This is a genomic window from Nocardia sp. CC227C (genome assembly GCF_030767025.1).
Taxonomy (GTDB): Bacteria; Actinomycetota; Actinomycetes; order Mycobacteriales; family Mycobacteriaceae; genus Nocardia.
On sequence record NZ_JASITE010000003.1, the window covers coordinates 459,225 to 571,603 of the forward strand.

At 69.4% G+C, this 112,379-nt stretch carries 110 protein-coding genes, 1 tRNA gene and 2 pseudogenes (2 of these 113 cut by a window edge); 72 read left to right on the plus strand and 41 right to left on the minus strand.

Features of this window, described 5'->3' with window-relative positions:
* From QMO76_RS07940 to QMO76_RS07950, 3 genes are all read right to left on the minus strand, one after another.
* Positions 1–217, minus strand: partial view of a hypothetical protein gene (locus tag QMO76_RS07940; protein WP_306360528.1) — the 5' end (the start) only. 1,067 nt of this gene lie to the left of the window's left edge; 217 of the gene's 1,284 nt are visible here — the first part of the coding sequence; the start codon lies at positions 215–217; its stop codon lies off the left edge, out of view.
* 46 nt (positions 218–263) lie between these two features.
* Positions 264–1,319, minus strand: coding sequence for a hypothetical protein (locus tag QMO76_RS07945; protein WP_306360529.1), 1,056 nt, complete (start codon positions 1,317–1,319; stop codon positions 264–266).
* Between the two features lie 418 nt (positions 1,320–1,737).
* A complete protein-coding gene (locus QMO76_RS07950) occupies positions 1,738–2,193 on the minus strand; it encodes an SgcJ/EcaC family oxidoreductase (RefSeq protein WP_306360530.1) in 456 nt (151 codons plus the stop codon).
* Positions 2,194–2,626: 433 nt separating this feature from the next.
* Between QMO76_RS07950 and QMO76_RS07955 the strand changes: the two genes are divergently transcribed.
* Complete coding sequence (locus QMO76_RS07955; RefSeq protein ID WP_306360531.1) at positions 2,627–3,814, plus strand: lipase family protein; 1,188 nt, start codon at positions 2,627–2,629, stop codon at positions 3,812–3,814.
* 241 nt (positions 3,815–4,055) lie between these two features.
* On the opposite strand, the gene QMO76_RS07960 is transcribed toward QMO76_RS07955, so the two are convergent.
* Positions 4,056–4,346: a hypothetical protein gene (locus tag QMO76_RS07960; protein ID WP_306360532.1), complete on the minus strand. Its 291-nt coding sequence runs from the start codon at positions 4,344–4,346 to the stop codon at positions 4,056–4,058.
* On the opposite strand from QMO76_RS07960, the gene QMO76_RS07965 reads away from it, so the two are divergent.
* The 3 genes from QMO76_RS07965 to QMO76_RS07970 all read left to right on the plus strand — a co-directional run bounded on the left by QMO76_RS07965 (position 4,340) and on the right by QMO76_RS07970 (position 6,260).
* Positions 4,340–4,636 carry a hypothetical protein gene (locus QMO76_RS07965; protein WP_306360533.1) on the plus strand — a complete coding sequence of 99 codons (297 nt, stop codon included), beginning with the start codon at positions 4,340–4,342 and terminating at the stop codon, positions 4,634–4,636. The two genes, QMO76_RS07960 and QMO76_RS07965, sit on opposite strands and share 7 nt — an antisense overlap.
* A 353-nt stretch (positions 4,637–4,989) precedes the next feature.
* Entirely contained in the window at positions 4,990–5,637 is a 648-nt protein-coding gene (locus QMO76_RS35300) for a LysE family translocator (protein WP_372341917.1), read from the plus strand.
* A 56-nt stretch (positions 5,638–5,693) separates the two neighbouring features.
* Positions 5,694–6,260 carry a hypothetical protein gene (locus QMO76_RS07970; protein ID WP_306360534.1) on the plus strand — a complete coding sequence of 189 codons (567 nt, stop codon included), beginning with the start codon at positions 5,694–5,696 and terminating at the stop codon, positions 6,258–6,260.
* A gap of 130 nt (positions 6,261–6,390) precedes the next feature.
* Here the strand turns inward: QMO76_RS07970 and QMO76_RS07975 are convergent, their stop codons facing one another.
* Genes QMO76_RS07975 through QMO76_RS07985 form a run of 3 tightly spaced genes read right to left on the minus strand, consistent with a single transcriptional unit; the run spans position 6,391 to position 12,468 of the window.
* Positions 6,391–6,696 carry a Uma2 family endonuclease gene (locus QMO76_RS07975; protein ID WP_306360535.1) on the minus strand — a complete coding sequence of 102 codons (306 nt, stop codon included), beginning with the start codon at positions 6,694–6,696 and terminating at the stop codon, positions 6,391–6,393.
* A 3-nt stretch (positions 6,697–6,699) separates the two neighbouring features.
* Positions 6,700–7,470 (minus strand): DNA-formamidopyrimidine glycosylase family protein, encoded by a 771-nt coding sequence (locus tag QMO76_RS07980; protein ID WP_306360536.1) that lies wholly within the window; start codon positions 7,468–7,470, stop codon positions 6,700–6,702.
* Between the two features lie 18 nt (positions 7,471–7,488).
* Positions 7,489–12,468, minus strand: coding sequence for an ATP-dependent helicase (locus tag QMO76_RS07985; protein ID WP_372341918.1), 4,980 nt, complete (start codon positions 12,466–12,468; stop codon positions 7,489–7,491).
* Between the two features lie 113 nt (positions 12,469–12,581).
* Here QMO76_RS07985 and QMO76_RS07990 point away from each other — a divergent pair, with 113 nt between their 5' ends.
* On the plus strand, positions 12,582–13,127 hold the full coding sequence (locus QMO76_RS07990; RefSeq protein WP_306360537.1) for a histidine phosphatase family protein: 546 nt from the start codon (positions 12,582–12,584) through the stop codon (positions 13,125–13,127).
* On the opposite strand, the gene QMO76_RS07995 is transcribed toward QMO76_RS07990, so the two are convergent.
* A complete protein-coding gene (locus tag QMO76_RS07995) occupies positions 13,078–13,737 on the minus strand; it encodes a TetR/AcrR family transcriptional regulator (protein ID WP_306360538.1) in 660 nt (219 codons plus the stop codon). The two genes, QMO76_RS07990 and QMO76_RS07995, sit on opposite strands and share 50 nt — an antisense overlap.
* 68 nt (positions 13,738–13,805) lie before the next feature.
* On the opposite strand from QMO76_RS07995, the gene QMO76_RS08000 reads away from it, so the two are divergent.
* Positions 13,806–14,768 (plus strand): patatin-like phospholipase family protein, encoded by a 963-nt coding sequence (locus QMO76_RS08000; protein ID WP_306360539.1) that lies wholly within the window; start codon positions 13,806–13,808, stop codon positions 14,766–14,768.
* Positions 14,769–14,875: 107 nt separating this feature from the next.
* Entirely contained in the window at positions 14,876–15,727 is an 852-nt protein-coding gene (locus tag QMO76_RS08005) for an SDR family oxidoreductase (RefSeq protein ID WP_306360540.1), read from the plus strand.
* 37 nt (positions 15,728–15,764) lie between these two features.
* On the opposite strand, the gene QMO76_RS08010 is transcribed toward QMO76_RS08005, so the two are convergent.
* A complete protein-coding gene (locus tag QMO76_RS08010) occupies positions 15,765–17,294 on the minus strand; it encodes an aldehyde dehydrogenase family protein (RefSeq protein ID WP_306360541.1) in 1,530 nt (509 codons plus the stop codon).
* Between the two features lie 55 nt (positions 17,295–17,349).
* Here QMO76_RS08010 and QMO76_RS08015 point away from each other — a divergent pair, with 55 nt between their 5' ends.
* The 5 genes from QMO76_RS08015 (at position 17,350) to QMO76_RS08035 (ending at position 22,373) form a co-directional block, all read left to right on the plus strand.
* Positions 17,350–17,802, plus strand: a complete 453-nt coding sequence (locus QMO76_RS08015; protein WP_029925658.1) for an Lrp/AsnC family transcriptional regulator — start codon at positions 17,350–17,352, stop codon at positions 17,800–17,802.
* 64 nt (positions 17,803–17,866) lie between these two features.
* On the plus strand, positions 17,867–19,207 hold the full coding sequence (gene lat, locus QMO76_RS08020; RefSeq protein WP_306360542.1) for an L-lysine 6-transaminase: 1,341 nt from the start codon (positions 17,867–17,869) through the stop codon (positions 19,205–19,207).
* Between the two features lie 263 nt (positions 19,208–19,470).
* The gene (locus QMO76_RS08025) at positions 19,471–21,111 is read left to right on the plus strand and encodes an acyl-CoA carboxylase subunit beta (RefSeq protein ID WP_306360543.1); all 1,641 of its coding nucleotides are present in this window, start codon (positions 19,471–19,473) and stop codon (positions 21,109–21,111) included.
* Positions 21,112–21,326: 215 nt separating this feature from the next.
* A complete protein-coding gene (locus QMO76_RS08030; RefSeq protein ID WP_306360647.1) occupies positions 21,327–21,641 on the plus strand; it encodes an acyl-CoA carboxylase subunit epsilon in 315 nt (104 codons plus the stop codon).
* A 75-nt stretch (positions 21,642–21,716) separates the two neighbouring features.
* Positions 21,717–22,373, plus strand: a complete 657-nt coding sequence (locus QMO76_RS08035; protein ID WP_306360544.1) for a nucleoside triphosphate pyrophosphatase — start codon at positions 21,717–21,719, stop codon at positions 22,371–22,373.
* Here the strand turns inward: QMO76_RS08035 and QMO76_RS08040 are convergent.
* Positions 22,281–23,015, minus strand: a complete 735-nt coding sequence (locus QMO76_RS08040; protein WP_306360545.1) for a metalloregulator ArsR/SmtB family transcription factor — start codon at positions 23,013–23,015, stop codon at positions 22,281–22,283. The two genes, QMO76_RS08035 and QMO76_RS08040, sit on opposite strands and share 93 nt — an antisense overlap.
* A 265-nt stretch (positions 23,016–23,280) precedes the next feature.
* Between QMO76_RS08040 and QMO76_RS08045 the strand changes: the two genes are divergently transcribed.
* The 6 genes from QMO76_RS08045 to QMO76_RS08070 all read left to right on the plus strand — a co-directional run bounded on the left by QMO76_RS08045 (position 23,281) and on the right by QMO76_RS08070 (position 28,413).
* The gene (locus QMO76_RS08045; protein ID WP_306360546.1) at positions 23,281–24,177 is read left to right on the plus strand and encodes a sulfurtransferase; all 897 of its coding nucleotides are present in this window, start codon (positions 23,281–23,283) and stop codon (positions 24,175–24,177) included.
* Positions 24,178–24,312: 135 nt separating this feature from the next.
* Complete coding sequence (locus QMO76_RS08050) at positions 24,313–26,115, plus strand: acetyl/propionyl/methylcrotonyl-CoA carboxylase subunit alpha (RefSeq protein ID WP_306360547.1); 1,803 nt, start codon at positions 24,313–24,315, stop codon at positions 26,113–26,115.
* A gap of 180 nt (positions 26,116–26,295) precedes the next feature.
* Positions 26,296–26,694 (plus strand): DUF1707 domain-containing protein, encoded by a 399-nt coding sequence (locus tag QMO76_RS08055; protein WP_306360549.1) that lies wholly within the window; start codon positions 26,296–26,298, stop codon positions 26,692–26,694.
* 14 nt (positions 26,695–26,708) lie between these two features.
* Positions 26,709–27,065 carry a hypothetical protein gene (locus tag QMO76_RS08060; protein WP_195145233.1) on the plus strand — a complete coding sequence of 119 codons (357 nt, stop codon included), beginning with the start codon at positions 26,709–26,711 and terminating at the stop codon, positions 27,063–27,065.
* A gap of 125 nt (positions 27,066–27,190) precedes the next feature.
* Positions 27,191–27,571, plus strand: coding sequence for a hypothetical protein (locus QMO76_RS08065; protein WP_306360550.1), 381 nt, complete (start codon positions 27,191–27,193; stop codon positions 27,569–27,571).
* 44 nt (positions 27,572–27,615) lie between these two features.
* A complete protein-coding gene (locus QMO76_RS08070) occupies positions 27,616–28,413 on the plus strand; it encodes a biotin--[acetyl-CoA-carboxylase] ligase (protein ID WP_306360551.1) in 798 nt (265 codons plus the stop codon).
* 167 nt (positions 28,414–28,580) lie between these two features.
* Here the strand turns inward: QMO76_RS08070 and QMO76_RS08075 are convergent, their stop codons facing one another.
* Positions 28,581–29,534 (minus strand): acyl-ACP desaturase, encoded by a 954-nt coding sequence (locus tag QMO76_RS08075; protein WP_306360552.1) that lies wholly within the window; start codon positions 29,532–29,534, stop codon positions 28,581–28,583.
* A gap of 147 nt (positions 29,535–29,681) precedes the next feature.
* Here QMO76_RS08075 and QMO76_RS08080 point away from each other — a divergent pair, with 147 nt between their 5' ends.
* The 3 genes from QMO76_RS08080 (at position 29,682) to QMO76_RS08090 (ending at position 32,296) form a co-directional block, all read left to right on the plus strand.
* The gene (locus QMO76_RS08080) at positions 29,682–30,206 is read left to right on the plus strand and encodes a PH domain-containing protein (protein ID WP_306360553.1); all 525 of its coding nucleotides are present in this window, start codon (positions 29,682–29,684) and stop codon (positions 30,204–30,206) included.
* Between the two features lie 35 nt (positions 30,207–30,241).
* Positions 30,242–30,919 (plus strand): response regulator transcription factor, encoded by a 678-nt coding sequence (locus QMO76_RS08085; RefSeq protein ID WP_029925688.1) that lies wholly within the window; start codon positions 30,242–30,244, stop codon positions 30,917–30,919.
* A 69-nt stretch (positions 30,920–30,988) separates the two neighbouring features.
* Positions 30,989–32,296, plus strand: a complete 1,308-nt coding sequence (locus QMO76_RS08090; RefSeq protein WP_306360648.1) for a HAMP domain-containing sensor histidine kinase — start codon at positions 30,989–30,991, stop codon at positions 32,294–32,296.
* Here QMO76_RS08090 and QMO76_RS08095 read toward each other — a convergent pair.
* Positions 32,293–32,835, minus strand: a complete 543-nt coding sequence (locus QMO76_RS08095) for a GtrA family protein (RefSeq protein ID WP_306360554.1) — start codon at positions 32,833–32,835, stop codon at positions 32,293–32,295. The two genes, QMO76_RS08090 and QMO76_RS08095, sit on opposite strands and share 4 nt — an antisense overlap.
* A 65-nt stretch (positions 32,836–32,900) precedes the next feature.
* On the opposite strand from QMO76_RS08095, the gene QMO76_RS08100 reads away from it, so the two are divergent.
* The 5 genes from QMO76_RS08100 (at position 32,901) to QMO76_RS08120 (ending at position 37,295) form a co-directional block, all read left to right on the plus strand.
* The gene (locus QMO76_RS08100) at positions 32,901–34,124 is read left to right on the plus strand and encodes a 5-(carboxyamino)imidazole ribonucleotide synthase (RefSeq protein WP_306360555.1); all 1,224 of its coding nucleotides are present in this window, start codon (positions 32,901–32,903) and stop codon (positions 34,122–34,124) included.
* A complete protein-coding gene (gene purE / locus QMO76_RS08105; RefSeq protein ID WP_306360556.1) occupies positions 34,117–34,632 on the plus strand; it encodes a 5-(carboxyamino)imidazole ribonucleotide mutase in 516 nt (171 codons plus the stop codon). Before QMO76_RS08100 ends, purE begins: the two co-directional genes overlap by 8 nt.
* Before the next feature lie 53 nt (positions 34,633–34,685).
* On the plus strand, positions 34,686–35,432 hold the full coding sequence (locus QMO76_RS08110) for a TetR family transcriptional regulator (RefSeq protein WP_306360557.1): 747 nt from the start codon (positions 34,686–34,688) through the stop codon (positions 35,430–35,432).
* A 171-nt stretch (positions 35,433–35,603) separates the two neighbouring features.
* Positions 35,604–36,761, plus strand: a complete 1,158-nt coding sequence (locus tag QMO76_RS08115; protein WP_306360558.1) for an acyl-CoA dehydrogenase — start codon at positions 35,604–35,606, stop codon at positions 36,759–36,761.
* Positions 36,762–36,968: 207 nt separating this feature from the next.
* Positions 36,969–37,295, plus strand: coding sequence for a hypothetical protein (locus QMO76_RS08120; protein WP_306360559.1), 327 nt, complete (start codon positions 36,969–36,971; stop codon positions 37,293–37,295).
* A 24-nt stretch (positions 37,296–37,319) separates the two neighbouring features.
* Here the strand turns inward: QMO76_RS08120 and QMO76_RS08125 are convergent, their stop codons facing one another.
* Both QMO76_RS08125 and QMO76_RS08130 read right to left on the minus strand, forming a co-directional pair.
* Positions 37,320–37,610: a GNAT family N-acetyltransferase gene (locus QMO76_RS08125; RefSeq protein ID WP_306360560.1), complete on the minus strand. Its 291-nt coding sequence runs from the start codon at positions 37,608–37,610 to the stop codon at positions 37,320–37,322.
* A 52-nt stretch (positions 37,611–37,662) separates the two neighbouring features.
* Positions 37,663–38,982 (minus strand): FAD-binding oxidoreductase, encoded by a 1,320-nt coding sequence (locus QMO76_RS08130; RefSeq protein WP_306360649.1) that lies wholly within the window; start codon positions 38,980–38,982, stop codon positions 37,663–37,665.
* Between the two features lie 158 nt (positions 38,983–39,140).
* Between QMO76_RS08130 and QMO76_RS08135 the strand changes: the two genes are divergently transcribed.
* The gene (locus QMO76_RS08135; protein WP_306360561.1) at positions 39,141–39,461 is read left to right on the plus strand and encodes a co-chaperone GroES; all 321 of its coding nucleotides are present in this window, start codon (positions 39,141–39,143) and stop codon (positions 39,459–39,461) included.
* 266 nt (positions 39,462–39,727) lie between these two features.
* On the opposite strand, the gene QMO76_RS08140 is transcribed toward QMO76_RS08135, so the two are convergent.
* The 3 genes from QMO76_RS08140 to QMO76_RS08150 are packed head-to-tail and all read right to left on the minus strand — an operon-like array spanning position 39,728 to position 42,567.
* Positions 39,728–41,146: an NAD(P)(+) transhydrogenase (Re/Si-specific) subunit beta gene (locus tag QMO76_RS08140; RefSeq protein WP_306360562.1), complete on the minus strand. Its 1,419-nt coding sequence runs from the start codon at positions 41,144–41,146 to the stop codon at positions 39,728–39,730.
* Positions 41,147–41,149: 3 nt separating this feature from the next.
* Positions 41,150–41,449 carry an NAD(P) transhydrogenase subunit alpha gene (locus tag QMO76_RS08145; RefSeq protein WP_306360563.1) on the minus strand — a complete coding sequence of 100 codons (300 nt, stop codon included), beginning with the start codon at positions 41,447–41,449 and terminating at the stop codon, positions 41,150–41,152.
* Positions 41,449–42,567 carry a Re/Si-specific NAD(P)(+) transhydrogenase subunit alpha gene (locus tag QMO76_RS08150; protein WP_306360564.1) on the minus strand — a complete coding sequence of 373 codons (1,119 nt, stop codon included), beginning with the start codon at positions 42,565–42,567 and terminating at the stop codon, positions 41,449–41,451. Before QMO76_RS08150 ends, QMO76_RS08145 begins: the two co-directional genes overlap by 1 nt.
* A 259-nt stretch (positions 42,568–42,826) precedes the next feature.
* On the opposite strand from QMO76_RS08150, the gene QMO76_RS08155 reads away from it, so the two are divergent.
* The 3 genes from QMO76_RS08155 to QMO76_RS08165 are packed head-to-tail and all read left to right on the plus strand — an operon-like array spanning position 42,827 to position 44,743.
* On the plus strand, positions 42,827–43,276 hold the full coding sequence (locus tag QMO76_RS08155) for an HIT family protein (RefSeq protein WP_029925716.1): 450 nt from the start codon (positions 42,827–42,829) through the stop codon (positions 43,274–43,276).
* On the plus strand, positions 43,273–44,094 hold the full coding sequence (locus QMO76_RS08160) for a maleylpyruvate isomerase family mycothiol-dependent enzyme (protein ID WP_306360565.1): 822 nt from the start codon (positions 43,273–43,275) through the stop codon (positions 44,092–44,094). Before QMO76_RS08155 ends, QMO76_RS08160 begins: the two co-directional genes overlap by 4 nt.
* Before the next feature lie 4 nt (positions 44,095–44,098).
* On the plus strand, positions 44,099–44,743 hold the full coding sequence (locus tag QMO76_RS08165; protein WP_306360566.1) for a Type 1 glutamine amidotransferase-like domain-containing protein: 645 nt from the start codon (positions 44,099–44,101) through the stop codon (positions 44,741–44,743).
* Here QMO76_RS08165 and QMO76_RS08170 read toward each other — a convergent pair.
* Positions 44,740–46,167, minus strand: a complete 1,428-nt coding sequence (locus QMO76_RS08170) for an MFS transporter (protein WP_306360567.1) — start codon at positions 46,165–46,167, stop codon at positions 44,740–44,742. The two genes, QMO76_RS08165 and QMO76_RS08170, sit on opposite strands and share 4 nt — an antisense overlap.
* A 57-nt stretch (positions 46,168–46,224) precedes the next feature.
* Between QMO76_RS08170 and QMO76_RS08175 the strand changes: the two genes are divergently transcribed.
* Positions 46,225–46,758: a MarR family winged helix-turn-helix transcriptional regulator gene (locus QMO76_RS08175; protein WP_306360568.1), complete on the plus strand. Its 534-nt coding sequence runs from the start codon at positions 46,225–46,227 to the stop codon at positions 46,756–46,758.
* Between the two features lie 32 nt (positions 46,759–46,790).
* On the opposite strand, the gene QMO76_RS08180 is transcribed toward QMO76_RS08175, so the two are convergent.
* Positions 46,791–47,501, minus strand: a complete 711-nt coding sequence (locus QMO76_RS08180; protein ID WP_372341919.1) for an MFS transporter — start codon at positions 47,499–47,501, stop codon at positions 46,791–46,793.
* A 100-nt stretch (positions 47,502–47,601) separates the two neighbouring features.
* On the opposite strand from QMO76_RS08180, the gene QMO76_RS08185 reads away from it, so the two are divergent.
* Positions 47,602–47,817 carry a hypothetical protein gene (locus QMO76_RS08185; RefSeq protein WP_306360569.1) on the plus strand — a complete coding sequence of 72 codons (216 nt, stop codon included), beginning with the start codon at positions 47,602–47,604 and terminating at the stop codon, positions 47,815–47,817.
* Here QMO76_RS08185 and QMO76_RS35305 read toward each other — a convergent pair.
* Positions 47,719–48,258, minus strand: a pseudogene (locus QMO76_RS35305) (MFS transporter); the annotation flags it as partial. The gene QMO76_RS08185 and the pseudogene QMO76_RS35305 overlap by 99 nt on opposite strands.
* A 285-nt stretch (positions 48,259–48,543) precedes the next feature.
* Between QMO76_RS35305 and QMO76_RS08195 the strand changes: the two are divergent.
* Positions 48,544–49,503 (plus strand): AraC family transcriptional regulator, encoded by a 960-nt coding sequence (locus QMO76_RS08195; RefSeq protein ID WP_306360571.1) that lies wholly within the window; start codon positions 48,544–48,546, stop codon positions 49,501–49,503.
* An 85-nt stretch (positions 49,504–49,588) separates the two neighbouring features.
* Complete coding sequence (locus QMO76_RS08200) at positions 49,589–50,047, plus strand: thioesterase family protein (RefSeq protein WP_306360572.1); 459 nt, start codon at positions 49,589–49,591, stop codon at positions 50,045–50,047.
* A gap of 62 nt (positions 50,048–50,109) precedes the next feature.
* On the opposite strand, the gene QMO76_RS08205 is transcribed toward QMO76_RS08200, so the two are convergent.
* From QMO76_RS08205 to pdhA, 3 genes are read right to left on the minus strand one after another with little or no spacing between them, the layout of a single operon-like run.
* The gene (locus QMO76_RS08205; RefSeq protein WP_306360573.1) at positions 50,110–51,864 is read right to left on the minus strand and encodes a dihydrolipoamide acetyltransferase family protein; all 1,755 of its coding nucleotides are present in this window, start codon (positions 51,862–51,864) and stop codon (positions 50,110–50,112) included.
* A 24-nt stretch (positions 51,865–51,888) separates the two neighbouring features.
* Positions 51,889–52,872, minus strand: a complete 984-nt coding sequence (locus QMO76_RS08210) for an alpha-ketoacid dehydrogenase subunit beta (RefSeq protein ID WP_306360574.1) — start codon at positions 52,870–52,872, stop codon at positions 51,889–51,891.
* The gene (gene pdhA / locus QMO76_RS08215; RefSeq protein ID WP_306360575.1) at positions 52,869–53,948 is read right to left on the minus strand and encodes a pyruvate dehydrogenase (acetyl-transferring) E1 component subunit alpha; all 1,080 of its coding nucleotides are present in this window, start codon (positions 53,946–53,948) and stop codon (positions 52,869–52,871) included. Before pdhA ends, QMO76_RS08210 begins: the two co-directional genes overlap by 4 nt.
* A 181-nt stretch (positions 53,949–54,129) precedes the next feature.
* On the opposite strand from pdhA, the gene QMO76_RS08220 reads away from it, so the two are divergent.
* From QMO76_RS08220 to QMO76_RS08240, 5 genes are all read left to right on the plus strand, one after another.
* Positions 54,130–54,648 carry an Lrp/AsnC family transcriptional regulator gene (locus tag QMO76_RS08220; protein ID WP_306360576.1) on the plus strand — a complete coding sequence of 173 codons (519 nt, stop codon included), beginning with the start codon at positions 54,130–54,132 and terminating at the stop codon, positions 54,646–54,648.
* Between the two features lie 19 nt (positions 54,649–54,667).
* The gene (locus QMO76_RS08225; protein ID WP_306360577.1) at positions 54,668–55,474 is read left to right on the plus strand and encodes an SDR family oxidoreductase; all 807 of its coding nucleotides are present in this window, start codon (positions 54,668–54,670) and stop codon (positions 55,472–55,474) included.
* Positions 55,475–55,555: 81 nt separating this feature from the next.
* Positions 55,556–56,770: a benzoate/H(+) symporter BenE family transporter gene (locus QMO76_RS08230; protein ID WP_306360578.1), complete on the plus strand. Its 1,215-nt coding sequence runs from the start codon at positions 55,556–55,558 to the stop codon at positions 56,768–56,770.
* A gap of 180 nt (positions 56,771–56,950) precedes the next feature.
* Complete coding sequence (locus QMO76_RS08235) at positions 56,951–57,760, plus strand: sulfurtransferase (protein ID WP_306360650.1); 810 nt, start codon at positions 56,951–56,953, stop codon at positions 57,758–57,760.
* Between the two features lie 62 nt (positions 57,761–57,822).
* A complete protein-coding gene (locus tag QMO76_RS08240) occupies positions 57,823–58,179 on the plus strand; it encodes a hypothetical protein (RefSeq protein WP_306360579.1) in 357 nt (118 codons plus the stop codon).
* On the opposite strand, the pseudogene QMO76_RS08245 reads toward QMO76_RS08240, so the two are convergent.
* The 5 genes and pseudogenes from QMO76_RS08245 to QMO76_RS08260 all read right to left on the minus strand — a co-directional run bounded on the left by QMO76_RS08245 (position 58,120) and on the right by QMO76_RS08260 (position 61,066).
* Positions 58,120–58,776 (minus strand): annotated as a pseudogene (locus QMO76_RS08245) (HNH endonuclease family protein). The gene QMO76_RS08240 and the pseudogene QMO76_RS08245 overlap by 60 nt on opposite strands.
* A 198-nt stretch (positions 58,777–58,974) precedes the next feature.
* Positions 58,975–59,337 (minus strand): hypothetical protein, encoded by a 363-nt coding sequence (locus QMO76_RS08250; RefSeq protein ID WP_306360580.1) that lies wholly within the window; start codon positions 59,335–59,337, stop codon positions 58,975–58,977.
* 183 nt (positions 59,338–59,520) lie between these two features.
* On the minus strand, positions 59,521–59,679 hold the full coding sequence (locus QMO76_RS35310) for an SDR family oxidoreductase (protein WP_372341923.1): 159 nt from the start codon (positions 59,677–59,679) through the stop codon (positions 59,521–59,523).
* Complete coding sequence (locus tag QMO76_RS08255) at positions 59,676–60,335, minus strand: HAD-IA family hydrolase (RefSeq protein ID WP_306360581.1); 660 nt, start codon at positions 60,333–60,335, stop codon at positions 59,676–59,678. Before QMO76_RS08255 ends, QMO76_RS35310 begins: the two co-directional genes overlap by 4 nt.
* Positions 60,336–60,430: 95 nt before the next feature.
* Positions 60,431–61,066 carry a TetR/AcrR family transcriptional regulator gene (locus QMO76_RS08260; RefSeq protein WP_306360582.1) on the minus strand — a complete coding sequence of 212 codons (636 nt, stop codon included), beginning with the start codon at positions 61,064–61,066 and terminating at the stop codon, positions 60,431–60,433.
* Positions 61,067–61,123: 57 nt separating this feature from the next.
* Here QMO76_RS08260 and QMO76_RS08265 point away from each other — a divergent pair, with 57 nt between their 5' ends.
* The 3 genes from QMO76_RS08265 (at position 61,124) to QMO76_RS08275 (ending at position 65,780) form a co-directional block, all read left to right on the plus strand.
* Entirely contained in the window at positions 61,124–61,615 is a 492-nt protein-coding gene (locus QMO76_RS08265) for an FBP domain-containing protein (protein WP_306360583.1), read from the plus strand.
* Positions 61,616–61,693: 78 nt separating this feature from the next.
* Complete coding sequence (locus QMO76_RS08270) at positions 61,694–64,945, plus strand: DEAD/DEAH box helicase (RefSeq protein ID WP_306360584.1); 3,252 nt, start codon at positions 61,694–61,696, stop codon at positions 64,943–64,945.
* 70 nt (positions 64,946–65,015) lie between these two features.
* A complete protein-coding gene (locus QMO76_RS08275) occupies positions 65,016–65,780 on the plus strand; it encodes an SWIM zinc finger family protein (protein WP_306360585.1) in 765 nt (254 codons plus the stop codon).
* Positions 65,781–65,915: 135 nt separating this feature from the next.
* Here the strand turns inward: QMO76_RS08275 and QMO76_RS08280 are convergent, their stop codons facing one another.
* Genes QMO76_RS08280 through QMO76_RS08295 form a run of 4 tightly spaced genes read right to left on the minus strand, consistent with a single transcriptional unit; the run spans position 65,916 to position 69,789 of the window.
* Positions 65,916–67,454, minus strand: coding sequence for an NAD(P)/FAD-dependent oxidoreductase (locus QMO76_RS08280; RefSeq protein ID WP_306360586.1), 1,539 nt, complete (start codon positions 67,452–67,454; stop codon positions 65,916–65,918).
* Positions 67,451–68,017, minus strand: coding sequence for an NAD(P)/FAD-dependent oxidoreductase (locus QMO76_RS08285; protein WP_306360587.1), 567 nt, complete (start codon positions 68,015–68,017; stop codon positions 67,451–67,453). The genes QMO76_RS08280 and QMO76_RS08285 overlap by 4 nt, the downstream gene beginning before the upstream one ends.
* Positions 68,014–68,937, minus strand: a complete 924-nt coding sequence (locus QMO76_RS08290; RefSeq protein ID WP_306360588.1) for a ferritin-like domain-containing protein — start codon at positions 68,935–68,937, stop codon at positions 68,014–68,016. Before QMO76_RS08290 ends, QMO76_RS08285 begins: the two co-directional genes overlap by 4 nt.
* 12 nt (positions 68,938–68,949) lie before the next feature.
* On the minus strand, positions 68,950–69,789 hold the full coding sequence (locus QMO76_RS08295; protein WP_306360589.1) for an SDR family NAD(P)-dependent oxidoreductase: 840 nt from the start codon (positions 69,787–69,789) through the stop codon (positions 68,950–68,952).
* Positions 69,790–69,893: 104 nt separating this feature from the next.
* Between QMO76_RS08295 and QMO76_RS08300 the strand changes: the two genes are divergently transcribed.
* Together QMO76_RS08300 and QMO76_RS08305 are read left to right on the plus strand one after the other, a co-directional pair.
* A complete protein-coding gene (locus QMO76_RS08300; RefSeq protein WP_306360590.1) occupies positions 69,894–70,547 on the plus strand; it encodes a TetR/AcrR family transcriptional regulator in 654 nt (217 codons plus the stop codon).
* A 44-nt stretch (positions 70,548–70,591) separates the two neighbouring features.
* On the plus strand, positions 70,592–71,545 hold the full coding sequence (locus QMO76_RS08305) for a DUF2157 domain-containing protein (protein ID WP_306360591.1): 954 nt from the start codon (positions 70,592–70,594) through the stop codon (positions 71,543–71,545).
* Between the two features lie 3 nt (positions 71,546–71,548).
* Here QMO76_RS08305 and QMO76_RS08310 read toward each other — a convergent pair whose 3' ends face one another.
* Entirely contained in the window at positions 71,549–72,610 is a 1,062-nt protein-coding gene (locus QMO76_RS08310; RefSeq protein ID WP_306360592.1) for an amidohydrolase, read from the minus strand.
* Between the two features lie 82 nt (positions 72,611–72,692).
* Positions 72,693–75,983, minus strand: a complete 3,291-nt coding sequence (gene icmF / locus QMO76_RS08315) for a fused isobutyryl-CoA mutase/GTPase IcmF (protein WP_372341920.1) — start codon at positions 75,981–75,983, stop codon at positions 72,693–72,695.
* A 159-nt stretch (positions 75,984–76,142) separates the two neighbouring features.
* Between icmF and QMO76_RS08320 the strand changes: the two genes are divergently transcribed.
* The 5 genes from QMO76_RS08320 to QMO76_RS08340 are packed head-to-tail and all read left to right on the plus strand — an operon-like array spanning position 76,143 to position 81,577.
* On the plus strand, positions 76,143–77,675 hold the full coding sequence (locus QMO76_RS08320) for a CoA-acylating methylmalonate-semialdehyde dehydrogenase (protein ID WP_306360593.1): 1,533 nt from the start codon (positions 76,143–76,145) through the stop codon (positions 77,673–77,675).
* A gap of 3 nt (positions 77,676–77,678) precedes the next feature.
* Complete coding sequence (locus tag QMO76_RS08325) at positions 77,679–78,818, plus strand: acyl-CoA dehydrogenase family protein (protein ID WP_306360594.1); 1,140 nt, start codon at positions 77,679–77,681, stop codon at positions 78,816–78,818.
* Between the two features lie 11 nt (positions 78,819–78,829).
* Entirely contained in the window at positions 78,830–79,909 is a 1,080-nt protein-coding gene (locus tag QMO76_RS08330; RefSeq protein ID WP_306360595.1) for an enoyl-CoA hydratase/isomerase family protein, read from the plus strand.
* Positions 79,906–80,808, plus strand: a complete 903-nt coding sequence (gene mmsB, locus QMO76_RS08335) for a 3-hydroxyisobutyrate dehydrogenase (RefSeq protein ID WP_306360596.1) — start codon at positions 79,906–79,908, stop codon at positions 80,806–80,808. Before QMO76_RS08330 ends, mmsB begins: the two co-directional genes overlap by 4 nt.
* Positions 80,801–81,577, plus strand: a complete 777-nt coding sequence (locus QMO76_RS08340) for an enoyl-CoA hydratase (protein ID WP_306360597.1) — start codon at positions 80,801–80,803, stop codon at positions 81,575–81,577. Before mmsB ends, QMO76_RS08340 begins: the two co-directional genes overlap by 8 nt.
* Positions 81,578–81,681: 104 nt before the next feature.
* Here the strand turns inward: QMO76_RS08340 and QMO76_RS08345 are convergent, their stop codons facing one another.
* Together QMO76_RS08345 and QMO76_RS08350 are read right to left on the minus strand one after the other, a co-directional pair.
* Positions 81,682–82,731, minus strand: coding sequence for a hypothetical protein (locus tag QMO76_RS08345; protein WP_306360598.1), 1,050 nt, complete (start codon positions 82,729–82,731; stop codon positions 81,682–81,684).
* A 75-nt stretch (positions 82,732–82,806) separates the two neighbouring features.
* Positions 82,807–83,349 (minus strand): MarR family winged helix-turn-helix transcriptional regulator, encoded by a 543-nt coding sequence (locus tag QMO76_RS08350; protein ID WP_306360599.1) that lies wholly within the window; start codon positions 83,347–83,349, stop codon positions 82,807–82,809.
* Between the two features lie 174 nt (positions 83,350–83,523).
* Here QMO76_RS08350 and QMO76_RS08355 point away from each other — a divergent pair, with 174 nt between their 5' ends.
* From QMO76_RS08355 to QMO76_RS08375, 5 genes are all read left to right on the plus strand, one after another.
* Positions 83,524–84,543 carry an iron ABC transporter substrate-binding protein gene (locus QMO76_RS08355; RefSeq protein WP_306360600.1) on the plus strand — a complete coding sequence of 340 codons (1,020 nt, stop codon included), beginning with the start codon at positions 83,524–83,526 and terminating at the stop codon, positions 84,541–84,543.
* A 2-nt stretch (positions 84,544–84,545) separates the two neighbouring features.
* Positions 84,546–86,105 (plus strand): iron ABC transporter permease, encoded by a 1,560-nt coding sequence (locus QMO76_RS08360; RefSeq protein ID WP_306360601.1) that lies wholly within the window; start codon positions 84,546–84,548, stop codon positions 86,103–86,105.
* Positions 86,102–87,190: an ABC transporter ATP-binding protein gene (locus tag QMO76_RS08365; protein ID WP_306360602.1), complete on the plus strand. Its 1,089-nt coding sequence runs from the start codon at positions 86,102–86,104 to the stop codon at positions 87,188–87,190. The genes QMO76_RS08360 and QMO76_RS08365 overlap by 4 nt, the downstream gene beginning before the upstream one ends.
* Positions 87,191–87,299: 109 nt before the next feature.
* A complete protein-coding gene (locus QMO76_RS08370; RefSeq protein ID WP_306360603.1) occupies positions 87,300–87,653 on the plus strand; it encodes a prealbumin-like fold domain-containing protein in 354 nt (117 codons plus the stop codon).
* Positions 87,654–88,153: 500 nt separating this feature from the next.
* On the plus strand, positions 88,154–89,518 hold the full coding sequence (locus QMO76_RS08375) for a hypothetical protein (RefSeq protein ID WP_306360604.1): 1,365 nt from the start codon (positions 88,154–88,156) through the stop codon (positions 89,516–89,518).
* Here the strand turns inward: QMO76_RS08375 and QMO76_RS08380 are convergent.
* Entirely contained in the window at positions 89,473–90,735 is a 1,263-nt protein-coding gene (locus QMO76_RS08380; RefSeq protein WP_306360605.1) for a S9 family peptidase, read from the minus strand. The two genes, QMO76_RS08375 and QMO76_RS08380, sit on opposite strands and share 46 nt — an antisense overlap.
* Positions 90,736–90,874: 139 nt before the next feature.
* Between QMO76_RS08380 and QMO76_RS08385 the strand changes: the two genes are divergently transcribed.
* Entirely contained in the window at positions 90,875–91,846 is a 972-nt protein-coding gene (locus QMO76_RS08385) for an alpha/beta fold hydrolase (RefSeq protein WP_306360606.1), read from the plus strand.
* 56 nt (positions 91,847–91,902) lie between these two features.
* Here QMO76_RS08385 and QMO76_RS08390 read toward each other — a convergent pair.
* From QMO76_RS08390 to QMO76_RS08400, 3 genes are all read right to left on the minus strand, one after another.
* Positions 91,903–91,975 (minus strand) — tRNA-Arg (locus QMO76_RS08390).
* A 118-nt stretch (positions 91,976–92,093) separates the two neighbouring features.
* Entirely contained in the window at positions 92,094–92,819 is a 726-nt protein-coding gene (locus QMO76_RS08395) for a DUF305 domain-containing protein (protein WP_306360652.1), read from the minus strand.
* An 11-nt stretch (positions 92,820–92,830) separates the two neighbouring features.
* Positions 92,831–93,784 (minus strand): DUF3105 domain-containing protein, encoded by a 954-nt coding sequence (locus QMO76_RS08400; protein WP_306360607.1) that lies wholly within the window; start codon positions 93,782–93,784, stop codon positions 92,831–92,833.
* Positions 93,785–93,917: 133 nt separating this feature from the next.
* On the opposite strand from QMO76_RS08400, the gene argS reads away from it, so the two are divergent.
* The 6 genes from argS (at position 93,918) to rho (ending at position 102,917) form a co-directional block, all read left to right on the plus strand.
* Positions 93,918–95,576 (plus strand): arginine--tRNA ligase, encoded by a 1,659-nt coding sequence (argS, locus tag QMO76_RS08405; RefSeq protein WP_306360608.1) that lies wholly within the window; start codon positions 93,918–93,920, stop codon positions 95,574–95,576.
* Positions 95,577–96,995, plus strand: coding sequence for a diaminopimelate decarboxylase (lysA, locus tag QMO76_RS08410; protein ID WP_306360609.1), 1,419 nt, complete (start codon positions 95,577–95,579; stop codon positions 96,993–96,995).
* Positions 96,992–98,347 carry a homoserine dehydrogenase gene (locus QMO76_RS08415; protein ID WP_306360610.1) on the plus strand — a complete coding sequence of 452 codons (1,356 nt, stop codon included), beginning with the start codon at positions 96,992–96,994 and terminating at the stop codon, positions 98,345–98,347. The genes lysA and QMO76_RS08415 overlap by 4 nt, the downstream gene beginning before the upstream one ends.
* Positions 98,344–99,501 carry a threonine synthase gene (gene thrC, locus QMO76_RS08420; RefSeq protein WP_306360611.1) on the plus strand — a complete coding sequence of 386 codons (1,158 nt, stop codon included), beginning with the start codon at positions 98,344–98,346 and terminating at the stop codon, positions 99,499–99,501. Before QMO76_RS08415 ends, thrC begins: the two co-directional genes overlap by 4 nt.
* A gap of 25 nt (positions 99,502–99,526) precedes the next feature.
* Positions 99,527–100,486 carry a homoserine kinase gene (thrB, locus tag QMO76_RS08425; RefSeq protein WP_306360612.1) on the plus strand — a complete coding sequence of 320 codons (960 nt, stop codon included), beginning with the start codon at positions 99,527–99,529 and terminating at the stop codon, positions 100,484–100,486.
* Between the two features lie 385 nt (positions 100,487–100,871).
* On the plus strand, positions 100,872–102,917 hold the full coding sequence (gene rho, locus QMO76_RS08430) for a transcription termination factor Rho (RefSeq protein WP_306360613.1): 2,046 nt from the start codon (positions 100,872–100,874) through the stop codon (positions 102,915–102,917).
* Here rho and QMO76_RS08435 read toward each other — a convergent pair.
* The gene (locus tag QMO76_RS08435; protein ID WP_306360614.1) at positions 102,815–103,285 is read right to left on the minus strand and encodes a hypothetical protein; all 471 of its coding nucleotides are present in this window, start codon (positions 103,283–103,285) and stop codon (positions 102,815–102,817) included. The two genes, rho and QMO76_RS08435, sit on opposite strands and share 103 nt — an antisense overlap.
* A 400-nt stretch (positions 103,286–103,685) precedes the next feature.
* Between QMO76_RS08435 and rpmE the strand changes: the two genes are divergently transcribed.
* The 11 genes from rpmE to atpA form a co-directional block, all read left to right on the plus strand.
* Positions 103,686–103,907, plus strand: a complete 222-nt coding sequence (gene rpmE, locus QMO76_RS08440; protein ID WP_029925807.1) for a 50S ribosomal protein L31 — start codon at positions 103,686–103,688, stop codon at positions 103,905–103,907.
* Between the two features lie 92 nt (positions 103,908–103,999).
* Positions 104,000–105,082, plus strand: coding sequence for a peptide chain release factor 1 (prfA, locus tag QMO76_RS08445; protein WP_306360615.1), 1,083 nt, complete (start codon positions 104,000–104,002; stop codon positions 105,080–105,082).
* A 362-nt stretch (positions 105,083–105,444) separates the two neighbouring features.
* A complete protein-coding gene (prmC, locus tag QMO76_RS08450) occupies positions 105,445–106,326 on the plus strand; it encodes a peptide chain release factor N(5)-glutamine methyltransferase (RefSeq protein ID WP_306360616.1) in 882 nt (293 codons plus the stop codon).
* Between the two features lie 52 nt (positions 106,327–106,378).
* Entirely contained in the window at positions 106,379–107,044 is a 666-nt protein-coding gene (locus QMO76_RS08455) for an L-threonylcarbamoyladenylate synthase (protein WP_306360617.1), read from the plus strand.
* An 11-nt stretch (positions 107,045–107,055) separates the two neighbouring features.
* Entirely contained in the window at positions 107,056–108,264 is a 1,209-nt protein-coding gene (locus tag QMO76_RS08460) for an MraY family glycosyltransferase (protein ID WP_306360618.1), read from the plus strand.
* An 11-nt stretch (positions 108,265–108,275) separates the two neighbouring features.
* A complete protein-coding gene (locus tag QMO76_RS08465; protein WP_306360619.1) occupies positions 108,276–108,701 on the plus strand; it encodes a hypothetical protein in 426 nt (141 codons plus the stop codon).
* Positions 108,702–109,101: 400 nt separating this feature from the next.
* Entirely contained in the window at positions 109,102–109,827 is a 726-nt protein-coding gene (gene atpB, locus QMO76_RS08470) for a F0F1 ATP synthase subunit A (RefSeq protein ID WP_306360653.1), read from the plus strand.
* A 72-nt stretch (positions 109,828–109,899) separates the two neighbouring features.
* Complete coding sequence (locus QMO76_RS08475; RefSeq protein WP_306360620.1) at positions 109,900–110,142, plus strand: ATP synthase F0 subunit C; 243 nt, start codon at positions 109,900–109,902, stop codon at positions 110,140–110,142.
* 16 nt (positions 110,143–110,158) lie between these two features.
* Positions 110,159–110,713, plus strand: coding sequence for a F0F1 ATP synthase subunit B (locus QMO76_RS08480; RefSeq protein WP_306360621.1), 555 nt, complete (start codon positions 110,159–110,161; stop codon positions 110,711–110,713).
* A 19-nt stretch (positions 110,714–110,732) separates the two neighbouring features.
* On the plus strand, positions 110,733–111,545 hold the full coding sequence (locus QMO76_RS08485) for a F0F1 ATP synthase subunit delta (RefSeq protein WP_306360622.1): 813 nt from the start codon (positions 110,733–110,735) through the stop codon (positions 111,543–111,545).
* A gap of 58 nt (positions 111,546–111,603) precedes the next feature.
* Positions 111,604–112,379, plus strand: the 5' portion of a protein-coding gene (gene atpA, locus QMO76_RS08490) for a F0F1 ATP synthase subunit alpha (protein WP_306360623.1). It continues 865 nt past the right edge of the window; only the first 776 of its 1,641 coding nucleotides appear in the window; it begins with the start codon at positions 111,604–111,606; its stop codon lies off the right edge, out of view.

Genomic DNA, 112,379 nt, shown 5'->3' on the forward strand with positions numbered 1-112,379 from the left:
GGGAGACGGCGGTGACGCTGCCATCCGGAGCTTTGGTCGACGTCGTCGTGGTCGTCGTACCGTCCGGATTGGGTGTGTATATGGTATGGCTGCCATCGGGATTGACGACTTCCACCGGAATGCCCCTGCGGAGCTGATTGGCCATGGCAATGGGATCGACGGTGGTCTGCCCGGGGCTCTGATCGCCAATCAGCAGTTCGGTCAGCGACGTGGGCAAACCTCCACCAACTGGCACGGTGACGACACTGCGAGCGGGAGCGAGTTCAGGGACTGCGCTGGCGGTCAGTTTCGCTCCCTCGACATACCAGTTGTCCCAGGCTGTTTGGATCTGGCGAAGCTCCGCATCGAGGGTTCGGGCAGACCGAGAACCGAGATAGTACTCGTACTTCTCCAACGGGAGGAAGGTTTGCAGACGCAGCATCCACCCCCTGCGTGAAGGCGAGGTTGCTGCTCATCACCTCCATCCCCGCGATCAACCTGTTCATTCCGGTCAAATAGTCGTCCAGTGCGGCCTTGGCCTGCATCGCAGCCGGGGAGGCCCACACCCCTCCAGTATTCGAACCACCGGGTGACGATTGCAGTAGCGGATCGTAGGCGCTCTTGAAAGCCGAGGATTGAGCCCGCAAGATGTCGGCCGCCTTCTTCCACGAGTCGGCGAAATACTGCAGCTGTGCCGGGATTTGCTGGCCATCGACGTAGTCGTAGTGGTCTGCAAACTCGTCCCAGGTGTAGTTTGCGCCCATATCGGCGTCGAGGTCTACTGCCGTGGGCTTGACTGTGACGCCATTGTGCTCGGCCAGCGTGTCGAGGCTCACCGCCTGGTCGGTGGCCGTCAACGTGTTGGAGTAGTCTCGCTGGGCCGAATGCGAATAGAACTCGTGCCCATACCTCGATGACGGGCGCCAGCCCGGCAGTTCGGCACCCTCGGACTGTACTGGAGCTCGGTTCGCATCGACGGTGAGCTTCAGAAAGGTCGACTGCGAATCCTCTTCCGCTTGGTTGTACAAGCGTCCGGCGATGACGAAGGTCTCGCCCATGTCGGTCAAAATCTTTCTGTGCCCACTTACCAGTCGATCGTCCAGATCGGCGGCGGCGGCATTGATCATTGAGGATAGCTGAGGGCCGGATGTCTTCAGATTCAACGGCTTCAGTTCGCGTGCGTTTGCCATGACGCCGACGGCCTCCTCGACCGCGCTGAGCATCGACGCGCATTCCGTTGCCAGCGTGGTAGCTACCGAGGGATCGAACGCGACGCCGAATGCGCCTTCTTGCGCCTGCTGCTTGAGACTCCCGCCCCAGACATTATTCGGATCGGCCACTCACTTCATCTCCCCCCGTTTGCTCGAGCCGAGGTACGTGACCCGGTTGTTCGGGTCTCGACATCCACCGCACTCCCGACCTTCCCGCGAGTAGAAGATGCCGCAGATGGTCAACCGGCGCAAGTTCGGCCCTGTGGTGTTCGCCTGCCATGTCTTAATGGCCTGACCGAACGATGCCGCACCCGTTCAGTCGGAGACGGAGCCACCCGGGCGTGCGCTGGTCAGGGCGGCCAGATTTTCGACCCGCTGACGGCCGCGCAACGCCGCCACCTCGGCTCCGCGCTGTCCCGCGTCGCCGAGACCGTACGACAGGAGATCACCGGGAGCCCCACCCACTGAGCTGATCTGGCACCGCCCGAACGCACCATACTGCCGATGATCGGGTGTTCCCCGACACCCCCCGCGCCGCGGCCAGCCATCAGGCTTCGCTTACCGGCGCGGCACTTCGCGACGCGATCGATGTGAAGTCATCGAGACCGTTGAGGCGTGTGTTCTGTGCCGCCCGGATCAACCAGCGCCCCGAGCGTCGCACGAGAACAGCAGTGAAGAGTCCGCGACGGTCCTCACCCGTGTATGCGCCGGGCAATACGTGACCGGGCCACAGCCATTCGGTGTGCACCAGCATCACGTCATCAGCGAGGGGCTGTAGACCGACGACCGTCTGGTGGTAGTTCTTCTTCTGCGCCAGAATGGATTCGGGTACGTCCAGGTGCCCACGCACATTCTCTTCCCGGGATCGCCACCAGACTCCCCGGTGCGTGATGAAGTCGCAGTCCTCGGTGAACAGCTCTCCCCATTCCCGCATCTCGTGCTGAATCCAGAGCTCGGTGTAGCGGTCGAACAGCTCTCGGATCTCCTCGGCGTCATTGTTCATGCATCGAATTGTTGAACCTCAACTTTAGTTAAGGTCAAGCTGGGCGAACTCATCGACAGTCGGGATGCATACATCCACTCTTGCCGCTGCCGATGGACGCGCTACCCAGCGTGGTCGAAGGCGACCTGAGCCCGGTACACAGGGTGTCCCCATCGATCCGATCAGTCCGGCAGGCAGGCTGTCTCTTGGGCAGGGAGGACGCCGTCTCGCAGGGTGACGCCCATATCGTCGGTTCAGGTATTCATCCTGGGTGGGGGATGTACCCTGGCTGCCGGTGGAGGGATTCGCGGGAACCGGTCCCTCCGGGGAGGGAAGTCCGACAGTGCGCAATGTCGTATCAGCCTGTGGTGCAACGAGTTCGGCGGTCCAGCGTGGCTGGTTGCACTCGTTTCTCATCGCGGTTTCGGCCGTGTTGTGCCTTACCGGCATTCCCATGGCGGTCGGTAGCGCGGAGCCGCTGCCAACTCCGCAGAACGACCCGTTCTACACCCCGCCGTCGGGCTGGGACTCGGAGGCGCCGGGTACCATCCTGAATTCGCGCCCCGTCGAGGTGGCCTCCTTGGGGCCACAGCCGCAGGACGCCGATTCTTGGCAGTTGCTGTATCGAACCACCGATACCGCCGGGCAACCCATGGCGGCCGTGACGACGGTGCTGCGTCCGCGAACCGGGCGCGTCAAAGGATTGATCACCTATCAGCCTGCCACCGATGCGTCGGCCCCGCAGTGCGCTCCCTCGTTCGTCCTCCGGCAGGGAGCGCCGGACAAGTACGACGCCAGTCTGGATTTCATCCAGATCGATCAGATGTTGTCGTCCGGTCACGCGATTTCCGTGCCCGACTGGGAGGGGCCGAAAGGGTCGGTGTTCGCGCCGAGGCAGCCGGGTTACGCCGTACTCGACGGTGTGCGCGCTGCCGAGCGTTTCGCGCCGCTCGGCCTGTCCGGCACCGATACTCCGGTCGCCGCGATGGGCTACTCCGGTGGGGCGATCGCGACCCGTTGGGCCGCGCAGGTTCATCCGACCTACGCCCCCGAACTACGACTGGTCGGTGTCGCCTTGGGCGGTTGGACAGCACCCATCGGCCCCTACCTGGTGTCGCTGAATGCCGGTCCGTTCTCCGGTTTCCTGCCGTCGCTGCTGCCGGGCATGATGCGCGCCGATCCACGGCTGGCGGCGGCCTTCGACACGCATCTGACGCCCGCCGGGAAAGCTCTGATGGCCGCCGGTGACAGCAAATGCGTGACGCCGAATGTGGCGCAGCACGCGTTCCTGAACATGGACGACTACCTGACGATCCCTTTCTCGCAACTGTTCGAGCAGGTCCAGGCATCGTTCGCCGACCTGGACTTCGGCCCCGTGGCACCGACCGCGCCGCTGTTCCTCTATCACGCCGTACACGACGAGATCGTCGACATCGCGCCGACCGACCGGGCGGTGGCACAGTGGTGCGCATCGGGAGCGCGGATCACTTATACGCGGGACCGATTGAGCGAGCACGTCAGTCTCGCAGTCAGCGCGATCCCCGCGGCCCTGCGCTGGATCGACGACCGGCTGGCGGGGCGGCCCGCGCCAGTCGGTTGCTCGACGCGGACGGTGCTGTCGATGTCGCTGGGTGGTGCATAGCGCGCGGTCGGGCGACCACCGTGTTCGGAAGTCCGTCGGCCACATGGCTCGGACCGGGGCCCGAAGAACGGCCTCGGACTGGGCCGGGTGTGGTCTGCGGGGTGCCCGGCCGACGTCCGTCTTCCGTGACCTGCTGTGCGTCAGTCCGGCAGCCAGTGCAGCTCGTGTGCCAGGGTTTTGGCGACGGTGCGGACGCGGCCGTGCAGTGGTGACTGCACACGCGGGGGGACCAGGTGGATCGTCAAGGGGGTCCGCCCCGCAGCGGTCGCCAGGTGAGACCGGCCGGTTGTGTCGTGATCGCGGTTTCACTGGCCGGGGCGAGGTTCAGCCCGTCGAATAGGTCGCGCTGAGCCATGTCGAAAGAGGCTGCGGGCGTGTGGAATCGCGGGTGTGGACGGGCGTCGCGGAACAGAGCGGACAGCTGATCGTGAATCACGGGATTGGCCGTGCGGTCGGGGAGTCGCAGCGGATACGCGGCCGCATCGGCGATCTCGATCTCCGGGTGTTCGGCCAGCGGATGATGCTGTGCCAACTGGACCCCACCCGCAAACGCCGCAGCAGGAACCGGCGCCCGCCACGACCCGGCTGTTCACCACGGGTGATCCCCACATCGATGCCGCCGTAGGCGGCAACGCGTTCTACGACCTGACCGTCGATTGCTGGGGCCTGAATCGGCCGTTCGGTGGGGCTCCGGCGATCGGCCCGTACAGCTACACGGTTTCCACCCTGGCCAGTGGTCCGAACGTGACCGCTCACTGCGCCATGGGGGCCGGGATTGCCGGTGTGGTTACCAACGCCTACATCACCCCTCGCGACATCTAGAGTTGGTCGGGAGGGGGCTCGGGTCCGCGCCGCAGCGAGACGTACTCTTCTAGCCGATCACCGCGTCCTCTACGGCTGCTGCGTACCGCCGCCAGACCGCAGCTTCGAACAGTTATGCCCGGCTCGCACCGCGACAGCGGTAGCCACCGTTACGCCGATCAGCCCTGACGGCCCATACCAGTGCAGCGCAGAGGCCGCCGAACATTATGCCTCCAGCCAGCAAGATTCCCACGCCGACAATGACGGTAGCGAGCACAGGAGTACCGAAGCCGAAGTACACGGCGAACGGACTCGACAGCATTGCACCGATGAAGCCCCCGATGAGGGCCACGACGAGGACAGGCCGGTCTTTCATGGATCCGACTCTAGTCTTCGAGAAGTCATTCACTCCGTCCAGGAAACCAGCATCACAGACATCCGCACATGCCGCATATCGCGCTGCCCGAACCGGCCAGCGCGGACCGGGCGAAGGTCAACGGGCCGAGTTGATCTGGCACCGGCCGAACGCGCCACCCGGTCCAGCGGTAGTTCTACCGTTGAAGAGTGCGCTCCTGCGGGGACGACAGGCAGCGATCGGCGTGGCATTCGGCGTGCTGGTGGCAGATCTTGTGTGGGCGATGGCCACTGCTGCCGGGCTAACAGCCTTGCTGGTCTCCTCGCAGATCGCTATCGACATTGTGCGGGTAGTCGGAGCGCTGTATCTCCTGTACCTCGGTGTGCGGCTGGCGCTGTCGCGGAACCTCGCGGTGTTGGGTTCGGCTACGCAGGCGTCGACGGAGACCGATCGTCGGGGCGGACTGCTACGCAGTTTCGCGAGGAAGGTTGCGTCACCGAAGAATCGCGGGCGGCGACTGGCCTATAGCGCCGAGCTCGTCGAGTGCGAAGATCGGCCGACGGAACACTTGGCGATGAGTCGAGGTCCGAAGGGCGGAAGAGCTCTGTTTCACCGGCTTCCACCGCTCCAAGCGAATGCCAACGGATCGTTAATGCCCGGCCGTTAGCGTGCTTCGCGAGGGCCGATCATCGCAGGCCCGACCGTCCGGTGAAGGAGCGTGACGTGGCGGAGCAGGATCGGCAGGTGAGCGACAGCGTCTACGAGGTTCGGTTCGGCTTCGCCGTGCGGGACGTATCGACGATCGCCGTGTGCGCAGGATTCGCTCTTATCGGTTTCCTTCCCGACTGTCCGCTCCTGCTGCGGATCGCCTGCCTGGGGTTCTTCGGCGGGGGTGGATTGGTCTACCTGTACAAGATCCTGAACTTGACGTTGTCACGTCGTATCGCATTGCGTGTCGACCACACCGGCATCACCCTGGGCGAGTCTCCGATCCTCGGCGACCGCCAAGGGGCCGTGAGCGTTCCGTGGACGCAGGTCACCTCGGTTGCGGTGGTGACAGAACCTGGGCGCTATCCGTTGACCTACATCTGCCTGACGACGCGAGATCGATCATCGACATTGCCGAATCCGCCCGGCTCGTGGAGAGACGGCGTCCACGATTTCCGCACTCCGCTGCCCGGTCTGCTTTCGGCGAGTCGGCGGATCATCGGCTGGGAAGTGAATCGCACGCGATTGGAGCAAGCTGTGCAGCACAACGCTCCCGAGGTCGACGTGCTCTACTTCGGCTGATGACGTACGGTGAACCGCGCCTCAACAGTGCCAGCGTGCGCGACCTGTGGCGCAGCTGGTCGTGCGGGTATCCCCTCGCCCGCGCCACCACGACGGAACCTGAGGCCCGACGGCCGCGTCGGCGCCTCGCTCAGCTGCCTGGAACACCCGGGCGGCCACTGGTCAGGGCGGCCAGCTCAATGGTGACACGGGTGTCACCGACGGCCGGTGTCGCCTGTCCGGCATACTCGCCCGCATTCTCGTAGTGCTCGCCGATCAGCTGGAAGGCGGTGAGGCTCACCGGTTCGTCCAGGTCGATCAGCCAGTAGTGCGGTATCCCGACTTCGGCGTACTCGGCGAATGTGGTGACCCGGTCGGTGCGTCGACTGCCGTCGGAGAGAATCTCGACGACGAGAAATACGTCCGGCGGTGTCCAGCGTCGTAAACATCTGGCCAAACGCTACAGGGGCGACGCGGGCTGGCATGCCGGGCAGAAGTAGATGCCGCGGTCGGTGCGGGTGGGTTCGGTGGGGTCGGGGAGCAGGTGGACGACGAGGTTGGTGGCGCAGCGGGGGCAGGGGCGGTGTTGGCGGCCGTAGGCGAGGGCGCGCCATGGGGGGTGGTGGGCGGCTCGAGTGAGGACGCGGTGGGCCTCGTGCACCAGGGCGGGGAGGGCGTCGATGTGGGCGATCGGGGTGGCGGGGTGGACCTTGCGGAGGAAGCAGATTTCGCTGCGATAGATATTGCCGATACCGGCCAGGTTGCGTTGGTCCAGCAGGGCGAGGCCGATGGGCTGGTCGGGGTGGGCGCGCAGGCGGCGGAGGGCCTCGTCGGCATCCCAGTTCGGGCCGAGCAGGTCGGGGCCGAGGTGGTCGGTGGCGGTGTGTTCGTCGGTGCGGGGCAGCACTTCCACCAGTCCGAGGGAGAAGCCGACCGCCTCCGTGTCGGCGGTGGCGAGGATGAGGCGGGCGGTGAAACCCGGCTTGGTCCAGCGTTGTCCGGGGGTGTAGACGCGCCAGGCGCCTTCCATTTTCAGGTGGGTGTGGATGCTGAGGTCCGGGGTGCGGAAGAACAGGTGCTTGCCGTAGCTGCCGACGCTCTCCACCGGCTCGCCGCGCAGGTCCAGGGTGGCGTAGCGGGGTACGCGGAAATCGGTGTGGGTCAGCGTCTTTCCGGCCAGCGCCGTGCGCAGCCGCTTCGCCGCGAGGAAGACGGTGTCACCCTCGGGCATGACGGCACCGCGGGACGGTCACGGACGGCTCCGTAGTCGGAAACCGCGCGGGGTGGGGGCGAAGCCCGCCGAGGTGAGGAAGTCGGCGAAGGTGTTGCCGTGCACCGATTCCCCGTTCACTCGGTCGATGACCAGCGAATCGACGCGCCCGGCGTGCACGAGTCCGGCCAAGGCCCCGGCGGCGGCCGTGCGCGCCGCCGGATCCTCGGTGAAGGTCAGCAGCGTCTTGCCCCCGCGCTCCAGATACAGTGCCAGCTCCCCGCCCACCAGCACCACCAGCGCCCCGGCCTTCCGCCCCGGCCGATGCCCCGCCACCTCGGCCGCCGCCTTGGGCCACGGCAGCGCCGCCCCATAGGGATTCGCCGGATCACAGGCGGCCAGTGCGAGGGCGGCACCCAGCTCGGCGTGAGTTCCGGATCCGGTCGACCAAGTGGTGGGGGAGTCCGGCGCGTGCCCGAACGGGTGGGTGGCGGACGCACCTGACCGAGGCGAGGTCGACCGGGCGGTGACCTCGTTTGCGTGGGTGACCGCCATCGGGTCGAACGTCCCCGCTCGCGGCCCTGGTTCCGCTACGTCGGCGGCTGTTTCAGACCTGGCGGCGGTCGTGCGCCCCGGAGCGTCGGTCGTCGGGGCCGCGGCCCCCGCCGAAGCAACTGCCGTGGCGGGAGCCGGGTTCTCGGCACCTTCACCCGGATAGCGGATGCGGTCGGTTTCGTAGGAGCGCAGCCGGTCCACCACATCCGTGGTCGAGAACTGCGCGCCGCCCAGGGAATCCACGAAGTAGCCACGGCGGCAGCGGCCACGGTCCTCGAACTCGGTGAGCACCCGGTACATGAGGGCGAAGCCACCGGGTACGCCCTCGCTCTGGACCGAGCCGCGGGTGAGTACGCCGTAGCGTTCCAATAGGACGTCGGCGGTAGCGTGGGCGCGAATCGTATTGTCCGCCACCCGCTCCGGAAGCAGGGACCAGCGTCCGGCGACCCGGGGCGGACTGGTGCGGACCGGTGCGCCCGCGCGCGGGAGGTACATGCGTCCGCGCGGGGCGCGGCGCGGAGTGCGGTGCGCCGTGGTGGTGCGGGTGGTGCCGGAGAGCAACGCGCGCACCGGGGCGAAGGTGTCGCCGCCCACGTGGCCCGCCCACACCAGTTCCCACAGGGCCGTCACCACCGGCGACTCGTCCTCGATGCCGGTGGCCTCCGCCAACTGCCGGAAGAAGTACGCCCCACCGGAACTCGGCACCACCTGGCTGACGGCGGATTCGTCCGTACCCGGTGTCGTGGCCGCGCCGATGACGGTCGCGCCCATGGCGGTCAGCAGGCTGATGTGCACCTCGCCGAGTTCCAGTGCGTCGGGCGGCGGCAGGGTGAGGGGCGCTTGCTCGGCCGGATGCAGGGCGATCCAGCCGTCCTTGGCGGTGATCGCGCCGTGGCCGGACCAGAGGACCTCACCGGTGGCCAGGAGTTCGTCCAGCATGGCCGGGGTGTAGTCGCGCACCCGCGACGGCAGGATGAGCGATTCCCAGGCCGAGGCCGGAATGGGCACGCCCGCAAGCTGTTCCACCACCGCGGCGACACCGTCGACGCCGCGCAGCTCCCCGGTGCCGACATGCTGCCAGGCGGGCAGGAAACGTCCGAGAGCGGCGGTGGCGACCGGCTCCACCTCCTTGCGGGCGGCGGCCAGCGAGCGGCGGCGCAGGCGGCGCAGCACCTGGCTGTCGCACCATTCGGACCCCGCCGCGCCGGGCGTGAATTCGCCTTCCACCACCCGCTTTTCGATGGCGAGGCGGTGCAGGGCGGTCGCCGCCACGGCCGGGCCGAGTCCGAAGCGGTGCGCCACCGCGTCCAGGGTGAACGGCCCGTGGGTGCGGGCGTAGCGGCCGACGAGATCGCCGAGCGGATCGGCCACCGGTTCCACGAACGCCGCCGGAACGCCGATGGGCAGCGGCACACCGAGCGCGTCCCGCAGTCGCGCGGCGTCCTCGACCGCCGCCCACCACGACGATCCCGCGAAGGAGACCTCCAGCGCCCGATGGGTTTTCACCAACTCCGCGAACCACTCGCGCGGATCCTCGACACAGCGCAGCGCCGCCTCCTCGGCGGTGAGCGGCCCCAGCAGCCGCAGCAGGTCCGCCAGCCCCTCCAGATCCCGGGCGTGCCGCTCCGGGGTGAGCCGCTGCAATTCCCGCTCGGTCAGCTCCAGCACCGCCGCGTCGAGCAGTTCGCGCAGCTCCACCCGGCCCAGCAGCTCCGCGAGCAGGCTGGAGTCCAGCGACAGCGCGGCCGCCCGCCGCTCGGCGAGCGGGCTGTCGCCCTCGTACATGAACTGTCCGATGTAGTCGAACAGCAGCGAATTCGCGAAGGGTGACGGCGTCGCGGTCTCCACCTCGACCAGCCGCAGCTGCCGCCGCGCCACCCGGCTCAGCAGATCGCGCAGCGAGGGCAGGTCGTACACGTCCTGGAGACATTCGCGCACCGTCTCCAGCAGCATGGGGAAGTCCGGGAACTTGCGCGCCACATCGAGCAGCTGCGCCGCCCGCTGCCGCTGCTGCCACAGCGGGGCCCGCTTGCCCGGATCTCGGCGCGGCAGCAGCAGCGCCCGCGCCGAACACTCCCGGAACCGCGAGGCGAACAGCGCCGAGCCGCCCACCTGCTCGGTCACCACATCGTCGATCTCATCCGGTTCGAAGACGAACAGCTCCGCGCCGGGCGGCTCATCGGTGGTGTCCGGCAGCCGCACCACGATCCCGTCGTCCGACGGTGTCGGCGCGGCGTCGACCCCGAACCGCTCCCGCAGCCGCGCCCCCACCGCCAGCGCCCACGGCGCGTGCACCGGCAGCCCGTACGGTGAATGCAGTACCAGCCGCCAGTCGCCCAACTCGTCCCGGAACCGCTCCACCAGCAGCGTCTTGTCGGTCGGCAGCTGACCGGTCGCCGTGCGCTGCTCCTCCAGCAGCGCAACCAGATTCGCGGTGGCGTTCTCGTCCAGCCCCGCCGCCGCCGACACCTCCGGCACACTCAGCTCCGAGCCACCCGCGTTACCCGATGCCGACCCCTTGCGTGCGCGGCTCCGCCGCACGGTGGCGTTTCCCTCATCACCCCCGGTCACGTGCGCCGCGGTGGCGGCGCGGCCCGGCCCTCCGCGTCGTCCCGCCGACCGTTCGACCGCCTGCCCGGCCTGCCGCACGAATTCCCCCAGGGCCGCACCCAATTCGGCCGGGCGGCCCAGCGAATCACCGTGCCAGAAGGGCAGCCGCCCCGGCAGGCCGAAGGCGGGCGTGACCAGTACCCGGTCGAAGGTGATCTCCTCGATGCGCCAGCTGGTGGCTCCGAGCGCGAACACATCCCCGACGCGGGATTCGTACACCATCTCCTCGTCGAGTTCGCCGACGCGCGACGCCTTCTCGCCCACCATGAACACCGGGAACAGGCCGCGGTCCGGAATGGCCCCGCCGGAGGTGACCGCCAGGCGTTGCGCCCCGGGCCGTCCGGTGAGCGTCCCGGCGTCGCGATCCCACACGATGCGCGGGCGCAGTTCGGCGAACTCGTCGGACGGATAACGCCCGGACAGCAGGTCCAGCACCGATTCGTAGGCCGAACGCGGCAGTGCCGCATAGCTTCCCGTGCCCCGCACCACCTCGAACCAGGCATCGGCGTCCAGCGGCTCCAGCGCGCACGCCGCCACGGTCTGCTGGGCGAGGATGTCCAGCGGATGAGCCGGGATCTTCAGCTCCTCGATCTGCCCGGCCGTCATGCGCATGGACGCCACCGCGCAGTGGATGACATCGGTGCGGTGCTTGGGGAAGATCACGCCGCGCGAGATCTCGCCCACCTGGTGCCCGGCCCGCCCGACCCGTTGCAGCCCGCTCGCCACCGAGGGCGGCGCTTCGACCTGCACCACCAATTCCACGGCGCCCATATCGATGCCGAGTTCCAGACTGCTGGTGGCCACCACGCAGCGCAGCCGCCCGCTCTTGAGATCGTCCTCGATGAGCGCCCGCTGCTCCTTACTGACCGAGCCGTGGTGCGCCCGCGCCAGCAGCGGCGCGGCACCGTGCACCACCTCGGTCGACGGACCCAGTTGGGCGGGCGGCGCGTGCTCGGTATCCACCGCCTCCCCGAGCCGCGCCGCGTACGCCTCGTTCAGCCGGGCGGTGAGCCGTTCCGAGAGCCGCCGCGAATTGGCGAACACGATGGAGGACCGGTGCTCGAGCACCAGGTCCACGATGGCCTCGTCCACATGCGGCCAGATGGAGGCGGCCTCCCCGGACTCGTCCGGTTCGGTCATATCCGCCACCGGCACCCGCACGGTGAGGTCGAAGGTCTTGGGCGCGGGCGGGGACACGATGGTGATCGGGGCGTTGCCCACCAGGAACCGCCCCACCTCGGCGGGCGGTCGCACGGTGGCCGACAGCCCGATCCGCTGCGCCGGGCGTTCGGTCAGCAAATCCAGTCGGGCCAGTGAAAGCGCAAGGTGCGCACCGCGTTTGGACCCGGCGATGGCGTGCACCTCGTCCACGATCACGGTGTGCACCCCGCGCAGCGTCTCGCGCGCCGCCGAGGTGAGCATGAGGAACAGCGATTCGGGCGTGGTGATGAGGATGTCGGGCGGCGTGCGCTGCATGGACCGCCGATCCGCGGCACTGGTGTCCCCCGAGCGCACCCCCACCCGGATCTCCGGCGGCTCCGATCCCAACCGCTTGGCCGTCTGCGTCACCCCGACCAGCGGCGCGCGCAGATTCCGCTCCACATCCACGGCCAGCGCCTTCAGCGGCGAGATGTACAGCACGGAGGTGGTGCGCGGCCCCTCCACGGGCTCGCGTGCGGCCAGCCGGTCGATGGCCCACAGGAACGCCGACAGCGTCTTGCCCGACCCGGTCGGCGCGATGACGAGCGTGTGCTCCCCGGCGGAGATGGCCTCCCATGCCCCCAGCTGCGCGGCCGTGGGCGCGGGGAACGCGCCGTCGAACCACTGCCGGGTGGCGGGGGAGAACCGATCCATGCCCCCAGTCTGCACCCGGGCACCGACATCGTTCGGATACCGGCCGGTCACAGTAGAGCCAACGCCGGGCAATCGAAGTACGCCCGCCGATGCCGCGCGTACGCTTTCCAACCGTGCAGAAGGTGCTAAGACTCGACCTGGTCAGTCACGGCATGACCGAGGCGATGCGCAAGGCACGATTCCCGGTCGACGAACCGCTCACCGAAGCCGGACGCCGGGCCGCCTCCACCTGCGGACGCCTCAATACCGCCCGGGTGCTGACCGCACCGGAGCGCCGCACCGTCGAAACGGCCGCCCTGATGGGTCTGCTGGGGGCCGAGGACGACCGACTACGCGACCTGGACGCGGGTGCGTGGCGCGGTGGCGAACTCATGACGGTGCCCAAGGAGGACCTCTACGCCTGGCTGACCGACCCCACCTTCAAGGGACACGGGGGCGAGTCCGTGGTGGACGTGATCGAGCGCACGGCCCAGTGGCTGGCCGATGTCGCCGCCGACGGGGAGCCGACCATCGCCATCACCCATCCCGCCGTCATCCGGTGCGCGCTGCTGGTGGCGCTGGACGCGCCCGCGAAATCGTTCTGGCGCATCGACATTCCGCCGGTGAGCATTACCCGGCTGCACTATCGAGGCGAGTGGACCCTGCACTTCCGGGCGTGACCGCACTCCCGGGCGTGACCGCGCCGGGTGTGATCATGGACCGCACCGCGTCGGTGATCAGCCGCGCCGACAGGCTCGGGTCGATGGCCCGCTGGATCCCCAGCCCGAGGCCCAGGCTCAGCACCGCGGTGGCGGCGTCCTCCGGCGGCATGGGCAGCGCGATGCCCAGCGAACCCGCCAGGCTCTGCAATTGCGCGGCGACGGTGCCGCGAATCAGCGACAGATTGGACACCAGCGCGGCCTGCAGTGCCGGATCGTCGCGCGCCACGATGGCGAACTCGAATTCCAGCATGGTCCAGCCGACATCGCCGAGGGTGCGCTCGGCCCAGTCCTGGAAGGCCGCCATGCGCTCGTCGAATGCCTCGTGGGCGGCCAGCAGCGCGCTCACCTCGCCGAATTTGGTCTCGTGAATGAGTTCGAGCACCTCCAGGCACAGCTGGGATTTGGTGCGGAAGTTCGAGTACACCGCGCCCTTGGAGTACCCGGCCTCCTCGGCGACCCGCTCCAGGCTGGTCCTGGCGTAGCCGTCGGTGAGGAAGAGGTCACGCGCGGTGGCCAGCACGTCCGCGCGGGTGCGGGCCTGGCTTTCGGACCGGGTGAGACGGGGCATGCGTCGATTCTATGTACCGTCGGATTTGGGATACCGCCGGTATCCGAGAACTGCTAGTGTTCGAAACCATGAGTAACAGCAACGGGTCACAGCGACGTGGCCTGGCCATCGGCTGTGGCGGCACGCTCGGCGCGGCCTGGATCGTCGCCGCCCTGGCCGCGGCGCGCGACGTACTGGACTGGGATCCGCGCACGGCGGACGTCATGATCGGCACCTCCGCGGGGGCCGAGACGGTCACCCTGCTCGGCAGTGGCGTCTCGGTGGACGAACTGGTCGCCATGCAGCGGGGGACCTCGAGCGATCCGGTGCTGAGCGCGCATATGCGTGCGGGACCGGGCCGGTTCCCGCCGCTGCCGCGTCCGCGTCTCGGTGCGCCCGCGGGCACGCTGCGGGCCGTGCGCGGCGGTCGGCTCTCCGGCGGCCAGCGCCTGCTGACCGCCGCCAGCGGACTGCTGCCCGTCGGCGGCGGCGATCCGGGCTGGTTGCAGCGTCTCGCCGACCGGCTGCGGCCCGACGGCGGCTGGCTGCCGCATCCGGCGGCCAGGCTGGTGGCCATGGACTATGCCACCGGCGAGCGGGTGGCCTTCGGCGCGCCCGGCGCACCGGAGGCGAATCTCGGTGCGGCCCTGCGTGCCTCGTGGGCGGTGCCGGGCTGGTTCCCGCCGGTGCCCATCGCCGGACGCCGCTTCGTCGACGGCGGCGCGGCCTCCACCGCCTCGGTGGACCTGCTCATACCCGATCGACTCGACGAGATCGTGGTGCTCACCCCCATGGCCTCCGACACACCGGTGCCCGCCACCGGCCCCGGCCACTTCCTCGAACGTCAACTGCGCCAGCGGATGAGCGCGCGGCTCGACGACGAGATCGCGCGGGTGCGCGCCACCGGCGCCAAGGTGCTGCGGATCGGAGCCGTCGCCGAGGATCTGGCGGTCATGGGGCCGAACTTCATGGACGGCCGCCGCCGCCCGGAGACCTTCGAACACAGTCTGGTCAGCACCCGCAAGGCGATGGAGCGGGCGGAATTCGCGTGAGAGGTCGAGCGCGGGGCGGCGGACCGGAGGCGATCCGGTCGACGGATCGCCGGTCGAGGGCAGTAGGGCGGCCGATGAAGCACTCGATCGCGAGGAAAGGGAACAGCATGAGCATCTTCGGAAACGGCTATCCGGCAATCGATCCGGCAGGGGCTCGGGTCCTGGTCACCGGGGCCGGGCGGGGGATCGGCCGGTGCACGGCCGAACTGTTCGCGGGCAAAGGGGCGCGGGTCGCCATTGCCGATGTCGACACCGCCGCCGCCGAGGCCACCGCGGCGGCCCTGGGGGTCAAGGCATTCGAGCTCGATGTGCGCGACCGCGCGCAGTGGGACCGGGTGGTCGCCGAATTCGGCCGCGTCGACATCCTGGTGAACAATGCCGGCGTCATGCCCGCCGGGGCCTTCCTGGACGAGCCGGACGCGGTGGGCCGCACCACCATGGACGTGAACGTCTGGGGGCTGATCCACGGCATGCGCGCCGTCGCGCCTGGCATGATCGACCGCGGCGTCGGCCACATCGTGAACGTCGCCTCGCTGGCGGGCAAGATCCCGCTGCCCGGCCTGGCCGTCTACAACGCCAGCAAGTTCGCCGCCGTCGGCCTCTCCGCCGCCACCCGGCTGGAGTTCGCCGAGCACGGCGTGAGCGTCAGCTGCGTCATGCCCTCCGCCGTCCGCACCCGCCTGTCCTCGGGATTGACGCTGGGACACGGCCTTCCGACCGTGGATCCGGAGGACGTGGCCGCCGCCGTCGTCCAGACCGTTCGCACCCGCAAGGCGGAGGTGGCGGTCCCCAACTACCTCGGGCCGGTGGATGTGGCCCTGGCCGCCGCCCCCGAATCGGCGGTCCGGCTGGTCCGCCGCCTGTTCGGCGGCGACCGCGCCCTGCACCCCGCCGACACCGCCACCCGCGAGCGCTACGAGGCGCAGATCCGCGCCATCACCACCGAGGACGCGGACTGACCCGTGCCGCGTCGCGTCCACCGCCGTCGGTCGGCGACTACTCGAACCGGATGCCCTGCGCCAGTGGCAGTTCCGTCGAGTAGTTGACGGTGTTGGTGGCCCGGCGCATATACGCCTTCCAGGAGTCCGACCCGGATTCGCGGCCGCCGCCGGTCTCCTTCTCCCCGCCGAAGGCTCCGCCGATCTCCGCGCCCGAGGTGCCGATATTGACATTGGCGATACCGCAGTCGGACCCGTCGGCGGCCAGGAAGCGTTCCGCCTCGCGCTGGTCGCGGGTGAAGATCGCGGACGAAAGGCCCTGCGGCACACCGTTGTGCAGGTCGATGGCGGTGTCCAGGTCGTGGTAGGTGAGCGCGTAGAGGATGGGGGCGAAGGTCTCCTCGCGCACCACCGCGGTCTGGGCGGGCATGCGCACCAGCGCGGGGCGCACGTAGAAGGCGTCCTCGCCGAAACCCTCCACGCGCTCACCGCCGCAGACCAGTTCACCGCCGTCCTCGAGCGCGCGTTGCAGCGCCGCCTGCATGCCGAGGTAGCCCGCACTGTTGACGAGCGGACCCACCAGCACCCCATCGTCGAGCGGATTGCCCACGCGCAGTTGCCGATACGCGGCCGATACCCGGTCCAGCAGCGGACCGATCACGTCCGCGTGCACGATGAGCCGCCGCAGCGTGGTGCAGCGCTGTCCGGCGGTTCCGGCGGCGGCGAAGACGATGGCCCGCGCGGCCAGATCCAGATCCGCCGACGGCGTCAGCACCGCGGCGTTGTTGCCGCCGAGTTCCAGCAGGCAGCGGCCGAATCGGGCCGCCACCCGCGGGGCCACCGTGCGGCCCATGCGCACCGACCCGGTGGCGCTCACCAGCGCGACCCGCGAGTCGTCGACCAGCTGCTCGCCCACCTCGGCCGAGCCCTGAATCAGTTGGTGCACTTCGGGATCCGCACCCGCCTCGACCGCCGCGCGGCGCAGCAGGGTATGGCAGGCCAGCGCGGTCAGCGGCGTGGTCTCCGACGGCTTCCACACCACGGTGTCACCGCAGACCAGCGCCAGCGCCGTATTCCAGGCCCACACCGCCACGGGGAAGTTGAAGGCCGAGATCACCCCGACCACCCCGAGCGGATGCCAGGTCTCCATCAGCCGGTGCCCCGGCCGCTCGGACGGCATGGTGCGCCCGTACAGCTGCCGCGACTGGCCGATGGCGAATTCGCAGATGTCGATCATCTCCTGCACCTCGCCGCGTGCCTCGGCCGGGATCTTGCCCGCCTCCAGCGTCACGAGTTCGCCGAGTTCCTCCTGGTGCTCGCCCAGCAGGGCCGCGAGCCGCCGCACCACCGCGGCGCGCACCGGCGCGGGCACGGTGCGCCAGTCGCGGAAGGCCGCTGCCGCCCGCTCCAGCGCCGCGTCCACCTCCGCCCGGGAACTCGGTCGCAGGCTGGCCAATTCACCGCCGGTGATGGGGGTGCGGGCCGGTAGCGGACCCGGTTCCGGCAGGGTAACGCCGAGCCGCTGCAACAGCGCCTCGGCACGGTTCCTCAGCTCGCGAGTATTCCGCTCGGTCAATGCCTGGGTCATCTGCACCTCCTGGGTTCCCACCACCGAGTTCGGTTCGCCGCGTTAGTCTTCGCTGATGGCGGATACACCGGCGAAACCCGTACTCGACGATATCGATCGGCTGCTGATACGCGAACTGATTGCCGACGGTCGCGCCACCCTGTCCAACCTTGCCGAGAAGGCGAACCTCTCGGTTTCCGCCGTGCAGTCTCGGGTGCGGCGGTTGGAGGCGCGTGGTGTGATTCGCGGCTACACGGCGAACGTGGATCCCGAGGCGTTGGGTCAGATGCTGTCGGCATTCGTCGCGATCACTCCTCTCGACCCCTCGCAGCCCGATGACGCGCCCGCTCTCCTGCAACATGTACCCGGAATCGAGGCATGTCATTCGGTGGCGGGCGAGGAGAGCTACATGCTGTTGGTCCGGGTGGCATCCCCCCGGCACCTGGAGCAGCTGTTGCAAGAGATCCGTGCGACCGCCAACGTCAGGACACGAAGCACCATCATTCTGCAGACATTCTATGACAAGTAGCCTTGGATCGTAATTATTTCGTTGTTTACGGGTCTCGCCGTTAATTTTCCTTTACAGTGGTGGCGTGACCCTCGAATTCGATCGGCTCGGGGCGGTTGCCGAAACGACACTGGTCACCCCCGCCCGGGTGCACGAAATCCTCTCCGCTTCCATCCTCGCGGACGGTTTCGACATGGTCCTGGACCTGCGGAAATCCCGCGGTCCCCGTTTGGTCGACGCCCGTACCGGTGACGTCTACCTCGACATGTTCGGGTTCTTCGCCTCCAACGCGCTGGGGATGAATCACCCCGCGCTGGCCGACGATCGCGCCTTCCGCGCGAGCCTGTCGGACGCGGCGATCAACAAGCCCAGCAACTCCGATATCTACACCGTCGAGATGGCCCGCTTCGTGGAGACTTTCACGCGGGTGCTCGGCGACCCCCGGCTACCGCACCTGTTCTTCATCGACGGTGGCGGCCTCGCGGTGGAGAACGCCCTCAAGACGGCCTTCGACTGGAAGAGCCGTCACAATGAAATGCACGGTCGCCCAGCGGAACTCGGCACCAAGGTGCTGCATCTGACCGGAGCCTTCCACGGCCGCACCGGCTACACCATGTCGCTCACCAACACCGATCCGGTGAAGACGGCACGGTTCCCCAAGTTCGACTGGCCGCGCATCGAGACCCCGTACCTGGCCTCCGGTCGCGATCTGGAGGCCGCCGAGCGTCGCGCGCTGGACCAGGCCATCCGCGCCTTCACCGCGCATCCGCACGATATCGCCTGCTTCATCGCCGAACCCATCCAGGGCGAGGGCGGCGACCGGCATATGCGGCCGGAATTCCTGCGCACCATGCAGGATCTGTGCCACGACAACGACGCGTTGTTCATCCTCGACGAGGTGCAGACCGGCGTCGGCATGACCGGCAGCCTGTGGGCCTATCAGCAGCTCGGACTGGAACCGGATGTGGTGGCCTTCGGCAAGAAGACCCAGGTGTGCGGGATCATGGCGGGCGGCCGGGTGGACGACGTGCCCGACAACGTCTTCCGGGTGAGCTCGCGGCTCAACTCCACCTGGGGCGGCAACCTCACCGACATGGTGCGGTCGCGGCGGATTCTCGAGGTCATCGCGCGCGACGGGTTGGTCACGGCCGCAAAGGAACTGGGTGAGCATCTGCTGGAGCGGCTGACCACCCTGGCGGTCGACCACGCCGCGGTGAGCGATCCGCGCGGGCGCGGTCTCATGTGCGCCGTCACCCTGGAGTCGGCGGGTCTGCGTGACGAGGTGCTGACGCGCTTGCGGGAGGAGGAGCGGGTGCTGATCCTCGGCACCGGCGAGCGCGGCATCCGGTTCCGGCCGCCGCTCACCGTCACCGTCGCCGAACTCGACGAGGCGGTGGACGCCCTGGATCGCGTATTGACCCGCTAGCGCTCGCGCCCCGACAGGCCGGTGTCGACCGACATTCGAACCGGCCTGTCGCGCTGCGCGCGGAAACCCCTGTTCGACACCGATGTCGGCCGCTGTTCCGGATGCGGAACAACGGGAGTTGGCGGCTGTCGGGAATCGCCGACCGACAGCGAATTCACCCGTTCCGACCAGCCATTTTCTACTGGCGGGTAGCCAATAGCGATACCGGTGAGTAGCACCCGGCGGATTACGAAGGGGGCCTGGTACTGGTTACACTCGCGGCCATGACGAGTGTCCAGCAGCAGCCTTCGCCGGGGTCGGCGGGCGCCCCAGATATCCACACCACCGCCGGCAAGTTGGCTGACCTGCGCAGTCGCCTCGACGAAGCCAAGCACCCGGTGGGTGAGGCCGTGGTCGACAAGGTGCACGCCAAGGGCAAGATGACCGCGCGCGAGCGCATTCTCGCCCTGCTGGACGAGGGCTCGTTCGTCGAACTCGACGCGCTGGCCCGGCACCGCAGCGTGAACTTCGGCCTGGAGAACAACCGCCCCCTCGGCGACGGCGTGGTCACCGGCTACGGCACCGTCGACGGCCGCGACGTCTGCATCTTCTCCCAGGACGTCACCGTGTTCGGCGGCTCCCTCGGCGAGGTGTACGGCGAGAAGATCGTCAAGGTCATGGATCTGGCGCTCAAGACCGGCCGCCCGCTGGTCGGCATCAACGAGGGCGCGGGCGCGCGCATCCAGGAGGGCGTCGTCTCCCTGGGCCTCTACGGCGAGATCTTCCACCGCAATATCCAGGCGTCCGGCGTGATCCCGCAGATCTCGCTCATCATGGGCCCGGCCGCCGGTGGGCACGTGTACTCGCCCGCGCTGACCGACTTCGTCGTCATGGTCGACCAGACCTCGCAGATGTTCGTGACCGGTCCGGACGTCATCAAGACCGTCACCGGCGAAGAGGTCACCATGGAGGAACTGGGCGGCGCCCACACCCACATGGTCAAGTCCGGTGTCGCCCACTACGTCGCCTCCGGCGAGCAGGACGCGCTCGACTACGTCAAGGACCTGCTGTCCTACCTGCCGAGCAACAATCGGGCCGAGGCCCCGCGCTTCCCGGCGTCGGACCCCATCGAGGGCGCGATCGAGGATTCCCTCACCGAGGAGGATCTCGAGCTCGACACCATCATCCCGGACTCGCCGAACCAGCCCTACGACATGCACGAGGTCATTCGCTGCCTGGTCGACGACGACGAGTTCCTGGAGGTGCAGGCCGAGCGCGCGATGAACATCATCGTCGGCTTCGCCCGCATCGACGGCCGCAGCATCGGCATCGTGGCCAACCAGCCCACCCAGTTCGCGGGCTGCCTGGATATCGACGCCTCGGAGAAGGCCGCTCGCTTCGTGCGCACCTGCGACGCCTTCAATATCCCGATCATCACACTGGTCGACGTGCCGGGCTTCCTGCCGGGCACCGGCCAGGAGTTCAACGGCATCATCCGCCGCGGCGCCAAGCTGCTCTACGCCTACGGTGAGGCCACTGTGGGCAAGATCACAATTATCACCCGCAAGGCATACGGTGGCGCCTACGACGTCATGGGTTCCAAGCACATGGGAGCCGATGTGAATCTGGCGTGGCCGACGGCGCAGATCGCTGTCATGGGCGCGTCGGGTGCGGTGGGCTTCGTCTACCGCAAGCAGTTGCAGCAGGCCGCCGCGGAGGGCGCCGACGTCGACGCGCTGCGCCTGGAGCTGCAGAACGAGTACGAAGACACCCTGGTCAACCCGTATGTGGCGGCCGAGCGCGGCTACGTGGACGCGGTCATCCCGCCGTCGCACACCCGCGGTCAGATCGTCTCCGCCCTGCGCCTGCTCGAACGCAAGATGGTGACCCTGCCGCCGAAGAAGCACGGCAACATTCCGCTGTGATGCGGCGATAAGCGCGGTATGGGGCGCACACTTGGATGTGTACGCACGTGCAATTCCATACCGCGCACCATCGCCCCATCCGAGTGAAAATGGTTATGGCCAAACCCTCGCCGCCGAGGGTTGGAACGAATACCGTTTGCGGACCGGATTCGATCCGGACGCGAACCAGCCGCGACGAGCGGCGAACGGACAGGAGGACTGGCGCTGTGACGACCATGGCAGATGAAGAGGTTTTACGCGCCGCCGAACTGGATCTGGCGGTCGACGAGTTCGTCGAGGTGGTCGACGCGCCCGTCATCGACGCCGAACCGGCCCACGCGGGTCCGGTGGTTCAGGTGCTGAAGGGCAATCCGACCGACGACGAACTGGCCGCCCTGGTGGCCGTTCTCACCGCGGCCGCGGCGAACGCCGCCGCCGCTCCGGTCGCCACCGGTCCGACCGATATGTGGGGCCGTCCGACCCTGCTGCACCGCGGCACGTCACCATTCTCGCCCTACGCGTTCCCGGCGCTGTCCCACCTGCGGGGCTGATCGGATCGGCCGGATGCGACGGCTTCCGCGCGACCACGCGCGGCGCCGAACGCGCCTGCTGCGATACTGAGCGCCGTGACCGTTTTCGTACTGGCCTCCGCGTCCCCGGCCCGGCTCGGCGTACTGCGTAACGCGGGCATCGAGCCCGTGGTCCGGGTGTCGAACGTCGACGAGGACGCGGTCGCCGCCGCACTGCCCGACAGCGCCACCCCGGAACGGGTGGTGGTCGAACTGGCGCGGGCCAAGGCGCGCGCCGTAGCCGCCACGCTCGACCCCGTCGCCTTCGCCGATTCCGTTGTGGTGGGTTGCGATTCGATGCTGCTGATCGACGGCGAGCTACAGGGCAAGCCGATGACCGTCGAGGTGGCGCGGGCGCGCTGGGCCGAGATGGCCGGGCGCGCCGCGGATCTGCTCACCGGGCACTGCGTGCTGCGCCTGCGTGCCGGTGAGATCGTCGCCGAGTCCGCCGATTGCAGCGGCACCACAGTGCATTTCGCCAAACCCGAACCCGAGGCGCTGGAGGCGTATCTGGCGTCGGGGGAGCCGTTGCAGGTGGCCGGAGCGTTCACCCTGGACGGTCGGGGCGGCTGGTTCGTGGAACGGATCGAGGGTGATCCGTCCAGCGTCATCGGTATCGGGCTACCGCTGGTTCGTCGACTGCTTGCCGAGGTGGGGGTCGGTATTGCGGAGCTGTGGGTCGGTCCCGCGGAGCTGGGGATCGACACTGCGTAACTGCGGCGCCACCCGGCCGGTGGCCGGGGCCAGGCGCGGCTCCACCCCGTCGACGTCCTTCGTCGGCTCCTCCGCGGCGGCGGCCGGAACGGGTTCGGCCGCAGGGGGTTTCAGCAGCTCCAGGCGTGCCACGCAGAGCTCGGGCTCCACGAACGGGTGCAGCCGCACCTGCACGTGGTCGCGAGCGCCGTTGCGGTCCAGTACTTCACGCATGAGACCCAGGTGCACGCCGCACACCACTTCCGAATGCGTGCGCGCGAGCTCGCGCAGCGGGCAGGCGGTGAGCCGGACCATGGCCTGTTCGTCGGTCTCGCTGCTCGGATCGCGTTCGGGTGCGAAACCGAGTTCGGAGGCGAGGGTGATGGTGAGGTCCTTGGCGTCGTCGAGGGTTTCGACGGGCTGATCGACCGACTCCATTTTCGCGCCCCACACCCGGCCCGCCGCCACGGCGGCGTCGGAGCGCCGCCGGGGATCGGTGCCCAGCTGATCGGCCAGTACCTGCGCGAGTTCCTGGTAACCCACCGATCGCTGTACGGCGGCGTAACCGATGCGCGGGCGTCCGCGGCCGCGCGGCGGCTGCTGGAATTGGCGTACGAGCGACTCGCGGGTGAGCACGTCCAAGTGGAAACGAACCGTAGTCACATGCTGGCCGGTGACTCGGGCGAGTTCCTGTGCGTCGAGAGGCTCGCTGGCGCCACGTAGGATCGCGAGCAGACGCCGTCGTGGCCAAGAATCGGACATAGCTCACCCCTCCTCCCAGGAGACTTTATCGGATGAAGCTGCGCTTTATTCGCTCAATCATCTGATTCGTGATCTGAAACGAGTTTCGTTACCGCTACCCGCTTACGATCGGTGCAGAGATCTTCAACCGCCACAACTTACCCACCGAGCGTGAAGGACCGACACCTTGCCCGTCGCCGCGGACCCGAATCCCTCGTTCGGCACATACGCATATCCTCACCGACTAGTAACCACAGAATGGCTGTCGGCAAACATCGGCGCGCCGGGACTCAAGATCATCGAGACCAATGAGGACATCCTCCTGTACGACATCGGTCACGTCCCGGGCGCCATCAAGATCGATTGGCGAACCGAGCTCGTCGACCCGCTCACCCGGGATGTCGTGAACGCGGAACGGTTCGCCGAACTCATGCGCATCAAGGGCATCGAACGCGACGACACCGTGGTCGTGTACGGGGACAAGGGCAACGGCACGGCGGCGGCCACGGTCTGGACCATGCACCTGTACGGGCATCGGGATGTGCGACTGCTCGACGGCGGCCGCGACGCCTGGATCTCCGAGGCGCGCGAGACCACCTTCGAGGTGCCCTTCGCCGGGGCGGGCGATTACCCGAAGGTGGACCGCGACGACCGCACGGCGCGGGCGTTCCGCGAGGACGTGGTGGACCAACTGGGTCGATCGCTGGTGGATGTGCGGCCGCTGGCCGAGTACACGGGCGAGCACACCCTGCTCACCGACCACGAACTGGAACGCGCGCTGCGCGGCGGACACATCCCCACGGCGGTCAATATCCCGTGGACGACCGCAGTCGGCCCCGATTCGCGCTTCCGGCCCCGGGCCGAACTCGAGGTCGTCTACGGTGCGGTCGGCACGGCGCCGATCGTCTACGGCCGGGTGGGCGAGCGGTCCGCGCACACCTGGTTCGTGCTCACCTTCCTGCTCGGTATCGAGGGGGTGCGTAACTATGACGGCTCCTGGACCGAATGGGGTAATGCGGTCGGAATGCCGATCGTCATGGGAGCCGAGCCCGGTGCCGCACCCGAGATCGCCGCGCGCAGGTAGCGCGCACGGCGTTGTAGAGTGTCGCATCGGCCACTCTTCGGGCCTACTCCTCGGTAGCCCTATCCCGACTCGGTGGTTGTTGGCAGACTGCCTACACTGCCCAAGACGAAAGATTTCTCCAGCACAGGAGGCTCAGTGCCCAACCATGCCAACGCGCAGATCACGAAGGTCCTCGTAGCCAATCGAGGCGAGATCGCCGTGCGCGTGATCCGGGCTGCCAAGGACGCGGGGATCGCCAGCGTCGCCGTGTACGCCGAGCCGGACGCCGACGCGCCGTTCGTGAAGCTCGCCGACGAGGCATTCGCACTGGGTGGTCAGACCTCGGCCGAGTCGTACCTGGTGTTCGACAAGATCCTCGATGCCGCCGCCAAGTCCGGCGCCGACGCGATCCACCCCGGCTACGGCTTCCTGTCGGAGAACGCCGATTTCGCCCAGGCCGTGCTCGACGCCGGCCTCATCTGGATCGGACCCTCCCCGCAGTCCATTCGCGATCTGGGCGACAAGGTCACCGCGCGGCACATCGCCGAGCGCGCGCAGGCCCCCATGGCCGCGGGCACCAAGGACCCCGTCAAGGACGCGCAGGAAGTCGTCGCGTTCGCCGAGCAGTACGGCGTTCCGGTGGCCATCAAGGCCGCCTTCGGCGGTGGCGGCCGCGGCATGAAGGTCGCGCACACCATCGAGGAGATCCCGGAGCTGTTCGACTCCGCCGTGCGCGAGGCCACCGCCGCCTTCGGCCGCGGTGAGTGCTTCGTGGAGCAGTACCTGGACAAGGCCCGCCACGTCGAGGCCCAGGTCATCGCCGACAAGCACGGCAACGTGGTGGTCGCGGGCACCCGCGACTGCTCGCTGCAGCGCCGCTTCCAGAAGCTGGTCGAGGAGGCCCCCGCGCCGTTCCTCTCCGACGAGGTGCGCGCCCAGATCCACGAGTCCGCCAAGCGGATCTGCAAGGAGGCCGGGTACTACGGCGCCGGCACCGTGGAGTACCTGGTGCAGGGCGAGACCGTGTCCTTCCTCGAGGTGAACACCCGCCTCCAGGTCGAGCACCCGGTCACCGAGGAGACCGCGGGCATCGACCTGGTGCGCCAGCAGTTCCGCATCGCCGAGGGCCACGAGCTGTCCATCAAGGAGGATCCGACCCCGCGCGGACACTCCTTCGAATTCCGCATCAACGGCGAGGACGCGGGCCGCAACTTCCTGCCCGCCCCCGGCCCGGTCACCGTGTACAAGGAGCCGACCGGCCCCGGCGTGCGGATGGATTCCGGCGTGGTCGAGGGCAGCGTCATCGGCGGCCAGTTCGACTCCATGCTCGCCAAGCTCATCGTCACCGGCGAGAACCGCGAGCAGGCATTGCAGCGCGCCCGCCGCGCCCTGGCCGAATACCAGGTCGAGGGCCTGGCCACCGTCATCCCGTTCCACCGCCACATCGTGGAGAACCCGGCCTTCGTCGGCGACGGCACCAAGTTCGACGTCTACACCAAGTGGATCGAGAACGAGTGGGACAACCCCATCGAGCCCTACACCGGCGGCCAGCCCATCGAGGCGGACGACGAGGAGCCCCGGCAGAAGGTGGTCGTCGAGGTCGGCGGCCGTCGTCTGGAGGTGTCGCTGCCCGGTCAGTTCACCGTCGGCGCGGCCGCGACCGGTGGCGGCGGCAACGGCGCGGGCGTCATCCGCAAGAAGCCGAAGCCGCGCAAGCGTGGCGGGGCCGGTGGCGGGGCCGCCTCCGGTGACGCCGTGACCGCGCCCATGCAGGGCACCGTGGTCAAGGTCGCCGTCGAGGAGGGCCAGTCGGTCGAGGCCGGTGACCTGGTGGTGGTGCTCGAGGCCATGAAGATGGAGAACCCGGTGACCGCGCACAAGGCCGGTGTCATCACCGGTCTGGCGGTGGAGGCCGGTGCGGCCATCACCCAGGGCACCGTGCTCGCCGAGATCAAGTGAACTCGCGCCGGATACCGTGGTCCGGCAAGTGATTCGGCCGATGGGCCGCTCACCGTGGTGAGCGGCCCATCGGCTGTTCGGCCGGGTGTCCCGGACCGGCCGGGGGTACGCGTCGGCACGGGCGGCGGTCTACGCGTCGCGGCGGACGTACCGGCCGAACGAGCGCGCTATCGTCGAGATATGGCTGAACCTCCCGACATTCGAATCGGCACCGCGGAGCGCGAGGAAGCCATGAAACGGTTGTCGGACCACTTCGCCGCCGGGCGGTTGAGCGTGGCCGAATTCGACGAGCGCAGTGCGATCGTGGCGGCGGCGGTGACGCGGGGCGATGTCGAGCAGGTGTTCACGGATCTGCCCGCGCCGGTGTCGCTGGAGAAGCCGGTACCGGCCGAACGCGGATTCCGGTTGCCCGCGGGGGTTGCGCAGCGGGCGATGCCGGTGGTCACGATTCTCGCGCTGATCCTGTTTCTCGTGACCCAGCAGTGGTGGTTCTTCCTCGCCATTCCGCTGGCGGGTGCGCTGCTGTTCGGGGATCGTCGCGGACATCGGAACGGGCACGGGCACGGTCGCTGGCACTGACGACGGAAGGCTGTATGGAACCCATCGAGATCAACGCGGGCGGCTGGTATCTGCGCGCCCTGCGCGCCGATGAGCGCATCGACGACCGGCCCGCGCTGGCCGATGGCGGCATCACCGACCCGGACTACGTGGTGCGGCGGGCGCTGGAATGGGACGACGAGACGCACTTCTCCTGGGCGGTGTGCGTGCCCACCACCGCCGAGATGGTCGCCGAGATCGGCGCGACGCCCGAGGGCGACGGCACCGCCGTCATCTCCGGCTGGGCCCGCGACGGCTACGACACCGCCCTCGCCGACGGCCGCACCGCGGTCCGGCGATTCGTGCAGGGCGCTCTCGGCCTCGAACCCCGCGACGTCCCCGTCGACCGCTGACGAGTCGGGCCCGGACGCTTTCCGATAGTCGAAAATCCCTACTCCACCTGCGTATTCACCCATCCGGACGAGAATATTCGCTCGTGCGCGGCCCCACCGCGGTGAGACTCTCGAATCACCACCCGATGTCGAGCCGAGCGGAGACGCACATGTGGGGCTGGAGCGAACACCACGCCGAACGCGCGGCCGCGGCGAGCTGGACGAGCCGGCGGACCCGCACACCGAAACCGACCGTCACCGATCCCGAACTCTGGATCGAACCGCGGCGCACCGAGTCCGCGCCCGCCGAAGGCCACCGTGCCCGGCCGGACCTCACCGGCGAGCCCAGCGGCCGGGGTGCGGTCGGCCGTGAGTCGAACGGTCACCGTTCCCCGGCGCGCGCGACCCCTGCTGCGGGTGGTGCGGCCGTCGATGCGTCGGCGGCATTCGGCCCGCGCTCCGCGTCGGCGACCAGATGTGGTCGACGGGTGGTTCTCGAGCGCGCGCCGGTGATCCGGCGCGGCTGACCGAGGCGGTGGCGCGGTGGCGGTGGGGGAGTAGCGTGCCGGGCATGGACAGGGCGCCTTTGGATGTGGAGCGGCTGCGGCGGGAGATCGCCGGGGCGGCGGAGTTGCAGTTCTTCACCGGGGTCGAGGTGGTGGAGTCGACCGGCTCGACCAATGCGGATCTGGTCGCGCGGGCGGCGGACCCGGGGGTGGACCGGGTGGTATTGCTCGCGGAGGCACAGGAGCGGGGGCGCGGGCGGCACGAGCGGGCGTGGGTGAGTCCGGCGCGGGCGCAGATCGCCATGTCGATCCTGGTGCGGTTGCCGGGGATCGATCCGGAGGTGCTGGGCTGGCTGCCGTTGCTGACCGGGATGGCGGTGGTGGATGCCGTGCGCGAGGTCGCGGGTGTCGACGCCGCGCTGAAGTGGCCGAACGACGTGCTGGTCGACGGGCGCAAGCTGTCCGGCATTCTGGCCGAGGTGGCGGCGAGCGCGCCCGATCCCGCCGTGGTGATGGGCATCGGCCTGAACGTGAGTCTCGCCGAGGCCGAACTCCCGGTGCCGCACGCCACCTCGCTGGGGCTGCTGGGCGCGGCCGACACCGACCGCACCGACCTGGCCCTGGCCATCCTCGGCGAATTCGCCCGCCGCTTCACCGCCTGGCGCGCCGCGAACTGGTCGGTCACCGACCTCGCCGCCGCCTACCGTCGGCACTGCGCCACCCTGGGCGCGCAGGTTCGCGCCGAACTCCCCAACGGACAGGTGCTCACCGGCACCGCCACCGATATCGACGACCACGGCCGCCTGCTCATCGATGATCGGGCCGTCACCGCGGGCGACGTCACCCACTTGCGCCCCGCCTGATTCACCGCCCCCCCGTCGATGCGGCCGGTCTCGATGGACAGCCGCCCCTCCGGCTCCCCGAAGGTGTGCGGCCGCGCCACGTGCGGCCCGGGCGGGCGGGCCGCGGCGCGGGCCTCGCGTTCGAAGCGCCGCCGACGGGAGGGTCGGCGGCGAGGCACCGGAAACGCTCAGGCGGGTTGCAGTTGGCCGCGTGCCGCCTCGCGCGCGAGCAGCCGGTCGCGCTGCTCCTCGAACTTGAGCACATCGGCCTCCATCTTCTCCAGCCAGCTGCCGAGCTGTTCGCGCGCCTGTTCGCCGCGCGTCCCGAAGTCGTTGCGCTCGAAGATGTTCCACTGCTTCAGCACCGGCTTGACCACTTCGTCGAGGTGTTGGCGCAGATCGTAGATGCCGTGCTTGGCCATGAGCACGCCGTTGCGCCGGAAGTTGGGCATGCCGTAGCCGGGCATCACGAAGTTGGTGAGCACCTTGGTGATCGCCGTGATGGCCTGATCCGGCACCAGATCCAGTCCGGCCCCGCACAGGATGCGATAGAAGATCATGTGCAGGTTCTCGTCGGCCGCGATGCGCTGCAGCATGCGGTCGGCGACGGGGTCCTCGCACACCCGGCCGGTATTGCGGTGCGAGACGCGGGTGGCCAGCTCCTGGAAGGTCACATAGGCGACATTGTCGAGGAAGCCGCCCCATTCGGCGGGTGACTTGGCCCCGTTGGTCATGTGCACCATGCGCGCCTGCTCCAGCGCGACCGGATCGACGCCGCGGGTGACCACCAGGTAGTCGCGGATCACGATGCCGTGGCGGTTCTCCTCGGCGGTCCACCGCCCGACCCAGGTGCCCCAGGCGCCGTCCATGGAGAAGTTCTCGGAGATCTCCCGGTGGTAGGAGGGCAGATTGTCCTCGGTGAGCAGGTTGGTGACCATGGCGACCTTGGCGACCTCGCTGAGCTTGGACTGCTCCGGATCCCAGTCCACACCGCCCATGGCGGCGAAGTTGCGCCCCTCGTCCCAAGGCACGTAGTCGTGGGGGTGCCAGTCCTTCGCCATCGACAGATGCCGGTTCAGGTTCTGTTCGGCGACCGGTTCGAGCGCTATGAGTATTTCGAGCTGGGTCAGATCCTTGGTCACACACGCCTCCTGTGTCTTGCGGGGTGGAGCAGGACTGTGCACATGCGCGGGACTAGCTGATGGTTCCCCCTACAGCCGAACGATTGTGCCGCAGAACAACGTCCCGCGTGCGGTATTCGAAGCATCCTTCCGGGGTAATCTGCCGGTATGGCTTACCCGGAGGAAGCGCTGGCGCCGGACGAACAGCTGCTGCTGCATCGGCATCCGCACTGGAAAATGCTGTTCCTACCCGCAGTGGCTTTCATCTTCGTGACGGCGCTGGCCGGTTTCGGCTTCGGCCTGGCCTCGCGCGCTCCACTGGGGATTCTGCGCACCGGGTTCATGATCGCGGTGCCGGTGGCGTGGGCGCTGCTGGTGATCTGGTGGTGCATCGTCCCCCTGATCGCTTGGCGAACCACGCATTTCATCGTCACCGATCGCCGGGTTCTGGTCCGGGAGGGCGTGCTCACCCACACCGGCATCGACATCCCGATGACGCGTATCTCGAGTGTGCAGTTCAGTCACGGCCTGACCGACCGGCTGCTGGGGGCGGGCACCCTGACCATCACCTCGGCCTCGGAGGAGCCGCTCGAGTTCACCGACATCCCGCGGGTGCAGCAGGTGCACGGGCTGGTGTATCACCAGGTTTTCGATGTGGTGCAACAGGACCCGCGCAACGGCAACGGTCGTTAGCGCGTTCGGCGCGGTTCTACCCGTAGTCTTGGTCCGTGACCGCCGTACTGCTGGCCGAAGACGACGAGGCCATCGCCGCACCGCTGTCGCGGGCGCTGGGGCGTGAGGGTTATTCGGTGACCGTGGAGAGCTTCGGCCCCGCGGTCCTGCAGCGTGCCCTGGAGGGCGAGCACGACCTGTTGATCCTCGATCTCGGGTTACCCGGTATGGACGGCCTCGAGGTGTGTCGGCAGGTGCGGGCGCGCGGCGCGGATCTGGCGGTGCTCATGCTCACCGCCCGCACCGACGAGGTCGATTTCGTGGTGGGCCTGGACGCGGGCGCCGACGACTACGTGGGCAAGCCCTTCCGGCTGGCCGAACTCCTGGCCCGGGTGCGGGCGCTGTTGCGCCGCAGCGGAATCGGGGACGAGGCGGTGGAGGTGGGCGGCATCCGGCTGGAGCCCGCCGCGCGCCGGGTGCTGGTGAACGGGGTGGAGGTGAATCTCGCGAACAAGGAGTACGAGCTGCTCAAGGTGCTGATCGACCGAGCCGGGCAGGTGGTGCCGCGCGAGACAATCCTGCGCGAGGTGTGGGGTGACGCGGATCTGCGCGGGTCCAAGACCCTGGACATGCACATGTCGTGGCTGCGCCGCAAGATCGGCGACGAGGGGCCGGTGGCCGAACGCCGAATCGTGACGGTGCGCGGCGTAGGCTTCCGCTTCAATACCGACTAGGTGAACAGCCTGGTTCGTGCGCAGGCGCGCACCACCGAGCAGCCCCCAGTGAAGCGAGGCATGTCGACGATGCGGCGCAGAATTCTCATGTCCATGGTGGCCGCGCTGACCTTGACCACACTGGTGCTCGGCGTCCCCCTGGCCTATACGGCGTGGCAGTGGGTGGAGGACATGACCCGCAACGATCTGCGCGGCCGCCTCGAACGCATTTCCACGGAGGTGATCGCGCAGGAACCGAACGGTCTGGTGCACGGTGAGCTGGATCTGCGCTCGGTGCGCCCGCTCATCCCGGCCGGTGGCCGGTTGACCATCATCTATCCGACCGAGCAGACCGTCGCGCACCGCGTCGACGTCGGCGTCGAACACGTCGACGATGCCATCGTGGAGTCGCTGTCCATGGGCACCTCGGTGTCGCTGCGTCTGGAAACCCCTGCCGCCCCGATGCATTCGATGCAACGCAAGGCGCTCGGCGCGGTGGCGGGCCTGGTGCTGCTTTCACTCGGCGCGGGTATCGCGGTGGCCACGGTGACGGCGCGCCGGGTGGCCGATCCGCTGCGCGATGTGGCGGCGCGGGCCGCCCGGCTGGCCATGGGCGACTTCCGGGCCGATCCGCGCCGCCACGGCATCACCGAACTGGACCGGGTCTCCGATGTGCTGGATTCGGCGACCGTGGAGATCGCGGGCCGCCTGCAACGCGAGCATGCCCTGGTGGCCGATGTCTCCCATCAGCTGCGCAGCCGCCTGACCGCGGTGCGCCTGCGCCTGGACGAGCTGTCGGAGTACTCGGACCCGGATGTGGTGCACGAGGCCGAGGAGGCCATGGCGCAGGTGGACCGCCTCACCGACGCCATCGACGATCTGGTGCGCGCCTCCCGCGACGAGGGCGCGGCCGAGCGCGATCCGGTGCCGGTGATCGACGAACTGCGCGGGGTGGTGTCGGAGTGGCGGCATCCGTTCGCGGAGGCGGGGCGCAAACTGGTGCTGGCGGGCGATCCGACGCTGCGCGCGCCCATCACCGGTTCCCGGTTGCGGGAGGCGGTGGCGGTGCTGGTCGACAATGCCCTCATGCACGGCGGCGGCACCTGCACGGTGTCGGTGCGCACGGTGACGGGCGGGCGGGACCGGGAGCCGCTGGTGTGCGTGGAGGTGGCCGACGAGGGCCACGGGGTGCGCGACGAACTCGCACCGCACATCTTCGACCGCGGGTTCTCCGCGGGTGGTTCCACGGGGGTGGGACTGGCGCTGGCCCGCGCCCTCATCGAGGCCGACGGCGGCCGGCTGGAGTTGCAGCGCCGCCGCCCGGCGCTGTTCGCGGTGTTCCTGGGCGCGCCCGCCGCGAATCGCATGCAGAACGAGGCGGCCCCGGAGCCGCGTTAGCTGTGGCCGAGCTGTTCCTCGCCGAGCAGATCCTCGAGTTCCGCTTCGATCTGGCGCATCTCGTCGGGGAACACCCAGCGCCGCATGGCCCAGAACCGGAACACCATCTGCAGGATATTGCCGATGATGAAGGCGCTGATGAAGTCGGTGATGTTCTCGGCGGTCAGGCTGATATTCGGCACCTGCAGGTGCAGCATGTACCGCGAGATCCACAGCGGTGTGAAGCTCAGCACCACGCCGATACCGCTGACCGCGAAGAACAGCAGCGCCTCGTGGTGTTTCTCGCGTCCGCCCCTATTCTCGAACGTCCATTCGCGATTGAGAATGTAGGACGCGATCACCGCGATCACCCCGGAGATGATCTTGGCGGTGACCGGCTTCGGTTCCAGAATGGTCAATTTCAGGAAGTAGAAGATGCCGCTGTCGATGATGAACGTGGTGGCACCCACGATCGCGAACTTGATCAGTTCGTGATGCCGGATCGCGAGATCCCGCAGCGGTGTGGGCAGCGTTTTTACCACGTCGTCGACAAATGACACGAGGCCGAGTCTACGTGCCCGCGATACCGGGTCGGCAACCCGCAGGCACGGGGCCCCCGGGCACCATGACAATATTGTCGAACGTGAGCGCACGTTCCTTCGATTCCTCGGCCATGCCCACGGTCACCATGATCGGTGGCGGTCAGCTGGCGCGGATGACCCATCAGGCGGCGGTCGCGCTCGGGCAGCGGCTGCGAGTTCTCGCCGAACGGCCCGACGACCCGGCCGCGCAGGTGACCCCCGAGGTGGTGCTGGGCACCCACACCGACCTGGCCGCACTACGCAAGGCCGCGGTCGGCTCGCACGCGGTGACCTTCGATCACGAGCACGTGCCCACCGAGCACCTGGAGGCGCTCATCGCGGAGGGCGTGAACGTGCAGCCGCCGCCGGGCGCGCTCGTCTACGCCCAGGACAAGCTGGCCATGCGCCGCAAGCTGGCGGAGCTGGGCGTGCCGGTCCCGGCCTTCACCGCCGTGGCGTCGGCGGCCGACGCCGTCGCGTTCGGCGACGAGCACGGCTGGCCCTTCGTGCTGAAGGCGGTGCGCGGCGGCTACGACGGTCGCGGCGTGTGGATGCCCGCCGACGCCGCCGAGACCACCCGCATCGTGGACGACCAGCTGGCGCACGGCGTCGCCCTGCTGGCCGAGGCCAAGGTGGATCTGAAGCGCGAGCTGTCGGCCATGGTGGCGCGCTCGCCGTTCGGGCAGGCCGCGGTCTGGCCGGTGGTGGAGACCGTGCAGCGCGACGGCCAGTGCGCCGTGGTGATCGCACCCGCGCCGGAGCTGCCGGAGGAGCGGGCCACCGAGGCGTCGGCGCTGGCGCTGCGGCTGGCCGCCGAACTCGGCACCACGGGTGCGATGGCGGTGGAGCTGTTCGAGACCCACTCCGGTGAGCTGCTGGTGAACGAGCTGGCCATGCGCCCGCACAACAGCGGGCACTGGAGCATGGACGGCGCGGTCACCGGACAGTTCGAACAGCATCTGCGCGCGGTGCTGGACTATCCGCTGGGCGATACCGCGCCGCTGGCCCCGGTCACGGTGATGGCGAACATCCTCGGCGCGCCCGAGGCCCCCGCCATGTCCATGGACGAGCGGCTGCACCACCTGTTCGCCCGCATGCCCGAGGCCAGGGTGCACCTGTACGGCAAGGGCGAGCGGCCCGCCCGCAAGATCGGGCACATCAATATCCTCGGCGACGATGTCGCCGTCACACGCGAGCAGGCCGAGCGGGCGGCGCACTGGATGTCGCACGCGGTATGGACCGACGGATGGGATCCGCATCATGAGTGATACCGAGGGCACCGCGCCGCAGGTCGGCCTGATCATGGGCTCCGACTCCGACTGGCCGACCATGCAGGCGGCCGCGGAAGCGCTGGCGGAGTTCGGCATTCGCTTCGAGGTCGGCGTGGTGTCGGCGCACCGCACCCCGCAGCGCATGCTCGACTATGCCAAGGAGGCGGCCGGGCGCGGCCTCCGGGTGATCATCGCGGGCGCGGGTGGTGCGGCGCATCTGCCCGGCATGGTCGCCTCGGCCACCCCGCTGCCGGTGATCGGCGTCCCGGTGCCGCTGAAGTACCTGGACGGCATGGATTCGCTGCTGTCGATCGTGCAGATGCCCGCGGGCGTGCCGGTCGCCACGGTGTCCGTCGGCGGCGCGCGCAATGCGGGCCTGCTGGCGGTGCGCATCCTGGCCGCCGCGGATCCGGCGCTGCGCGTGCGCATGGAGCAGTTCCAGGCCGATCTGGAGAAGCTGGTCCTGGAGAAGGACGACGCCCTGCGCACCCGGTTGCTCGGATGAGCGCGGCAGCACCGTCTCGAACCCCGCCCCGCGACAGCTGATTTCGAGACCGTATGGGTAACTCCAGGGGTACGCCCGACAGCGGCCGCGCAGCACCGGCCCGCGAGGCGAGCGCCGCCGCGCCGAGAACGCGCGGCGGGGCGGCCATCGCGACCGCGCGCCGGCTGACCGTGGTCGACCAGGCGTTGCGGTTGTTCGCCGAGAAGGGGTACGAGGCGACGACGGTCGATGAGATCGCGGAGGCGGCGGGGATCTCGCGGCGTACCTTCTTCCGGCAGTTCCGGGCCAAGGAGGATGTGGTCTTCGCCGATCACGAATCACAGCTGGCGCAGGCGCGGGAGTTCCTGGCCGGGTGGGACGGCGATCCGTGGGAGGGCGTGCTCGCGGCGGTCGTCGGGGTGTTCGAGCGCTTCACGCAGTGGCGGGACCTGGCGGCGCGGCGCTATCGCGTGGTGCGGCAGGTGCCCGCGCTGCGGGAGCGCGAGATCGTGACGGTGTTCCGCTACGAGCGGCTGTTCACCGACTATCTGCGCGAGCGCCTGCGCGGGGAGTCGGATCTGGCGCTGGTGCAGTTCACGGCGGCGGTGACGGCGACGCACAACTATCTGCTGCGCCGGATGGTGCGCGGCGAGTCCGACGCCGGCCCGGCCGATCTGCGGGCGGCACTCGATGCCATCCCCCGGGGTGGCGGCGACGCCGTGGATGAATCCGACCAGTTGGTCTTAGCCGTCTTCCCGCGCACCATGCCGCCCCGGCAGGTCGCCGATCTGCTGGCCCGTCGCCTGGATAACCTGGACTAATGCACACGTGTCGAATCTGACACTGCGTGCCACCACCTGATGGGGTAGTAACCGCACGTGGCCGCGATTTGGCGGCGTATACTCGGCGACGGTTGGCACTGAGTGCCGAGATGCTTGGAGATGGCGCTGGCGAGCAGCGGCGATCCGAAACCACGAACCAGGAGTGAACTCATGGCGGGCAACCCCGACTTCAATCTGTTCCAGCTCGAGGACTTCCACCACGAGCTGCGCGAGGCCATTCGCGGCCTGTCCGAGAAGGAGATCGCGCCCTACGCCAAGGACGTCGACGGCAACGCCCGCTTCCCGGAGGAGGCGCTGACCGCCCTCAACGCCGCCGGCTTCAACGCCGTGCACGTGCCCGAGGCCTACGGCGGCCAGGGCGCGGACTCCGTCGCCACCTGCATCGTGATCGAAGAGGTCGCCCGCGTCTGCGGTTCCTCCTCGCTCATCCCGGCCGTGAACAAGCTGGGCACCATGGGCCTGATCCTCAACGGCTCCGAGGAGCTGAAGCACAAGGTGCTCGGCGACCTGGTCAACGGCAAGATGGCCTCCTACTGCCTGTCCGAGCGCGAGGCCGGTTCCGACGCCGCCGCCATGCGCACCCGCGCCCGCCAGGACGGCGACGATTGGGTCATCAACGGCTCCAAGTGCTGGATCACCAACGGCGGCAAGTCCGACTGGTACACCGTCATGGCCGTGACCGACCCGGACAAGGGCGCGAACGGCATCTCGGCGTTCATGGTGCACTCCGACGACGAGGGCTTCGTCGTGGGCCCGCTGGAGCACAAGCTGGGCATCAAGGGTTCGCCCACCGCCGAGCTGTACTTCGAGAACTGCCGCATCCCGGGTGACCGCATCATCGGCGAGCCCGGCACCGGCTTCAAGACCGCCCTGCGGACGCTGGACCACACCCGCCCGACCATCGGCGCGCAGGCGGTCGGCCTGGCCCAGGGCGCGCTGGACGCGGCCATCGCCTACACCAAGGACCGCAAGCAGTTCGGCAAGGCCATCGCCGACTTCCAGAACACCCAGTTCATGCTGGCCGATATGGCCATGAAGGTGGAGGCCGCCCGCCTCATGGTCTACACCTCCGCCGCCCGCGCCGAGCGCGGCGAGCAGAACCTCGGCTTCATCTCCGCGGCCGCCAAGTGCTTCGCCTCGGATGTGGCCATGGAGGTCACCACCAACGCCGTGCAGCTCTTCGGCGGCGCGGGCTACACCACCGACTTCCCGGTGGAGCGGATGATGCGCGACGCCAAGATCACCCAGATCTATGAGGGCACCAACCAGATCCAGCGCCTGGTGATGTCGCGCGCCATCCTGCGCTGAGCCGCCGCGCGGGATTTCGCAACCCCACCGGTGAGATCCCGTGCTTGCAGGTGAAATCCATTGTGTAGCCATGGGATAACTCCGGTGGCCGACCCGCCGCTGGACTGCGGAGTGGGCGGTTAGCCGGAGTTTTCCTTTTTATCCTTCGGGTGGAAGGGCTGTATTTCAGGGCTGTCCAGCCGGGTGCGGGGGGAGCACTATGGTTCCATGGCCGGCGTCGAAATCAACGACAGGTTCGTCCGGCGCACGTTGGACAACGGGCGAGTGGAAGAGGTTTCGTGGACGGAACTGTCGGAGGTAAGGATCATCACCACGGCGGACGGACCGTTCGCCGAGGACGTGTTCTTCGTACTGATCAGTGCGTCCGGAAAAGGTTGCGTGGTACCGCATTCGGCGGCTGACACCGGCTTCCTGGCCCGACTGCAGGCGCTACCCGGCTTCGACAACGAGAAGGTCGTCGAGGCCATGGTCAGCACCACCGACCGCCAATTCCTGGTGTGGCGGCGACCGGCGACGCGCCGTCACCGCCATTAGCGCGGACGCCCGCCTCGCGAATTCCTACGCCACCAGGTCCGCGTAGTCCGGGTTCTCGGCAATGAACTTCTCCACGTACCAGCAGGTCGGAATAATGGTGAACCCCGCCTCGCGGGAATCACGTAGCGCGTATTCCACCACCTGTGCCGCGACCTTGCGTCCCCGGAATTCCGGGAAGGTGAGCGTGTGCTGGAAATCGCGGACCCGCACGTCGCCGTCCACGCGTTCGGCGTAGTCGGCGTAGCCCGCGAGGGTGTCGTCGAGATAGATCTCGTAGCGGGTGGCCGCGACATTGTGTTCGAGCCTGGTGGTCATGTTCGAGTGAACTCCCTTGTGACGAGGATTGTTCCGACGGGCCCGGGACGGGCTAGAGAACGGCTCCGGGGTTGAGGATGCCGTGCGGGTCGAGGGCGTTCTTGATGCGGCGGGTCAGGTCCATGACCTCGGGGCCGACCTGGTCGGGCAGCCATGCCTTCTTGAGGCGGCCGACGCCGTGTTCGCCGGTGATGGTGCCGCCGAGTCCGATGGCCAGGTCCATGATCTCTCCGAAGGCCAGGTGTGCGCGCTCGGTTTCGTCGGGGTTGTTCGGGTCGTGGACGATGAGCGGATGGGTGTTGCCGTCGCCGGCGTGCGCGATGACCGAGACCAGCACCTGTCGGCGGGCGGCGATATCGGCGATACCCGTGACGAGGTCGCCCAAACGCGGCAGCGGAACGCCGACGTCCTCGAGCAGCAGCGGGCCCTTGCGTTCCACCGCCGGGATGGCGAATCGGCGCGCCGCGCAGAAGGCTTCGCCCTCGTCGGGGTCGTCGGTGCGGAAGGCTTCGGTGGCCCCGGCTTTCTCGCAGGCGGCGAGCATGATGTCGGCTTCGTGTCCGGCGTGCTCGCCGGGGGCGTCGGAGCGGGCGACCAGCAATCCGGCGGCTTCGCGGTCCAGGCCCATGCGCAGTTCGTCCTCGACGGCGTTTACGGCCACGGTGTCCATGAATTCGAGCATGGACGGTCGCAGCGCGCCGGTGATGGCGAGGATGGCCTCGGTGGCGGCGGTGAGGGTGGGGAAGGTGGCGACCACGGTGGACTGCGGCGGCTGGGCGGGCAGCAGCCGCAGGGTGAGTTCGGTGATGATGCCGAGGGTGCCCTCGCTGCCGACGAACAGCTTGGTCAGCGACAGTCCGGCGGAGTCCTTCAATCGGGGTCCGCCCAGGCGTGCGATGGTGCCGTCGGCGAGGACGACTTCCATGCCGAGTACGTAGTCGGTGGTGACGCCGTATTTCACACAGCACAGGCCCCCGGCGTTGGTGGCGGCGTTGCCGCCGATGGAGCAGATCTCGAATGAGGACGGGTCCGGCGGGTACCACAGCCCGTGGTCGGCCGCGGCGCGTTTCACCTCGGCGTTGAGCAGGCCGGGTTGGGCCACGGCGGTGCGGGTGACGGTGTCGACGGTGATCTCCCGCATGCGTTCGGTGCTCAGCAACAGCGCGCCGTGTTGTGCGGTGGCTCCGCCGGACAGGCCGGTGCCCGCGCCGCGCGGCACCACCGGAATCCGGTGTTCGTGTGCCCAGCGCATGACCGCCGCCACCTGTGCGGTCTCGGTGGGGCGGACGAGGGCCAGGGCGATTCCGGCGTCGGGGTCCAGGGCCCGGTCCTGGCGGTAGCCGCCGAGGACGTCGGGATCGGTCACCACCATGCCGTCGGGCAGCAGAGCGCGTAGCGAGTCGAGATCGGGGGCAGAGCTGTGCGGGTCCACACTGGAAAACTACGTGGTTGGCGCGCGGAAGTGGGGAACCGGTCCGGTGTCCATGCTCCTCGTCGGGCCGGTGGCGGTCGCGCAGTACACTGCGGGCCGTGTCCGATCCCAAGCTCGAAATCCAAATGCTGCACGACCGCGTCATGGTCAAGATCAATCAGGACGCTGGGGAGCGGCGCAGCAGCGGGGGCATTCTGATCCCGGCGACCGCACAGGTCGCCAAGCGCCTGTCCTGGGGTGAGGTGTGCGGCGTGGGTTCGCACGTGCGCGCGGTGAGCGTCGGCGACCAGGTGCTCTTCGGGGCCGAGGACCAGTACGAGGTGGAGGTCCAGGGGCAGGCGTACTACGTGCTGCGGGAACGGGACCTGCACGCCGTGGCGAACGAGCGCCCGGAGCACGGCACCGGTCTATACCTCTAGCCGCCGGTACCGCCAGCCCTCTTGCGCACCGACCGCTTGCGTCCGATTCGCCGCATTCTCGGCAACTGTTAACCGAGCATTCGCCATCGCGCGGGAGGTGCGCAACCTGGTCGCCCAGATCCCGAGCAGCGACGGGGGCGTGCTGGCGGCCGAGCAGTTCTACGTGCACGCGCCCGTGGACGGGCTGCCGGCCGCCGGGTTCGCCCCTGACCTCGGAAGGCCCGTATCCCACCGGGGATACGGGCCTTCCGAGGCGTCGTGCCCTACTACAGCGCCTTCAGTTCCTCGGTGACCTCACCGACGGACTTCTTGGCGTCGCCGAACAGCATGGAGGTGTGGTCGGCGTAGAACAGCGGGTTGTCGATACCGGCGAAGCCGGAGTTCATCGAGCGCTTGAGCACGATGACGCTCTTGGCCTTGTCGACGTCGAGCACCGGCATGCCGTAGATGGGCGAGGAGGTGTCCTCGCGGGCGGCCGGGTTGGTGACGTCGTTGGCGCCGATGACCAGGGCGACGTCGGTGCGGCCGAATTCGCCGTTGATGTCGTCCATTTCCTTCATGGCGTCGTAGGACACCTCGGCCTCGGCCAGCAGCACGTTCATATGGCCGGGCATACGACCGGCGACCGGGTGGATGGCGTATTTGACCTCGACGCCCTTGGCCTCGAGCAGGGCCGCCATCTCCTTGACCGCGTGCTGGGCCTGGGCCACGGCCATGCCGTAGCCGGGCACCACGATGACCTGGTTGGCGTAGGCCATCTGGATGGCGGCATCGGCGGCGCTGGTGGCCTTGGCCGTCTTGGCCTCACCGCCCGAAGCGCCGGGAGTCGTTCCGCCGCCGCCGAATCCGCCCGCGACAATGGCGGGGATGGACCGGTTCATGGCCTTGGCCATGAGGTTGGTGAGGATGGTGCCGGACGCGCCGACGATCATGCCCGCCACGATCATGGCGGTGTTGTTCAGCGCCAGACCCGCGGCGGCGGCCGACAGGCCGGTCAGCGCGTTGAGCAGCGAGATGACCACGGGCATGTCCGCGCCGCCGATGGGCAGCACCACCATGAGGCCGAGCACGCCCGCCAGCACCAGCACGGCGACCATCCACCAGCCCGACGCGCCGCCGTCGGCGGCGGAGATGCCGATGACGACCGCGGCCACGATGGATCCGGCCAGCAGCAGCAGGTTCAGCGGCTGCTGTAGTCGGCCGATGCCGATGGGCTTGCCGGGCAGGATCTCCTGCAGCTTGCCGAAGGCGATGAGCGAGCCCCAGAACGACACCGAACCGATGATGGCCGCGAACAGCGAGCCGATCACGATGTGCACGGTCGGTTCCTCGCCGTGCTTGAAGTTCGAGAAGCCGCTGGTGTCCAGGAACTCCGCCCAGGCGATGAGGGCGACGGTGCCACCGCCGACACCGTTGAAGGCCGCGACGAGCTGCGGCATCTCGGTCATCTTGGTGAATTTGGCTGGGGGCACGCCCAGCACCACGCCGACGATCAGACCGGCGGCGATGATGATCCAGTTGCCGGTGTCGCGCACCGCGATGAGGGTGGCCACCACGGCGAGGGCCATACCGGCCGCGGCGATCCAGTTGCCGCGCACCGCCGTCTTCGGGCCGGTCAGGCCCATCAGGCCGTAGATGAACAGCGAGAAGGCGATGATGTAGAGGATATTGACCAGATTGTCCATGGCTTACTTACCTGCCTTCTTGCCCTTGAACATGCCGAGCATCCGGTCGGTCACCACGAAACCGCCGATGACGTTCAGGGTTCCGAAGACGACGGCGACGAACAGGATGATCTGCATCCCGATCGAGGGATCCTCCACCTTGCCCAGCACGACCAGCGCACCCAGCACCACGATGCCGTGAATGGCGTTGGTGCCGGACATGAGCGGGGTGTGCAGGGTGTTGGGCACCTTGGAGATGACCGCGAAGCCCACGAATCCGGACAACACGAGAATGGCGATATTCGCCAGGAGTTCGGTGTACATCAGGCATCGACCTCACGCGTGACGCAGGAATCCGCCAGCACCTGGTCCTCGAAATCTGGTTGCAGCGCACCGTCTTTCAGCATGAGTTCCAGGAGAGCGGAGATGTTCTTGGAGTACAGCTCGCTGGCGTGCTCCGGCATGGTGGCGGGCAGGTTCAGCGGCGAGCAGATGGTGACATCGTGGCGCACCACGGTCTTGCCGGGCTCGGTCAGCTCGCAGTTGCCGCCGGTCTCACCGGCCAGGTCCACGATGACGCTGCCGGGCTTCATACCCTCCACGGCGGCGGCGGTGACCAGGCGCGGCGCGGGGCGGCCCGGCACCAGCGCGGTGGTGATCACCACGTCGAAGCCCTTGATGGCGTCCTCGAGCGCCTGCTGCTGCTGGGCCTTCTCCGCATCGGTGAGCTCGCGGGCGTACCCGCCCTCACCGGCGGCGTCGATGCCAAGGTCCAGCCACTGCGAGCCGACCGAGCGCACCTGGTCGGCGACCTCGGGCCGCACGTCGTAGCCGGTGGTCCGCCCGCCGAGGCGCTTGGCGGTGGCGAGGGCCTGGAGACCGGCCACGCCCACGCCCAGCACCAGCACGGTAGCGGGCTTCACGGTGCCCGCGGCGGTGGTCAGCATGGGGAAGAAGCGGGTGGATTCCGACGCGGCCAGCAGCACGGCCTTGTATCCGGCCACGTTCGCCTGGGAGGACAGCGCGTCCATCACCTGGGCGCGGGAGATCCGCGGGATCGCTTCCACCGCGAATGCCCGCACACCCGCGGCCTTCAGCGCGCCGATCTTGTTGTCGGCGTTGCGCGGGGCCAGGAAGCCGATCAGGGTCTGACCGGACGACAGTTTGGCGATCTCGGCGTCATTGGGCGGTGCGACCTTGACGATCACATCCGCGTTCCACGGATCGCCGATGGTCGCGCCCGCTTCGGTATACAGTTCGTCGGGAATGAGCGCGCCCAGCCCGGCACCGGACTCGACGATCACCTCCACACCCTGCTTCAGCAGTGACGGAATGATCTTCGGCACCAATGCGACGCGTCGTTCGTCCGTGTTCGTCTCACGAACCACGCCGACGCGCGCACCGCGGGGCGCATCGTGCTGTGCGCTCTGCGTTGTGTCCACTTGTCAAACTTCCTTCTCGTGGTGAGGCCGGACCGCCTGCGAACTTACTGTGCGGTAAGTTCTAGGCAATTCTCGCAACCATACCCGGCTCGCGGTGAGCTTAGTGGAGATGGCTGTCACAGTGTGGGGTGAGCGGTGACCAGCGGCAAGTACGCACCTGCCAGGCAGGTTGCTTACTTTCGGGTGTGCCAGCAGGTGAGCGCGCTGCGCTCGCGGCCGGGGGTGTCGCGGCTCACTCTTACGCCGTAATCTCAGCGGGGTGAGTGGCTGCATCTTTTGCCGGATCGTGGCGGGCACCGCACCCGCCACCAAGATCCACGAGGACGACACCCTGCTGGCGTTCCTCGATATCCGGCCCATCACGCGGGGGCATACGCTCGTCATCCCGAAATGGCATTCCGGCGACCTCGACAAGCTCGACCCGGCCCTCGGCGCGCGGCTGTTCGCCTTCGGCCACCGGCTCGCCAAGGCCATGCGACGCAGCGATCTCCGGGTGGACGGTGCGAATCTGCTGATCAATGACGGCAAGGCCGCCTTCCAGACGGTCGATCACGTCCATCTGCACGTCGTGCCCAGGCACAGCGGGGACAAACTCAGCTTCGCCAAGGGCCTGCTGCTGCGGCGACCACACGACCGCGACAGCACCGCGGCGGCCATTCGCGCCGGATTGGACCGGCTCGCCGACGAGGAGAAGGAAACCAACGCATGACCGACACCGTGCCGGACCGGGAACGGATCACCGCCGATCTATCCGATCAGTGGGACGCGCTCGCCCACCTGGTGGACAGGCTCGACGAGGGCGGCTGGCGCACCGCGTCGTCGCTGCCCGGGTGGACGGTCTTCGACGTGATCGCCCACATCATCGGCACCGAATCCATGCTGCTGGGTGAGATGCCGCCCGAGGCGGACGTGACCGGACTCGAACACGTCCGCAACGAGGTGGGCGCGCTCAACGAGAAGTGGATCGAATCGCTGCGCCCGCTCTCCGGCGCGGAGCTCATGGTCCGCTACCGCGAGGTCACCGACCGTCGCCGCAAGATCCTGACCGCCATGGACGACGCGGCCTGGGCCGAGCCGGTGCCCTCGCCGGTGGGCATGGTGCCCTACGGCCGATTCATGCGGGTGCGCGTTTTCGACTGCTGGATGCACGAACTCGATATCGCCGACGGCCTGCGCGTCGCGGTGGACGAGGGCGGCCCGCGCGCGGAGTCGGCCTTCCCGGAACTCGTGCTGGGTCTCGGCCGTGCCGCGGTGAAGGGTGCCGGTGCGCCCGACGGTGCGCGCATCACCTTCGAGATCGGCGGTGCCACACCGCATACCGTGCACCTCGCGGTGGACGGCGGCCGGGCGCATCAGGTCGAGGAACTCGACGGTCCGGCCACCGTGGTCGTCGGCCTGGACTCCGGCCTGTTCGCCCGGCTGCGCGGGGGCCGCACCGACGCGGCGGCGCACGCCGACGAGATCGCGCTCAGCGGTGACACCGACCTCGGCGAACGCCTGGCGCGCAGCCTGGCGTTCACCATCTGATTCCGTGCGCCTGTTCCTGTCCAGCTACCGCTTCGGGGCGCACCACGACCGGCTGCTCGAGCTGGTCGGCGCGCCGGGGCGGGCGGCGGTGATCGCCAATGCCTGTGACGCCTGGCCCTCGGCGTGGGCGAGCGCGGTGACCAGCGATCTGGTTCCGCTGCGCCGCTCGGGATTCGAGCCCGAGGTGGTCGACCTGCGCGACTACGTGGGCCGCGCCGCGGAGCTCGAGGAGGCCCTCGCCGGATTTCCGCTGGTGTGGGTGCGCGGTGGCAACACCTTCGTGCTGCGCGCCCAATTCGCCCGCAGCGGTGCCGATCTCGCGCTCCGGCGGCTGCTGGAGGCGGACGTGCTCGTCTACGCCGGATACAGTGCGGGCGCCTGCGTGATGACCCCGGACCTGCGCGGTCTGGAAGCCATGGACGATCCGGACGAGGTGCGCACGGCCTGCGGCGGCGATGTGCTGTGGGACGGACTCGGTCTGGTCGACCACCGCATCGTCCCGCATCTGGATTCCCCCACCGACCCCGAGGGGTTGAGCCGAAAACTGTCCCAGGAGTACCGGATCGGCGGTATCGCGCACTGGGCGCTCACCGACGACGACGCCGTGATCGTCGACGGTGAGCGACTCGAGGTGCTCGGCGCTGTCTAATCGCCCCGGTGCCGCAGGCCGTGCCCGACCGCGACGGCCGCCGTGAGGAACGCGCCGACGGCCAGAATGGCGAAGCTCGCCACATAGGCGTCCAGCGTCGGCACCGTGGTGCCCGCGATGACGTGCGCCGACAGAATGGACGCGGTGACCGCCCCCGCGATACTGCCGCCCGCCGTGCGCACCAGCGAGTTGATGCCGCTGGCGATCCCGCTCTCGCTCATCGGCACGTGCTGCACCGCCAGCGTGCCGAGCGCCGCGTAGCCGATGCCGAAGCCGGTGCCCTGCAAGATATTCGAGATCACCATGTGATACCCGTGATCGTGGAACACCGCCAGCCAGGCCATGGACAGGCCCGCGAAGGTCGCGCCGATGGCCAGGGTGTAGGCGGGCCCGATCCGGGCGGCGATGCGGCCGGTGCGGAAGGAGAAGAAGGTCATCAGCACCGCGCTCGGAATGCCGTAGAGGCCGACCGCCAGCACCGAACCGGACAGACCGTAGCCGACCTGGTCGGCCGGGGTCTGGATGAAATTCGAGATGAGCGTGAACGATCCGAACAGGGCGAATCCGAGCAGCGCCGACGCGAGGTTCGCCGACAGCGACTGCGGGCCGACCAGCAGCTGCAACCGCACCAGCGGCTGCTTCACCTTCAGCTCCACCAGCACCCAGATCACGGTCAGCGCCGCCGCGGCGGCGAACAGCGCCAGCACCGATCCGGAGGCCCAGCCCCAGCGCGGCCCCTGGCTGATGCCGAGCAGCAGGCTCACCAGCAGCCCGGCCAGCAGGACGGCCCCGAGGAAGTCGGGTCTGCCGCCGTGGCGCACGCCGTTGTTCTCGGCGCTGAACTGGATCAGGACGGTGGCGGCCACGCCGAGGGCGGCGGTCAGCCAGAACACCGGGTGCGGGTCGGTGGTGCGGTCGGCGATCACGCCGGTGACCAGCAGGCCGACCGTGCCGCCGATGCCCATGGTGCCGCTGACGACGCCGATCGCGCCGACCAGTCGTTCGCGCGGGAAGGTATCGCGGATGATGCCGATGGCCAGCGGGATCATGGCCGCCGAGGTGCCCTGTAGCGCGCGGCCCGCGATGTAGACGCCCAGCGTCTCGGCCAGCGCGCAGACCACCGAGCCGATGATGAGCAGGCCCATGGCGACCATGACCATGCGCTTCTTGCCGAACATGTCACCGAAGCGCGCCAGCAGGGGAGTGGCGACCGCGCCGGTGAGCAGGGCCGCGGTGAACAGCCAGGTGACGCCGGAGACGTCGGTGTGCAGCTGGCCGATCATGCGCGGCAGCAGCGGAATCACCACGGTCTGCTGGATCGAGACCACCAGACCGGCGGCGCACAGGGCGAGCAGCGTCATGCCGAGGCGCGCCTGCGGGCCGTTTCCGGTGGCGGTATCGGCGGCCACGGCGGTGGAAGTCATGGGCATTCCTTGGATTACTTACCAAAATTAAGTAAATGGATTTCGTAGGATAACCGCATGCCTCCCCCGAAGGCCACCTCCGAATCGAACGCCGCGGCACCCAACACCGCATCCGACGCGGCGGCGCACATCGTCGAATTGGAACGCGCCATGTCCAGGCTCGCGCACCTGCTCACCCGGGCGCGGCGACACGACCGGGCCGTCACCGCCTGCGGAATCACCGTGGACCGGGCGAGCGTGCCGCTGCTGCGCATGCTCGCCGACGCCGACGAGCCGCTGCGCTTGGGGGAGTTGGCCGCTCGGCTCGATGTGGAAGCGCCGCATGTGACCCGGCAGGTGCAGCGATTGGAGCGGAACGGGTTCGTGCAGCGGGTCGCCGATCCCGCGGACCGCCGGGCGCAACGGGTCCGGCTCACCGATTCCGGCCGCGCCGCCGTGGACGCCATCCGTACCGTGCAGCGGCGTTGGATGCGAGAAGCCCTGGCGGACTGGAGTTCCGAGGATCTGTGCGCCCTCGCCATCCTCAACCACCGCATGCTCGACGACTTCGCCGAGCACACGCGGTGCCTGGAGGAGCCCGAAAGCGCCTGAGCGTCACTCGGTTTCGGTGGTCGGTCGCGACGCTACCGCCCGCTGCCCGGCGGCGGGGCCACGATGCGGGCGAACCAGGCGCACACCAGCATGGCGGTCAGGGGGAACAGCATGGCGGTGCTGAGCGGGACGAGTTCGGTGAGCCAGCCGATGATCACCGGCCCGGCCAGCAGGCCCAGATAGCCGATGCCGAAGACGCGGGACATATCCGTGGCGGCCGTACCGGAGCCGAGATTGCCCGCCGCCGTGAACACCTGGGGCACCCCACCGGACAGCCCGATCCCGCACAGCGCCCAGCCGACCACGGTCAGCGCCGTCCACGGCGACAGCACGACCAGCGTGTACCCCGCGGCCGCCAGCAGCGACCCCCACCGCACCACGGCCACCGGACCGAACCGCCCGCTGACCCGATCGGCGCACAGCCGCCCCACCGTCATGGCGACCGAGAAGGCCGCGAACGCCAGCGCCGCCGTCCCCGCCTCGACCCCGAGCCGCTCGCTCATCTGCAAGGCACTCCAGTCCCCGACCACCCCCTCCGCCATCAGCATGGCGAACGCCACCGCCGCCAAGGCCACCACCTTCCGCAGGGTGGACGCCGACGACACCGACGGGCCGTGCTGCGCGAAGCTCAACTCCGCCCGCGCCTCGGCCTCGCTCGGCACCGGTGCCAGCGGCCCGCTGGACGCGGTGGCGTGCGAGTCGCTGGGCGCGGAGGGGTGTGACCCCGGCGCTGCGGGGGTCACACCCCTCGCGCGCTGCGGCCGACCCTCGCGGTGCAGACGTCGGCGGTCTCCCGGGCGATGCGACGGCCCGGTCTCGCGGGCCGTTCGGTCGTTCCTCGGGTTGCGGGGGACATCCGAGCGGTTCGGCGGATACGGCGGCAGGCTCGGCGTGGGGCACGCTCGCGGCCTGCTTCCGCATGCCGTCGGCGCGGGGCAGCAGGCGCGGGGCGGCGAGGGCGATCACGGCCGACCCCACGGCGGCGGTGGCGATCATGGTCAGCCGGATATCGGCTCCGGCGCGCTGGGCCGCGGCCCCGGCGAGCGCGCCCGCCAATGAGCCGCCGGAGAACAGGGCGTGGAAGGCCGACATGATGGGGCGGTCGTAGCGCGATTCCACCTCCACCGCATGGGCGTTCATGGCGACGTCGAGCGCGCCGAAGCCGATGCCGTACCCGATCAGCGCCGCCCCCAGCGTGACCGGGCCGGTGGCGAAGGCGGGGCCGACGATCGCCACGGACGTGAGGACGGCCGACGCGGCGGTGACGGCGCGGCTGCCGAACCGGTCGGTCAGCGCACCGGCCAGCTGCATGCTGCCGATCGCACCGGCCGACATGAGCAGGATCAGCATGCCGAGGGTGGAGTGCGACACCCCGGTCCGCTCCGTCACGGCCGGAATGTGCACGAACCACATGGCCGACACCAGCCCGTTCAGGCCGAACACCGCGAACAATGCGATGCGTGCCGCACGGAGCGGAGGAGCGGACGTCGGAGCGACCATCGGTCCGACGCTACCGGCTGGCGGAAGCTCCTCGTAACCCCCATCGCGGCGGCATCGTCGACGCTGTGGATGAGGCTCCGATTATTATGCGGTTCAACCTGTTTGCCTTCGATTCTATTCCGGGGTACCGACAAGTTCCGCGCCGCGCCGCCCGTCTCGCCGCCACCTCGGAAATCCGGCGGCGGTCGGTGGGATGCCGATCGCCTCGCCTGGATCCAGTACACCGGATGCCGCCGCGCGCGAACATGGTTGAGAAGCGCGCCCGCATTTGCCATCGTCTTGGTTGTGGACGCACTGGCCAGCCTGCTCGAAGGACCTCGCGCGCGCGGCGCGTTCGTCATGCGGTCCTCGTTCGATCCGCCCTGGTCGTTGCGGATCGAGGACGGTGCGCCCCTGACCGTGGTGGCGGTGGTGCGCGGCGGCGGGTGGATCGTGCCCGACGCCCGCAACGGCAAGCCGGTCGCGCCGCGCCCGCTGCACACCGGCGATGTGGCCGTCTTCCGCGGCCCCGACCACTACACCGTCGCCGACGACCCCGGCACCGCCCCGCAGGTGATCATCCACCCCGGGCAGATCACCACCACCCCCGACGGCGAAGTGCTCTGCGAGACACTCAGCCTGGGCGTGCGCAGTTGGGGCACCGCCGTCGACGCCGAGACGGTGCTGGTCACCGGGACCTACGAGCAGGAATCCGCGACCGGGCGGCGGCTGCTGCGCGCCCTGCCGCCCATCATCGTGCTCGGCTCGGGCGAATTCGACACGCGTGTACTGGATCTGCTGGTCGACGAGGCCGCCAAGGAGCTGCCCGCCCAGGGTGCCATGCTCGACCGGCTGCTCGACCTGCTGACCATCGCCGCGCTGCGTGCCTGGTTCGCCCGCTCCGACGCGCCCGCCTGGTATCACGCCTACGCCGATCCGCTGGTCGGCAAGGCGCTGCGCCTCATGCAGCACAATCCGGCGCACCCGTGGACGGTGGCCGCGCTGGCCACCGAGGTGGGCGTCTCGCGTGCCGCGCTGGCCCGCCGGTTCACCGAACTCGTCGGTGAACCGCCGATGACCTTCCTGACCGAGTGGCGGCTCGCGTTGGCCGCGGATCTGCTGCACGAATCCGATGCCACGCTCGAGGCCATCGCCCGCCGGGTCGGCTACGGCAGCGCCTTCGCCCTGAGCACGGCCTTCAAGCGGCACTTCGGCATGAGCCCGCGCGACCACCGGGAGGCGGCGGTGCGGGAACGCACGGCCTGAGGCAGCGACCCGTCTCCCCGGAGCGCGCTGGCCTCGAACCGAACACCCCGCGCCCGGTCCGCACCCTCCCACTATCGTCAGCGAGGTGACTTCGGAGCAGGATTACCCGGTGCTGTGGCCGGTTCCGACCCGCTGGGCGGACAACGACCACTACGGCCACGTCAACAACGTGACCTACTACTCGTACTTCGACACCGCGGTGAACGCGTGGCTGATGCATGCCACCGGCACCGATACGCGGGACCTACCCGCCATCGGCATCGTGGCGCAGACCTCCTGCAAATTCCTGGGCTCCCTGAGCTTTCCGGACCAGTTGCAGGTCGGTATCCGCATCGCCCGGCTCGGCAACTCCAGCATCAGCTACGAACTCGCCATCTTCCGTGAGGCCGGGGATACGCTCAAGCTCGCCGCCACCGGCACTTTCGTGCACGTCTACGTCGACGAGGTGACCCGGCAGCCGATCGAGATCCCGGCCGTCATCCGCGCGGCCGCCGAACCCCTGGTGGTCACCGAGATCCTGGAATCGGAGGCGGCCGACGCCTGACGCCCACGCGGTGGCGGGAAACGTTTCCGCCACCGCGGTCGGGCCCCGGCCGATCCCGGCGGTCAGACCCGGCCGAGCAGGGTGAGCGGATCCTCCACCAGCGCGGCCACACTCGCCAGGAAGCGCGCCGCCTGCTCGCCGTCCACCAGCCGGTGATCGAAGCTCGAGCCGAGCGTGGTCACCCAGCGCACCGCGAGCTCGTCGCGGTGCACCCACGGCCGCTTCCGGATGGAACCCAGGCACAGGATCGCCGCCTCGCCCGGGTTCACCAGGGGCACACCGGTATCCACGCCGAAGACGCCCACATTGGTGATGGTGAAGGTGCCGCCGGTCAGTTCGGTCGGCGTCGCCGTCCCGGCGCGCGCCGATTCCGCCAGCCGCCCGATCTCCCCGCACAGGTCGCGCAGGCTCATGGCTTGCGCCTCGGCGATATTCGGCACCAGCAGTCCGCGTTCGGTGGCGACCGCGATACCCAGGTTCACATAGTGTTTGGTGACGATCTCCTGATTCGCCTCGTCCCACACCGCGTTGAGCTCCGGGAACTCGCGCAGCGCGACCAGCGTCGCCTTGGCGACCAGCGCCAGCGGCGTCAACGAGAGTCCCGCGAAGCTCGGGGTGCCGCGCAGATGATCCAGCAGTTCCATGGACCCGGTGAAATCCGCGGTGACGAAGGTGCTGGCCTGCGGAATATCCCGCGCGCTCGCCACCATCGCCGCCGCCGTGCGCTTGCGAATCCCGCTCACGGGCGTGCGCGTCTCCCGCTCGGTGGGCGCCGGCCGCGCCATCCCCGCATCCGGTCGCATGGACGGCACCGGCGGCGCGATGTGAATCGGAAGCTGTCCGCCGTCGTCACCGCGCGCCACCACTCCGCCACGGGTCCCCGCGCGCTCACGCTCGGGCGCGCTCCCGGATGCGGCGGCACCGCCCTGCGACGAGGCCGCCGCATCCCGGGCCCGCTGTACATCGGCCACCGTGATCGCCCCGTCCGGCCCGGTCCCCACCACCGCGGCCGGGTCGATGCCCAACTCCCGTGCCAGCTTCCGCGCGGCCGGAACGGCGGCTGGGCGCGTCGTACCGACCCGGTCCCCCAACCCCTCGCTGCCGACCCGAGCGTCCCCGAGGCCGCGTGCCGCGGCAATTCCGAACGCCCCATCCGAGGCTGCTCCGGATCCAACGCCGTGGGCGGCTCCGGTGTCCGGGTCGCGGGTAGCCCCGGCGGCTTCGGCCCCGGCACCCGTGTCGCGGGTGGCCCGGGTGTCCGTTGCTCCGGTGTGCGCGCCCCGGGGGGTTCCGGCGTCCGCCTCGCGGTTGGCTTCGGACTCCCCGCCGCGCGTGCTCGCCGCAACGGCCCTCCTCGGTGACCCGGCGCCGGGCAGATCCGGCGCAGCCGTCGCTGCCGGATCGGTCTCGGCGGCATCCGGTGCCCGCGTCGTGGCGGCATCGCCGTTGGCACTCGAATCACCCTCGGACGCAGCGGTTTTGGCGGCGGCGGCGCGGGCGCGGCGGGATTGCGGTTCGCTGTCGGGGCCGTAGCCCACCAGCACCGACTGCCGTTCCGGTGTGGCGTCCGCCCCGGCGATGCGGATCAGCGGTGCGCCCACCGGTACCGTGTCCCCGGGTTCGGCGAGCAGTTCGAGTACCGTCCCCGCGTAGGGGCAGGGCAGCGCCACCTGGGCCTTGGCCGTCTCCACCTCGGCGATGGTCTGGTTCAGTTCCACGCGGTCGCCGACCGCCACCGACCACGACACCAGTTCGGCGTCGGTCAGGCCCTCACCGAGGTCGGGCAGTCGGAACTCGAGAACCTGCTGATCTTCCACCGGGCAACCTCCGTGGCAGTACGGTCAGGCGGCTAGCGTGCGGTCGACCGCGGCGAGGACGCGGTCGGGGTCGGGCAGGTGGTGCCGTTCGAGCTTAGCGGGGGGATAGGGGATGTCGAAGCCACCGACCCGCAAGACCGGGGCCTCCAGGTGATAGAAGCACCGCTCGGTGATCCGGGCGGCGATCTCCGCCCCGAGCCCGCCCGATACCGGGGCCTCGTGCACCACCACCAGCCGTCCGGTCCTGCGCACCGACGCCTCGATGGTGTCGAAGTCGATGGGCGACAGGCTGCGCAGATCGATCACCTCCAACGAAGTGCCCTCCGCCTCGGCGATCTTCGCGGCCGCCAGCGCGGTCGCCACGGTGCCGCCGTAGGCGACCACGGTGGCGTCACTGCCGGTGACGCACACCCGGGCGCGGTCCAGCGGCAGTCCTTCGCCGCGGTCCAGCCCGTCGAAATCCACGTCGGCCTTGTCCCAGTACCGCCGTTTCGGCTCGAAGAAGATCACCGGATCGTCCAGTGAGATCGCCTGGCGGATCATGAGATAGGCGTCGGCCGGGGTGCTCGGTGACACCACCCGCAGCCCGGCGGTATGCGCGAAGTACGCCTCCGGGGACTCCGAGTGATGTTCCACCGACCCGATGCCGCCGCCGTAGGGAATGCGGATGGTGATGGGAGCCACCACCTTTCCCTTGGTCCGGTAGTGGATCTTGGCTACCTGACACACGATCTGGTCGAACGCCGGATACACGAATCCGTCGAACTGGATCTCGCACACCGGCCGCAGCCCGCGCAACGCCATTCCGAAAGCCGTTCCGACGATCCCGGATTCGGCCAGCGGCGTGTCGATCACCCGGTTGTTCCCGAAGTCCTTCTGCAGGGTGTCGGTGACCCGGAAGACCCCGCCGAGCCGGCCGATGTCCTCACCCATCAGCACCACCCGGGGGTCGTCCTCGAGCGCCCGGCGCAGGCCGAAATTGACGGCTCCGGCGAATGTCGTCTTCATGACCGGGCTCCCTCCAGGTAGGCGAGGTACTCGCGGCGCTCCTGCTCGATCAGCGGGTGCGGGGTGGCGTAGACGTGGTCGAACAGCTCCTCGGGTGCGGGATCGGGCATGGCGAGGGTGGCCGAGCGCAGCCGCCCGGCCACCTCGTCGGCCCGCGCGGCGACCTGCTGCTCGAAATCGCTGTCCCACAGCCTTTCCCGCTCCAGCAGCCGCCGCAGGCGGTCGATGGGGTCGCGGCGCTGCCACAGTTCGAGTTCCGCCGAGGTTCGGTAGCGGGTCGGATCGTCGGCCGTGGTGTGCGGCCCCATCCGATAGGTGATGGCCTCGATGAAGCTGGGCCCGCCGCCCGCTCGGGCATGGTCGATGGCCTGCCGGGTCACCGCCAGCACCGCGAGGACGTCGTTGCCGTCCACCTGCACGCCCGGAATCCCGTAGCCGATGGCGCGGCGGGCGAGCGGCGTGGCGCTCTGTACCCGCACCGGAGCGCTGATGGCCCAGTGGTTGTTCTGGCAGAAGAACACCACCGGCGCGTCCCAGCTCGCCGCGAAGCCGAGCGCCTCGGCGATATCGCCCTGGCTGGTCGCGCCGTCGCCGAAGTAGGCGATGGTGGCGATCTCCGCGCCCTCCAGGTGCGCCGCGTAGGCGTAGCCGGTGGCGTGCAGGCCCTGTGCGCCCACCACGATGGCGGGATTGGTCATCTTGACCGCGTCGGCGTCCCAGCAGGAGTGGGCGACACCGCGCCAGAGCCGGGTCTGCTGTTCCGGCGGCACCCCGCGCACATGGGCGACGCCCGCTTCGCGGTAACTGCAGAACACGTAGTCGTCGGGGTGCAGGGCGTGCGCCGAACCGATCTGCGCGGCCTCCTGGCCGAGCAGCGGCGGCCACAGTCCGAGTTGGCCCTGCCGCTGCAACGCGGTGGCCTCCACGTCGATGCGGCGGGCGATCACCATATCGGTGTAGAGCACGCGCAGGGTGTCGCCGTCGATGTCGGCGATCAGCGGGGCGTGTACGCGATCGTGCACGCGGCGGCCGTCGGGCTGTACGAGCTGCACCGGGTAGGTGGTCTTCTCGGGCATGGGTATCGCCTCCTCGAAGCACCGGTACACCGGGTCGCCGGGGGATTGTGTCCCGGTGGGCGAAGGTGTACGTGTCCTGTATCACACAGCTTCCTCGCTGGGGCGAACTGCGCAAGCCGACGCGCGGCAACTGTGCAGAATGCTCGGTAGATCGGGCTGTTCCCATGGCAAACTGATTCCTATGTCCAGTAGGGAGCCGGTAAGCGGGGCAATCGACGCCACCGATGCGCGCATGTTGCTGGAGTTGGTCGCCAACCCCCGCGCGACCGGCGTCGAGCTGGCCGCGCGCCTGGGACTGTCCCGCAATACCGTGCAGGCCAGACTGGCTCGCTGGGAGTCGGCCGGACTGCTGGCCAGCGTCGAGCGGCGGGTGGACCCGCGGGCGCTGGGCTATCCGCTGGCGGCCTTCGTCGCGGTGGTGGTCGATCAGCATCGACTCGATGCGGTGGTGGCCGAACTCGCCGAGATTCCCGAGGTCACCGAGGCGTGCGGAATGACCGGCCCGACCGATCTGACCGTGCGGGTGGTGGCGCGCGACGCCGACGACCTGTACCGCATCACCGGGCAGATCCTGAAGATCCCGGGTGTCGAGCGCACCAATATGGCCCTGGTCATGCGCGAACTCGTCGGCCCGCGCACCACCCCGCTGCTGGACCGGCTCGCCGGGGTGAACGGGGTGGTCGCCCGCTCCGTCGAATGAGACCCGGATACGGTGCCTTATGGACGTTTCGGGCAAGGTAGCCATTGTCACGGGTGCGGGATCGGGAATCGGGGCGGCGCTGGCCGCGACGCTGGTGTCCGCGCACGCGCGGGTGGTGCTGGCGGATATCGACTCCACGGCCGTTCGGGAGGTGGCCGATTCGCTCGGAGCGGCCGCCGTCGCGGTGGCCGGTGACGTCGCCGACGAGGCGGTGATCCGCGAGCTGATCGACCGGGCCGAGCGCGAATTCGGTCCGGTGGACCTGTATTTCGCGAACGCGGGCATTTTCGGCGGACGCGGGCTGGACAGCGCCGACGCGCAGTGGGAGTCCGCGCTGGATGTGAATGTGCTGGCCCATGTGCGCGCGGCGCGGCTGCTGGTGCCGGGGTGGCTGGAGCGGGGCAGCGGCTATTTCGTCGCCACGGCGTCGGCGGCCGGGCTGCTCACCCAGATCGGGTCCGCCCCGTACGCGGTGACCAAGCACGCCGCCGTCGGGTTCGCGGAATGGCTGTCGGTCACCTACGGGGACAAGGGGATTCGCGTGAGCTGCGTATGCCCCATGGGCGTGGACACCGCGCTGCTGCGCGCGGGCGCCGAGAGCGCCGACGCGGCGGCCGCGGCGGAGACGGCGATCCGGGCCGTGGTCACGGCGGGCAAGGTGCTGTCCTCGGACGAGGTGGCCGATGCGATTCTGGCCGGTGTCGCCGCCGAGGACTTCCTGATCCTGCCGCATCCCGAAGTGCTCGACATGTACCGCTTCAAGGGCTCCGACTACGACCGCTGGTTGGCGGGCATGCGGCGCTACCGGCATTCCCTGGAGAGCTGAACCGCCCGGCTCCTGGATTTCAGTCCAGTTTCGGGCGATTGGCTGGAGACCGGCGGTCCGGTCCGACGACAAAATAGCCCGATGAGCAGCACCGAAGTGGAGAACGGCGCCGTTGTCGCGGCCGAACCGGACCGCCCCGTCGGCCTCGGTCAGCCGATCGGAGCCGGGATCGTCACCGCGCTGGTGGGGTTCACGAGTTCGTTCGCGGTGGTGCTCGCCGGCCTCACCGCCGTGGGCGCGACCTCGGCGCAGGCCGCCTCCGGACTCATGGCGGTCTGCGTGACGCAGGGGCTCGGGATTCTGATCCTGAGCCGCCGGTACCGGATGCCCATCACCCTGGCCTGGTCGACGCCGGGTGCGGCGCTGCTGGCCAGCACCGGGGCGGTGGCGGGCGGCTGGCCCGCGGCGGTGGGCGCGTTCGTGATCACCGGCGCGCTCATCGTGGTGACCGGATACTGGCAGCGGCTCGGCGCGCTCATCGCGGCCATTCCGGTGGAGATCGCCCAGGCCATGCTGGCGGGCGTGCTGCTGCCGCTGTGCCTCGCGCCCATGCACGCGCTCACCGTGAGCCCGGCCGTGGTGGTTCCGGTGATCGCGGTGTGGCTGGTCCTCCAGCGCTACGCCGCGCGCTGGGCGGTGCTGGCGGCCTTCGCGGTGGCGGCGGTCGGCGCGGGCATCGAGATCGCGGTGACCGGGCGCGGACTCGAACTGTCGGCCATGGTGCCCCGATTCGAACCGACCGTGCCGCACTGGAGTTGGCAGGCGGTGATCGGGGTGGCGGTGCCGCTCTACATCGTCACCATGGCGGCCCAGAACATTCCCGGCACCGCGGTCATGAGTTCCTTCGGCTATCGGGTGCCGTGGCGACCGGCCATGACCGTCACCGGGCTGGGCACCATCCTGGGCGCTCCGGCGGGCGGGCACGCCATCAATCTCGCCGCCATCAGCGCGGCGCTGGCGGCGGCCCCGACCGCCCACCCCGATCCGAAGCGCCGCTGGGTGGCCGCCGCGTCGGCCGGTGGTACCTACCTGCTGCTGGCGCTGGTCTCCGCCGCCCTGGTCACCCTGGTCGCCGCCGCCCCCGATGGCGTGCTGGAAACCGTTGCGGCCCTTGCCCTCATCGCCACTCTGGCCGCGGCGCTCACCGCCGCCCTCGCCCCCGCCGAACACCGCTCCGCCGCCGCCCTGACCTTCCTGGTCGCGGCCTCCGGCATCTCGCTGCTCGGTATCGGCGCGGCGTTCTGGGCGCTGGTCGCCGGGCTCGTGGTCCGGTGGTTTCTTCGCCCGACCGGCTGAACGGGGCCGGTTCGATCGCCGCGGCCGATAGGGCCGCGGTGGCCGACCGCTGGGCGGGTGTGCCGGTCCGCCGTGCGCGTCGGCGGTGCCGCTGTGCGGGTGGGGCGGGGCTGCGTAGGGTGGTGGGCATTCGGTGTTCGTGCTGGAATTCTGCGACTGGGAGTGGGCTTGAGCGCGGTATTGATTGCGGCGGAGGAACTGCGGGAGCTGTTGTCGCAGGCGGATTCTCGGGTGCGTCTGCTGGACGTGCGCTGGGCGCTGGGTGACCCGGACGGGCCACAGCACTACCTGGACGGGCATATCCCGGGCGCGGTGTTCGTGGATCTGGAGACCGAGCTCTCCGCCCCGCCGTCCCCGGCGCGGGGTCGGCATCCGCTGCCGGAACTCGCGCAGTTGCAGAAGTGCGCGCGCAGTTGGGGCGTGCGCACCGGTGACACCGTCATCGCCTACGACGCCACCGGCGGTATGGCCGCGGCCCGCGCCTGGTGGCTGCTGCGCTGGGCCGGTGTCCCCGATGTCCGCATTCTCGACGGCGGCCTCCCCGCCTGGGAGCGCGCGGGCGGCGACCTCGCCGCGGGTGCCGAACCGGACCCCGTCCCCGGCGACGTGGTCCTCACCTCCGGCCACCTCGCCACCATCGACGCCGACACCGCCGCCACCTGGCCCGGCCTGCTCCTCGACGCCCGAGCGGGCGAACGCTACCGCGGCGACACCGAGCCCGTCGACCCGCGCGCGGGCCACATCCCCGGCGCACACAGCGCCCCCACCGCCGAAAACCTCACCGCCGAAGGCTGTTTCAAATCGCCCGCCGAACTCCGCTCCCGCTTCACCGCCTTCGGCGACGGCAAGGTGGCCGTCTACTGCGGCTCCGGCGTCACCGCCGCCCACCAGGTAGCCGCGCTCGCCGTAGCCGGCATCGACGCGGCCCTCTACCCGGGCTCCTGGTCCCAGTGGTCCAACGACCCGAAGCGCCCGGTGGCGACCGCCTGAACCCGGCGGGCGGGTGATCGCCGCCACCGGCCGTCCGGCTTGACCAGGAGTTCACGGCGGCCGTGCGGCGAGCGGTGGCCTTCGTGGCGGAGCACGGACCACAGCTGACGGTGCAGGTCTTCCTCGACGAGGAGCGCGGTCTGGCGCACAGTTTCCAGCTCTATCCCGACTCCGAGGCCGTGCTCGCGCACTGGAAGCTCTCCGACCCCTACATCCAGGATGTGATGAAGCACTGCACGGTGCAGTCCTTCGAGACCTACGGGGAGATGTCCGACGAGGTGATCGCCGGGCTGCGTTCCGGGCCCGTCGGGACGGTGACGGTTCGGCCGGGGCTGACCGGGTTCACCAGATTCGGCACGTCAGGGGCAGCCGGTGGCGACCTGTTGGAGGACCGCCTTGTCGGCGGTGGTGACGGGTAGGTCGTACTGCATGGCGGCGGTCAGCTACTTGGCCGCGTAGAAGCAGTGGTTGGCGGCGGCGGGTGGGAGCCATTCGGCGGGGGTGCTGTCGCCTTTGTCCTGGTTCGTCCTGCCTTCGGTGGCAAGGAGATTGAAGTCGAGGTCGTTGGCGAAGCCGATGCGGCGGTCCAGCGGCCAGCCGGCGGCCCCCATATCCCAGGCGGCGGCCAGCGGGTAGACGTGGTCGATCTGGACGGCTCCGGCATCGGCCTTCTCGAAGGAGAGTCGGCGGCCGGTGTAGGGGTCGTCGAGGTGGCCCGAGATCACCACGCAGGTGCTGCCGGGACGGAACCCGACCCCGGTCAACTGTCCGGCCAGCACATTGTTGCGGGTGTCGCAGCCGTCGTGGCCACCGGGCGCATCGTGGTCATCGGTCCACGCCGGGCCGAAGACGCAGCCCTGACCGGCCTTGCAGCCGCGCTCGTACCCGCCGGGGCGCGGGCGGGTCGGCAACACCCGCACCCGCGCGAGCAGGTCCTCGAGCTGGGCGCGCGAGGGACTGCCGGGCGCGGGCGCGGCCCGCGGGCCGATCGCCGAGCAGCCGCTCAGCGCGATCAGTACCGCGCTCGAACCAGCGAGCCAACGCCAGCGCCGGTCGAGCGTGGCCCCGGTCGGCACCCCCACCGCAGCCGCTCGCGCCGTCCACCGAATCCCGCTCAGAATCCGCACATCTCACTTCTACCCGCGTGGGCGCACGCCACGCGGATTTCGTAGGACTTCGCACCGGTTGCGTGTTCGCCGCGCCGGTTGCCGGGACTACAGCCAGGCCCGCGCCAGCAGATCGTCGGCCGACGTCTCCGACATCTGCGGTGGCATACGGGTGGCCGCGATCGTCTCGCAGTGCGCGCCGTCGTGCCCGATCAGCCACGATCCGCCGCGATCCTCGCACTCGGCGATCTTGGCGAAGGTGGTGAGCAGGAACTGGATGGCGTCCCGCGGATCGGCCGTGCGGGCCAACCGCTGAGATTCCCCCGGTCGGGACAGATCCAGCCACACCCCCGATTGGCCGTCCAGGCGCATCCCCACGATTTTCGTCGTGTCCACGAAGGTGAATTTCCGCCGCTCCCACGGCGTTGTGGGCGTGAAGCTCTGCTCGAGCACTTGGAGCAGAATCGTCATCTTCACGGCCTCCCTCGGTATCGAGTCGTCGCGGCCCTGGCTGGTGCCGCGATGGATTGTTGCCGGTGCGTCCCGCCCGATCGCCGCTGAAGCGCAGCAGCCACCGTCCACGCGCGGTGACCAGCGGATATCCCAGTATGTTCCAAAATCGCCCGGTTTGGTATCCCCTCGGCTCGTCCGGTTTCAGACGAGTTCCAGACCGCCGTCCACGGTGATGACCTGACCGGTGATCCAGGCGGCCGCCGGTTCGCTCACACGCAGTATCCAGGCCGCGACCTCTGCGGGGACCCCGCGGCGGCGCAGCGGGATGCGTGCGGTCTCCTCCCGCTTGATGGAGTTCAGTGGATGTGCACGGCGATCAGTCCGTCGCCCCGCTCCTCGACGCGGATGCCGGTCAGGTCGGGCACGTGGGCGGTCGGGGCGTGGGCGGCCGCGCGCGGGCCGACGCCGACGACGCGCATGCCCGCCGCCTTGCCCGCGGCGATACCCGCCGCGGAATCCTCGAAGACCAGGCAGTCCCCGGGTGGGAGGCCGAGTTCGGCGGCGGCCTTCAGGAACCCCTCGGGATCCGGCTTGCTGACCGTGACCGATTCGGCGGTGATGCGGACCGTCGGTACGGGCAGCCCGGCCGCACCCATGCGGGCCTCGGTGAGCGCGATATCCGCCGAGGTCACCAGCGCGTGCGGGAGGTGCGCGACCGCCGCCAGGAACTCGGGCGCGCCCGGGATCGGCACCACGCCGTCCACGATGGTGGTCTCCTCCCGCAGCATGCGGTCATTGTCGGCGTGATTGAGCTCCATGGGCCGGTCGGGCAGCAGGGCGGCCATGGTCGCCCAGCCCTGCCGTCCGTGCGCCACCGCCAGCACCTCCTCGATCGGCAGCCCGTGGGTGGCGGCCCAGGTCCGCCATAGTCGCTCCACGACGGCTTCGGAATTGACGAGGGTGCTGTCCATGTCCAGCAGCAGGGCGCGGGCGGTGAGCGTGGCGGTAACCGTCATGTACTGGTTATAACCACGCTTTCCCGGCGTGGCAATGCGCGCCGACGTCGACGCCTGGCGAGCCGCCCGCGAAAGCCTTTGTTGTGCAACCGGTCTCACCGGGTACGGGCTTGCTCGAGGATGTCGGATCGGGCGGCCCGAACGGCATCGCGGTGGGCGGCTGCGGTGGCCGGGTCGTCGCCCAGCGCCAGATACTCCAAGAGCAGGCCGCGATGGACCGCGAGGATGCGGGCGGCGAGGGAGCGGGCGGTTTCGGGTGGCGTGCCCGCTGCTTCCAGTGCCGCCGCCAGTGGGATCAGCCATTCGGTGACGACCGGGTCGAGGAAGCGTCGACGCAGCTCGGGGTCTCGGGTCGCGGCCGCGTAGATCTCGAAGAACATGGCGGTCCGGCGGCGACCCTCCGGAAGGTGGGCTTGGGTCCAGGCGTAATCGAGGCCTTCGGCGACGACGCCGGCCACGTGTTCGGCGGTCGGGGGGAGGTCCGAGGAGAACTCCCGGATGCGGGAGAGCAGCTGCCGGGAGATCGCGAGGTAGTCGTCGAGGGTGTGGTCGACGATCTCGGTGATCAGGGCTTCCCGGCTGCCGAAGTGATGCAGGAGATTGCGGGTCGAGGTTCCGAGGTGATCGGCCAGCGGGCGCAGGGTGAGTCCGAACAGTCCGTGTTCGTCCGCGTAGTCGCGGCATCCGTCGAGAAGTTCACGCCGTCGTTCGGCGTCTTTGGGGCGTCCCATGCTGAGCAGTTTATACTACGATCGTTACATGAAACGATCGTAGAAGGAATTGCCGGAATGCAGGACACCACCAGAGACGACATCGCCCGCTGTTTCGTGAACAGCTCCCGAAGCGCCGTCCGGACGATGACATTGCCCCGCGACTTCGATGACATGCCCTGGCCGGATTTGGACTATGTCGGCTGGATCGACCCGCGTGCGCCCCGCCGCGCCTATCTGGTCGCCGAGCACGCCGGGCGGCTGGTCGGCATCGAACTGCGGGCGGCGAGCAGCGACGGCCCTCGGCCCCGCACGGGCATGTGCGAGCTGTGCCACGCGGTCCACCGCGTCGGCGGGACGAACCTGTTCACCGCGCGCAAGGCCGGAGCCGCGGGCAAGGCGGGCAACAGCGTGGGTACCTACATGTGCGCCGACTTCTGCTGTTCGCTGTATGTGCGCGGCCGCAAACCACTCGGCGGCAACCAGCCCGAACAGGCATTGCCCACCGAGACGCGCATCGCGCAGCTCGTCCGGCGTATCGACGGATTCGTCGCCCGCGTGCTGGGGTGAGCGGCCCGCGCCGGAGCACCCGGCGGCCGGGCGCGGGCCGGGCGCGGGCTTGTCGGACCCGGCTGATTTGATGGGCGGATGCTGCACGGACTGTGGTCGCCGGGGTCCGGGCTGGTGCTGTGGCATCGGCCGGACGGCGATGCCGGGGCGGTCGTGGGCGAACTGCCGGATCCGCTGGGGTCGATCGTGCGGACGGCGCGGTTCCGGCATCGGGCCGAGGTCCTGGTGCCCGGCGCGCAGGGGCCGGAGCAGGTCACGGTGCGGGGGCACGCCCTGGCTCCCGAGACGGCGGCGCGGGTGCTGTTGCAGGAGTTGCCGCCGCGGGCGGTGGCGGGGGATCTGCGGTTTCTCGCGCATGTGGCACGCGGTATCGACCGCTGGGTGGGAGCCGGTCGGGTGGTGCCCGAGGTGCGCCGCGACGACGGCGAATGGTGGGTGCGCTGGCGGCTGCTGGGCGGCCAGCGGCAGCGTGCCTGGCTGGCGGAGCTGGCGGTCGCCATGCCCGCCGCGCTGCGCACGGTGGGGCGGCCGTCCGCGCTGCTGGAGGACTTCACCGGCGAACTCGCCGACCCGATCACCCGGCTGCGACTGGCGGAAGCGGCGCCATCGCTATCGGCCGACGGAATCTCGGCCGAGACAGCGAGCAGTGCGACGCACTCGGCGGAGATCACCGGCACCGCGGTGATCGGCGGATCGGCCCGCGCTGCCGCCACGCCCACGGGCGATGAATCGGTTCGGGACACCTCACGTGCGGCGGGGGTCGGATCGCCCGCGAGTCGCGCTCGGCGGGCGGTGGCATCGCGAAACGAGGGCGCGGTGGCGGCCGACGATCCGGAATCACTGACCGCGGCATTGCGGGACAGCCTGGCGGCGGCGGAGGGCTACCCCGGGCCGGACGACCATCCGGTGCACGCCACCCGGGTGGGCCCGCATCCGCTGCTCGCCGCCCTGGCCGGGGACGGGCCGCTGGAGATCGGGTCGCATCGGCTGGCGTCGGTGCTGGAGGACTGGCGGACGAGTCTGACCGCCGATGAACCCGAACTGGTGCTGCGCCTGCTGGAACCGCCGGACGCGGAGGCGGAGGCGGCGGATGTGCTGTGGCGGCTGGAGGTGTGCCTGCACACCGAGGGCGAGGCGCCGCAGCCGGTGCTGCTGCCGGGCGATCCGCAGGCGGTGCGGGTGGCGGGGGAGAAGCTGGCCGCCGCCAAACAGGCGTATCCGCGGCTGCGGGATCTGCCCGGCGACCCGCACAGCATGGATCTGCTGCTGCCGACCGAGGTGGTGATGGATCTGGTGGCGCACGGGGCGCAGGCATTGCAGTCGGCGGGGGTGCGGCTGCTGCTGCCGCGGGCCTGGCGGATCACCACACCCAGTCTGCGGCTGCGGGTGCAGAGCCCCGCCGCGACCGAAACGGCGGTCGGGCTCGGGGGTCTGGTGTCCTACCGGTGGGAGCTCGCCCTCGGCGACACCGTGCTGACGCCCGCCGAGATGGCGCGCATCATTGCCGCCAAGTCGGATCTGGTGCAGCTGCGCGGGCAGTGGGTGCAGGCCGACCATCGAGTGCTGGCCGCCGCCGCGGAGTACGTATCGGGTCGAGCCGACGCCACCTCCACCACCATCGGCGGTCTCTTCGCCGAACTCGCCGCCAATCCGGTGACCCGCGTCCCGCTCGAGTCGATCACCGCGACCGGTTGGGCGGCAGAGCTTTTCGACACCGAGCACCCGACCGAACCGGTCGATCCACCCTCCGGCCTGAAGGCCGAACTGCGCCCCTACCAGCAGCGCGGCCTCACCTGGCTGGCCACCATGTCCCGCCTCGGCTGCGGTGCCGTCCTCGCCGACGACATGGGCCTCGGCAAGACCATCCAGGTGCTGGCGCTGCTGGTGCACGAGCGCGAAACCCCGCCACCCAGGCCGGATTCCGCGCACGGGGCGGCCGCCCCTGCCGAGCGGGTGCGCACGGCCGGTGACCCCGCGACAGTCCACCCGGCCGACACCGCCGCGCCGCACTCGCCCGTCGTCGCCGGTCCCGCCCCCACCCTGCTGGTGTGCCCGATGTCCGTGGTGGGCAACTGGCAGCGGGAGGCGGAACGGTTCACCCCCGGGCTGCGGGTGCTGGTGCACCACGGTGCCGGACGGCGGACGGGTGCGGAATTCGATGCGGCCGTGCAGGACTCGGATCTGGTCGTCACCACCTACGCGCTGTTGGCCCGCGACGTGGAGGAGTTGAAGCGGCAGGAATGGCAGCGCGTGGTGCTGGACGAGGCGCAGCACATCAAGAACGCGGCGACCAGGCAGGCACGCGCCGCCCGGGCGGTGCCCGCGCGACATCGCCTGGCGCTCACCGGAACCCCGGTGGAGAACCGGCTCGAGGAGTTGCGCTCCATCCTGGATTTCGCCAATCCGAAACTGCTGGGCAAACCCTCGGATTTCCACGCCCGTTTCGCGGTGCCCATCGAGCGCGAGCGCGACGAGAACGCCGTGGCCCGCCTGCGCGCCATCACCTCCCCGTTCGTGCTGCGCCGGGTCAAGACCGATCCGGCGGTGATCTCCGACCTTCCCGAGAAGATCGAGATGACGGTGCGCGCCAATCTCACCGTCGAACAGGCCGCGCTCTACCAGGCGGTTCTCGACGATATGACGCAGCGGCTGAAGGCCGCGAAATCCAAGGAGGACATGGGGCGCAAGGGTGCGGTGCTGGCCGCGCTGACCCGGCTCAAGCAGGTGTGCAACCATCCCGCGCATTTCCTCGGCGACGGTTCCGGCGTGCTGCGCCGCGGACGCCACCGCTCCGGCAAGCTGGCCCTGGTCGAGGACGTGCTCGAGGCCGTCCTCGCCGACGGCGAACGCGCCCTGCTGTTCACGCAGTTCCGCGAGTTCGGCGAGTTGGTGGCCCCCTTCTTCACGGAACGCTTCGGCGTGCAGATCCCCTTCCTGCACGGCGGCGTCCCGAAGCAGCGCCGCGACACCATGGTCACCCGTTTCCAGGAGTCCGACGGCCCGCCGCTCATGCTGCTCTCGCTCAAGGCGGGTGGCACCGGCCTGAACCTCACCGCCGCCAATCATGTGGTGCACCTGGATCGTTGGTGGAATCCGGCGGTGGAGAACCAGGCCACCGACCGCGCCTTCCGCATCGGCCAGCGTCGCGACGTCCAGGTCCGCAAGCTGGTGTGCGTGGACACCATCGAGGAGCGCATCGACGACATGCTCTCCGGCAAGCGCCAACTCGCGGATCTGACGGTGGGTGTCGGCGAGAACTGGATCACCGAACTCGGCGACGACGAACTGCGCGACCTGTTCGCCCTCGGTTCCGAGGCGGTGGGGGAGTGAGCGCTCGAGCGCGGCGGCGGCAGCGCAGCGTAACCACGCAGCGCTCCGCTCACGCCCGAAAGGACGCAGAATGAGCGACTACGTCGACTACAGCGCGTTCGGCAAGCGCCGCCCGGTGCGCGGGGGCGTCGAATCCCGCAGCCAGCGCGGCGGTTTCGCCAAGACGCGGTGGGGCCGCGCCTTCCTGGAGGCCGTCGAGCAGGTCGCCGATCGCGGTCGTTTGACTCGCGGCCGCACCTACGCCCGCGCCGGTCAGGTCGTCAGCTATCACCTGGAGCCCGGTGCGGTGCACGCCGAGGTGCAGGGCAGTCAGCCGCGTCCCTTCACCGCCGTCCTCACCATGCGCCAGCTGCGTGACGATCGCTTGGACGAGCTGGTCGCCACCGTGCGGCAGACCCCCGGGATGCTCGCCGAGATAGCCTCGGGCACACTGCCGTCCGCGTTGGGATCGCTCATCCTCCCGACCACTGTCAGCGAACTGGACTTCGCCTGCTCCTGCCCGGACTCGGGATGGCCGTGCAAACACGTCGCCGCCGTCTGCTACATCCTGGCGGAGCGATTGGACGACCATCCGAAGGATCTGCTGACCCTGCGCGGCGTGGATCTGGAGACCTTGATCGGCGCGGTGCAGCGTGATTCGAACCCGCCGGAGCAGGTGGATATCTACGGCGAGGAGTCCGCGCTCCCCGCGCTCCCGCGCCCCGATTTCCACCCGGCCCCCGAAGATCTCGACCCGGCCCTACTACGCCGAGCCCTGCGGATGGCGGCAGAAGACGAGCCCACAGCGGAGACGGGCCTGCGTCACCTCCGCGCGCTCTATCGCGCCCTGCGCTGAAGCCGATTCGGCGCCCCGCGCCGAAGCCGATACCGCAGCCCCGCGCTGAAACCCGGTAGCCCGGCACGGATTCCGCCCTGTGCGGGCGGTGTCGTCAGTCGGTGGGAGTCGGCCCGACCCAGCGCGTTCGCCGGTTCACCGCGCGGCGACCCGTCGCGACCGCCGTTCCGGCTCGGAATGCTCGGGGAGCCGGTCGAACCGATAGTCGTCCAGGTCGAAGTGACCGGCCCGCCATGCCGCCTCCAGCGTGCTCATCGGCTTGAGCGGCACGTCGCCGTTCTCGTCGAAGTAGTAGCTGTTCGCCAGTGCGCAGCTGTCCTGCCAGAACACCTGGGTGCCACGGCGATTCAGCATCTCCCGGAAGAAGCGCGCATTGGCCTCCGGCGTGACCTCCGCCCGGGTCGCCCGCCGCTTCCGCGCGTTGCGCAGCACCCGCAGGATGTGCCGGGTCTGCATCTCGATGAGCGCGAAGTACGACGAGCCATTGTACCCGTACGGTCCGATAATGGAGAAGAAGTTCGGGAAGCCGGGCACGCTCACGCCCTCGTAGGCTTGCAGCCGGTTGTCGTCCCACCAGTCCTCCAGCCGCACGCCGCCGCTGCCGTGCAGGTCGAAGGTCGGCATATTCCCCGATTCCATCACCTTGAACCCGGTCGCCATGATGAGCACGTCGACCGGGTGGTGGTTCCCGCCGGCGGTGCGCAATCCGGTCTCGGTGATCTCGGCGATCGGATCGGTCTCCAGCCGCACGTTCGACCGGTTGAAGGTGGCGAGGTAGTCGTTGGAGAATCCGGGCCGTTTGCAGCCGAGGGCGTAGCGCGGCGTCAGCTTGTCGCGCACCTCGGGGTCGTGCACCTGATCGCGCAGGTGGGCCAGTCCGACGCGCTCGCCCACCTTGGCGATGGGCAGCAGTCCGTAGTAGTGCGCGCTGAGCGGGAAGGTCAGTTCGACGAAGGTCTGACTGGCGAGCCGGGTGAGCAGGCGGCCCCCGGGCAGCCCCATCAGCAGGCGGACGGCCCCGGGCAGTTCCCGGTCCGGTCGCGGCAGACACCAGATGGGGGTGCGCTGGAAGACGGTCAGATGCGCGACCTCCGGCGCGATCTCCGGAATGATCTGCACCGCCGAGGCCCCGGTGCCGATGATGCCCACGCGTTTGCCCCCGAGATCCTGGCCGTGGTCCCAGCGCGCGGTGTGCATGACGATCCCGGAATACCGTTCCACCCCCGGGATATCGGGCAGTTTGGGCCGGGTGAGCACGCCGGTGGCCCCCACCACCCAGCGCGCCGTGATCTCCTCGTCCGCGCTGGTGCGCAGGCGCCACAGGTGCAGGTCGTCGTCGTAGTCGGCGCGGGCGATGGTGGTGCCGAACCGGATCCGCGGGCGCAGCCCGTACTTGCCGACGCAGTATTCGGCGTACGCCTTCAGTTCCCGGCCGGGCGCGTAGATCCGGGACCAGCCGCGCTGCTGTTCGAACGAGTACTGGTAGCTGAACGACGGAATGTCCACGGCGATGCCGGGATAGGTGTTCCAGTGCCAGGTGCCGCCCACGCCGTCGGCCTCGTCGACGATCAGGAAGTCGTCGAAGCCGTGCTCGCGCAGCATGATCGCCACGCCGATGCCGGAGAATCCCGCACCGATGATGACGATCTGGTGGTCGACGACGCTTGCGTTCATGAGGTCTCCTCGGCGTAGATGACGCAGTCCACCCGATGCTCGATACCGTCCACGGTCCGGATGCCGTGCGGTGCGAGCCGGGCGATCGGCCAGGTGATGAGCCGGACGTGGGGACGGTGCAGCGCCCGGTAGTAGTGGTTGTGGCAGGTGACCGGGGCGGGTGATTCCGGGGTCAGTTGGCGGCGGGTCCACGAATCCGGCACCTGGAGGCGCAGATTCGCGGCGGCGGCCCGGCGGGCGAGTCCGAAGGGCAGCAGTCGCGCCACCGTGGCGGCCGCCGCGGTGAGGTACGGCAGCGGCGGGCGCGGCAGCACCCACACCGGATCATGTTGGAAGACGGTGACTTTCCGGGCGCGCTCGGCCACCCTGGGTAGCACCCGCGCGATCGCCGCCGCGCTGCCTATCACCGCGACCCGCGCTCCGTCCAGCGGTAGTTGGTCGGTCCACCGGTCGCAGTGCAGCTGCGGCCCGGTGAAGGAGTCCGCACCGCGCGGTGGGCGTGCCCCGCCGCCCCGTGCGCCCCAGTCGGAGAACGCGTCCACCCGGGCGGCCGCCGCGTTCATTCCGCCACCGGTTCGTAGGTCAGCTCCTGGGACCAGGACGGCACCCTGCCGAGCATCCGCACCGGGAACCGGTCGATGACCCGTCCGAGTCCGTCGTTCACCGCCTGCAACGGTTGCAGTCGGTTGATGGTGGCGCGCCCGTGCAGCCGCACCACGTGATAGAGCGGCACCCGTTTGATGCTCGGGCTGCGCTCCCCGGCTTTCTCGTAGCGCCGCACCGCATTCCAGAGCTTCTCCTCGTCGAGCCCCATGGCCATGATGTTGGCCGACATGCGCGACAGCAGCGGGGTGTACACCAGCGCGCCGAGCAGCAGGGTGGGGCGCAGCGTGTATCCTGCCGTTTCGATGGCGATGCGGCGCAGCGGGCCCGCGCCGAGCTGTTCCAGCACCTGGAAGCCGACGGCGAGGTGTCGCGACTCGTCGCTGTTGATGTGCCGGAACACCTTGTGGCACAGCGGGTCCCGGACCTCGTCGAGCAGGAACTTCACCAGCGCGCCGTCCAGCGCGCATTCCAGCGAGGGTATGACGGTGGCGAGCACCGGCAGCGAGAGGTCGTCGGAGTAGCGGTCCACCCATTCGATGACGAGCCGGATGTTCTTGTTGGGCACCGGCATGGCGTCGCCGTCGAGCATGCCCCAGCGTCGCATGAGCGCCAGTTCCGCATTGGCGTGCTTCTGCTCCTCGGCGTGGAAGTAGCGGTAGATCTCGCGCAGCGATCCGGGCGGCGCTTTGCGGGTGAGGGCCGCGAAACCGCGCGCTCCGACGTGTTCGATCCACACCAGATCGGCCATGAACGCGGCCAGTGTCGGCCGTTGTTCGTCGGTGACGAGGTCGGCTCCCGGTGCGTCCCAGTCGATATCGGCCAGTGCCCACTGGCGGTCCCGGATGGTTTCCAGCATGTCCGGATAGGCGAACGCCATTGTTCGGCTCCCTTATCGGCGCGCCAGCCTTTCGATGAGTCCGGCGGCGCGGGTGTACGGAACGGGCAGCAGCCGCTTGGACTGCCAGATGAGCTTGGCCTCGACCTGCGGCACCACGTAGAGCTGGCCGCGGTCGACGGCGTCGAGGGTTTCGCGGGCGATATTCGCGGGCGGGCGTCCGGTCCAGCGCAGCAGCAGATCGCCGAGCCGCGCGGTGGACGGGTCGTCGATGGCGGCGTTGTCGAGGATGTGGGTGCGAACCGCCGTGGGGCACAGCGCCGTGACGGTCACCCCGGTGCCGACCAGTTCCGCGGCGAGGGTTTCCGACAGTGCCAGCACGCCCGCCTTGCTCACGTTGTAGGCGGCCATGCGCGGTGCGGAGCCGAAGGCGGCGGCGGAGGCGGTGTTCAGGATGGCCCCGTGCCCGCCTGCGCGCATGCGGGGTGCGAAGACGTGGCAGCCGTGGACGACGCCCCACAGGTTGACGTCGAGCACCCGATGCCATTCGGTGAGCGGCGCTTCGCCCACGGGTGCGCCGCCCGCGCCGATTCCGGCGTTGTTGCAGACCAGGTCGGTGGGATTGCCGAACCACTGTTCGGCGGTGTCGGCGAGGGCGGCCACCTGTTCGGCGCTGCCCACATCGCAGTACACCTCGAAACCCTTGCCCCCGGCCTGACCGACCAGTTCGACGGTCTCGCGGGCGGTGTCGGTGTCGATGTCGGCGCAGACCACGCGCCCGCCGCGGCGGCCCAGTTCGACGGCCAGCGCGCGGCCGATGCCGCTGCCCGCGCCGGTGACCACCGCGTCCGCGTACCTGGTGCGGCGGGATCCGCCGAAGGGGTTGAGTCGCATGGGAACTCCCGAAGCCGAGCGCCGCGACCGCTCAACTGGTGTCACCTGCCACCATTGGCCGCGCCTGCCACCAATTAGGCGCTCGATGGGGTAATTTGTCAATGATGAACGTGCGCGCACCGGCCCGGACCTGGGGTGGCCGAACCCCGGAGGAACGCCGTGCGCAGCGCCGCCGCAAGCTCATCGCGGCCGGACTCGCGATCTGGCTGGACCACGGCTGGGCCGCGGTCACCATGCGCGGCGTGTGCACCCGCGCCGCCCTCAACGACCGCTACTTCTACGAGCATTTCGCCGACCGCGACGAACTGCTCGGCGCGGTCTGGGACGAGGTGTGCTTCGAGGTCTTCGGCGAACTGTCCGCGGTCGTGGCCGAGCATCTGGATCGGACTCCGCTGGAGATCCTGCGGCTGGCCGTCACCCGTGCCGTCGATCTGCAGACCCACGGGCACGCGCGCATCCTCTTCGACAACCACGCGGGCAGCCGGGTGCTCGAGGAACGCCGCAAGGCCACGCTCGGCGATTCCACCGATCTGCTCATCGCCACCGCCCGGCCGTATCTGCGGCCCGGGGTGGACGAATCCGATTTCCGCATGAGCGTTCTCATGGGCATAGGCGGTTTCAACGAACTGCTCTCCGCCTGGCGCACCGGGGCCGTCGAGGCCGATGCGGAGCGGATCATCGACCACGCCAGCCGGGTCGCCACCCTGCTCGGAACGCAGTACCTCGATCCCGCGGCCATCGCCGCCGACCGCGAGTAGCCGAATTCCCGGGCGATACCGCTCGGTACGCCCATACTGGGCGCATGACTCGACGATGGGTGGGGTCCGCGCTGGACCGGCTGGTCGACGACGGCGTGCTGACCGAGGCGCAGCGGACGGCCGTGTCCACCGCGCTCGCCGAGGAGCGCACGGCCCCGGTGCCGTGGCCGCGGCTCGTCGCCGAGATCGCGGCCTATGTGGGCGCGGGCCTGCTGCTCGGCGGCATCCTGCTGCTGCTCGACTCCTCCTGGGACGATCTGGACCGGCGCGGACAGCTTCTCGTGCTGGCGGTGCTGGCGATCGGGCTGGTCGTCGGCGGGGTGCTGCTGGCCGGTGGTCCGGCGGCGCTGTTCGTCCGCGACGACGGCGACCGCACGGTGGCGGCGCGGCTGGCGGCCGTGCTGTTCGTACTGACCGCGCTGTGCGTGGCCGCGCTGGTGGGCACCGCCGTCCACGACGCCGGTGACGGCGCCACCTGGGTGTGGGCGATGCTCGCCGCGCTGATCGTCGGACTGGCCGGCTATGCGGCGCTACCGTCACCGGTGGGGCTGCTCGCCTGCGGGGTGTTCGCGGCGTCGGCGGTGGCCGGGGTGTGCGGCGAGTTCATCGGCACCGACAGCACGGGGACGGGGGTGGCGCTGGTGATCCTGGGCGGAATCTGGTTCGCGGCCGGTCGATTCGGCGTCACCGCGCCCAACTGGGCCACCTACGTGATCGCCATCGCCACCGCCCTCGTCGGCGCACAGGTGGCGGGATTCGACCACGAACGCTGGTCGTACCTGCTCGCCCTGCTGGTGGCCGTCGTCTGCTTCGGCGTCTACGCGACCGAGCGCACGCCGGTGCTGGTGATCGGCGGCGTGCTCGCGGTCGCCGTCGGAACGACGCAGGCGGTATGGGATTGGAGCGGGCACGCGGCGGCGACCGCCGTCACCGTGCTGGTGCTCGGCGCACTGCTGCTCGGCGTGGGCGCGCTGGCATTGACGCGCGAGCGCTCCTGAGCCTCAGAGCACGTCGATGCGGTAGACGCGCTCGGCATTGGTGTGGAAGACCATGTCCAATGCGGCCGCGTCGCAACCGTGCTCGGTGAGTGCGGTGGCGATGGCCTCGGCGGCATTGCCGATCGAGGTGATCGGTTTGTCCACCGGGAAATTGGAGCCCCACAGCAGCCGGTCCGCCCCGAAGACGTCCAGGGCGTGGTGCAGCATGGGGGACAGCCGCTCCTGTAGCACCGCGACCGGTGTGGATTCGCCCCGGGCGGGCACCGGGTGGCCGAGGATGGGCATACCCAGGCCGCTGATCTTGGCTACCACGTTCGGATGGGTTGCCAGCGCCGCGAGATCGTCGCGCCAGCGCAGGAACAGCTCGCGGCGGCGCCCCGGATCCTTTCCGGTGTCGCGGCCCACCGGCCCGAAAATGCCCGCGGGCGTGCCCAGATGGTTCAGCACGATGGTGGCGTCCGGATAGCGCCGGGCCAGCGCGGTGACCTCCGGGAGCTGCTGGGAGTACACCCACGCCTCGAAGGAGAGCTTGCGCTCGGCCAGCACCGCGAAGCCGTCGAGGAAGGCGGCGCTGGTGAGCACGCCCGGCGGCTTGCGGTGGCCGCGGACGCCGCGGTCGGGATGGTGTTCGACGCGGGTGCGGATGCCCCGGAACAGCGGCGAGGCCGACTGGTGGGCGTCGAGCAGTTCGGCGAAGGCGGCCGCGGTGGGATCGCCCCCGCCGACGATCGCGCCGAGGGCCGGGGTGTCGACGCCGAACGGCAGGCTGGCCACCCAGCGGGTCTCGTTGGCGGGGGCCAGCCCGCCCTTGCCGGACCATTCCGCCTCGACGTGGACGATCGCCTCGACGGGGACGTCCCCGGCGTCGTCGCGATAGTCGGCGGGTAGGTACGGATGGACGAACGGCTCGGGGTCGGCGACGAATTCCCGGTCCCGTCTCGGTGCCAGTCTGGCGGCTGTGTCGATGGGAATCGGCAGGTAGCGAAAGAGTTTCGCGAAGACGCTGAATTCCCGGGGCGTGGTCAGCGGATCCCACTGGTGGATGTGCGCATCGACGACAGTCATTCCAGTCAGGTCCATGATGTCCCTTCCGTACTGGTCGCTTCGATGCGGATTGTCCCATTTCCCAGACGGTCGGGCAGCCGAATCAGACGTTGCGGCGGTACTGGCCCCCCACGGTGAAGAAGGTGTCGGTGATCTGTTGCAGCGTGCACACCCGCGCGGCGTCCATCAATACCTCGAAGACATTGTCGTCACCGCGCGCCGCCGCCTCCAGCCGCGCCAGCGCGGTATGCGCCTCGTCGCGGTGGCTCCGGGTGAATTCGCGCACCCGGCGCAGCTGCGACTGCTTCTCCTCCTCCGTGCCGCGCGCCAGCTCGAGCACCCGGTGCTCGTCCGGCTGCGGATTGCGGAAGGTGTTGACGCCGATGAGGGGCAGGCTGCCGTCGTGTTTGCGCCGCTCGTACAGCATGGATTCGTCCTGGATGCGGCCGCGCTGGTAGCCGGTCTCCATGGCGCCCAGCACGCCGCCGCGTTCGCTGATCCGCTCGAACTCCAGCAGCACCGCCTCCTCCACGAGATCGGTGAGCTCGTCGATGACGAAGCTGCCCTGCAGCGGGTTCTCGTTCATGGCGAGACCCCATTCCCGGTTGATGATCAGCTGGATCGCCAGGGCGCGCCGCACCGACTCCTGGGTGGGGGTGGTGACCGCCTCGTCGTAGGCATTGGTGTGCAGGCTGTTGCAGTTGTCGTAGACGGCGATGAGCGCCTGCAGGGTGGTGCGAATGTCGTTGAAGCTCATCTCCTGCGCGTGCAGCGACCGTCCGGAGGTCTGGACGTGGTACTTGAGCTTCTGTGAGCGCTCGTTGGCTCCGTACCGGTCCCGCATGGCGATCGCCCAGATGCGCCGTGCCACTCGGCCGATCACCGAGTACTCGGCGTCCATGCCATTGGAGAAGAAGAACGACAGATTCGGCGCGAAGTCGTCGATATGCATGCCGCGCGCCAGATACGCCTCCACATAGGTGAATCCATTGGCGAGGGTGAATGCGAGCTGGCTGATCGGGTTCGCGCCCGCCTCGGCGATGTGATAGCCGGAGATGGACACCGAGTAGAAATTGCGAACCTTGTTGCGCACGAACCATTCCTGGATGTCGGCCATCATGCGCAGACTGAACTCGGTGGAGAAGATGCAGGTGTTCTGGCCCTGATCCTCCTTGAGGATGTCGGCCTGCACGGTGCCGCGCACGGTGGCCAGCGTCTCGGCGCGCAGCCGCGCCGCCTCGTCGGCTGTGGGCTCGCGTCCCTCGGCGGCCGAGAATTCCGCCAGCGCCTGGTCGACGGCGGTATTGAGGAAGTAGGCGAGAATGGTCGGCGCGGGACCGTTGATGGTCATGGAGACCGAGGTGGTCGGCGCGTCCAGATCGAAGCCGTCGTAGAGCGCCTTCATATCGTCCAGCGTCGCGATGGAGACGCCCGAGGTGCCGACCTTGCCGTACACGTCGGGCCGCTCGGCCGGATCGTGGCCGTACAGCGTCACCGAATCGAAGGCGGTCGAAAGCCGTTTGGCCTCGGAATGTTCCGAGAGCACCTTGAATCGCCGATTGGTGCGGAAGGCGTCGCCCTCACCGGCGAACATGCGCGCCGGATCCTCCCCGTCGCGCTTGAACAGGAAGACGCCCGCGGTGAAGGGGAAGCGTCCCGGCAGATGCTCCGAGCGCAGGAAGCGCAGCAGCTCACCGTGATCGGTGTAGCGCGGCAGCGCCACCCGGGGAATCTTGTTGCCCGACAGGGTCTCCCGGGTGAGCACGGTCCGGATCTCCCGGTCCCGCACCCGCACGACCTGCTCGTCACCCCGGTACGACTCCGCCACGGCGGGCCACTCGGCCAGCAGCGCGGCATGCTCCGGCGTGAGGTCGGCGCGGGCTCGCTCCAGCAGCGCGCCGACCGCGTCCGCCGGTGTCTCGCTGTCGGAATCCGCGCCGTCGGAGTCCGCGCCGTCGGAATGCTCGGCGTCGGCCAGCTCCCCGAGCACCGCCTCGAGCCGCTGCACCCGCCGCGCCGCCTCGGCCTGCCGGACCGTCTCGGCGTGGTAGTCGCGGACGCACTCGGCGATCTCCGCCAGATATCGCACCCGGGCGGGCGGAATGATCTGGGCGAAGCGGGTGGAGGCGCGAATGTCCACGCGGGGCAGCACACCCGGCTCCAGCGGCAGGCCCCGCTCGGCGAGCAGCCCGCCCAGATGCTGATAGAGCGCGGTGACCCCGTCGTCGTTGAAGGTGGCGGCGCTGGTGCCGAACACCGGCATGTCCTCCGGCGCGGCGTGGAACTCCTCGCGATTGCGCAGCAGCTGTCGCGAGACATCGCGCAGCGCGTCGGCGGCCCCGCGGCGCTCGAACTTGTTGATGGCCACCACATCCGCGAAATCGAGCATGTCGATCTTCTCGAGCTGGGAGGCCGCGCCGAATTCCGGTGTCATCACGTACAGCGACACATCGACGTGCTCGGCGATCTCCGCATCGCCCTGGCCGATCCCCGGCGTCTCCAGGACGACCAGGTCGTAACCCGCTGCCTTGCAGGCGATCAGCATGTCGTCGATATTGGTGGGCAGTTCCCGTTCCCCACGCGTGGCCAGCGAACGGAAGTAGATGTGGTCCGCGTCGAGCGAGTTCATCCGAATGCGGTCCCCGAGCAGCGCGCCGCCGCCGCGCCGCCGCGTCGGGTCCACCGCCAGCACCGCCACCCGCAGCTTGTCCTGCTGGTCGCTGCGCAGGCGGCGGATCAATTCGTCGGTGAGGGAGGACTTTCCGGAGCCACCGGTACCGGTGATGCCGAGTACCGGCACCCGCCGGTCGGCCGCCGCGGCGCGCAGGGCCGCCCGGTCCGCCTCCGGCAGGGCATCCTGCTGCAGGCAGGTGAGCGCCCGCGCCAGCGCCGCCCGCTCCCCGGCGAGCACCCGCTCCACCGGTACCGGCGACTCCGCCAGGTCCACATCGCAGACCTCGATGAGCTTGTTGATCATTCCCGGCAGGCCGAGCCGCTGCCCGTCCTCGGGCGAGAAGATGGTCACCCCGGCGGTCGCCAGCCGCGCGATCTCCTCGGGGACGATCACCCCGCCGCCCCCGCCGAAGATGCGCACGTGCCCGGCCCCGGCCTCGCGCAGCGCGGCGGCCAGGTACTCGAAGTACTCGACGTGCCCGCCCTGGTAGGAGCTGATGGCCACGCCCTGCGCGTCCTCGGTGAGCACCGCGTCCACGACCTCGCTAACCGCGCGGTTGTGCCCGAGGTGGACCACCTCCGCGCCCTGCGATTGCAGGATTCTGCGCATGATGTTGATGGCCGCGTCGTGGCCGTCGAACAGTGCCGCCGCGGTCACGAACCGCACCGGGTGGACCGGGACATGCAGGTCGGCCATCGCATCCTCCGCGGGGGATTCCATCGGTGTCCAGATAGTAGGACGTCAAACCAACTCTAGAGTGATCTGGCACACATTGCCAGAGCGGTGAGAATGGTCTTGTGAGCCATCCCACAGTCAATACTTGGATGTCCAACTATAGGATCGCCATGTACCGCATCGGCTACGACGAACAGGACTGGCATGGTTCGCGAACTCACCCACTTCATCGGCGGGCAGCACGTCCCCGGCGCCTCCGGCAAATTCGGGGACGTGTACGACCCGAGCACCGGGCAGGTGCAGGCCAAGGTGCCCCTGGCTACCACGGCCGAGGTGGAAGCCGTCATCGCGAACGCCGCCGCCGCGCAGCGGGAGTGGGCCGCGTTCAACCCGCAGAAGCGGGCGCGCGTGCTCATGAAGTTCCTGACCCTGGTGCAGGACGAGATGGACTCCCTCGCCGCGCTGCTGTCCTCCGAGCACGGCAAGACCATCGCCGACGCCAAGGGTGATATCCAGCGCGGCCTCGAGGTGATCGAATTCGCCACCGGCATCCCGCATCTGCTCAAGGGCGAGTACACCGAGAGCGCGGGCACCGGCATCGACGTGTACTCCATGCGCCAGCCGCTCGGCGTGGTCGCGGGCATCACCCCGTTCAACTTCCCGGCCATGATTCCGCTGTGGAAGGCCGGACCGGCGTTGGCGTGCGGCAACGCCTTCGTGCTCAAGCCCTCCGAGCGCGATCCCTCGGTGCCGCTGCGGCTGGCCGAACTCTTCGTGCGGGCCGGCCTTCCCGCCGGGGTGTTCAACGTGGTCAACGGCGACAAGGAGGCCGTGGACGCACTGCTGCACGACGAGCGCGTCAAGGCCGTCGGCTTCGTGGGCTCCACCCCGATCGCGCAGTACATCTACGAGACCGCCACCGCCAACGGCAAGCGCGCCCAGTGCTTCGGCGGGGCCAAGAACCACGCCATCGTCATGCCCGACGCCGACCTCGACGATGTGGCCGATCAGCTCATCGGCGCGGGCTACGGCTCCGCCGGTGAGCGCTGCATGGCCATCTCGGTCGCGGTGCCGGTCGGCGAGGAGACCGCGGACCGCCTGCGGGAGAAGCTGGTCGAGCGCATCGACAAGCTCAATGTGGGCCGCTCCGACGATCCGGGCGCGGACTTCGGCCCGCTGGTCGGCCGCGACGGCGTGGACCGGGTGAACGACTACGTGCGGATCGGCGTGGACGAGGGCGCGGAACTCGTCATCGACGGCCGCGGCCTGGTGGTCGAGGGCGCGGAGGACGGCTTCTTCGCCGGTGCCTCCCTGTTCGATCGGGTCACCCCCGAGATGCGGATCTACCGGGAGGAGATCTTCGGACCGGTCCTGACGATCGTGCGCGCCGCGGACTACGAGGAGGCGCTGCGCCTGCCCAACGAGCACGAATACGGCAATGGCGTCGCCATTTTCACCCGCGACGGCGATACCGCCCGGGACTTCGCCGCGCGCGTGCAGGTCGGCATGGTCGGCATCAACGTGCCGATCCCGGTGCCGATCGCGTACCACACCTTCGGCGGCTGGAAGCGTTCCGGCTTCGGCGATCTCAACCAGCACGGCCCGGATTCGATCCGCTTCTACACCAAGACCAAGACGGTGACGCAGCGCTGGCCGTCGGGGCAGAAGGAGGCGGCATCCTCGGGCCGCTCCGCAAGCTCCGCGGCCAACGCCTTCGTCATCCCGACCATGGACTGAGCCATGTTCCTACTCGACGACGACGAGAAGGCGATCACCGCGACCGCCAGATCCTTTGCCGACGAGCTGCTGGCACCCAACGCGCTGGAATGGGACGAGCGCAAGCACTTCCCGCTGGATGTGCTGCGCAAGGCCGGGTCGCTCGGCCTCGGCGGCATCTACGTCCGCGAGGACGTGGGCGGTTCGCAGCTGCGGCGGCTGGACGCCGTGCGCATCTTCGAACAGCTCTCCACCGGCTGCCCGGCCGTGGCCGCCTACATCTCCATCCACAATATGGCGGCCTGGATGATCGACAGCTTCGGCACCGAACAGCAGCGCCATCGCTGGCTGCCGGGGCTGACGTCGATGGATGCGCTGGCCAGCTACGCGCTCACCGAGCCGAGCGTCGGCTCCGACGCCGCGGCCCTGGGCACCAAGGCCGTGCGCGACGGTGACGACTACCTGCTCACCGGCGTCAAGCAGTTCATCTCCGGCGCGGGCAGCACCGATGTGTACGTGCTCATGGCCCGCACCGGAACCGAAGGGGCGCGCGGGATCTCGGCCTTCATCGTGCCCGCCGACACCCCAGGTCTGTCCTTCGGCGCGAACGAGAGGAAGATGGGCTGGAACGCCCAGCCCACCCGGCAGGTCATCCTGGACAATGCCCGGGTGCCCGCCGAGAACCTGCTCGGCGGCGAGGGCAACGGCTTCCGGATCGCCATGAACGGACTCAACGGCGGGCGGCTGAACATCGCCGCCTGCTCGCTCGGCGGTGCGCAGGCGGCCATGGACAAGACGGTGGCATATCTGGCGCAGCGCTCGGCTTTCGGGACACGGCTGCTGGACAATGCCGCGCTGCAATTCGAGCTCGCCGACATGCGCACCGCGCTGGAGGCGTCGCGCACCCTGCTCTGGCGGGCCGCGGCGGCCCTGGACGCCGACGCACCCGACAAGGTGGAGCTGTGCGCCATGGCGAAGCGGTTCACCACCGACGCCGGATTCGAGGTGGCCAACAAGGCGCTGCAATTGCACGGCGGCTACGGCTATCTGGCCGAATACGGGGTCGAGAAGATCGTCCGCGATCTGCGGGTGCACCAGATTCTCGAAGGTACGAACGAAATCATGCGGGTGGTCGTCGCCCGCTCGGTGGTGGGGGCGGCGTGAAAGGAAACAGCATGGGCGAACCGGAAGTCCTGATCGAAAAGCGCGACGGGCTCGGCCTGATCACGCTCAACCGGCCCAAGGCCATCAACGCGCTGAATCATCCGATGGCGCTTGCCATTCTGGACGCGCTGCGCGCCTGGGCCGCCGACGACGAGGTGCGCACCGTGGTGCTCACCGGAGCGGGCGAGCGCGGGCTGTGCGCGGGCGGCGATATCGTCGCCATCCACCGGGACGCCGCCAACACGGTGGCACAGGGTGATACGGCGGCCGCGGACTCGCCGAGCGGCCGGTTCTGGCGCGACGAGTACATCCTGAACGCGCTCATCGGCCGCTACCCGAAGCCGTACGTGGCCGTGATGGACGGCATTGTCATGGGCGGCGGCGTCGGCCTGTCCGGGCACGCCAGCCATCGCATCGTGACCGAACGATCCAAGATCGGCATGCCGGAGACCGGCATCGGCTTCATCCCCGACGTGGGCGGCACCTACCTGCTGTCGCACGCGCCCGGCGAGATCGGCACCCATGTCGCCCTCACCACCGCGCGCATGCGTGCCGGAGACGCCATCGCGGCGGGTTTCGCCGACTACTTCGTGCCCTCGGATCAGCTTCCGGCACTGCTGGAAGCCCTGCGCGACAACGACGCCGACACCGCCATCGCCAAATTCGCCCAGGCCGCACCGGAATCCGAACTCCTCGCCCAGCGCGACTGGATCGACGCCTGCTACAGCGCCGACTCGGTGGAGGAGATCGTGGCGCGGCTGCGCGCCCACGACGCCCCCGAGGCCACCGAGGCAGCCCAGGAGGTGCTGACCAAATCGCCGGTGGCGCTGAAGGTCACGCTGCGCTCGCTGCGCAACGCGCGCGCCGCCGCGCATCTCGAGGAGGTGCTGAACGAGGAGTACCGGGTGTCGGTGGCCGCGCTGAGCAGCCACGACCTGGTGGAGGGCATTCGCGCGCAGGTGGTGGACAAGGACCGCAATCCGCGGTGGAACCCGGCCACCCTCGCCGATGTCACCGCGGCCGAAGTGGACGCGTATTTCGCCGAATTGGGCGACAAGGAACTGGGATTGACCGCACCGGAGGGCAAATGAGCAAGTTGGTCGCATTCCTCGGACTGGGCCACATGGGTGGCCCGATGGCCGCGAACCTGGTGCGGGCCGGATACCAGGTGCTGGCCTACGATCCGGTGCCCGCCGCGCGGGAGCAGGCGCGCAGCGACGGCGCGCGAGTGTTCGACACCGCGAAACAGGCTGCCGCCGAGGCGGATTGCGTCATCACCATGCTGCCCAACGGCCGCATCGTGCTGGACGTGTACGCCGAGGTGCTGCCCGCCGCCACACCGGGCACGCTGTTCATCGACTGCTCGACCATCGATGTCGCAGACGCCAAGGCGGCCTCGGAGCAGGCCGTGGCGGCGGGGCATCGGGCGCTCGACGCCCCGGTCTCCGGCGGCGTCGCGGGTGCCGCGGCGGGCACGCTCACCTTCATGGTGGGCGGCGAGGCGGCGGATTTCGCCGACGGACTGCCGCTGCTGGAGGTCATGGGTGGCAAGGTGGTGCACTGCGGCGGCGCGGGCGTCGGCCAGGCCGCCAAGATCTGCAACAACATGCTGCTGGGCATCTCCATGATCGGGCTGTCCGAGGCCATCGTGCTCGGCGAGAAGCTGGGGCTCACGCACGAGAAGTTCTTCGATGTGGTGTCCACCGCGTCGGGGCAGTCGTGGGCGCTCACCTCGTACTGTCCGGTGCCCGGACCCGTGCCGACCAGCCCGGCCAACAACGACTACCGGCCCGGCTTCGCCACGGCGCTGATGAACAAGGATCTGGGCCTGGCGGCCAACGCGCTCCAGGCCAATGGCGTCGACGGACAGATCGGTCTGCTCGCCGCCGCCATCTACGACCGCTTCAACCAGGACGAAGCGGGCAAGGACTTCTCGGCTATCGTCACCGATATCCGCAAGCGATCCGGAGGAGAAGACACGCGTGGTTGATTTCGAGACGATTCTGCTGGAGCGCAAGGGGCGGGTCGCGCTCATCACGCTCAACCGGCCGAAGGCCCTCAATGCGCTGAACTCGCAGGTCCTCGCCGATATCTCCGCCGCCCTGGACCAGCTCGAGCACGATGACGAGATCGGCGCGGTCGTGCTCACCGGCTCGGAGCGGGCCTTCGCGGCGGGCGCGGATATCAAGGAGATGCAGAGCAAGTCCTATATGGACATGTTCCTCACCGACCACTTCGCGGGCTGGGACCGGCTCACCGCCTTCCGCAAGCCGATCGTCGCGGCGGTGGCGGGTTACGCCCTCGGCGGCGGCTGTGAGCTGGCCATGATGTGCGACCTGCTGATCGCCGCCGACACCGCCAAGTTCGGGCAGCCGGAGATCAAGCTGGGCGTCATCCCGGGCATGGGCGGCTCGCAGCGCCTCACCCGCGCCGTCGGCAAGGCCAAGGCCATGGACCTCATCCTCACCGGCCGCAATATGGACGCCGAGGAGGCCGAGCGGGCGGGCCTGGTCTCCCGCATCGTCCCGGCCGCCGAGCTGGTCTCCACCGCCCTCGAGGTGGCCGCGACCATCGCCTCGATGTCGCTGCCCTCGGTCATGATCGCCAAGGAGGCCGTGGACCGCTCCTTCGAGACCACCCTCGGCGAGGGACTGCGCTTCGAGCGCCGGGTGTTCCACTCGCTCTTCGCCACCGAGGACCAGAAGGAAGGGATGACCGCCTTCGTCGAGAAGCGCGCCGCGAACTTCTCCCACAAGTGAGCGGAGCGCCTCCGGCTCGACTCGACAGCCTGTGTCCCGCCGTGAATCACGGCGGGACACAGGCGTATCCGGCGCAGCCCCCGACAGTGTCGGGGCGGGGGCGCTCAGCCGCCGGGTTTGGGTGGGCCGATCATTTCGACCGGACTCGCGGGGGTGCCGCCCTCGTGATGGCCGCGGTCCATCATGAGCACGCCCGCGATGGTGCCGCCCAGGGTGGCGGTGACCGCGACGGCCGCGAGCAGTTTGCGCCGGGAGACCGGCTCCTCGGTACCGCGCATAGCGGCGGCCATCGGGGCGAACCGGACACTGCGCACCCGGCGCGCGGAGGGGCGTTCGGCGGCGAGCAGCACCGCGCCGCGGGCGGAGACGAATTCCGGCTCCGGATCGTAGATGAGCGGTATGTCCAGCTGTTGCTGGAGTTCGTCGCGAATGCTCAGCGTCCGGGTGCAGCCGCCGAGCAGCGCCACTGCGGTGGGGTGCACCCCGGTCTCGGCGATCATCTGCCGGACGAACGACGCCGAATGGTGGATCCCGGCCTCCACCAGGTCGGCGAAATCGCTGCGGGTGATCACCGCCCGATGCCCGGAGATGGGATCGCACACCGTCACCACCCGCTCGGTGTCCAGCGCCTCCTTGTAGCGGCGGCTGGACGGCAGATCCACCCCCACCCCGTTGCGGGCAAGCAGCCAGCGCAGCAGCGCGTCGTGCCCGTCACCGCCGAGTACCGTGCTGCGCTTGCTCGCCAGGATGGCGTCGGCGCGGCAGTCGATCTGGGTCACCGTCAGCCCGGACGCGCCCAGGTCGTAGAGCAGCACCGACCCTTCGGCGGGTAGTCGGCCGGTGAAACGCAGATAGCGCAGCTGGGCGACCGGTTCGTCGATCACGGTCAGGCGATTGCGCCCGGCCGTGGCGCGCACCGCCTCCGCCGCCGTGGAGCTGCGGCAGGTGGCGGCGATGCCGGTGATGAACTCGTCGCGGCGCACGGCCGACTGGCGCATGAGGCGAATCGCCTCGAAAACCGACTCCTCCAGCGCGCCGCCGACCCGGCGCGGCACGTGCACCCGGTCGATCGGGGGCAGATGCGGCTGGTCGGAATGGGTCAGCATCGCCCGTGCGCCCGAAGCGCCCGCCGATACCCCGAGGACCAGCACCATGGCTCAATGGTGAACCTTTTGCGGCCCGATGCCAAGACAATGCGGCAGGAAAGTGGCTATCAGGATGCTGGAAGGTTACCGGCTGGCCCATCTCGTCGGCGTGTCGCCCGCGTCGAAGTCCCCGGCGGCGCGTCGGAATTCTGCCAGCAAATCCAGCAGCTGCCGCAAACGTTCCGGCGACAGTCCCGGTCGGGAAAACACCTCCCGGTTCAGCGCGGCGGTCGCCTCGGCCACCAGTTGCCTTCCGGCATCGGTGATCTCGATCAGGGTCGCCCGCCGGTCGCTGGGATGTGGCACCCGTTTCACCAGGTGGGCCGCCTCCAGCCGGTCGACGGTATTGGTCACCGACGTCGGATGCACCTGGAGCCGGGCGCTGGCCACCGCCATGGGCAGCGCACCCGTCTTGCTGAAACTCAGCAGCATGAGCAGTTCGTAACGGGAAAAGGTCAGGCCAGAGGGCTTCAGAGCCTCGTCCACCCTGGCCATGACGATCTGCTGCGCCCGCACCAGCGACGTCACCGCCGCCATGCCGTCCGCGACGTCACCCCATCCGTGCTCGGCCCACTGGCGATGCGCCTCCTCGATGGGGTCGAGCGGCAGGGGACGTGGCCGAGACATGCACCGATCATCGCACGGGCGTCGGTTGTCAGCTCGATTCCGGCCCCCGCGGACAACCGCGGGGGCCGCGACGCTGTCCGGACTCGCCGCGTAGTCGGGGGTGCCTGTTGCCGCGCGCCGTGAGAGGCTAGGTTGGTTAGCCAAACCTCAGGTCAGAGGTGTGAAAGGACAGTCATGACGGCAGGCCGATGGAAACTGTTATCCGCTGCTCTCGCGGCACTCGCGCTCGTCGCGGCCTCGGGCTGCTCGAACTCGTCCGAGGACGACAACGAGATTCTGGTCTACAACGCCCAGCACGAAGCGCTCACCAAGGAGTGGGCCGAGGCGTTCACCGCGGAGACCGGCATCAAGGTGACCCTGCGCCAGGGCGGTGACACCGATCTGGGCAATCAGCTCGTCGCCGAGGGCGCCGCCTCACCCGCGGACGTCTTCCTCACCGAGAACTCCCCGGCCATGGCCCTGGTCGAGAACGCCGGACTCTTCGCCGATCTCGACGCCGAGACCCTCGACGCCGTACCCGCGCCCTACCGGCCCTCCACCGGCAAGTGGACCGGAGTCGCCGCCCGCGCCACGGTCTTCGTCTACGACACCGGCAAGCTGTCCGCCGACCAGCTGCCCGCCTCCCTGCTGGATCTCCAGCAGCCGCAGTGGAAGGGCCGCTGGAGCGCGGGCGTATCCGGCGCGGACTTCCAGGCCATCGTGGCCGGCCTGCTGGAACTGAAGGGCGAGGACGCCACGCGCGCCTGGCTGCGGGGGATGAAGGAGAACGCGATTCCGTCGCAGAACAATGTGGTCACCATGAAGGGCGTCAATGCCGGGCAGTTCGACGGCGGCGTCATCTATCACTACTACTGGTACCGCGACCAGGCCAAGACCAAGGAGAACAGCGGCAATACCGCGCTGCACTACTTCAAGAACCAGGATCCGGGCGCGTTCGTCTCCATTTCCGGTGGCGGCGTGCTGAAGTCGAGCGACAAGCAGGAGCAGGCGCAGCGCTTCGTCCGGTTCATCGTCTCCCGTGCCGGACAGGAGGTGCTGCGCGACGGCGCTTCCCTGAACTACCCGGTCGCCAGCGAGGTGGCCGCCAATCCCGCACTGCCGCCACTGGATTCGCTCCAGGCCCCGGCGATCGATCCGAGCCGGCTGAACGCGAAGAAGGTCACCGAGCTGATGACCGAGGCCGGTCTGCTCTAGACATGGCCGTCCGGATCGCGGTAGCCAACCGGCCGGGGCGCGGCTCCCGTCCCGGCCCGTTCGTCACGGGCGTCGCGCTGCTGCTGGTGGCGGCGACCTTCGTGCCGCTCGGCTACATCGTCTACACCCTGTTCGACACCGGACTGCACGAGACGGCCCGGCTCATCTTCCGGGACCGGGTCGGCGAACTGCTGCGCAACACGGTGAGCCTGGTGCTGCTCACCGTGCCGATCTGCGTGGTGCTGGGTGTCGGCCTGGCCTGGATCCTGGAGCGCACCGACGTCCCGGGGGCCGCCTGGTGGGGGCCGGTGTTCGCCGCGCCGCTGGCGGTGCCGGCCTTCGTGAACAGCTACGGCTGGGTGAGCGTGTTCCCGGGGCTGCACGGGCTCGGGGCGGGCGTGCTGATCGCCACCCTGTCGTACTTCCCGCTGGTGTACCTCCCGGCCGCCGCGACATTGCGGCGACTCGATCCGGCCGTGGAGGAGTCGGCGCGGGCGCTCGGTTCCGGGCCGGTGGCGGTCTTCGTCCGCATCGTGCTGCCGCAGTTGCGCCTGGCGGTTCTGGGCGGCGGCCTGCTCATCGCCTTGCATCTGCTCGCCGAGTACGGCGCGTTCGCCATGGTGCGGTTCGCCACCTTCACCACGGCCATCTTCGAGCAGTACCAGTCCAGTTTCGCCGGGCCCGCCGCGAGCGGCCTGGCCAGCGTGCTGGTGGTGTGCTGTCTGGTGCTGCTGGCGGGTGAGGCGACGGCCCGGGGGCAGGCTCGCTACGCCCGCATCGGCAGCGGTGCGCCGCGGGCCGCGCGGCGGGTCCGGTTGGGCGGCACCGCGATTCCGGTGCTCGCGGTACTGGCCGCGGCCGCGGTCGCCGCGCTCGGGGTGCCGCTGTGGACCATCACGCGCTGGCTCGGCAAGGGCGGTGCGGCCGTGTGGGATTGGGCCGGTATCGGCGAATCCTTGGGGCAGACGCTCGGTTTGGCGGTCGCCGCCGCCGTGATCACCACGCTGTGCGCCTTCCCGGTGGCCTGGATCGCGGTGCGCTCGGACACCGTGTTCGCGCGGCTGATCGAGGGGGCCAACTACATCACCGGTTCACTGCCGGGCATCGTCATCGCCCTGGCCATGGTGACCGTGACCATTCGCTGGCTGCCCGGCGTCTACCAGACCACCGCCATGGTGCTGGCCGCCTACACCCTGATGTTCCTGCCGCGCGCCCTGGTGAGCGTGCGCGCCGGACTCGCCCAGGTGCCGGTGGGGCTGGAGGAGGTCTCGCGGGCACTGGGCAAGTCCGCTCCCGCCACCTTCCTCCGCGTCACCCTGCGGCTCACCGCCCCCGCCGCCGCCACCTCGGCGGCTCTGGTGTTCGTGGCCGTCGCCACCGAGTTGACCGCCACCCTGCTGCTGGCCCCCATCGGCACCCGGACGCTGGCCATGCGGTTCTGGTCGCTGTCGAGCGAGCTCGACTACGCGGCCGCCGCGCCGTACGCGCTGATCATGATCCTGGTGTCGGTGCCGGTCACCTATCTGCTGTTCACCCAATCAAGGAAGGCGGCCGGTGTATGAGTCGTCTTGTCGTATCCCAGGTCTCGAAGACCTTCGGCCACACCCGGGTGCTCGACGCCATCACCCTCGACGTCGCGGACGGCAGCGCCACCGCGGTGGTGGGCGCTTCCGGCTGCGGGAAGACGACTCTGCTGCGGGTGATCGCCGGATTCGAGTCACCCGATGCGGGCACCGTCTCGGTCGGATCGGAAACCGTTGTGCGCGATGGCTTCTCGATTCCGCCCCAGCGTCGCAATATCGGCTATGTGGCCCAGGACGGCGCGCTGTTCCCGCATCTGACGGTCGGCCAGAACATCGCCTACGGGCTCAACGGCGGGCTGTCCGGCCGTCGCCGCCGCCGCGACCGGGTCGTCGAACTCCTCGACATGGTGTCGCTGGGCTCCGCCTATGCCGACCGCCGCCCGCACGAGCTCTCCGGCGGTCAGCAGCAGCGGGTGGCGCTGGCGCGGGCACTGGCCCGCAAACCCGCCGTCATGCTGCTCGACGAACCGTTCAGTGCCCTTGACACCGGACTGCGTGCCACCACCCGGCAGGCGGTCGCCGACACCCTGCGGGCCGCGGGCATGACCAGCATTCTGGTCACCCACGACCAGGAGGAAGCGCTGTCGTTCGCCGATCAGGTGGCGGTCATGCGCGCCGGACGGTTCACCCAGGTGGGCTCGCCGGAACAGGTGTACGCCGCGCCCGCCGACCTGTTCACCGCGCGCTTCCTCGGCGACTGCGTGCTGCTCGACGGCACGGTCGAATCCGGTGTCGCCCGGTGCGCCCTCGGCCGCGTACCCGTGCGCTCGGACGCGCCCAGCGGTGCGGTCATCGTGATGACACGGCCGGAACAGCTGGTGGCGCAGGTGGTGGCGGACGGTGAAGCGGGCACCGGGACGGTGCGCGCGGTGGAATTCCGCGGCGCGGACGTCATGCTCACCATCGCCCTGGACGGTGCGGCCGCGCCCATCCGGGTGCGCCGGATCAGTGTCGGCGCTCCGGTGGTGGGGGAGCGGGTGCGGCTCGAAGTGCTCGGCACGGCAGTCGCTTTCGACGCCGAACCGGATGCCGCCACCGCGACGATGCCAGCTACCGCCGCGTAATCCGAGCGGCCGCGGCGAAATTTGTGACCGGTGCCGCCGCGCCCCCTATATTGACGCGAGAACAGCGGGACCCGCCGATGCGGTCCCGCGCTCGCACGAGGGAGATCCATTGCGCACCACGCTGATCGTCACCGCCGCGGCCGCGCTGGCCATGGTTCCGGTATCGGCCGCCGCCGAAGGCCCCGGCGACAACCCGCTGCGGGTGAGCGCCGTGCACGCCGCCGATCGGTTCCCGGTCGAGGGCGTCACCGCGGATGTGAGCGACTGCCTGGGCGGTCCGGTGCTCGCGACCGTCACCACCGGTGCGGACGGCGCCGCGAGCTTCGGTGTCGCTCCCGGCTGCTACCGGGTGCAGCTCACCTCGACGCCCGCCGGGTGCACGCTCGACGGTGAGCCCGCCGTGCAGCTCGCGGTGATCCCGGGCATGGTGCAGACCGCGGACTACCGCTTCCGCTGCGCCTGATCGCGTGAACGCGGGTTCGGCCGGAACGCTCCGGCCGGATTCGGGTCCGAGCGCTCGGCTGTGCCCGTCTGCCCCCGGGCACAGTCCGCGCGTGGGATGTCGCCCACGTCGCGGTGTCCTTCGTGCGGACCGGCCGCGCGCTACTGGATGACCGCGCAGCCGCCCCCGGAGGACAGCGTGCACAGCATGGTGGAGATGGCGCGCAGCAGCGCCTCGAGCGGATTGCTGGGTACGGAAACCGGCGAAACCGTCATGGTGTCGGACCTTTCTGTCGTGGTGACAGGTCACGATTCGTGACCATGGGCTAGACCGCTCGGCACCACCGTCTTGTTACCAACGTGTGGTCGACGCGTGCGTGAATCGTGGCTGACCCCGCCGGTAAACTCGACGACGGGCAACATCACGGCAACGGGCCCGGTACACGGTTCCTGACAGCCCCGGCGACACCCGCTGTCCGTCGCGCGAGAGGCGTTCGCACCACCGATCGGGTAGGTGACGAGATGGGCGTGAAGTTCGCGTTGGCACATCCGGTGGGCGCGGGCCCGATATCGGACCTGCGCCGCTACGAGTGGACCGTCGAGGTGTCGGCCGCCTTCGTGGGCGCGATGGTCGGCGGTCTGCTGCTGATGGCTCCGCTCGATTTCGCCTGGACCAGCTCGGGTCCGTCGCTCCAGGTCGATCTGCTCGTCATGAACGTGCCGCGCGCGGCCGCCGCCGGCGCGGTGCTCGCGGTGGTGACCGCCGCCCTGGCCGTCTCGCTGGGCGTGCGCGCCGCGTGGGTGGCGGCGCTCGGCAGTGCGACGGTGCTGCTGGTGGACCACCTCCGCGATCCAGCCGCGGGCGCGGCTGCCGCGCTGACCACGGTGAACTACGTAGACTCGCTGTTCGGCGGCATGCTGCTGGGCGCGCTCGCGGTGGCGGCGCTGCGCCGACCCGCCTCCGGATACGCCTTCCTGACCGGCATCCTGTCGGCGGTCCTCATCGGCGATCTCACCGCGCTGCCCGCCGGTACCGCGTCGTCACTGGCCGAATGGGCCGCCATCGATACGCCGCCGGTCTGGCTCTTCGCCCTCGCCGTATTCGCGCTGGCGGCGGGAACCCTGTTGAACCGGCTCGAATCCCCCCTGGGCAGAACCGATTACGGTGATCTGCCGCTCGGCCCGATCGCCGCGGCGCTGCTGCTGGTCACCTCGCAGGTGGTCGCCGCGGAATGGCTTGCACGCCACTCGGATTCGTTCGCCGACACGGCGATGGCGGTTGCGGTCACCATGATCGTGGCCGTGTCGGCGGCCTTCCTGCTGCCCGCTCGCGACGGAGTACTGGTGCTGCTCGCGGTGGCCGCCGCCAATGTCGGGAGCGCGATCACCGCTGTGCCGCGCCCGGATTGGAGTATGCCCATCCCGCTGCTCGGCGTGGCCGCGGGACTGTGGGCGGGTCGCCGCTGGCCGCTGCCGTGGGCCGGGCTGTCGGCCACCGCGCCGCTCGCCGTCTTCGCGGCCCTGACCGCGGGGCGGACCGCGACCCCTGCGACGGTCATCCCGATCCTCGGCATCACCGCCCTCGCCCTGCTCGTCGGCTACTGCTTCGGCGCGGTCACGCCGAGCGCCGCGCCGAGCACGGTGCTGGCGGTGGCGGTGCTGGTGGTGCCGTGTCTGGTACTCGCCTTGCGCGGCAGCAGTTTCGGCCGGGTGGCCTATTCGCCGCGCTGGTTCCGCGACCCGGCCGACATCGCGGCGCCCGCCGCGGGCTGGACTGCCCTGGCCGTTGTCGGCTGCTGCGCGATCGGAATGTCGGCGGTGTACGCGCTGCGTCCGGCCGCTCAGCGGCCGAAGCGTCCGTCGACCCAGGCCAGCGCGGTGGGATAGGAGGCGTCCAGTACCCCGCGATGGTCCACGCCCGGATAGGCCCGGTACTCGACCGGTAGCCCCGTCAGCCGCTGCTGGGCCACCATGGCGTCGGTGGCCAGCGCCGGAACGGTGGTGTCCGCGCGGCCCTGGAGCACCAGCAGCGGTCGGGTGAAAGCCAGTGCGCTGGGGTCGTTCTCGTCGAGCACGCGGGCCAGGGCCGAGACGTCGCCGTCCCGGTCGAACACCGCGCCGGTGGGCAGCCCACCCCACTGGTCCCCGCCGCGCAACTGCCCGATGCAACCGGTATCGGCCAGCGGCAGCATGGCATCGGCGCGCGGGGTGAGGAATCGTGCCGGATCGATCGGCGCCACCGTCTGCGCACCGCGAATCACCAAGGGCAGGAAGGCTGTTGACCCAGCGGCGACCTGGCCCAGCGCCGCCGCCGCACCGACCGTCGTGGCTAGCTGCGAGGCCGTGACGCCGAGGCCCTGGTGCGAGGCGGGGGCCAGCGCCACCGCCCCCAGCAATTGCAGTTCGGGGGCCCAGGCGGCGGCCTGCGCGTTCACGAACACGGCGGCCTGACCGCCCTGCGAATGGCCCACGGCCACCCACCGGGTGCCGATGGCCGGCTCGATCTGCCTGGCGGCCAACGCCATATCGGCGACCGCGCGCTGTTCGGCCGCACCGATCAGATAGCCGTGCGGGCCGGGCGTGCCCAGCCCCTGATAGTCGGTCTGCGCCACCGCGTACCCGGCCGCCACCCACCGCGCCTGCACCTGCCGCACCAGCGAGGTGTAGTCGTGCGCCGGATAGGCGGGGGTGGTGTCGCGCGACGGCGCGCAGTCGTCGGCCACCCCGGTGGTGCCGTGCGCCCAGGAGATGAGCGGCCAGCCGCCCGGCGGTGCCTCACCCGGCGGCACGGCGACGGTGCCCGACACGGCGACCGGATTGCCGCCGAGATCGATCGACCGGTACAGCACCAGGTAGTTCCGCGCCCCGGGCACCCCGGGATCGCCGTCGATCGACCGCATCTGGATCACCGACCCGTGCGGCCCGGCCACCCGATCCTCGGCCGGGGTGTAGAACGCGAGCGGGTCCGGAGTCTCGCCCACCGCATTGCCGGTGGCGAGGGGCGCATGCAGCGCGGACACGGCCGCGACCGCCGCCATCAGTGCCGCAACCCGCCCGCCGCGCTTCCCGCGCGGGTGCGTGGTGGCGAACTCGCTGGCGGACATGCCCGCGAACATACCGTCCAGAACGCCCGGGTCGGTGATGACAAGCCGTAGCCACCAGCGACTCTGTCGAGTGTTTCCACCCACAGGTACCGCCACGCGTCCGAGCCCCGGCCTCCGGCGCGACGAGTAGATTGGCCGTATGCGGTACGCCGACTGGGGTGAGCGGTCCACGCGGTGGTCGGGAATCCACAGCGCGACAGTCGATCCAGGTGGCCTGTCGGCGCACTGTCTCATGACGGCAGGCGAGCGAACGCCGTCGGACGCCCCGGTCCATCTGCTGGTTCCCAACCCGGCGGGCAGCGCGTCGAACACGATCGACGTGCTGCCGGTGCTGCGCAGGTACGGGCGCGTGATCGCGGTGGACCTTCCCGATTCCATGACCGGGCATACGGAGGCGCGGGGGCGGCGCGCGCACGGACTCGAAGCCGACGCGATCTTCCTGCGAGACCTCACCGACGCGCTGGGCCTGGACAAGGTCGTGGTCCACGGCTGGTCGGCGGGCGGGATGGTCGCGCTGCTCTTCGCCGACCTCGCACCCGAACGCGTGGCCGGGCTGGTGCTGGTGGCACCCGCCCTGCCCCCTCCGCTCGGCGCTGGCGAGAGCCGGTGGTGGCGGACGGTCGGCAGGGCGGGATTGGCGGTGGCGCCTCCGATCGCCCGAGCGGCGCTGCGGGTCTTCGGCACTCGCCTCATCGACCGGAAACGCGCGGTGCTGTCCGATCCGGCGGCATCGGGATGGGACCTCGCGGGCGGTGACGGATCGAGGCTCTCCGCCGAAATCCGGGAACTCGCCGTAGCGGAACTCGGGACGGCCGGGCCGAGTCAATGGGGCCGTGGCATCACGGTCTTCGCGTCGATCATGTCGGCCATGTTCGTCCGGCGTCGCCCGGTACAGGACGCCATGCGGCGTACGTCGGCACCCACCCTGCTGCTGTGGGGCGACGACGACCGCCTGATCGTGCGGGCATGGATCGACGACTGGACGGCTCACCGCCCCGACTGGCAGCTGACGGTGCTCGACACGGTGGGGCACGCGCTGCCGATCGAAGTCCCGCAGCGCTACGCCGAGGCGGTCGGCGAGTGGCTGGCGGGTGCGTTCCGACGCGGGTGACGGGAACGAAAAGGCCCCCGACCGGCTATGCGCCGGTCAGGGGCCTGATCTCGATGTGCCCTCGGCAGGAATCGAACCTGCGGCCTTTTGCTCCGGAGGCAAACGCTCTATCCCCTGAGCTACGAGGGCGGGGATATGTCCGGGCGGGTGTTCCGCTCGGGCTGGGAAAGCCTATCGCATGGGTTGCCTCTCGGCCAAAAACCGGTGCGGACCGGGCGTTTCGCGACTGCCCGGTGCACGGTTCGGCTCAGGGGTAGGGGAGGGGAGTCGCGCCGCGGGCGGCGAGCATCTGGGTCATGAGGGTGACCTCGCCCGACTGGGTGCGGGCCATCTTCTCGGCGAGATCGCGGACTCCGGCGGTCTCGGCGCGTTCGACGGCGTAATCGGTCATCGGGACGCCGCCCAGATGGTGGCGCAGCATGAGCTGGAGGAACAGGACGTCCTGGGCGGTGCCGGTGGCTTGCCGGAGCGCGACCAGATCTTCCTGGGAAGCCATGCCCGGCATGGTCGGCACCGGGCCGGTGTGCTCGGGTGCGGCCTCGCCGCCGTGGCTGTGCGCGGAGCCCGGCTCGGCCATCCAGCCCATGTAACCGCCGGTCGGCAGCAGCGGCTCGCCCCACAGTTGCAGCCAGGCGTGCATGCGGCCGAGCTGATTCTGCTGGCTGGTGAGAATGTCGTAGGCCAGGCTCTTGACGGCCGGATCGTCGGATTCCGCCAGCGCGACACCGGCCATCTCGACCGCCTGCGCGTGATGCACCGACATGTCCTGGCTGAAGCCGATGTCCACGGCGTTCGGATTCGGCTCCGAGCTGCCGTCCAGGGGAATCCGCGCGAACACGCCCAGCGCGAATCCGATGAGCAGCACGCCGATCACACCCAGTACGACCAGCGCGGGGCGTTGACTCGGGCGGGCGGGAGCGGCGGATCCGGCGGGCGGGTCGTCGGCGGGCTCGCGGGGATCGCTGTGTGACAACAAGGGCGGCATCACTGTCCCGGCTCGGGCTGCGGCTGGACATCGCCGGGCGCGGCGGGCTGCTCACCCGCGGGCGCGTCGGCCGGCGCGGGGATGTTCGGAACACCCTCCGGCAGACCGGACAGACCTTCCAGGCCCTCCAGACCTTCCAGCCCCTCCAAGCCCGGGATGCCCGGCATTCCGCCGCCCAGCTCGGTGGGGTCGGTCGTGGAACCCTGCGTCGCACCCTTGCCGTCCATGCCCACCGCGCCGGAGCCCGGCGGCGCCGGATCGAAGGCGGGCGGATTCACGGTGTCGAAGGTCGGGTTGGCGCAGCTGGCGCCCACCTCCGGATAGGTGTTCTCGTTCAGGCGCAGATCCTTGATGAACCGGTCCACCCGGGCATCGTCGGCTCGGTCCACCTTCAGCTGGTGCCCCCACGCCTGTAGCGAGATCGGCTTGTCCAAGCCGGGGTAGGGCGACATGAGCATGTACGGCTGACCGTCGACCTTCTGCTTCAGCGTGTCGATGGCCCCGGCATCCACATTGTCCGGGTTGTAGGTGATCCATACCGCACCGTGTTCGAGCGAGTGCACCGCGTTCTCGGTGCGAATGGCCTTGTCGTACACCACACCGGTGCACGCCGCCCACGAACTGTCGTGCGGCCCGCCGAAGGGCGGGGCCTGGTCGTAGGCCACCCGCTGGGGCGCGGACACGTGCTGACCCGCCGGATAGTCCTTCTTGACCACGCCGTCGATGTAGGCCGACGGGTTCTTCAGCTCCTCCTGCGCGTGGTACTTCGGTACCAGGTACGCGGCGAGCGCGCCGACGAGTGCGATGATCACCACCGCGGCTCCGATGGTCGACCACGGGATATTGCGCTTGGTCGGCAGCTTCCCGCTCTTGCCTCCCTTTCGCGGCGACGTGGAGGATTTGCTCGCGGCCTTGATGGCTTTCGCCGATGTGGCGCTGGTCCTGCTCGGCATCGCTTGGTGTGCTCTTTTCGACGTGTGGACAATCAGACGGGGTGGCGACACGTCGCCGCCCCGTTTGCCGGGCGCATGCCCGCGAGGTGCCCGCTGACGGCGTTCACCTGCTCAGACCATAGGATAGTGACTCGTGACTCCAGCTGACCTTGCAGATCTCCTTCGTGCGACCGCGGCGAAGGTCCTTGTCGAACGTGGATCCGACCCTTCGGTCCTGCCCGACGAGGTCAAGGTGGAGCGTCCGCGCAACCCTGAGCACGGTGACTATGCCACGAATCTGGCCATGCAGGTAGGGAAGAAAGCGGGAATGAATCCGCGGGATTTCGCGAACCTGCTGGCCGAGGCGCTGTCGGCGGCGGAGGGCATCGAGTCCGCGGAGATCGCCGGACCGGGCTTCCTGAACATCCGGTTGGCCAAGGCCGCCCAGGGCGCGATCATCACCACGATCCTGGCCGCGGGTGCGAGCTTCGGCACGGCCGACACCCTCGCGGGCACCAAGATCAACCTGGAATTCGTTTCCGCCAACCCCACTGGACCGGTGCATCTCGGTGGCACCCGCTGGGCCGCGGTGGGCGACGCGCTGGGTCGCATCCTGGCGGCGCAGGGCGCGGAGGTCACCCGCGAGTACTACTTCAACGACAACGGCGCGCAGATCGACCGCTTCGCCAAGTCGCTGGTCGCCGCCGCGCTCGGCGAGCCCACCCCCGAGGACGGCTACGCGGGCGCGTACATCGGCGAGATCGCCGCGACCATCGTGGCGGCGCACCCCACGGCGGTCGAGCTGCCCGCCGAGCAGCGGCACGAGCTGTTCCGGCGCGAGGGCGTCGAGCTGATGTTCACGCAGATCAAGCAGTCGCTGCACGACTTCGGCACCGACTTCGACGTGTACTTCAACGAGAGCTCGCTGTTCGAGTCCGGTGCGGTGGACAAGGCGCTGGAGCGCATGAAGTCCTCGGGCAACCTGTACGAGTCCGACGGCGCCTGGTGGATCAACTCCACCGAGTACGGTGACGACAAGGACCGCGTCGTCATCAAGAGCGACGGCACGTCGGCCTATATCGGCGGCGATATCGCCTATCTGGAGAACAAGCTGGCGCGCGGGTTCGACCTGTGCATCTACATGCTCGGGGCCGACCACCACGGCTACATCGGCCGCCTGAAGGCCGTCGCCGCCACGCTCGGCGAGAACCCCGACGTGGTCGAGGTGCTCATCGGCCAGATGGTGAACCTGCTCAAAGACGGTGCGGCCGTGAAGATGTCGAAGCGGGCGGGCACCGTGGTCACGCTGGAGGACCTGGTCGACGCCATCGGCGTGGACGCCGCCCGCTACTCGCTCATGCGGTCGTCGGTGAACACCGGCATCGATATCGACATCAACCTGTGGACCAAGCAGGACAGCGTCAACCCGGTGTACTACGTGCAGTACGCGCACGCCCGCACCTGCCGCATCATCGACAATGCCAAGGCATTCGACTTCGATTCGGTGACACCGGATTTCGGCCTGATGTCGGCCGAGCGCGAGGGCCAGCTGATCCGTACCCTCGGCGAGTACCCGCGGGTGGTGGCCACTGCCGCCGAGATGCGCGAACCGCATCGGGTGGTGCGCTACCTGGAGGAGCTCGCCGGGGCCTACCACCCCTTCCAGTCCGACGACGACATGCGCGTGCTGCCCAAGGGCGACGAGCCCGTCTCGCCGCGCCACGCCGCCCGCCTCGAACTGGTCAAAGCCACCAACCAAGTCCTCGCCAACGGCCTCGGCCTGCTAGGCGTATCTGCCCCGGAGCGTATGTAGATGAGTGCCCACCCCGCCGGACCCCGCCACGCGGACATCCCGCACGCGCCGAACCTGCCGGAGCGCCCGACCGCGGCCCGGCAGCTGATCGAGCTGCCCGCGAACGTGTGGCCGCGCAACGCCACCCGCGACGCCGACGGCGTGGTGCGGCTGGCGGGCGTACCCGTGCACGAGCTGGCCGCCGAATTCGGCACCCCGCTGTTCGTCATCGATGAGGACGACTTCCGGTCCCGCTGCCGGGATATGGTGCGTGCCTTCGGTGACAACGCCAAGGTGCACTACGCCTCCAAGGCGTTCCTGTGCGGTGAGATCGCGCGCTGGATTCGCGACGAGGGCCTGTCGCTGGACGTGTGCTCCGGCGGCGAGCTCGCGGTGGCGCTGCGCGCCGGTTTCCCCGCCGACCGAATCGCCTTGCACGGCAACAACAAATCCGTGCCTGAACTGGAGGCCGCGGTGCGCGCCGGGATCGGCCACGTGGTGCTGGACTCGCTCATCGAGATCGAGCGGCTGGAAGCGGTGGCCAAGAGCGCGGGCGTGGTGCAGGACGTGCTGGTGCGCCTCACCGTCGGCGTGGAAGCCCATACCCACGAATACATCTCGACCGCGCACGAGGATCAGAAGTTCGGCTTCTCGGTCGCCAGCGGCGACGCCATGCAGGCCATCGCTCGCGTCTTCGAGTCCTCGCACCTGCGCATGGTCGGCCTGCACAGCCACATCGGCTCGCAGATCTTCGACATCGACGGCTTCGAGATCTCCACCCGGCGCATGCTCGGGGTGCTGCGCGAGGCCGTGGACAAGTTCGGGGCCGACCGCGCCGCGCAGATAAGCATTCTGGATCTCGGTGGCGGCCTGGGTATCTCGTACCTGCCGCACGACGATCCGCCCGCGCTGGACGAGTTCGCCGCCAAGCTGGACCACATCGTCACCGAGGAGGCGGCGCACGCCGGGCTGCCGAAGCCGACCATCGCGGTCGAACCGGGCCGGGCCATCGCCGGACCGGGCACCGTGACGCTCTACGAGGTCGGCACCATCAAGGACGTCACCCTCGACGGGGGCAACCGCCGCCGCTACGTCTCGGTGGACGGCGGCATGAGCGACAACATCCGTCCCGCGCTGTATCAGGCCGAGTACGACTGCCGATTGGTCTCGCGTGCCAGCGATTCCACCGCCGTCGTGGCTCGTGTGGTCGGAAAGCATTGCGAGAGTGGGGATATCGTCATTCGCGATACCTGGATGCCCGCCGACGTGGGTCCGGGCGATCTCATCGCGGTGGCCGCGACGGGCGCGTACTGCTATTCGATGTCGAGTCGCTACAACATGCTCACCCGGCCCGCCGTGGTGGCGGTGCGGGACGGCATGGCGCGCTTGATTCTCCGCCGGGAGACGGTGGAGGACCTACTCAGCTTGGAGGTGCAATGAACGAGGTATCGCGCAGCGATTCGGTGAGAAACGGCGTGTGGGGGACGGACCACCCGATCGGTGTCGCGGTGCTCGGCATGGGCACCGTCGGCACCGAGGTCGTGCGCATCCTGCGCGATCACGCCGACGACATCTGCAACCGGGTCGGCGCACCCGTGGTGCTGCGCGGGGTGTCCGTGCGCGACCTCGGCAAGGACCGCGGCCTGCCCGCCGAGCTGCTGACCACCGACTCCGAGGCCCTGGTCACCCGCGACGACGTGGATATCGTCGTCGAGCTCATGGGCGGCATCGACCCGGCCCGCGCGCTGATCAAGCAGGCCCTGGACGCGGGCAAATCCGTGATCACCGCCAACAAGGCCCTGCTCGCCGACTACACCGGCGAACTCGCCGCCGCGGCCGAGAACAGCCGCGCCGACCTGTACTTCGAGGCCGCCGTCGCCGGAGCCATCCCGGTGATGCGCCCGCTCATCCAGTCGCTGTCCGGTGACCGGGTGAACCGCGTGGTGGGCATCGTCAACGGCACCACCAACTTCATCCTCTCCGCCATGGCCGAGACCGGCGCGGACTACCACGACGTGCTCGCCGAGGCCACCCGCCTGGGCTACGCCGAGGCCGATCCGACCGCCGACGTGGAGGGCTTCGACGCCGCCGCCAAGGCCGCAATCCTCGCCTCGGTGGCCTTCCACACCCGCGTGACCTCCGCCGATGTCTACCGCGAGGGCATCTCCAAGATCACCGCGGAGGATCTGGAGACCGCCGACGCCGTCGGCTGCACCGTGAAGCTGCTCGCCATCTGCGAGCGCGTGGTGGAGGGACCGGAAGAGGGCGGCAAGGAGAGCGTCTCGGTGCGCGTCTACCCGGCCCTCATTCCGCGCAAGCACCCGCTCGCGGCGGTGAACGAGGCGTTCAACGCCGTGGTGGTGGAGGCCGAGAACGCCGGCCGCCTGATGTTCTACGGCCAGGGCGCGGGCGGCGCGCCGACCGCTTCGGCCGTCATGGGCGATCTGGTGATGGCGGCGCGCAACAAGTTCTTCGGTGGCCGCGCGCCGGGCGAATCGGTTTATGCTGAGCTGCCGATCGCACCGATCGGCGACACCCCCACCCGTTACCACGTGAACCTGCAGGTCGCCGATCGCACCGGCGTTCTCGAGGCGGTGGCGGGTGAATTCGCCAAGCATGGCGTCAGCATCTCGACGGTCCGCCAGGAGGGACACGACGAGGGCGCGCGCCTGGTCGTGGTGACCCACCACGCACAGGAGTCGGCACTGGCCGATACCGTTGCCGCGTTGGCCGAGCTGGACTCCGTCACATCCGTGACCAGTGTTCTGAGATTGGAAGGCACCGAGGAATGAGTACGACTGCGCGGGCTGCTGCCGCGGCGAGCCGCGAATCGAGTGCCGCGGCGAGCCGCGAATCGAGTGCCGCGGCGAGCCGCGAATCGAGGTCGGCTACCCCGTGGCCCGGTCTGATCGACGCGTACCGGGATCGGCTCCCGGTGCCCGCCGATTGGGAGGCGGTCACGCTGTTCGAGGGCGGCACCCCGCTGGTGCCCGCGCATCACCTCTCCCAGCTGACCGGCTGTGAGGTGTACCTCAAGGTCGAGGGCCTCAACCCGACCGGTTCCTTCAAGGACCGCGGCATGACCATGGCGATGACCGACGCCAAGTACTCCGGGAAGAAGGCAGTGCTCTGCGCCTCCACCGGTAACACCTCGGCCTCGGCCGCCGCCTACGCCACCCGCGCGGGCCTGCGCTGCGCGGTGCTCATCCCGCAGGGCAAGATCGCCATGGGCAAGCTGGCCCAGGCGGTCATGCTGGGCGCGGACATCATCCAGATCGAGGGCAACTTCGACGACTGCCTGGAGCTGGCCCGCAAGGTCACCTCCGACTTCCCCGAGGTCGGGCTGGTGAACTCGGTCAACCCGGCCCGCATCGAGGGGCAGAAGACCGCCGCCTTCGAGATCGTCGACGCGCTGGGCAAGGCGCCCGATGTGCACGTGCTGCCGGTGGGCAATGCGGGCAACATCACCGCCTACTGGAAGGGCTACAGCGAGTACCACGCCGACGGCATCATCTCCGCTCGCCCGCGCATGCTGGGCGTGCAGGCCGCCGGGGCGGCGCCGCTGGTGAACGGGGCTCCGGTGCGCGATCCGGAGACCGTCGCCACCGCCATCCGGATCGGCGCGCCCGCCTCCTGGAACGGCGCGATGAACGCCAAGGCGGAGTCCGGCGGCGCCTTCCGCGCGGCCACCGACGAGGAGATCCTGGAGGCGTACCGCCTGGTCGCCGCCACCGAGGGGGTGTTCGTGGAGCCCGCCTCCGCCGCCTCCGTGGCCGGTCTGCTCGCCGCCCGCAAGGATGGCTGGCTGGACGCCGGCCTGACCGTGGTGTGCACGGTGACCGGCAACGGCCTCAAGGACCCCGACAACGCCCTCAAGGGCATGCCGGAGGTCACACCGATCGCGGTCGACCCGGTTGCGGTGGCCCACGAGCTCGAGCTGGCCTGAGTTGAGTTCGCGCGAAGGTCAAGTGATGACCCGGACCCTGCCCGCGGATCTCACCGTCACGGTGCGGGTTCCGGCGTCCAGCGCCAATCTGGGGCCGGGTTTCGATTCCCTGGGTATCGCCCTCGGTCTGTACGACGAGATCACGGTGCGCACCACCGAATCCGGTCTCACCATCAAGGTGGAGGGTGAGGGGGCCGACGATGTGCCGTGGGGCCCTTCACATCTGGTGGTGCGCGCCATCGAACGCGGACTGGAATCCGCGGGTGTCTGGGCTGACGGCCTGGACGTGGTGTGCCGCAATGTGATTCCCCACTCGCGGGGGCTGGGTTCCTCGGCCTCGGCGGTGGTGGGCGGACTGGCCGCGGGGCGCGGCCTGGCCGCCAAGTTCGATCCGGCGCTGAATTTCGGCGATGACGCGATGGTGCAGCTGTCCTCGGAATTCGAGGGGCATCCCGACAACGCGGCGGCCAGTGTGCTGGGCGGAATCGTGGTGTCCTGGACCGAAACCGACCGTCCCGACGACGCGGCGGCCAATGGGGTGGTCGACCATCGCACCCGCAGCTACCGGGCCGTCCGGCTGGATCCGCATCCCTCGCTGCGTCCGTTCGTGCTCATTCCCACCGAGCGCTCCTCCACGGCGCACACCCGCGGTTTGCTGCCCGACACCGTGCCGCATGCCGACGCGGCCTTCAATGCCAGCCGTTCCGCGCTGGCGGTAGTGGCCTTGACACAGCGTCCGGACCTGCTGCTGCCCGCCACCGCCGACCGGCTACACCAGGGCTACCGGGCCTCGGCGCTGCCATTGACCACGAAATGGATCGACACGCTGCGCGCGGCCGGAATCGCGGCCACCGTCTCGGGCGCCGGACCCACGGTATTGGCCCTGGGTACCGGTGAATTCCCGGCGGAGCTGCGGGAACTCGCCGCCGCCGACGGGATGCGCGTGGTCGAGCCCGGCATCGCCGACGGCGTGCTGGTGGACTGATCGCCGACGTATTGCCGGATTGACAGCGTGCCTGCCTTGCCGATGCAACTGGTGAGAGCTATCCTGGGGCGGTCCGTACATCGTGCGCGTCAGACGCCGGTGCTTCATCAGGGCAATCGCTCCAGAGGCTCCTTGCTCAGGCTCGAGGCTCGAGCTCGAAACTTGGGGGTAGCCAGTCAACTGGAATGATCTCTCCCACCTTTTGCAGTCGGTGGCGAAGCCCAGCAGTCGGTGGCGAAAACTACGCAGTGGCACCACACCACCACGTGGCGAAACCACCGGTCCGGCGGGGCAGGCGATGCGGCATCCGAGTCCGGCACACGACCGGATTGCAGGAGAAACCCTCGACAAGGCACACGGCAATCGAGGGAAGGAAAGGATTTCCGTGACAGATACGGACCTGCTCGCGACACCCGGGGTGGATACCAATTCCGATTCCTCGGGCGACCGCGAAAGTGACTCCGGACAAAGTTCGATCAAGATGAGTGAACATACCGACGTCGCACGATCGGGGCTGACTGGAATGTTGTTGCCGCAGTTGCGTGCGCTTGCGGGAGAACTCGGTATCCGAGGCACTTCCGGGATGCGTAAGGGTGATCTCATCGCCGCCATCAAGGAGAATCAGTCCGGTGGCGCCAAGGCCGCCGCCGCGGGCAAGCCCGCGAAGGGTGGCCGGGGTGAGAAGGCCAAGGCGGATGCCGAGGCCGCCAAGGGCGCGGATACCGCGCCGACCAGCGGGGAGTCCGGATCGGCCAAGGCCGACGCCCCCGCTGCGGCCGAGCGAGCGTCGGCCGAGAACGAGCCGTCCAAGGGCGAGCCCGCCAAGAACGACGCGTCGAAGCGCGGCGCGTCCAAGGGCGAGGCCGCCGAGGCCGCTCCCGCGCAGGAGTCCAAGCGCGACGCGGGCGATGGCGAGGACGGTGGCCGGGAAGGCCAGCGTGGTCGGGGTCGCCAGCGCAGGGGCCGCGAACAGCGCGCCGCCGCGGCGAACAACGCTGCCGCCGAAGGGACTTCGACCGAGGCTGCCTCGAACGAGGGCAAGTCCGAGTCGGAGGGCGAGCGCCGCCGCGATCGCAATCAGGGCGGCGACCGCGGTCAGCAGAACGACCGCCAGCAGAACGACCGCCAGCAGAACCAGAACGGCACCGCTCGCCGCGACGACCGCGGCGGAGACGACGAGGAAGGCGGCCGCGGCCGCCGGGGCCGTCGCTTCCGGGAGCGCCGCCGGGGCCGGGACCGCGACGGCGGCACCGGTGAGTCCCGTGAGATGGAGATCCGCGAGGACGACGTCCTGCAGCCGGTGGCGGGCATTCTCGACGTGCTCGACAACTACGCGTTCGTGCGCACCTCCGGCTACCTGGCCGGCCCGAACGACGTGTACGTGTCGATGAACCTGGTCCGCAAGAACGGCCTGCGCCGCGGTGACGCCATCACCGGCGCCGTGCGCGCGCCCCGCGACGGCGATCAGAGCAACCAGCGCCAGAAGTTCGACCCGCTGGTGCGCCTGGACACCGTCAACGGCTCGGATATCGAATCCGCCAAGCGCCGCCCGGAGTTCAACAAGCTGACCCCGCTGTACCCGAATCAGCGCCTGCGGCTGGAGACCCAGCCCAACAAGCTGACCACGCGTGTGATCGACCTGATCATGCCGATCGGCAAGGGTCAGCGCGCCCTGATCGTGTCGCCGCCCAAGGCCGGTAAGACCACGATCATGCAGGACATCGCGAACGCCATCGCGACCAACAACCCCGAGTGCTACCTGATGGTCGTGCTGGTGGACGAGCGTCCCGAGGAAGTGACCGATATGCAGCGCTCCGTGCGCGGCGAGGTCATCGCCTCCACGTTCGACCGGCCGCCGAGCGATCACACCTCGGTCGCCGAGCTCGCCATCGAGCGGGCCAAGCGCCTGGTGGAGATGGGTCAGGACGTCGTGGTGCTGCTCGACTCCATCACTCGACTGGGTCGCGCGTACAACAACTCCTCGCCCGCCTCGGGCCGCATCCTCTCCGGTGGTGTGGACTCGACCGCGCTGTACCCGCCCAAGCGGTTCCTCGGTGCGGCCCGCAATATCGAGAACGGCGGCTCGCTCACCATCATCGCCACCGCGATGGTGGAGACCGGCTCCACCGGTGACACGGTCATCTTCGAGGAGTTCAAGGGCACCGGCAACGCCGAGCTCAAGCTGGACCGCAAGATCGCCGAGCGCCGCGTGTTCCCGGCGGTGGACGTCAACCCGTCCGGCACCCGCCGCGACGATCTACTGATGTCGCCGGACGAGGCCGCGGTCATCCACAAGCTGCGGCGCGTGCTGTCCGGCCTGGATTCGCATCAGGCGATCGATCTGCTGATCGACCGGTTGAAGAAGTCCAAGAGCAATGTCGAGTTCCTCATGCAGGTCTCGAAGACCGCTCCGGGCGCACTCGACGAGTAGGGCATGAGCCGGAAGGGCGCGAAATACCGTGCCGCCCTTCCGATCGCGGCTCGAATCGGCTCGGCGGCTCCGCTTCGGCGGGGCCGCCGGCGTGCTGTCGGGGCGGGGCGCGGGCTGTAGAAGAACAGTCCGATCAACGCCGCGCCGACGATCAGGAAGCCGATGATGGTGGCGGTCACGGCGACCTGTGCGCCGGACGCCGTGACCGCCGTGTAGGTGAGATCGCCGGTGCCCGGCCGCGGTGCGCGGGAATGCACCGCCGGGTTGGGTTCGGGCCTGGCGCACCATCCCACGACCACCCCCAGGAGCAGCGCTGCGAAGACACCGCCCGCGATGATCTCGGCTCGGCGTTCGTGTGTCCGGTTCACAGCTGTCCTTCCTGTTCGTAGGGGTTCCTCTCACCTGATACGACACTATGAACAACGGTGTTCGCATTCTTGAGTAGACGGCTACTCGACTTTCAGGGTGACTCGAGTCCTCGGAAGGCGCGTGCCCGCAATTCCTTGGGGGTGGATTCGGAACAAATCCGACCAACCCCATGTTCTCGATTACGGTCGTCGCGCACATCGCCCGCGAGAACTACTCCGGATGGGGGAGGAGTTCAGGGTTCACTCGGGTGCCGCCACCCTGGTGCGGACGGCCGGAGGGACCGGGAACAACGCCCCGCGAGACGGCGTTTATACTGGTCCGTCGGCAACCATGCCTAGTCGGTTCCGGTTCACGTCCTCGGTCGTCGAGGGCGACCCGGCGACCATCGAAAGGACATCCATGAAGGCAGGAATTCACCCCACGTACGTGGACACCACGGTCGTGTGCGGCTGCGGCAACACCTTCCAGACTCGCAGCACCAAGGAGTCGGGCCACATCACCGTCGAGGTCTGCTCCCAGTGCCACCCGTTCTACACGGGCAAGCAGAAGATCCTGGACACCGGTGGCCGCGTGGCTCGCTTCGAGGCTCGCTACGGCAAGCGCGCGAAGGCTGCCAAGTAGCTACCCCGCCGACGCCCGTCCTGCACCCGCAGGTCGGGCGTCGCTGTGTTTGCGCCAGCCTCGATCCCATTCACTCCCAAGGAGCACATGTCATGGCCGACAAGTCCGCGGCCCCGTCCGCTATCGACGACATTCTGGCCGAATACGCCGGTTTGGAGACGCAGCTGGCGGATCCGGCGCTGCACAACGATCCGGGGGCCGCGCGGCGCGTCGGCAAGCGGTTCGCGGAACTCGGGCCGGTCATGTCCACCTACAACAAGCTGACCTCCGCGCGGGACGATCTGGCCGCGGCCGAGGAGCTGGCCGCCGACGACGCGTCCTTCGCCGCCGAGGTGCCCGCGCTGCGCGAACAGGTCGAGGAGCTGGAGCAGACCCTCACCGATCTGCTCGCCCCGCGCGATCCGCACGACGCCGACGATGTGGTGCTCGAGGTGAAATCCGGTGAGGGCGGCGAGGAATCGGCGCTGTTCGCCTCCGATCTGGCGCGCATGTACATCCGCTACGCCGAACGGCGCGGGTGGAAGGTCGAGGTGCTGGGCGTCACCTATTCCGATCTGGACGGTTACAAGGAGGCCACCTTCTCCATCCGGAGCAGGGAACCCAGCCGCGACGGCGTGTGGTCCCGGCTCAAATGGGAGGGCGGCGTGCACCGCGTGCAGCGCGTGCCGGTCACCGAATCGCAGGGGCGCATCCACACCTCCGCGGCCGGTGTGCTCGTCTACCCCGAACCCGACGAGGTCGAGCAGGTGCAGATCGACGAGAAGGATCTGCGCGTCGACGTCTACCGCTCCTCCGGCAAGGGCGGTCAGGGCGTCAACACCACCGACTCCGCCGTGCGCCTCACCCACCTGCCCACCGGCATCGTGGTGACCTGCCAGAACGAACGCTCGCAGCTGCAGAACAAGATCCGCGCCATGCAGGTGCTGGCCGCGCGCCTGCAGGCGCTCGCCGAGGAGCAGGCCGAGCAGGAGGCCGCCGCGGGCCGTGCCTCGCAGATCCGCACCGTGGACCGCTCCGAACGCATCCGCACCTACAACTTCCCGGAGAACCGCATCGCCGACCACCGCATCGGCTTCAAGGCGCACAATCTGGACTCGGTGCTGGACGGCAACCTCGACGACCTGCTCGACGCCCTCGCCGAAGCCGACCGGACGGCTCGGCTCACGGCGGAGTAAGCCACCCGGTACCGAGGCGGGCAGCCGTCCGCCCCATCGCGATCGGGCGGTCCCGGTCGGAGCCAGGTGGTGGCCCACCGCCGACACTCGTGGACGCGGCGGTAGCGCGGTGGCACCCGGGTGGCCGAGCCGATCGAGCAGCCCCGGGGTGGAGCCGGGCGGCAGTCGACTCCGCGTCAGTGTCGTCCGCCGTCACGACCGCGTCGTGCGGGCGCGTCCACGCCGTGCCATCGGAGGAGCGCGTGGCTTCCGGCCGTGGCAGGGCGTGGATGATGAGGGTGCCGCCGGACTCGGCTGGACGATGGGACGGCGGTCGTCGTGAGAGCATGGCGGGAGTTCGCCGGAGAGGTCGGAACAGCGATATGACACGTGTGGGGGTGCGAGCCGCGATCCGCGAGGCCGCCGAGACACTGGCGGCGGCCGGGGTGCACAGCCCGCACCCGGATGCGGAACTGCTCGCCGCGCATGTGCTGGGTGTGGACCGCATGCGCCTGATGATGGTCCCGCTGCTCACGCCGGAGCAGTTGGCGGATTTCCGGGCGCTGGTGACCCGCCGCGCGGAACGCGTTCCGCTGCAACACCTCACCGGCACGGCCGCGATGGGCGAGATCGACCTCGCCGTCGGCCCCGGAGTGTTCGTTCCCCGCCCCGAGACCGAACTGCTCTTCGCCTGGGCGCTGGCCCACCTGGAGGCGGTCGGCCACGAGCACCGGCCCGTCGTGGTGGATCTGTGCACCGGCTCCGGCGCGCTGGCCCTCGCCATCGCGCACGCCCGCCCCGACGCCCGGGTGCACGCCGTGGAGCTGGATCCGGCGGCCCTGGACTGGGCCCGCCGCAACGCCCTGCACCGGGCCGAGCAGGGCGACACCCCGATCGACCTGCACGCGGGCGACGTCACCGCCCCCGACCTGCTGTGCCACCTGAACGGCACGGTCGACATCGTCGTCGCCAACCCGCCCTACATCCCCGAATCCGCCCGGCTGGACCCCGAGGTCGCCGACCACGACCCGCACCGCGCTCTCTTCGGCGGCCCCGACGGCCTCTCCGTCATCCGCCCCATGATCACCACCATCGCCCGCCTGCTCCGCCCCGACGGCGTCACCGCCGTCGAACACGACGACACCAACGGCTCCGCCACCGCGGCCCTTTTCCACTCCCACGGCGGCTTCGACGCCATCGTCGAACACCCCGACCTGGCCGGAAAACCCCGCTTCGTCGCCGCCCGCCGCACCCGCGCCTCGTGACCCACCGCCCCTAGAGACTTGCCGAGAGCGCATCCGTGCCAAGATGTTGCGCGTGAGTACCGTCTACGACTGCGCCGATCCCGATTCGCGCGCCGCGGGACTGACTGCCGCGCGCAGCGCGCTGAAGTCCGGGCGGTTGGCCGTCATTCCGACCGACACGCTCTACGGCATCGCGGCCGACGCCTTCGACAGCTCGGCCGTGGCCGCGCTGCTGGCGGCCAAGCGGCGCGGGCGGGATATGCCGGTGCCGGTGCTGGTGGGCTCGTGGAACACCATCGACGGACTGGTGTTCTCGGTGCGCCCGCAGGCGCGCGACCTGATCCGGGCCTTCTGGCCGGGTGCGCTGAGTCTCGTTGTGCAGCAGGCCCCTTCGCTGGCCTGGGATCTGGGCGACGCGCGCGGAACAGTCATGCTGCGGATGCCCCTGCACCCGGTCGCGCTGGAACTGCTGCGCGAGGTCGGGCCGCTGGCGGTGTCGAGCGCCAACGTGTCGGGCCAGCCGCCCGCCGCCACCGTCGGCGAGGCGCGCGACCAGCTGGGCGAACTCGTCGGTGTCTACCTCGACGGCGGCAAGGCCGAGCACGCGCTGGCCTCCACCATCGTGGACCTGACCGCCGACACCCCGCGCATCCTGCGCGAGGGCGCGGTGTCGACGGCAGCGGTCGCCGAAGTGCTCGGCGTGTCGCCGGAGGAGCTCGTCTCGCAGGCAACGCGGTGACGGCCCGGTAGATGGTGTCGAGCAGCGACCTGCTGAGCCAAGGCGGTTTCAGTACGGCGGCGGTGGTCCCCCTGCGGGAGCTGCTGCTGGTACTGCTGGTCGCCACGGTGGTGACCTATCTGTCCACCGGCGGAGTCCGGGTGGGGGCCATCGCGTTCGGCGCGGTGGCGGTGCCCCGCGAGCGCGACGTGCACGTGAAGCCGATTCCCCGCATGGGCGGGGTGGGCATCTATCTGGGCGTGCTCGGCGCCGTGCTGTTCGCCCATCAGCTGCCCGCGCTGCGCCGCGGCTTCGACTATCCCGCCGATATTCCGGCCGTGGTGGTCGCGGGCACGCTCATCGTGCTGGTCGGCATTATCGACGACCGCTGGGGGCTGGACTGGCTGACCAAGCTCGTCGGCCAGATCACCGCCGCCGGGGTCATGGCGGTGATGGGCCTGAGCTGGGTGGCCATCTACAACCCGTTCACCAATACCACCGTGGTGCTCGACCAGCTCCAGGGCGGCCTGGTCACCGTCGGCATCACCGTCACCATGATCAACGCCATGAATTTCGTGGACGGCCTGGACGGTCTGGCGGCGGGGCTGGGCTTGATCGCCGCCGTGGCGGTTTTCGTGTTCACCGTCGGCCTGCTCTACGAACAGGGCGGTTCCACCGACACCTATCCGCCCGCGTTGCTGGCGGCGGCGCTGGCGGGCGGCTGTCTCGGATTCCTGGCGCACAATTTCCAGCCCGCCCGGATATTCATGGGTGATTCCGGCTCGATGCTCATCGGATTGATGCTCGCCGCGGTCTCCACCGGCGCGTCCGGCCGAATTCCGCTCCAGGGTTACGGCACCCGCGACATCGTCGGTCTGCTGTCGCCGCTGTTGCTGGTGGGCGCGGTCATGTTCATTCCGGTACTCGATCTTGTTCTGGCCATCGTGCGCCGCGTGCGCGCGGGTGTGAGTTTCTCCACCCCGGACAAAATGCACTTGCACCACCGATTGCTCCAGATCGGACATTCGCATCGCCGGGTGGTGCTGCTGATCTACCTGTGGGTGAGCGTGCTCGCATTCGGGGCGGTCGGTTCGTCGCTCATGGATCGCCGCGTGGTGGTGCTGCTGTTCGCCGGGGGCCTGGTTTTCGCTCTCGTGATCACCGCCGTTCCGTCCATGGGGGAACTGACCCTGAAGGGCGGTCGCAAACCGCCGCGCGGCCCCGACGCGGCCCGCGGGTAAAGTGGGTCGGCGTGACTACGGCATCCAATCCCGGCCAGGACGCACCACTGCGGGCCGCACTGCGCTATGGCATCTTCGGATTGATTGTGCTCGTGGTGATTTCAGCGCTTCTCGGCCTGATCTTCGCCGGGCTCCCCGGACTGTGGGGCGCGCTGCTCGGCGCGGCCATCGGCGGCGGGTTCATTCTCACCACCGCGGCCTCGGTGCTGCTGAGCGCCCGCTTCGATTCCGGAATCCAGGGCCTGGTGCTGCTGGGTGGCTGGGTCGGCAAGATCCTGGTGGCCCTGGCGGTGGTCGCGGTACTGCAGAATTTCGACTTCTACAGCCGCCCCGCGCTGTTCCTGACGGTGGTGGGCGCCCTGCTGGTCGTTCTCGGTGCGGAGACGTACGGCCTTCTGCGCCAACGGGTTCCGGTCATCGATCTGGAAGACCGCTAGGGGGTAGGGGATAGTTCACTCGCTGTTTCCGGCCACCCCCTACACGTTGTCGTAGATAACTTGATAAACTCTTTACCTGTAGGCAACCGAACCAACAGGGGGGTCCCTCGTGGGCCCTGGTGGGGCAGGTTATGCTTACAGCCGTGCCGGGCCCGACGGGGCTCCGGTTCTGCACCGTCGACGATGTCGCCGACGCGCGTACAGACGCCCGGGCGCAGTGCCCGAACAGCTGCTGACGAACTTCGAGCCGACCTGAGTCGACCCACCAGATCGTCAATGTCCGATCGAACCGCGGGTGAAAACATAATCCGCGGCCCGAACACGGGAGAGAACGCTGAGCGTCACCACTTTGGCGGGCGAGTTCCACGCGCCGTCGCTTAACGACTTCTTCCCTCCAGCTCTGCTGTTCGAGGGGACGCCGTTCGAGCTCGACCGTCTGATGCTCGTTCGCATCCTGATGGCTGCCGTACTGGTGGGATTCATGCTGCTGGCATTCCGCAGCCCGAAACTCGTGCCGCGCGGCCTGCAGAACATCGCGGAAACCGGACTCGTCTTCGTCAAGGAGCAGATCTGCGACGAGGTGCTGGGCAAGGAAACCGGAAAGAAGTTCTTCCCGCTCATCGCCTCGATCTTCTTCGCGGTGCTGTTCCTGAATATCTCCGGTGTCATTCCGTTCCTGAACATCTCCTCGAACGCGCGCATCGGCTTCCCGCTGGTGCTGGCGCTGGTCGCCTATGTCGCGTTCAACTACGTGGGCATCAAGAAGTACGGCTTCTTCCACTACATGCGTTCCAGCATCGTGGTGCCGAACGTTCCGCCCGCGATGCACGTGCTGCTGATTCCGATCGAGTTCATCTCGACCTTCCTGCTGCGCCCGTTCACCCTGACCGTTCGACTCATGGCGAACATGCTGGCCGGCCACATCATGCTGGTGCTGTTCTTCAGCGCTACCCACTTCTTCCTGTTCGACGGCGCTGCCTGGATGAAGGTGCTCTCGCCGTTCTCGCTGCTCGGCGGGTTCGCGTTCACCCTCTTCGAACTCCTGGTGGTCTTCCTGCAGGCCTACGTCTTCGCGCTGCTCACGGCCGTGTACATCGGTCTCGCGCAGCACGCCGACTCTCACTGACCGACCGGACAACACACAACCTGCTACACACCGCCGTCGGCGGGTGGGCGACAGAAAGGGAATGAAAGACTCATGAGCCTCGCGTACCTGGCCCAGGAAACCATCGAGACCACCAACACCGGCTACGGCGCCATCGGTTACGGCCTCGCCGCCATCGGCCCCGGCATCGGCGTGGGCATCGTGGTGGGTAAGGCCATCGAGGGCATCGCCCGTCAGCCGGAGCTGCAGGGCACCATCCGGACCAACATGTTCCTGGGTATCGCCTTCACCGAGGCCCTGGCGCTGATCGGCCTCGTGGCCGGCTTCATCTTCTGATTGCGGAAGTCAACTTATGAGCAGCATTCACTTGCTCGCGGCTGAGGGGGAGGAGCAGAACCCCCTCATCCCGGCGACATACGACATCGTCTGGTCGTTGGTCGTCTTCGCGGTCATCGCGTTCGTCTTCTACAAGTACGTCGTCCCGCGCCTGACCAAGGTGCTCGACGAGCGTTCGGAGAAGATCGAGGGCGGTATCGCCAAGGCGGAAGCGGCCCAGGCGGAAGCCCAGGCCACCCTCCAGCAGTACCAGGAGCAGCTGGCCGAGGCTCGGCTCGAGGCCGCCCGCATCCGTGAGGAAGCGCGCACCCAGGGCCAGCAGATCCTCGCGCAGATGCGCGCGGACGCCCAGGCCGAGGCCGACCGCATCGTGGCCTCCGGCCAGACTCAGCTCGAGGCGCAGCGCCAGCAGATCGTGACCGAGCTCCGCTCGGAGCTGGGCGCGACCGCGATCGACCTGGCCGAGAAGATCATCGGGCAGTCGGTGTCCGATCAGGCCAAGCAGGCCGCCTCCATCGACCGGTTCCTCGCGGAGCTGGACGAGAAGAGCGGCATCGGGGTCGGAAGGTAGCGACACGAAAGTGGGAAGCATGTACGCAGCGAGCCGCGAGGCGAGCTCCCGTGCGCGGGAAGCTCTTCGGTCCGCTCTGACCGGCAGCGACACTGTCGCGGAAACGACCGGCTCCGAACTGTTCGCCGTTGTCGCCGTACTCGACGACCAGCGTTCGCTGCGTGTGGCGCTCGCGGATAAGTCGGTGTCGAGCTCGGTGCGCGCCGAGCTCGCCGAACGGGTATTCGGTGGCAAGGTCAGCGCGGCCACCCAGGCGGTGCTCACCACCGCCGTCGCCCAGGACTGGTCGCGGACCCGCGATTTCGTCGACACCCTCGTGCTGCTCGGACAGGAGGCGCTGCTGCGCTCCGCGGCCGACCGCGGCCGCATCGACGCCGTCGAGGACGAGCTGTTCCGGCTGGGCCGGATCGTCGAGGACAACCCGGAGCTGGAGCAGGCGCTGTCGGATCACGGCAAGCCCGCCTCGGTGCGCCGGGAACTGCTGGCCCGCCTGCTCACCGGCAAGGTCGAGGACACCACGGCGAAGCTGGCCGAGCAGGCGGTCGCCCGTCTGCGCGGCAACGGCGTCGGCGCGGCCTTCGACCACCTGTCCGATCTGGCGGCGTCCCTGCGGGACCAGATCGTGGCGCACGTGCGCGCCGCGGTCGAGATGACACCGCAGCAGCGGGAGCACCTGGCTGCTTCACTGCAGCGCCTCTACGACAAGCCCGTCACGGTGCACGTGCAGGTCGACCCCAGCCTGCTGGCCGGTGTCGTCGTGCGCGTGGGCGATGACCTGATCGACGGCAGCGCCGTCGGACGACTGCGGCGACTCCGCCAGAGCCTGGCCTGAGCGCGCAGTCACCCCAACACACCGACATTCGAGACCAGACAGCGAGAGCAGGAAGAACATGGCGGAGCTGACGATCTCCCCCGATGAGATCCGTAGCGCGATCGAGAGCTACACCCAGAGCTACACCCCCGAGACCTCCATCGAGGAAGTCGGTGTCGTCACCGACACCGGCGACGGTATCGCCCACGTCAGCGGCCTGCCGTCGGCGATGGCCAACGAGTTGCTCGAGTTCCCCGGCGGCGTCCAGGGCGTCGCGCTGAACCTCGACGCCACCGAGATCGGTGCGGTCATCCTGGGTGAGTTCACCACCATCGAGGAGGGCCAGCAGGTCCGCCGCACCGGGGACGTGCTCTCGGTCCCGGTGGGCGACAACTTCCTCGGCCGCGTCATCGACCCGCTCGGCGCGCCGATCGACGGCCTCGGCGAGATCGAGTCCACCGAGCGTCGCGTGCTCGAGCTGCAGGCCGCCAGCGTGCTGGAGCGCCAGCCGGTCGGTGAGCCCATGGCCACCGGCATCACCGCCATCGACGCCCTGACCGCCATCGGCCGCGGCCAGCGTCAGCTCGTCATCGGCGACCGCAAGACCGGCAAGACCGCGGTCTGCATCGACGCCATCATCAACCAGAAGGCCAACTGGGCCACCGGTGATCCGACCAAGCAGGTGCGCTGCATCTACGTCGCCATCGGCCAGAAGGGCTCCACCATCGCCGGTGTGAAGGCCGCCCTCGAGGCGCACGGCGCGATGGAGTACACCACCATCGTCGCGGCCCCCGCGTCGGACTCCGCCGGTTTCAAGTGGCTGGCCCCCTACACCGGTTCGGCGCTGGGCCAGCA

Bases quoted from the DNA above. Each gene is read 5' to 3' on its own strand.
- QMO76_RS08015 (WP_029925658.1), top strand. From the start codon at position 17,350: ATGGCGGATACACCGGCGAAACCCGTACTCGACGATATCGATCGGCTG.
- QMO76_RS08255 (WP_306360581.1), bottom strand. From the start codon at position 60,335: ATGACGGTTACCGCCACGCTCACCGCCCGCGCCCTGCTGCTGGACATG.
- QMO76_RS08080 (WP_306360553.1), top strand. From the start codon at position 29,682: ATGGCTTACCCGGAGGAAGCGCTGGCGCCGGACGAACAGCTGCTGCTG.
- thrB (WP_306360612.1), top strand. From the start codon at position 99,527: ATGACCCGGACCCTGCCCGCGGATCTCACCGTCACGGTGCGGGTTCCG.
- QMO76_RS08065 (WP_306360550.1), top strand. From the start codon at position 27,191: ATGTCGAGCCGAGCGGAGACGCACATGTGGGGCTGGAGCGAACACCAC.
- QMO76_RS08400 (WP_306360607.1), bottom strand. From the start codon at position 93,784: ATGCCGAGCAGGACCAGCGCCACATCGGCGAAAGCCATCAAGGCCGCG.
- icmF (WP_372341920.1), bottom strand. From the start codon at position 75,983: ATGGAATCCCCCGCGGAGGATGCGATGGCCGACCTGCATGTCCCGGTC.
- QMO76_RS08130 (WP_306360649.1), bottom strand. From the start codon at position 38,982: ATGGTGGTGACCGATCCCGACGTCCTCGGCGGCTACCGCCAGGACCGG.
- thrC (WP_306360611.1), top strand. From the start codon at position 98,344: ATGAGTACGACTGCGCGGGCTGCTGCCGCGGCGAGCCGCGAATCGAGT.
- QMO76_RS08350 (WP_306360599.1), bottom strand. From the start codon at position 83,349: ATGTCTCGGCCACGTCCCCTGCCGCTCGACCCCATCGAGGAGGCGCAT.
- QMO76_RS08170 (WP_306360567.1), bottom strand. From the start codon at position 46,167: ATGACTTCCACCGCCGTGGCCGCCGATACCGCCACCGGAAACGGCCCG.
- QMO76_RS08360 (WP_306360601.1), top strand. From the start codon at position 84,546: ATGGCCGTCCGGATCGCGGTAGCCAACCGGCCGGGGCGCGGCTCCCGT.
- QMO76_RS08100 (WP_306360555.1), top strand. From the start codon at position 32,901: ATGACAATATTGTCGAACGTGAGCGCACGTTCCTTCGATTCCTCGGCC.
- QMO76_RS08055 (WP_306360549.1), top strand. From the start codon at position 26,296: ATGGCTGAACCTCCCGACATTCGAATCGGCACCGCGGAGCGCGAGGAA.
- QMO76_RS08375 (WP_306360604.1), top strand. From the start codon at position 88,154: ATGGGCGTGAAGTTCGCGTTGGCACATCCGGTGGGCGCGGGCCCGATA.
- purE (WP_306360556.1), top strand. From the start codon at position 34,117: ATGAGTGATACCGAGGGCACCGCGCCGCAGGTCGGCCTGATCATGGGC.
- QMO76_RS08295 (WP_306360589.1), bottom strand. From the start codon at position 69,789: ATGCGACTCAACCCCTTCGGCGGATCCCGCCGCACCAGGTACGCGGAC.
- QMO76_RS08210 (WP_306360574.1), bottom strand. From the start codon at position 52,872: ATGAAGACGACATTCGCCGGAGCCGTCAATTTCGGCCTGCGCCGGGCG.
- QMO76_RS08300 (WP_306360590.1), top strand. From the start codon at position 69,894: ATGAACGTGCGCGCACCGGCCCGGACCTGGGGTGGCCGAACCCCGGAG.
- QMO76_RS08310 (WP_306360592.1), bottom strand. From the start codon at position 72,610: ATGACTGTCGTCGATGCGCACATCCACCAGTGGGATCCGCTGACCACG.
- QMO76_RS35300 (WP_372341917.1), top strand. From the start codon at position 4,990: ATGGATCCGACTCTAGTCTTCGAGAAGTCATTCACTCCGTCCAGGAAA.
- QMO76_RS08415 (WP_306360610.1), top strand. From the start codon at position 96,992: ATGAACGAGGTATCGCGCAGCGATTCGGTGAGAAACGGCGTGTGGGGG.
- QMO76_RS07995 (WP_306360538.1), bottom strand. From the start codon at position 13,737: ATGCCCCGTCTCACCCGGTCCGAAAGCCAGGCCCGCACCCGCGCGGAC.
- QMO76_RS07980 (WP_306360536.1), bottom strand. From the start codon at position 7,470: ATGCCCGAGGGTGACACCGTCTTCCTCGCGGCGAAGCGGCTGCGCACG.
- rpmE (WP_029925807.1), top strand. From the start codon at position 103,686: ATGAAGGCAGGAATTCACCCCACGTACGTGGACACCACGGTCGTGTGC.
- QMO76_RS07985 (WP_372341918.1), bottom strand. From the start codon at position 12,468: ATGGATCGGTTCTCCCCCGCCACCCGGCAGTGGTTCGACGGCGCGTTC.
- QMO76_RS08260 (WP_306360582.1), bottom strand. From the start codon at position 61,066: ATGGGACGCCCCAAAGACGCCGAACGACGGCGTGAACTTCTCGACGGA.
- QMO76_RS08175 (WP_306360568.1), top strand. From the start codon at position 46,225: ATGCCTCCCCCGAAGGCCACCTCCGAATCGAACGCCGCGGCACCCAAC.
- QMO76_RS08030 (WP_306360647.1), top strand. From the start codon at position 21,327: ATGGCAGATGAAGAGGTTTTACGCGCCGCCGAACTGGATCTGGCGGTC.
- QMO76_RS08345 (WP_306360598.1), bottom strand. From the start codon at position 82,731: ATGGTGCTGGTCCTCGGGGTATCGGCGGGCGCTTCGGGCGCACGGGCG.
- lysA (WP_306360609.1), top strand. From the start codon at position 95,577: ATGAGTGCCCACCCCGCCGGACCCCGCCACGCGGACATCCCGCACGCG.
- QMO76_RS08460 (WP_306360618.1), top strand. From the start codon at position 107,056: ATGGTGTCGAGCAGCGACCTGCTGAGCCAAGGCGGTTTCAGTACGGCG.
- QMO76_RS08305 (WP_306360591.1), top strand. From the start codon at position 70,592: ATGACTCGACGATGGGTGGGGTCCGCGCTGGACCGGCTGGTCGACGAC.
- QMO76_RS08485 (WP_306360622.1), top strand. From the start codon at position 110,733: ATGTACGCAGCGAGCCGCGAGGCGAGCTCCCGTGCGCGGGAAGCTCTT.
- prfA (WP_306360615.1), top strand. From the start codon at position 104,000: ATGGCCGACAAGTCCGCGGCCCCGTCCGCTATCGACGACATTCTGGCC.
- QMO76_RS08365 (WP_306360602.1), top strand. From the start codon at position 86,102: ATGAGTCGTCTTGTCGTATCCCAGGTCTCGAAGACCTTCGGCCACACC.
- QMO76_RS08060 (WP_195145233.1), top strand. From the start codon at position 26,709: ATGGAACCCATCGAGATCAACGCGGGCGGCTGGTATCTGCGCGCCCTG.
- QMO76_RS08270 (WP_306360584.1), top strand. From the start codon at position 61,694: ATGCTGCACGGACTGTGGTCGCCGGGGTCCGGGCTGGTGCTGTGGCAT.
- QMO76_RS08000 (WP_306360539.1), top strand. From the start codon at position 13,806: ATGAGTAACAGCAACGGGTCACAGCGACGTGGCCTGGCCATCGGCTGT.
- QMO76_RS08380 (WP_306360605.1), bottom strand. From the start codon at position 90,735: ATGTCCGCCAGCGAGTTCGCCACCACGCACCCGCGCGGGAAGCGCGGC.
- QMO76_RS08145 (WP_306360563.1), bottom strand. From the start codon at position 41,449: ATGTACACCGAACTCCTGGCGAATATCGCCATTCTCGTGTTGTCCGGA.
- QMO76_RS08290 (WP_306360588.1), bottom strand. From the start codon at position 68,937: ATGGCGTTCGCCTATCCGGACATGCTGGAAACCATCCGGGACCGCCAG.
- QMO76_RS08325 (WP_306360594.1), top strand. From the start codon at position 77,679: ATGTTCCTACTCGACGACGACGAGAAGGCGATCACCGCGACCGCCAGA.
- QMO76_RS08070 (WP_306360551.1), top strand. From the start codon at position 27,616: ATGGACAGGGCGCCTTTGGATGTGGAGCGGCTGCGGCGGGAGATCGCC.
- QMO76_RS08275 (WP_306360585.1), top strand. From the start codon at position 65,016: ATGAGCGACTACGTCGACTACAGCGCGTTCGGCAAGCGCCGCCCGGTG.
- QMO76_RS08330 (WP_306360595.1), top strand. From the start codon at position 78,830: ATGGGCGAACCGGAAGTCCTGATCGAAAAGCGCGACGGGCTCGGCCTG.
- QMO76_RS08280 (WP_306360586.1), bottom strand. From the start codon at position 67,454: ATGAACGCAAGCGTCGTCGACCACCAGATCGTCATCATCGGTGCGGGA.
- QMO76_RS07950 (WP_306360530.1), bottom strand. From the start codon at position 2,193: ATGAACAATGACGCCGAGGAGATCCGAGAGCTGTTCGACCGCTACACC.
- QMO76_RS08285 (WP_306360587.1), bottom strand. From the start codon at position 68,017: ATGAACGCGGCGGCCGCCCGGGTGGACGCGTTCTCCGACTGGGGCGCA.
- QMO76_RS08225 (WP_306360577.1), top strand. From the start codon at position 54,668: ATGGACGTTTCGGGCAAGGTAGCCATTGTCACGGGTGCGGGATCGGGA.
- QMO76_RS08475 (WP_306360620.1), top strand. From the start codon at position 109,900: ATGAGCCTCGCGTACCTGGCCCAGGAAACCATCGAGACCACCAACACC.
- QMO76_RS08220 (WP_306360576.1), top strand. From the start codon at position 54,130: ATGTCCAGTAGGGAGCCGGTAAGCGGGGCAATCGACGCCACCGATGCG.
- prmC (WP_306360616.1), top strand. From the start codon at position 105,445: ATGACACGTGTGGGGGTGCGAGCCGCGATCCGCGAGGCCGCCGAGACA.
- QMO76_RS08120 (WP_306360559.1), top strand. From the start codon at position 36,969: ATGGCCGGCGTCGAAATCAACGACAGGTTCGTCCGGCGCACGTTGGAC.
- QMO76_RS08090 (WP_306360648.1), top strand. From the start codon at position 30,989: ATGCGGCGCAGAATTCTCATGTCCATGGTGGCCGCGCTGACCTTGACC.
- QMO76_RS08005 (WP_306360540.1), top strand. From the start codon at position 14,876: ATGAGCATCTTCGGAAACGGCTATCCGGCAATCGATCCGGCAGGGGCT.
- mmsB (WP_306360596.1), top strand. From the start codon at position 79,906: ATGAGCAAGTTGGTCGCATTCCTCGGACTGGGCCACATGGGTGGCCCG.
- QMO76_RS08250 (WP_306360580.1), bottom strand. From the start codon at position 59,337: ATGACGATTCTGCTCCAAGTGCTCGAGCAGAGCTTCACGCCCACAACG.
- QMO76_RS08355 (WP_306360600.1), top strand. From the start codon at position 83,524: ATGACGGCAGGCCGATGGAAACTGTTATCCGCTGCTCTCGCGGCACTC.
- QMO76_RS08480 (WP_306360621.1), top strand. From the start codon at position 110,159: ATGAGCAGCATTCACTTGCTCGCGGCTGAGGGGGAGGAGCAGAACCCC.
- QMO76_RS08025 (WP_306360543.1), top strand. From the start codon at position 19,471: ATGACGAGTGTCCAGCAGCAGCCTTCGCCGGGGTCGGCGGGCGCCCCA.
- QMO76_RS08125 (WP_306360560.1), bottom strand. From the start codon at position 37,610: ATGACCACCAGGCTCGAACACAATGTCGCGGCCACCCGCTACGAGATC.
- QMO76_RS08115 (WP_306360558.1), top strand. From the start codon at position 35,604: ATGGCGGGCAACCCCGACTTCAATCTGTTCCAGCTCGAGGACTTCCAC.
- QMO76_RS08140 (WP_306360562.1), bottom strand. From the start codon at position 41,146: ATGGACAATCTGGTCAATATCCTCTACATCATCGCCTTCTCGCTGTTC.
- pdhA (WP_306360575.1), bottom strand. From the start codon at position 53,948: ATGCCCGAGAAGACCACCTACCCGGTGCAGCTCGTACAGCCCGACGGC.
- QMO76_RS08230 (WP_306360578.1), top strand. From the start codon at position 55,556: ATGAGCAGCACCGAAGTGGAGAACGGCGCCGTTGTCGCGGCCGAACCG.
- QMO76_RS08110 (WP_306360557.1), top strand. From the start codon at position 34,686: ATGGGTAACTCCAGGGGTACGCCCGACAGCGGCCGCGCAGCACCGGCC.
- QMO76_RS08010 (WP_306360541.1), bottom strand. From the start codon at position 17,294: ATGACCCAGGCATTGACCGAGCGGAATACTCGCGAGCTGAGGAACCGT.
- QMO76_RS08385 (WP_306360606.1), top strand. From the start codon at position 90,875: ATGCGGTACGCCGACTGGGGTGAGCGGTCCACGCGGTGGTCGGGAATC.
- QMO76_RS08160 (WP_306360565.1), top strand. From the start codon at position 43,273: ATGACCGACACCGTGCCGGACCGGGAACGGATCACCGCCGATCTATCC.
- QMO76_RS08320 (WP_306360593.1), top strand. From the start codon at position 76,143: ATGGTTCGCGAACTCACCCACTTCATCGGCGGGCAGCACGTCCCCGGC.
- QMO76_RS08265 (WP_306360583.1), top strand. From the start codon at position 61,124: ATGCAGGACACCACCAGAGACGACATCGCCCGCTGTTTCGTGAACAGC.
- QMO76_RS07955 (WP_306360531.1), top strand. From the start codon at position 2,627: ATGGCGGTCGGTAGCGCGGAGCCGCTGCCAACTCCGCAGAACGACCCG.